Raw genomic sequence first — 92,500 nt, forward strand, 5'->3', positions numbered from 1 at the left:
CTTTCCCATTCATTTCGTAATATCGATAATTCAGTTCAATGTTGTGTGTATTCAATAGATAACGTCCACCAGTTGTACGCAACCTACTATTGAACATAGCTCTATGTAAAAATGGCATTCCGAAGTATTGTAGTGATACTTCTTCCACCAGACGCTGTATTTCTTGCTCATCCACTCTCATTCCTCCTAAACTAAAAAATATTTTTACACTTTTCTCCTCCCTTATACATATATTAAATAGTACATATACCCATCCTCATTCAAGAAGCGTGGTTTCTAAAAATATAGCATGAATAGAAATCCACTCACCAACCTCTCATCAATAGTACCTTACATTTTTGAGAGTAGGATTAAACAAGGAGGGATTCCTATGCCTACGTGGCTAAAAAAACAAATGCAACGCGCATATTTTGAAAAAAACCGGTATCAAATTAAATTACTAAATGAATGCTGGTTTTATTATAGCAAAATACATCAAAGCTCATAATCCATTACACGTTTTATCCCATAAAAAAAGAGCAGTTTCATCTGCTCTCTTCTCTTACTATTCAATCGGCAACATGGATAGTGCAACGCGACCTTTTTTCGTATCAATATCATCTACCCATACCTTGACGATTTGTCCGACAGATACAATATCTAACGGATGCTTCACATACTGTTTGCTTAGTTTAGAAATATGTACTAAACCATCTTGTTTTACACCTACATCAACAAAAGCACCAAAATCAACAACGTTACGAACTGTTCCTTCCAGTTCCATACCACGTTTTAAATCTTCTAATTTCAAAATCCCTTTTTTCAGAAGCGGTTTAGGCAACTCATCCCTCATGTCTCGCTCTGGACTAATGAGCGCATCTATAATATCAACTAATGTTGGCTCCCCAACTCCCGTTTCTTGCGATAACTTAGAAATCTCCACTTCTTCTAAGCTCTTTTGTAATTGCAATTGCCCTACGTCATCTTTTGATAACCCTAGACTCTTCAATAACAATTCAACATTTTTATATTGTTCTGGATGAATACCCGTTCGATCTAACGGATTTGCCCCTTCTAATATACGTAAGAAACCTATGCATTGTTCATATGTCTTCGCACCTAGACGCGGTATTTTCTTTAAGTCTGTTCGTTTTGTAAATTTCCCTTCTTCTTCACGCTTTGCCACAATATTTTTCGCAACAGTTTTCGATAAACCCGAAACATATTGCAATAACGCAACTGAAGCTGTATTTACATTCACACCGACTTGGTTAACTGCCGTCTCTACTACAAATGTTAATGATTCATTCAACCTCTTTTGAGATACATCATGTTGGTATTGTCCAACCCCAACTGATTTAGGATCAATCTTCACAAGTTCAGCAAGTGGATCTTGCAGACGTCTCCCAATAGAAACAGCACTTCTTTCTTCAACCTGTAAATCCGGAAATTCCTCACGAGCTAAATCGGAGGCCGAATACACACTCGCACCAGCTTCGTTCACAATAATATAGAAGACTTCTTGTTTCACATTTTGTAATACATCAACTATAAATTCTTCCGATTCTCTAGAAGCTGTACCATTCCCAATCGCAATCATTTCAACTTGATATTTATCTATAATAGAAAGAACTTTCGTTTTTGCATCTTCATATTTACGAACAGGTGGATGCGGATAAATAACATCAATATATAGAACCTTCCCAGTATCATCTACAACAGCTAATTTACAACCCGTTCTATATGCAGGATCTAAAGCTAACACAACCTTTCCTTTCATTGGAGGTTGTAATAACAAATTACGTAAGTTCTCAGAAAAAATATGTATCGCTTGTTCCTCAGCTGTTTCTGTTAATTCTTTTCGAATCTCTCTTTCAATGGAGGATTGAATTAATCGTTTATAACCATCCTCAATCGCTAACTTTACATAATGTGCACTTTTAGAATCGTTATCACGAATTACTCTCTTATATAAGAAAGTTACTATCTCATCTACTGGTGGAACAACAGAAACTCTCAATATATCTTCTTTCTCACCGCGATTCATCGCTAATGCACGATGCGGCACTACTTTCTGCAACGGTTCTTCATAACTGTAATACATTTCATATATATTCTTTTCATCTTTCTCTTCATCTTTTACGGACGAAGACATAACACCTTTTCTAAAAGTAACATTCCGAATCCAACTACGATAAGCTGCTTCATCTGAAACGATTTCTGCAATAATGTCTTGGGCACCTTGTAATGCTTCTTCTGCAGATTGCACTTCTTTCTCTGCGTTAATAAACTCCACTGCCTTCTGATTTGGATCTTCTTTCTTATATAACAATAACCATTCAGCTAACGGCTCTAGTCCTTTTTCTTTTGCAATCGTTGCTTTCGTTCTTCTTTTCTCTTTATATGGACGATATAAATCTTCTACTTCTTGTAACTTTACAGCTTTAACAATTTGCTGACGTAACTCTCCTGTCAGTTTCCCCTTCTCATCAATAAGACGAAGAACCTCTTCTTTCCTATCTTCAAGCTGCATCATATATTGCCATCTCTCTAAAATTGTACGAATTTGCACTTCATCTAAAGAGCCTGTCCATTCTTTTCGGTAACGAGCAATAAATGGAACTGTGTTACCTTCTTCTGTTAATTGAATAACATGACGAACTTGCTTTTCGGTAAAGCCTAATTCCTTCACTAACATTTTCATTAACGCTTGTCGATTATCTACCATTTCCATATACAACCGTAACCTCCTCTATAATAAAAAAAGTTGCCCTGTAAAGAGAGCAACTTAAACTGCCGATTTAAAAATCTATTAGTCCTAAACTAATTTGTAGCGCTTCATCTACACGAATCATCATCACTTCATCTAAGTGAGTGATTTTGTCCGTTAAGCGCTGCTTATCGATTGTTCGAATCTGCTCAAGTAAAATAACAGAATCTCTCTCAAAACCGTACTTTTTCGCATCAATTTCCACATGAGTGGGTAATTTAGCTTTTTGAATCTGTGCAGTAATAGCCGCTACAATCACCGTTGGACTAAAACGATTTCCGATGTCATTTTGAATGACAAGAACCGGACGAACGCCTCCTTGCTCAGAACCAACAACTGGGGAAAGGTCTGCAAAATACACGTCGCCGCGTTTTACAATCAAAATATTACCCCCCGCTAACTAAGCGTTCTACTGTATGAGCTGCTTCATACTCTGCTAAGAAAGCTTCCGATGCAATACCAAGATTAATTTTTCCCATTTCAATGTACCCACGTCGCATTGATTCATGTTGGTAGCGTTTCTTCGTCTTATGTTGACGCAATAACAGTTGTGTTGCCTGGCAAATTAGTTCATGGCGATTCTTATTCTCTTGTTTTCCAATTCCGTCCAATTCCGTTACCATTTGCTTTGGCAACCGAACCACGATTTCAGTAGTTACACTTGATTCGGACACAAAAATACACCTCCACCGTCAACTACACACCCAAATATATATATGACACCTATTGTAATAATACCATTGTATGGAGCCTGTTGCAAAGACTTCCTTATTCCTTGCTTATGTTTTCCAATTCACAAACAAAACATTCATATTCTTTTATTTTTATCTTATTACAAACAAGAAACGAAAGAGTTTCCAGCAAAATTCACGTTAAATTATGTTAAAAGTAATGATAAGTAAAAAGCTTCTCATCAAAAATGAGCTTATTCTTAACCAATGAACAGTCCTCTCAAATGACAAGAAGCAAACCATACTACCTTCTATATATTGTTCAAATAATTGATTACTTCTACAACCTTGCCGTGCCGTATGAATATTCTCGGCACACGGAAGCTTATCGTTGCAATAATTTCATAATTAATAGTCCCAGAATATTCAGCAACCTCAGTAGCACTAATATACTCATCACCTTGTTTTCCAATGAGTGTAACTTTCGTACCAAGCGGCACTTCACAAGGAAGGTGTATCATGAATTGATCCATTGTTACTCGACCTACAATCGGTACCCTTTTACCATTTATAAGCACTTCGAACCCTTGTAATCTTCTAAGCCATCCATCTGCATATCCAATCGCAACAGTTGCAATCCATTCTTCCGTTTTCGTTCGGTAAGTGACGTTATAACTAATCCCATCCCCTTTAATCACCTGTTTAATATGAGCAACTTTCGTATGCAGTGATAGCGCTGGTTCTAATTTAAACGGTAAAAAAGGGCGTATTTCTACAGACGGGGATAACCCATACATCGCAATGCCAATTCGTACTGCATTAAATGTAATCCCTTGAAAACGTAGCGTTGCAGCACTATTAGCTGTATGGACAAACTTAGGATCCACTCCGAACTCTTTCAACCAACTTAACTGCTGCAAAAATGTGTTATATTGCTTATCAAAGTAAGAAGTCTCCACCTCATCCGCTGTTGCAAAATGTGTATAAACTCCTTCTAGTTCTAAAAATGGCGCACCTTCTAAACTTTTTAAAAACCCTTTTAATTCTTTCCGTTCGCGTATTCCAATTCTTCCCATACCACTATCAAAATTAATGTGGTATTTCATTGTAGATGAACCATCCCAAAGTTTGATCGCTTCATCCACCCATTCTTTTTGAAAAACAGTTAATGCTACATCATTTTCAGCAGCTACATTGACATCACGAGGCGGGGAAGGACCTAACACTAAAATCGGCACAGTAATACCAGCCCTTCGAAGCACTAGAGCTTCATCTAAAAAGGCAACCGCTAACCTTGTCGCCCCTGCTTCTAATGCCGTTTTAGCTACCGGTACATAATCGTGTCCATATGCATTCGCCTTGACTACAGCAAAAATCTCTACATCACTTGGAATGAAATCTTTAATGTGTGTAATATTGTTATAGATCGCATCTAAATCCACTTCCACCCAAGTGTCACGGTAAAATGGTGCTTCTTCCATAAATACACTTCCTTATACACGATATGCGAAGCTTATTCTTTTATATGCTTCTTTTATGAAATCCACCCTTCAAACTAAGAAAAGACGTGGTGCACATATATCACCACGTCTAAGAAGTTTACTTCACTTGCTTCTCTGTAACTGAACGAGCAACCATTAATAGCTCCTTCGGCTCTAAACCTTTAGACACGAGCATATATTCTACTCCGTTATGCGACCACGTTAAAGAATCTTTCGTCAATGCCCCAATTGTAAAGCCAAGATCAACCAATTCTCCGCTCACACTTATCGCTGACGAAGCCTCTGCAACTTTTGCCTTTTCTTGTATCAAAGTAAAGGATTTCTTACTTCCAGTGTATGTGAGTATCGCACGCTTGCCACTGTCTGTCTTCAACTCTTTTTCATCTTTCAAAACCATACCTTGCGGCGTATCACGCGGATACAAAATAGCAAATGGTTTGTCTTCTTTCGCTGTTGTTTGAACATCTACTTGCGCTCTAGACATATTTTGTTTCGTATCAAATGCACCTTTATCAAATTTCGCATCAAATTTCACTTTTGAGAAATCTACTTTCACAAGAACATTTTGATCATTATCCATTAACTTCACCGAAACTGGTGTTAAATCACTTTTCTTCAATGTAATCTCTTGTTTCGGCAACATGTTTTGATGTTGATAGTTTGTTTTTGTTTTAAAAATATAATACTTATCTGTTTTTTCAAAAGTAAGGTTTTTCTTATCCTGCAAAATATCTCTCACAAGGGATTCATATAAATAAGCCTGGCTACTATTTTGCGGCCAATCACTTTGGAAACGGAAACTCTTATTAAGTGCTGGCGTTAATACAAATACCCCTTCTTCATTTCTTAAAATAATTTGGCTTTGATCTTTTTTCGCATTCTGCAAATTCACACGATAAAAAGAAGGTTCCTTATGCCATATTTCTACCTTGTACTCCTGAGGCTCATTCCCTGTTTTAATAGATAATTTTGCTTCAGCTTGATAACTTTTCATCCCTTTTACTTTCGCCTCTAAATCTCTCACAACATCATCTTGTTTCTTTTCCATACAACCCGCCAACACAAAAACGGTTAATAAACCGACAAGAACTAAAAACAGACGCCTTTTCATCACTTCAGCCCCTTTGCCCCTATAAATGAATGGAAGATGTACCTTCCTTATCGCTACATCAAATATATGAGACAAAGATATAAAATATGCAGACTAGCGTGACGAGCTTTCTAAAACAACTTGAGCAACAGCAAATTCCTTACTATGACTAATTGATAAATGAACAATATGCTCTGTACTTGTAACGAGAATCGGCTTACCTCTATCATCATTCCTTACTTCAATATCTAAAAAACTTACTTCTTTTCCAATACCAGTTCCTACCGCTTTTGAATACGCCTCTTTTGCTGCAAATCTTCCAGCTACAAACTCTGTAAGGCGACTTCCCTTCAGCTCCTTAGCAACATTGCGTTCACTTTCAGTTAAAATACGCTCCATAAATTTAAGTTTTCCATCTAGCATTTTTTCAATTCGATTCAATTCAATAATATCGATTCCAATCCCTACAATCATTTCAAAATCCCCTTCTTCTATTTAGCTTTCTTTTTTCATATTGTAAGAATAACAGAGAATCTTTCTGATGCAAAAGGAGTGATACTCACAACATGCTAATACCTTCTGCCCGCATTTCCTTACAACCAATCGTCATCGCTTTACTTCTCATACAATTAGTCATGATTATGTTAGGCGACTTTCTTCTCTTTCCCATGGCATCCTACAATGAATATATCGCTAAAGGAGAATGGTGGCGTCTCATAACTTCCTTACTTGTACATGTAGACTTACAACATTTCCTTTCTAATAGTATTTGTTTATTTGTGCTTGGCTCTTCTATTGAAAAACAACTAGGGCACTTTTCTTTCATCATTATTTTTTTCCTTTCTGGAATTCTTGGAAATATTTCTTCTTATCTCATTATGCCTCTTGAATATATTCATGCCGGGGCATCTGGTGGTATTTTCGGATTGCTAGGTGCACAATTATTTCTATTGTATAGTCGATATCGTTCTTCCAATCCAAGAGACATTGCTATTTTTTCAATCATGATATGTATATTACTACTATTCACTTTCTTCAATCCCTCCGCTAACCCTATAAGCCATTTAACAGGATTGATTATTGGTGGTATTTGCACTCCTTTATTAACAAAAAAATTCGATGGTGCAGAGCTTATTTAATATAAAAGCTCGCACCATCGACAATTTCTACATCTGTTTGTTTACTTAAATCTCTCATTAGTTGAAATAAAGACTCATCCTTCTTCTTCGCTTCAATCATACAATCAATTTGCGGAACACTTCCCTTTATCTTTTTTAAAAAAGATAAAAAAGTATCTACATCAATAAAGTCCGCATGCGCTCTCGGGTCTTTTCCCTCTCTAGGACTAGAAATGTGCATTTTCACTGGTAACAAAGACGATTCCCACGTATGTACAACACGCGCCCAATCTTCATGCCAATCTTCTCGATCATTATTCATCATATGGTGATGCAAATCAAACACGACTGGAATATCTAATTTTTCACCTAAATACAATGTTTCTTCTAAAGAAAAGGTCGTATCATCATTTTCTAATATGACCATCTCTTGGATACTTCTTGGAACACTTGACCAATTTTCTATAAAGCGTTCTAATGCGAGTTCCTTATCTCTATAACCTCCACCCACATGTAATACGCATCGTTGCTTATGTTCAATCCCCATACCTTTTAATAATTTTTTATGCATCTGCAATGTCTTTACAGATTGTTTAAAAATATTCTCTTCAGGTGAATTCAGCACAACGAAATGATCTGGATGAAAATCAATACGCATATTCATTCGAATAGCGTAATCACCTAGTACTTTTAAATTTTCTTTTAAGGGGCGAATATAGTTCCACTCTAACAACTCCTCATGATTCGCTAAAGGAACAAGCTTGGAACTAAGCCGAAAGAAAGATATGTCATGCCCTTTATTATGCTTTAATAACCGTAAACAATTTTCTAAATTCGAATTAGCAATTCTTTCGAGTTTACGAATTGCAGCCTCTCGATCACCAATTCGTTGAAACTGCGCATATGTCATCGTTTGAGATGGAGATGCATTCTTTAAATGTACACTCATCGCAACATATCCAAGTCTTACAAGCATGTAGCACCTCTTTTCTACACAAGTTATTATGTAGTATGTACAATTACAGAAATAAAAAAAGAGAATGCCAGCAAAGGGCATTCTCTTTTTTATTAAGCTTGTGGACGGCTATGATGTTTTCTTTCGCCACGTCCATTTGAAGATCCAGGGCGACCTTGACCTTCACCTTTACGACCACGGCTACCACCATCACGATTGCGATCACGGTTACGGCCATCGCCGCCACGGCTACCACCATCACGATTGCGATCGCGGTTACGACCATCGCCACCGCCGCGTCCGTCACGACTACGATTACGGTTACCATCACGGTATCCGCCTCCGTTACCGCCGCGTTTTTTAGAACCGCCACCTCTTGAAACAACTGGTGGTTCTGACGTTAAAGCGATTGGAGTTGTATCTGGCTCTTTTGTCATCATTTTTAAAGCAGCAGCTACTACTGTTACAGAATCATTCTCTTCTAACATTTCTTCTGCAATACGCTTGTAGTATGATAAATTATCATTTTCAATTGTGCTTTGAAGTTTTTCAGCGATTAAACGTTGTTGACCTTCTAATGCCTCGTCAAGTGTCGGTGCTTCCATACGATCAACTTTACGTTTTGTAGTGCGCTCGATATTTTTTAATTGTCCTGATTCACGAGGTGTTACAAATAACATTGCAATACCTTTTTTACCTGCACGGCCAGTACGACCGATACGGTGAACGTATGATTCTGGATCTTGTGGGATATCGAAGTTATATACATGTGTTACGCCTGAAATATCAAGACCACGTGCAGCAACGTCTGTTGCAACAAGAACTTCAATAGCACCTTCTTTAAATTTACGTAATACAGACATACGCTTCGCTTGTGTTAAGTCACCGTGAATACCTTCTGCTGCATAACCACGTAAGTTTAATGCTTCTGATAATTCATCAACACGACGCTTTGTACGACCGAATACGATTGCAAGCTCTGGAGATTGAATATCTAATAAGCGTGTTAACACGTCAAACTTTTTCTTTTCTTGCACTTCTAAATAGAACTGCTGAATGTTTGGCATTGTTACTTCTTTTGCTTTTACTTTAATGTGTTGAGGCTCAGTCATGAAACGCTCAGCAATACGACGGATTGGATCTGGCATTGTCGCTGAGAATAATAATGTTTGATGTGTATCTGGCACATCTGTTAAAATCGCTTCAATATCTTCAATGAAGCCCATGTTTAACATTTCATCCGCTTCGTCAAGAACAACTGTCTCTACGTTTTGTAAGCGAAGTGTTTTACGGTTAATATGATCTAAAATACGACCCGGCGTACCAACAATAATGTGTGGGTGTTTTTTTAGAGCACGAATTTGGCGGTTAATATCTTGACCACCATAGATTGGTAAAATACGAACGCGTTTATGTTTACCAATTTTGTACAGCTCTTCTCCAACTTGAATTGCTAATTCACGCGTTGGCGCGATAACAATACCTTGAACTGCTTCTTTATTTGTATCCACTTTATCTAATAGTGGTAATCCGAATGCTGCTGTTTTCCCTGTACCTGTTTGCGCTTGCCCAATAATATCCTTACCTTGCAATGCATGTGGAATTGTTTCAGCTTGAATCGGCGTAGCCTCTTCAAAGCCCATACTTTCAACAGATTGTAGTAAAGACTCACTTAATCCTAATTCTCGAAATGTTGTCAATGTTACTTCTCCTTTTCTATCCTATACTTATCATTTAAAAAAAGGCGTTTTCCGAATTTGCGGAAAAGCCCTTTTCCTGAATGCTCACGTATATAAACGGGCGTATATTCTTCGCGAAAATACTTCTAAACGTTATTACACTTTATCAATTATAAGTTTTGTATGTGCAAAAAGCAAACCCAACTGTTACCTTATTTTCATATTCAGAGTTTTTTTCTTCACTTTTATTTTTTTATATTTACTGTAAGCGCTTATTATAAGTTTCTTCTATTTTCGCGTCTATCATCCCTATTTATATACACCAATTATTTCAACATCGTAATTACTTCTTCCAATTTCATGCCGCGAGATGCTTTTATTAATACAACATCTTTCACATTAACTACTGCTTGTAACTCTTTTACTAGCTCTTCTTTATTATCATACGCTTTTACACGCTCAATAGGGAAATTAATTTTCGCTCCTTCAGCAATTTGAGCCCCTAATTTACCATATGTGAACACATATGAGATTTTTGCTGGATCGATTAATTTACCTACCTCATAATGGAATTGTACTTCTTGATCACCAAGTTCTAGCATGTCACCAAGTACAACAATTTTTTTAGCAAATCCATCTAAACCATTCATTAGGTGGAACGCTGCTTCCATAGCCGTTGGACTTGCATTATAAGCATCATTGATAATTGTTAAACCACTATTTGTTTTTACAATTTCCATACGCATGCCTGTCATTTGAAGTGTTACTAAACCTTCTTTCATCTCTTCCCACGTTACACCAAAATATTTCGCAATTGCCATTGAAGCAAGCGTATTGTACACATTGTGTTTTCCTAATACTGGTAAGTAGAATGAAATATTTTCTTCTCTATTCATTTTAAAATGTGTCCCAGTTGCCTGTAATGTTACAGTCGTTGGATAGTAATCATTTGCTCTAGCATCACCAAACGTAACTGTTTCAGCTATTAAATTCATTTCAGGAACACGATTTGTTAATAATGGCTCATCTCCGTTATATACGAACACTCCACCTTCTTGTAATCCTGTCACAATTTCTAATTTCGCTTCAGCAATTGCCTCACGAGAGCCTAAGTCCATTAAATGTGCCTCACCAATGTTCGTAATGATAGCTGCATTTGGACGAGCTAACTTAGATAAGAATTCAATTTCCCCTTGGCTTGACATACCCATTTCTAATACAGCTACTTCTGTATTTTCTTCTAAGTTTAAAATAGTAAGAGGTAACCCGATATGGTTATTAAAGTTGCCTTCTGTTTTTTGAACTTTGAATTTAGTTGCAAGAAGACTTGTTACAATATCTTTTGTAGATGTTTTACCGTTACTCCCTGTCACACCAATAACTTTCACATCCAATTGATTGCGATAGTTTTTCGCTAACATTTGTAATGCTGATAACGTGTCTTCCACAAAAATAACAGGAAGATTCTCAGGTGGATTTGCTACATCTTTCATCCATAATGTCGCCACAGCTCCATTTTCAACGGCTTTATCTACAAAAGCATGTCCATCGAAACGTTCACCTTGAATCGGAACATATAAGTTTCCATTTTCAATTTTTCTCGTATCAATAGAGACTCCTTGTATAGTAATTCCCTCATATTGCTCTGCTAATCCCATACCATTTACCATCTGTTCTACTTGTTTTAACGTTCGATTTATCATGAGAACACTCCTTACATAGAGGAAGCACTATTCCTGCGAATAGTGCTTCCTCCTTTTTTGTTAGATTGTATATTTAATTTTTTGTTTTTCTTCGTGACGCTCAATCGCTAAACGAATTAGCTCTTCAATTAATTCCGGATACGGTAATCCAGTATGTTGCCATAGTAGAGGGAACATACTAAACGGCGTAAACCCTGGCATCGTATTCACTTCGTTAATATATACTTCTCCGTCTTTCGTTAAGAAGAAATCAGCTCTTGTTAAGCCAGCACTATCTAACGATTGGAATGCAATAATTGCATCTCGCTTAATGACATTAGACTCTTCTTCTGTCATTTCAGCCGGAATAATTAATGCTGTATCGCCATCGATATATTTCGACTTATAATCATAGAAGTCCTTTTTCGGTACGATTTCACCTACAACTGAACATTTCGGTTCATCATTACCTAATACACCAACTTCTACTTCACGTCCAACAATATTTTCTTCTACAATAATTTTGCGATCAAATTGGAATGCCTCTTCAAATGCATTCTCAAGCTCTTCACGATTTTTACACTTATTAATACCAACACTTGAACCAAGGTTTGCTGGTTTTACGAAGCAAGGATATCCTAAAACTTCTTCTACTTTTTCGTATGCTGTTTCACAATCTTTTTCCCATGCACTACGAATAAACGATGCATACTTCGCTTGTTTCAATCCAGCTTCTGCAAAGATGTTTTTCATAACAACTTTATCCATACCAGCAGCAGATGCTAGAACACCATTTCCTACATAAGGAATGTTCATTAATTCTAATAATCCTTGAACCGTTCCATCTTCACCATTTGGTCCATGTAATAATGGGAAAATAACGTCGATAGCATTTTCTTCAGAAGCTGCAGATGGAATGATTTCTGTGCTTAATGATAACGGAGAAATCGCATTTTCTGCACCGCGCATTTTTAGAACTTCAACATCTGTTACTTCACCTTCAATACGCTCACCGCGCACCCATTGACCTTGTTCTGTAATATAAATTGGATGAATCTCGAATTTATCTTGATTTAATGCTTTAATAGCAGCAAGGGCCGTTTGTAGCGAAACTTGATGCTCAGCTGATTTTCCACCATATAATAAACCTAATTTAATTTTTGTCACTGAAATCACCCTAACCAATTGTTTTCATTTTTCTATTTTAGCACTTTTTATAAAAATAGGTAGTTCCTATTTGAAATAAAATGTAACTTCCACAAATAATTAAATGACACCACTTATTGGTTTTCTATAATTTTTCTACTTAACTTTCTTCATAAATATACAAAATTAAATTCTAAAATACAGTGAAACTTTAATTAACGAGGGGCCATCCCCACTAATTATCAGCCTGCACCAATCAGGCAGTTATCTCCCGCCGAATTTTAAGGTGGAAGTCTTACTGCCCACAAATAGCGGGATAAAATTGTAATCCAATCTAGTTATGTACCTAAAATATGTAGAAATCCCCTTTTTGTGTATGTCATCTACTCATTAAGAAGATTGTTTGGTCAGTGTGCCTTTTTGCCTTTGCTCAACGAGACGATCTAAAGAAACATATACAATACCTGCAACTACACATCCTACAGCTAAAATTGTAAATAGAAAGTGGCCAAGTAATCGATCCAATAAAAAACCGCCAAGAAGTGGACCGAATGCGCCTCCTGTAATCCACTGCAAACTGGCAGCTCCCATATAAGTCCCTCTCAAGTGCTCAGGGGCCAAATTCGCTACAAACGTCATCTGTACAGGCGACATAATCATCTCACCTAACGTATATATGGCATAAACGAACAGCAACGTTATTAAAATAATCGTAGCATTTGCATCAAATTCTCCAAACCACTTCGGTAACCATCCTATAAAGAACAAACCAACACCGAACAAACATGCACCATATAACATCGTCTTTCCGACAGGTTTATCTGTGGCCCATTTTGAAATTTGAAATTGGAACAACACAACTAATAGTCCATTTAAAGCCATTAAATATGGATATGGATTGTTAGTTCCAAAAATGCCTTTCATTTCATTATCAAAGTGCAGCGGCAACATGCCCTCTGTTTGAGAAAATCCCATCGAAATAATGATACCTGCTAACAAATAAATCATTAGTGCCTTATCTCTCATTACAATTTTCCAAACCGCCTCTGATTCCTTTTCTTTATTTTCTTCTTTATTCGCACTCTTTGGCATTGTCTCTTGAATAAGAATGAATACAAGTAATGCATAAAATAACATCGTAGACGAGGCAATAATAAACACAAGGTTCTTCGACAACATAACTACTGAAGCACCCATTATCGGGCCAATTGCAGCACCTATATTGTGCCCCATTCGTAATAAACCATATGCTTCTGTTCTTTTTTCAGGTGCTGTTACATCCGCAACCATTGCTGATGCAGCGGGATGGAATAATGAATTGCTGAGCCCCAAAAAAATAGATAAAATAGCATAAGGAATAAATCCTTCTATAAATAAAAAACCTAGCATGAACAAAGCATTACTCACCATTGAAAAAATCATTATTGGCTTTCTTCCATATATATCAGCAATCCTCCCACCAAGAAGAGAACCGAAACTTGCGGCAATCGGAGAAAGTGCCATAATAACCCCTACTTCCAATAACGAATCCACCTTATCTTTTAAATATAGGGCAAAAAAAGGCATCAACATCATCATTGCAATTCCATTTAACGTTTCGCCAATAAACCGAATCCATATGTTTCGGTCCATCTCCCTTAACTCACGCCACGTATTTTTCATACATTCCCCCCTCAGTTCCCCAACAATTATATTATATACACAATCAGAAAAATGTAAATTTTCAGAATGAAAAATCCATCCTAACAGAATTAGAATGGATTTTTCAACTTATAAATTCGCTGCATCTTCTTCGTCTTTACTATTATTTAAAGCACTATGTTTTCGGCTATATAAGAAGTAAACCGCAATACCGATAACCATCCATACCCCAAAACTAATCCAAGCAGTTCCGGATAACTGAAGCATTAAATATAAACAAAAAATCACCGTTAATGCTGGTAAAAATGGTACAAGTGGTGCCTTAAATGCTCTTGGTAAATCCGGATGAGTTCTTCTCATTACAATAACAGCAACAGCTACAAGTGCAAAGGCTGATAAAGTCCCCATATTTACAAGATGCGCTAACACATTTAAATCTATTAATCCTGAAATAAGTGCTGCAATAATTCCTGTTGTCCATGTATTTAAAAATGGTGTTTTAAATTTTGGATGGACTTTAGCAAGGCGCTTCGGCAATAATCCATCTCTACTCATTGCATACGAAACACGTACTTGCCCATACATCATAACTAACATTACTGTTGTGATTCCTGTAATTGCTCCTACTGAAATTACTCCCGCTAAACTATCTTGTCCAATAAATTGAAGTGCAAAAGCAACTGGATCTGATATATTTAACTGTCCGTATGGAACAATTCCTGTCAAAATAAGTGAAACAACAATATAAAGAACCGTACAAATTAATAAAGATGCAATAATGCCAATTGGTAAATCACGTTGTGGACGTTTCACTTCTTCTGCTGCCGTTGAAACTGCATCAAACCCTATGAATGCAAAAAACACTGTAGCAGCTCCAGCCATTACACCATCTAAGCCAAACGGCATAAAAGGTGTCCAATTTTCAGGTTTTACATAATTAAAACCAGCAAAGATAAATATGAGAACAACCGCTAATTTAATAAAAACCATAATGTTATTTATTCGTGCACTTTCACGAACACCTCTAGATAAAAGAACTGTCATCACTAAAATAATTAGAACCGCAGGCAAATCAATTATTCCACCCTTTCCTGTACCAGGGGCCGAGGAGAGAATGGTAGGAATATGGATCCCAAATCCCTTTAATAAAGATTGAAAATAAGCGGACCAACCGTTTGCTACAGCAGATGTAGCGAGTAAATACTCAAGCATTAAGTCCCATCCAATTAAAAATGCGAATACCTCTCCCATCGTCGCATATGTGTACGTATACACACTGCCTGAGACAGGAACTGAAGAAGCGAATTCAGCATAACAAAATGCAGCAAAGGCACAGGCTAACGCGGCTATCGCAAATGATAATATAATAGCTGGTCCAGAATGTTTTGCTGCTACCACGCCCGTTAGAACAAAAATACCTGTTCCAACAATTGCCCCGATTCCAAGCATAGTTAAATCCAATGCACCCAATGTTCTTGCTAACGTCTTTTGCTTACTCTCTTGCATTAGCTTTGCAATAGGCTTCTTTTGAAAAATTTGCTTCATAGCATGCCCCTCCAAGTTTTAAATTTTCTGAAAATTTTTAATTTGCTTTTTTATTTTACTCATTGCACTTTCCCCAGTCAATACTTTTGTCGAAATAAGTAGAAATCTTTCGGAACATACAATATCCTTATCGTTGTTTCTATATATCTTTCCGTAATTTTTTTTGGTATTATTATACATGTCGATTCCACAAAAGAGGCATGCTCACTTATTGAGCATGCCTCTTTTTACCTATTTCACAGTATGTGAACCTTCTTCAATCCAGCTATACATATATTTTTCATCTTCTGTTTCATGTGCTTGCTTTACAATACGAAGCGGACGGAACGTGTCTATCATAACAGCTAGTTCAAGTGTTTCTTTCTTCCCTATACTTCCCTCTGTTTTCCCAGGATGCGGCCCATGAGGAATTCCGCTCGGATGAAGTGTAATAGAACCTTCTTCCACACCTTTCCGGCTCATGAAGTTTCCTTCTACATAGTACAGTACTTCATCACTATTCACGTTACTATGATAATATGGTGCCGGAATAGATTCTGGATGATAGTCGTATAAACGTGGTACGAAAGAACAAATAACGAAATTGTGACCTTCGAACGTTTGATGTACTGGAGGTGGCTGATGAATACGACCTGTGATTGGTTCAAAGTCCTCTACATTAAAGACCCACGGATATAAATAGCCATCCCAACCAACAACATCTAACGGATGGTGCCCTAAAATATGTTTATGCATATACCCTCGTGACTTTGTCATTACGACAAACTCACCTTTTTCATCATACGTCTCTAATTTTTCAGGACCACGAATATCTCTCTCACAAAACGGACTATGCTCTAACAATTGTCCATATTCATTCCGATAGCGACGCGGCGTTGTGATTTGACTATTTGCCTCTACAACAAGAAACTTAGTCTCTCCTTCATCTGGAATAACACGATAAATCGTTCCAATTGGGATTGTTACATAATCACCTTTTCGATAGTGAATCGTTCCAAACATCGTTTCAATTTTCCCTGTTCCGTAATGAACAAATAACATTTCATCACCATCACCATTACGGTAGAAATAGTCCATTTTTTCTGTCGGAGCCACTACTCCAATTAATAAATCCTCATTCCCAAGCATAAAATTCCTTCCGCTTACTGCATCGCCAGTTTTTTTATTTTCTTTTGTGCGAAAATGACGATGAGCAAGAGCTACATCTTCTTCATACTGCAACTGACAAGAATGGGATAATGCCGCATGACCTACTTCCGTTGGCATATAATGATGGTACAAAATAGATTGCGTACCAGAAAAACCTTTTGTTCCCATTACCTGTTCGCGATAAAGCGACCCATCTTTTTTACGGAATTGTACATGTCGTTTATGAGGTAGCTCCCCCATGTGACGATAAAACATGCCCATCACCTGCTTCCATTTCTTTTTTGACCGTATTACGTAACGTACCTAAACCAGTAATCGTAAGTTCTACAACATCCCCATCTTGCAGCCACTCTTCCGTACCCAGTTCTAAAACACAACCTGTTCCTACTGTCCCAGAACCAATCACATCGCCTGGATATAACGTAACGTCTTCCGAAGCACGTTCAATCATTTCAGCAAATGTATAGTAAATATCTTGGAAGTTCCCCTTTGATAATAGCTTTCCATTTACATGAGCAGTCATCTCTAACTCATAACGGTCACCGTTACGATAAACATCCAATTCCTCTTTCGTAACAAGGTGCGCTCCTAATGAAGTTGCAAAATCTTTTCCTTTTGCTGGACCAAGTCCTACCTTCATTTCTGTTGCTTGTAAGTCCCTTGCACTCCAGTCGTTCATAATACAATAACCAAAAATGTATTCCTCTGCTTGCTCACGAGAAATATTTCTTCCTTCTTTCCCAATTACGCAAGCGATCTCTAACTCATAATCAAGCTTTTTAGATTTCTTCGGACCAATTACAAAATCATCCGGACCAATTACAGCACGATGGTTCGTAAAATAAAAAACCGGGATATCGTACCATTCAGGTACAACCTCTAGCCCTCTCCGGCCGCGGGCCGTTTTTACATGCTGTTCAAACGCGTAAAAATCCCGAATACTACTCGGATTAGGAATTGCTGCCGCTAATTGCACTTCCTCTAAGGAATATATACCCTTTTCTGGATTCTCCATATTACGCAATACTTCTACATACTCATCCGCTTTCTCTAAAAAGGCGAACATAGAAGAAGGTAATTTCCCATCACTAGCAAGATTCATATCAATTACTTTGTCACCTTCAAGCCATCCAGCTCGCATTTCTTTCGAAGGAAGACGAAATGTAACAAATTTCATCATGATTCCTCCCTATGAAAATGAAATTTCCACCAGCAAAGAGACTTTTGCTGGTGGATACAAATCTTATAAGTTTCCGCGACGTTCCTGTTCTCTTTCAATTGATTCAAATAATGCTTTAAAGTTCCCTTCTCCAAATCCGCGAGAACCTTTACGTTGAATAATTTCAATAAATAAAGTTGGACGATCTACAATTGGTTTCGTAAAGATTTGTAGTAAGTATCCTTCCTCATCGCGATCTACTAAAATCTTTAATTCTTTTAACCTATCAATTTCTTCATCAATTTTCCCAACTCGCGCACTTAACTCATCATAATAAGTATCAGGTGTATCTAAAAACTCCACGCCATTTTCACGAAGCGCTTCCACTGTTTTAACGATATCGCTTGTTAATAAAGCAAGATGTTGTACACCTGCTCCATTATAGAATTCTAGATATTCTTGAATTTGCGATTTTCTCTTTCCATCTGCTGGCTCGTTAATAGGGAACTTAATACGACTTCCATTTGTCATAACTTTCGACATTAATGCTGAATACTCTGTACTAATATCGTCATCATCAAAATGAATCATTTGTTTAAAGCCCATAACATTCTCATAATAGCTAACCCATTCTTCCATTTTCTCAACATTACCAACTACGTGATCTACAGCAATTAAACCTGACTCTTCAAATGGAATATTAAACTCCACTTGTTGGAATCCTGGCATAAATGTTCCTTTATAATTTTTACGCTCTACAAGCGTGTGAATTGTATCACCATACGTACCAATAACTGCTTTTTTCAGTGTACCGTTCTCGTCTGTTAATTCCACAGGTGGAGCAATTGCAACGGCACCACGTTTCACAGCTTCCGAATATGCTTTGTCAACATCGTCAACAAGTAAAGCAACATCTTTTACACCATCACCATGTGTCTTTACAAATTCTGCGATACGATTATCGCTACTTAAAGCTCCAGACACAACAAAACGCATATTTTTTTGCACAAGAACATAAGATACCTTTTCACGGTTACCAGTTTCTAATCCAGAGTAAGCCACAATTTTGAACCCGAATGCTCTCGCGAGGTAATAACTTGATTGCTTTGCATTTCCTACGTAAAATTCCAAATGATCTACATCACGTACCGGAAAAAAGTCCTCCATTTGTGCAGCTAGCGTATCCATAGATTTTTGTTTCATAAAATCCTCATCCCCCTGTAAATAGATTAAATGGTTCATACTTAAAACCAACCGAAAACGCTTCCAACATCAATTAATAGCAATTAGTTAGCAAGCTAACAAATTCTGACCTTTAAAATTTTCTATCTTTTCTGTCAAATTCCTCTTTTTTTCTTACATATAAAATTCGACTTTTTTCTCTTTACATGACGGAGGGAATATTCATACTTGATGGTATATAGGAGAGGAAAACAAAAAAGACCCCAACATATTAACTACTTACTAATATGCTAGAGTCTTTATTTTTTTTGAATGATTGTATTTATATGTCTCATACTAATACATTTGCAAGGAATAAAATAAATGATGTTAATACTACCGCTCCACCTAATGATCCTAATAAATCTGTCTTTGTTACTTGTAACACTTGTTCACTGTTCATATTCCTCATTCTCCTTTCATTTTGTATGATTTAAAACTTCTATTATACTAATACACTTGATAGAAATACGATTAATGCCGTTAATACTACCGCCCCACTTGCTGATCCTACGAAGTCACCTTTTGTTACTTGTAATACTTGCTCTTTCATTTTGCATTCTCCTCTCTTTTTCTTTTATTACAAAACTTCTATTATACTAATACGCTTGATAGAAATACGATTAATGCCGTTAATACTACTGCTCCACTTGCTGATCCTACGAAGTCACCTTTTGTTACTTGTAATACTTGCTCTTTCATTTTGCATTCTCCTCTCTTTTTCTTTTATTACAAAACTTCTATTATACTAATACGCTTGATAGAAATACGATTAATGCCGTTAATACTACTGCTCCACTTGCTGATCCTACGAAGTCACCTTTTGTTACTTGTAATACTTGCTCTTTCATTTTGCATTCTCCTCTCTTTTTCTTTTATTACAAAACTTCTATTATACTAATACGCTTGATAGAAATACGATTAATGCTGTTAATACTACTGCTCCACTTGCTGATCCTACGAAGTCACCTTTTGTTACTTGTAATACTTGCTCTTTCATTTTATGTATCCTCCTTTTTAATAAGTTATCTATATGTAATTTCTAAGAAATGTTTATTTCATAGTTTTTACGTTAGCGTTACATTGAAGTTATTAACGTAACGTTTGTAACATTAATGTAACATAACTATTGTTACGTTGCAATATAATTACGTAAATTTTATTACACTTTTTTTACGTTTTTTTATAAACACCCTTAAAAACCCTATTTTAATGCACTTTCTACTAAGTTGACGTTTGTAATGTTATTGTAATATTACAGTCATATAACGAAACACCCTCATACCTACCTCTATTTTTGTTACAAATTAAAGTGCATATTCAAAGTAATAAGATGGCGCCTATCAACTTTTTACTGACGGTTCACGCAAGATAAAATACGATCTTTCCAAGATAAGTTTATATGTTTCCTCTATATAACTATGTATAATAAAAGCAAAGAGGTGGTCATTTTGAAATTAATCGCATTAGATATGGATGGTACGCTACTATCATCTAATCTTGAAATCTCCAAGGAGAACTTACAAGCTATCCAAACTGCAAAAGAGGCTGGTCATATAGTCATGATTTGTTCTGGTCGTGCAAAAGAGGATGTTTTAAAATTATTGGAAGAATATAAACTATCTCTTCCAGTTGGAGCGAGCAATGGGGCAATTGTTTATGTGGATGGAAAAGTAATTAACTCGCGTTGTTTACAAAACGATAAAGTATACAAGCTTGCAAAATTACTAGAATCTGAAGGTTTTCCTTATAAGCTATATACGAATAAAGGAGTTTATTCTCCATATACATGGCAAGATCAAGTCATGCAAGCGTTCGAAGAAAACAAGCATGCACTAGATGTTACACTTGAAGAACTTGAAAGAATTACAGAAAAACAAAAGAAATCAAACTTAATTACTGATTTCCAAAAAATCGAAGATGTTGTAAATAATCCAGAATTAGAAATATCTAAATTCTTCATTTTGACATTTAATGCAGCGCATCGTGCACAGCTATTAGGCATGTTACAAGAAGACACTGATATTTCAGTTACGGCATCAGCTCCTACTAATGTAGAAATTATGGATAAGCACGGTCATAAAGGGAACGGTCTACAAGAAATGGCTGCTTATTTCAATATACCAATTGAAGATACTATTGCGATCGGGGACAACTTTAATGATGTGCCAATGTTACAAGTAGCTGGCTTATCAGTTGCAATGGGAAATGCTGAAGAAGATGTAAAAAAACTATGTGATGTCGTAACATTAACAAATAATGAGCATGGTGTTGCTCACGCAATCGAGAAATTTGTATTGAAACAAACTTCATCTAGTAAATAAAAAAAGGACCCTTTCAATTTGAAAGGGTCCTTTTCTTTTATACATGATGACAAGCAACAAAATGCTCTTCACCAACATTACGGAATTCTGGTACCGTTTGTTTACAAATATCTGTTGCAAACGGGCAACGTGTATGAAAGCGACAACCCGAAGGTGGATTTGCTGGACTTGGAATATCACCCTCTAGTATAATCCGCTCTCGCTTCACTGTTGGATCTGGTATTGGCACAGCTGATAACAATGCTTTTGTATACGGATGCAGTGGGTTCGTAAATAACGCATCACGCGGCGCTGTTTCCACAATCGTTCCTAAATACATAATTCCAATTTTCGTACATAAGTGCTCTACTACGCTTAAATCATGAGAAATGAACAAATAAGATAGTCCCTTTTTCTCCTGTAACTCACTAAATAAATTAATGATCTGTGCTTGAATAGATACATCTAGTGCTGCCACAGGTTCGTCAGCTACTATAAATTCCGGATTTAATACCATAGCTCTTGCGATAACGATACGCTGACGTTGTCCACCAGAAAACTCATGAGGATACCGGTCAATATGATATGGGGCTAAGCCACATAACTCTAATACTTCTGTCACTTTTTCACGAACATTTTCTTTCGTCGCTAGTCCGTGAGCCAACATCGGCTCGCCAAGTGCTTCTCCAATCCTCATTCTCGGATTTAATGAGCTAAATGGATCTTGAAACACAAGCTGCATATTAGGACGATGTTTTCTCAATTCCTCTTTTGATAGAGAATGAACATCGTGTCCTTTAAACTTCACTTCTCCCTCCGTTTTTTGAACGAGACGTAAAATTGTTTTTCCTATCGTCGTTTTTCCGCTTCCTGATTCACCAACGAGACCGAACACTTCGCCTTTATTAATAGTAAAACTTACTCCATCAACTGCTTTCACATGTCCAATCGTTCTACTAAATATGCCGCCTTTAATTGGGAAATATGTTTTTAAGTTTTTTACTTCTAATAATGGTTCACTCATTGTCCCGCACGCTCCTCATATAACCAGCAAGCTACTTTATGATTCTCATCATGTACATTCAGATTTGGCGCTTCTTCTTTACATATTTCCATACAATGCTCACAACGACCGCTAAAGTAGCAAAATTCATCCAAACCAACTAAATTAGGAACCTGCCCTGGAATAGAATATAATTTATCTATTCGTTTTCCCATCACTGGTTTTGATTTCAACAACCCTTTCGTATACGGGTGTTTCGGATTTTGGAATATTTCTAGTACTGGTGCCTCTTCAATAACTTTCCCGCCATACATAACGACAACGTAATCAGCCATCTCAGCTACAACGCCTAAATCATGTGTAATTAATAAAATGGATGTTTTAAATTCTTCTTTTACTTGTCTTAATAAGTCTAATATTTGAGCTTGAATCGTAACATCAAGAGCCGTTGTCGGTTCATCCGCAATTAATAACTTCGGATTACAACTAAGTGCAACAGCAATCATAATACGTTGTAACATGCCACCACTCAGTTCGTGCGGATAAGAATGGACGATTTCATCCGCACGAGCTATACCAACTTTACGAATTAACTCAATTGCCTTCTTATACGCTTCATTTTTGCTAAGTAATTCATGCTCTCTTAACGTCTCTACAATTTGTTCACCTACAGTGAAGACAGGATTTAGCGATGTCATCGGTTCTTGGAAAATCATCGCAATATCATTTCCTCGTAAACTACGAAGCTCTTTCTCTTTCATTCCTAAAAGACTTTTTCCTTCATATAAGATATCTCCACCTACTACACTGCCTGATTCAGCAATAAGTCCCATAATAGATAAAGCTGTTACACTTTTCCCGCAACCCGATTCGCCTACAACACAAACCGTTTCACCTTCTCGAACTGTAAAACTAACATGATTCACAGCCTTTACTGTTCCTTCTTCTGTCTGAAAGTGTGTTTGTAAGTCTTTCAGCTCTACTACCGCTTTACTCATACCTTCTCACCTACCGTCTCATCTTTGGATCTAACGCATCACGAAGTGCATCACCAAGTAAATTAATTGATACAACTGTTATAAAGATTGCGAAACCAGGCGGAATCCATAACCACGGCCGCTTTTGGAAATCAATTAATGAGTTAGCTGCGCTAATCATATTCCCCCATGATGGTGTAGGTGGGACGACGCCGAGACCTAAGTAACTTAGCGCGGATTCACTCAAAATTGAACCTGCAACACCCAAAGTTGCTACAACAATAAGCAACGGAAAGACGTTAGGAATTAAATGATGAATAATTTTCCGAGAATCCTTTAATCCTAATACATCTGCTGCTTGCATAAAGGCTTGCTCCCGCAATGTTAAAATTTGTCCTCTCACAAGCCGGGCAAGTCCTGGCCATCCTACTAAACTTAAAATAATCATTACAACATATAAACGGTATTCCGATGGTAATTTCCATTCTGATAAAATTGCTCCCATTATAATAAGTAGCGGTAATCCCGGAATGGACATTAACACATCCGCAACACGCATAATTAAATGATCTACAACTCCTCGATAAAAACCAGCAATTGCTCCTAATAAAGCTCCTAGTATAACGGATAATAGCATCGACGCTAAACCAATTGTTAATGAAATACGCCCTGCTTGCATAAGTCTAGTTAAAATATCCCGTCCCAACTGGTCTGTTCCAAGCCAATGTGACAGGCTGGGTGGTTTATTAATTTGTGTTACTTGTACTTTCCCATCAGCATACGGCGAAAAGATTGGACCGATAAAACTAAATAAAAACATAAATATTAAAACGTATAAGCCACACAGTGCCATCTTATTTTTCTTAATTTTTTTATACGCTTGACGCCATGGTGATGATTCATTTCTCTTTTTTCGTTCTTTCTTTTTCTCTATTATTGGTGTAATAGTCTCCATATCTTTCCCCCCCCTTACTTCAATCGAATTCTTGGATCAACAAACGCATATACAATATCAGCTAAGAAATTAGCCATAATTGTTAAACAAGAAAGAAACATTGTAAAGGCCATTAATACCGTATAATCACGGAAGTTTAATGCTTCTAATTGAATACTCCCAATCCCTGGCCAATTAAAAATCTGTTCAATAATAATCGCTCCTGAAAATAAACCAGGTAATTCAAAAGCAAGTAATGTAATTGCTGGCAAAATTGCATTTTTCAATGCATGTTTATAAATAACGGTTCTTTCTTTTAAACCTTTTGCACGAGCAGTACGAATATAATCTTGCCTAACAACATCCAACATGCTAGTTCTAAAATATCGTGTTAATGATCCTACACCAAGAAGCGTTAAAATAAATACAGGTAGAATCATATGACGTAATACTTCTAATATGTATGCTATTCCTGTTGAGTTACTTCCAATATCAATCATGCCACCAATAGGTAATAACTTTAAATCAACTGCTAATAATTTAATTAAAAATAATCCGATAAAGAATGATGGAAATGACATTGCTGCAAAGACACCGATTGTTACCAATCTATCAAACCAAGAGTGCTGCTTTGTTGCAGAAATAACCCCAATAATAAGAGCAATAATCCAAGTGAAAAATAAAGCTGCAACAGCAACGATAAATGTATTCCAAATAAATTTATTAAGTAATGAAGTTACAGGTTCTTGATACTGTAGAGAAAATCCAAAATCACCATGCAAAGCATTCACTAACCATTGAAAATATCTTTCAATAATTGGTTTGTTTAAGCCATACAATTCCCTTAACTCTTGAGCTCTCTCTGGTGTTAACTTAGGATTTGAATCAATATAATCCCCCGGCAAAAGTGCAAATAAGAAAAAAATAATAATAGATGTACCAAACAATGTAGGGATCATTTGAAGGAACCTACGAATGATATATGTTTTCACCTTTTGTCTCCCCAATCCTATTTACTTAAAAATAGAAGAACATTTTTTCAAAACAGCTACTATCCCATCGCTGTATGAAAAAACGCCTTCTATTATTTAGGTCAACCCTTATTGTTCAATAGATAACACTGGTAAGTTGGAACTAATGCTATCGTAATTTTCTGGATCAATTCCTTTTATACGTGCATTATGAGCATAAAGTAGTTTACGATAGTTTAATAAAATAACTGGTGGATCATCACTTAACTCTTTATACAGTTCTTTATAAATTGCTTTACGTTTTTCAATATCTGTCGTCCCTATACCTTTTACAATCAAGTCATCTACTTTCGGGTTGTTATAACCCGTATCACTTTTTGGATTAGTTGATAAGTAATCACTTACAACTTCACTTGGATCACTAATTCCTGGTGTTGAAACTGCCGCTAAATCGTAGTCACCTTTTCCTACTTTTGAAAGCATCGTATTAAAGTCCATCAACTCTGGATTTAATTCAACACCGATTTCTTTGTAACTTTCTTTTGCAATTGGAATAAAGATATCATTTGTTTTACCTGTATTTGATGCGTAGTATGTTAATTTTAGTTTTTGACCATCTTTTTCACGAACCCCGTCAGAACCTACTTTCCAACCAGCCTCATCCAATAATTTTTTAGCCTTTTCTACGTCGTGTGGATATTTATTAATACCTTCTTCTGTATATGCCCATGAAACTGGCGCAATTGGTACGTTAGCAACAGATCCATATCCTTGTAAAGCTGTATCCACATACTTCTTACGGTCTAATCCATAAGTAAGTGCTTGACGTACCTTCTTATCTTTCAAATACGATTTCTTATTATTTACATAGATATAAGCAATATCACTTGATGACTCAAGATTAATATTTGCAAAACCTAATCCTTTTAATTGGTCTATATTCTCAGGATTTGCTCTAAATCCACTATAGTCCAGTTCACCTGTTTGGAATAATTGGAATCCAGTATCACCTGATGTGATTTTGTAAATAAAGTTTTTGATTTTTGGTTTACCTGCATAATAATTTTCATTAGCAACAAAGCGTACTTCTTGACCTGGAACATATTTTTCAAATTTATATGGACCCGCTGCAATTGGTTGCCCATATAATGCTTTTAAATAGTCTAAACTTGTATTTTGTTTATAATCTTTTCCATAATAAGCTTTTGATAGCACTGGGCCACCTAAATTAGTTAGCGCCTGTGAATTAACTTTTTCAGTTGTAATTTTAATTGTCTGTGGATCAACAACTTGAATTCCTTCAATAGAAGTTGTTTTTCCTTCTTTATATTCTTTTCCACCTTTAACAGCATACTGAGCAATATCCATTCCACCTTCATACGCTTTATCATGAAGTAGTGTTAATGTAAATGCTACGTCCTCCGCCGTTAAAGGCGAACCATCACTAAATTTTAGATTTTTACGTAAATGGAATGTATATGTTAACTGGTCAGCAGAAATATCCCATTTTTCTGCAAGATCCGGAATAGGTTTACTTTGTTTGTCTGTTGTTACTAATGACGCAAAAATAACAGATGTTACATTTCCATCCCAACCATTATCTTGAAAATACGGAAGGAAAACTCCCCCTGGCTTAGAAATGGCTGTAATAAAAGTATCTTTTCGCTGATTTGCTTTCTCTGGACTTTTCTTTTTATCTGTAGCTGGGATTGATTCAATCTTAGCGTCTTTTAAATCCTGCTTTTTTACCGGTTCTGTAGAAGCCGTATCTTCCTGTCCCCCACAAGCAGATAACACAAGCGAACTACTCAATAATACTGAAAATACACCAGCCCATTTTTTTGTCTTTTTCTTCATTATCCCCACCCTAACTTTTTTAATAATTAAACCTTATGAATTGCTTGCCTTATGTATGCCCCCCACAGCAACATTTTATAGCCAATCGGAAAAGTCGGTTTTAATCGTAAAAAAATAAATGTTTTTGAGGGGTAACAATCCTATTCCGACCTTTCCGGTAGACTTTATGGTTATTAGCTTATATCGTCCGTTATATTTTGTCAATTCTTTCTAAATAAATATTTTTAGAATTTTTTCAAAATTATTATTCTATCTTTAATTTAGGTAAACTTAATAAAATACCGTTATAGTTATCTTCTTGTAATCCTTGAATTCGTGCATTATGTGCAGACACCACTTTGCTATTATTCAAGAAGATTACAGGCGGGTCTTCGCTTAATTCTTGATATAACTTTTTATAAATTTCTTTTCGCTTTTCAATATCCAACGTTTCTAATGCTTGCTTAGCTAATTCATCTACTTTCGGATTATAATATCCATCATAATTTCGTTTACTTGTTGAAACAAACTCTTCAATCGTTCCGCTCGGATCATCAATCATTGGCGTAGATACCATCGCTAAATCATAATCACCTTTTATCACTTTTGAAATCATCGTATTAAAGTCCATATATTCTGGGTTAAACTCTACACCCAACTTTTTATAATCTTCTTTCATCACAGGAATCATTACATCATTTATTTTACTTGCTGATGAGGCAAAATAACTTACTTTCAATTTTTGTCCATCTTTTTCACGAATTCCATCCGAACCCGCTTTCCATCCAGCCTCATCCAGTAATTTCTTCGCCTTCTCTAAATTATACTCATATTTATTAATGCCCTCTTCTGTATACGCCCATGAAACTGGCGTAATCGGTACATTAACGAGTGACGCATATCCTTGGAAATACGTATCAATAACCTTTTGACGCTCTAATCCGTAAATAAATGCTTGGCGGACACGTTTATCTTTAAAGTATGGCTTCTTATAATTCATTTTAATGTAGCCATAAGAGCTTCCTGTATACACATTAATATTAGCAAAACCTAAATCTTTTAATTGCTCAATGGTCTCCACGTTTGTCGTAAAACCATCATAATCTACTTCTCCTGCTTGAAATTGTTGTAACTTCGTATCACCCTTTGTAATTTTATAAATAAAGTGCTCAATCTTCGGTTTTCCTTCAAAATAATTTTCATTTGCTACAAATCGAACCTCTTGACCAGGAATATATTTATCCAATTTATAAGCTCCTGCTCCCACCGGCTTTCCATATAACTCTTTTAAGTACTCCAAGTGTCCTTGTCTATACTCTCTCCCATAATAAGCTTTAGATATAACTTCTCCACCGATTAATGATAATGTTTGAGCATTTACCTTTTCAGTCGTAATCGTAATTGTTTTCGGATCAATGATTTGAATTCCTTCAATAGAGGTTGCCTTTCCTTCTTTATAAGCTTGCCCACCTTTTATTGCTGTTTGGCTTATATCAGTCGCACCACTATAAGTTGGATCATGTAATAACGTTAATGTAAATGCTACATCATCTACAGTTAACGGTGAACCATCACTAAACTTTAAATCATCTTTCAAATGGAATGTATATGTAAGCTGATCCTCCGAAATCTCCCACTTTTTCGCTAATATTGGAATTGGCTTTCCTTCCTTATCCAGCCCAACAAGGGGCGCGAAGATAGCTTGCGTTATATTACCATCCCATCCATTCTCCATAAAGTGCGGAAGGAATATCCCTCCAGGACTCGGCATTCCAACTACAAAAGTATCTTTTCTTTCATTTACTTTTATAGGACTTTTTGCTTTGTCGCTCGCCTTAATAAATTCATCTTTTACTTTTGGTACGTTCCCGGCTTCATTTGTACTTGCTTCCTCATGACCACATCCGGCTAGTAATACTGACACACTAAGAAATGTAGCAAGTGCTCCTTTAAAAACATTTTTCATTGCACTCTCACCTTTACCTTCCTAATTTTTAAAGATGTAGGAACATAGGCCCCCTTTCTGTAACTATCTTTATTTTTCCTATAAAAATAGTATGAATTATTTTCAAGATTATTCCATTCCTTTAAGCATGTCAATCACTCTCTTTTATTTCTTATTAAAAAATTAAAAATTCACTTCTATTCGTTCCATATGAAACATAGACTACTAATAACCAATTACCAAAAAGGGGGCGAAAACATGGACAACCTATTCCAATACGTCCTGCACTACGTATTATTAACAATTATGATAGTCGGGGCTCTATTACTATTCCCATTCTTCCCAAAGTTCGTCCTCTTTTTAGCTTTTTTTATTATGCTCGGGATCGCTATTATCATTTCAACAAGGGAAGATACCACACAAAAAGAAAACAGAGTTCAGCGTGTAAAACTGTAACTCTGTTTTTTTATTTTCAATCCTGATTCGCTGTTACACATACTTATGTCTCGGGAAATAAGTAACCGATCAAAAAAACTAATATCATTTATGTTTTACAATCTATGCAAATTACGGAACACAGATGTATCAAATTTACTGTTTCACGTGAAACACAATTTTTATTTTTTTCTTAAAGTAAAATATCAGTATAAAAAAGCAAATCCCTTCAGCAAAGCTGAAGGGATTCGCTTTCTACTTTTCACCCCACAATATTCTCTAACTCATTATATAACTCCGCTCGTAACAACTCTTTCTTCGTTTTTTCTTCATACAATTGTTCAAGCATTTCAACATCAACTACATGTTCCATCTTACACTCAAGCATATATATATCTTCTTCTACATGCATTAACTCCGTTTCAATATCCTCAACATTCCTAACTTCTTTCTTTTTTACAGGAGCTGTTGCCATACTTTTTCTTCCTTGGCGTTGCTGCTTTATTACTTGTTTCTCGAGCTTTTCTTCCCACTTTTGACGAGCCCATGCGTAGTTCCCTGCAAACTCAAATAATTTATGCTCATCAATCCAATACGTCTTTTCAAATAACTTATTTAAAAAATAACGATCATGTGAAACAGCTAAAATCGTCCCATTATATTGCTCAAGAGCTTCCTCTAAAACTTCCCTTGATTCAATGTCGAGATGGTTTGTCGGCTCATCTAAAATTAAAAAATTGATATCTTGATACATAAGTTGCGCAAGTCTTAATCTCATTTTTTCTCCACCGCTCAGTTGCGTTACTTTCTTAAACACCGCTGGACCATAAAATAAAAACTTAGCTAATATATGTCTCGCTTCTCCCTCTGTTACAGCTACATATTCCCTGAAAGCCTCTAATACATTACTCTTCATATTTCCGTACGCATGCTGTGATAAATAACCGATTTTCACACTACTACCAATTCGAATTTCTCCAGCGTCTGGTTTTATTTCTTCTAATAATAACTTTAGTAGCGTTGTCTTTCCTGTACCATTACGGCCAACGATCGCCGCACGCTCTTGAAAACGAACATGTAAATTCGCTTCGTTAAATAAAGGATGGCCAGCAAAACCTTTACTCACTTCTTTCATTAAAACAACGTCTTTCCCACTTCTCTCTTGCCCTTCAAACTGAAGCCCCATTTGTTTTCGTTCTAAAATAGGTTTCTTTAGTTTCTCTATACGTTCCAGTGCACGTTCCATACTTCTCGCTCTCTTATGCAATCCTTCATTCGGAGGATTCGCCTGATTTGCCCATTCACGTAGTCGCTTAATTGCTTCTTTCATTTTCTTTATTTTCTTTTGCTGTTCTTGATAAGCCTGAAACTCCTGAAGCAACCGTTCTTCCTTTTCGTCAACAAACTGAGAATAGTTCGTATGATACACGTGAATCTCTCCATCTTCTAAATCAAAAATCTTCGTTACAACTTCATCAAGGAAATAGCGATCATGTGAAATGACCATAACTGTTCCATTGTATTCTTTTAAAAATTGCTCTAGCCACTCTACGGCAAATAAGTCTAAATGATTGGTTGGTTCATCTAATAGAAGTAAATCTGGTTTCTGCAATAGCATGTATGCAAGACTTACCTTTGTTTGTTCCCCACCACTTAACTCCAAAAATGATCGTGGAAATAGTTCTGTCACCTGTAGACCATTTGCTACCTTCATCAGGTTCGCTTCTATTTCATAACCACCAAGAAACGCAAACTTTTCTTGGATTACTCCGTATCTCTCCATTAATTTTTGTAAAGCAGATGGTTCCCGTTCTTCCGCCATATTTTTTTCTAAAGCACGCATTTCTCTTTCTAATTCCTTTTCTGTTTTAAAAGCGGAACTCAATACATCATATACAGTCATACCCTCATCAAATTTCGGAATTTGTGCCACATGACCAATACGTGTACCTTTCTTCATATGAATGGCTCCTGCATCCAAACTTTCCATTCCAGTTAGAAGCTGAAAGATTGTTGTCTTCCCACTACCGTTACGACCAACTAATCCAACACGTTCACCATTCTTTATTTCAAGCGATATATTTTCAAATATGATGTTTCCACCAAAAGATTTCGTTACATTATTTACACTACAAATTGTCATTTTCCGTACTCCTTTCAATATAAAAAACCATGGGAAAGAAACATTCCCCATGGTTTTCGACATAGAAAAAGGAAGCCAAATAGCTCCCTTTTCACACGTTTATTAAAAATGGGTGAAGAGATTTCTATCGTTCAATAGCTACTATGCAGTTGTTAAAAAAGGACAGACGTATCCCGTTAACAACTACATCATGAAAAATCGCACGACAAAAATAGATATAATCTAAAAATTTGGCACGTGCAGCTAAAGAACGTTTCATCTCATTCACCTCTTTCGTACGGAATTTAATACTTACTTCTTTATTATACTTTCCCATTTCATGTTTGAATAGTCATTTTTCTGAAAATAATGAAGATAGACTAAACATTTCAATAAGTGACATCAAATCTTACAAAACTGTTATGTTCACGTAATGGAAAGCGATAGTACGAAAAGATGCCTCCCTATACAATAAAGATTTAAACAAGAGAGACAACAAAAGGAGGAAACAATCATGATGAAAGAAATTGTGAAAGCAATCTTTGAGGTATTAGTGAACGGACAAGCAGTTGTAAAAGAACTAAACGAACTATAAAAAGGAGTGAAGGAATATGATGAACATGGTAAAAATGATTTTACACGCTCTAGTTGATGCAAAAGCAGTTAGCCAAGAATTAAACCAACAATAAAAAAGGGGTAAATGAATATGAAGAAAGCCATTATTGTAATCGCAAGTACAGCAATTTCCTTATACACAATAAAAAATAGAAAAAAGAAGCACAATAAAAATAATCTATATTATCCATACACATTATTAAAGAACAAATAAAAGACAAGGTACCCTATCTTAATGAGGATATCTTGTCTTTTATTTTTCCCATTCCTTTTAAAGGATTTCCTTCTCCTTTTCCCGAATGTATTAAGCGGGATTTTTACACATATTTTAAAGGGGCATATATACAAATGGATACACAACAACTATACTTTTTAAACGATATTGGCAAACAAAAACCAGAAAGCATTCGGAATAGAAGCGCTGCATGTCCTTTTTGTGACAGAGAAAATTTAACGGATATTTTAGCAACTGAGGGCTCAATTATTTGGCTGAAAAACAAATTCCCTACATTAAAAGATACATTTCAAACGGTGCTAATCGAAACCGATAATTGTAAAGACCACATTGCAACATATACAGAAGAACATATGAGATCGCTAATTCGTTTCTCCATTAAACATTGGTTAGACTTACAGAAGAATGAAGAATTCACATCTGTGATTTTATACAAAAATCACGGTCCATTCTCAGGCGGGAGTTTGCATCATGCACACATGCAGATTATCGGAATGAAATATGTAGACTATCTCGGTAACGTAGAACAGGACAACTTCCGAGGAGTCATTGTACAAAAAAACGAACGCATTGAACTCAATATTTCAGATCGCCCTATTATCGGTTTTACTGAATTTAATATCATCATTGAAGATGTTGAATGCATAGATGAACTGGCAAATTATATTCAGCAAACTGTACGTTACATACTGACAGATTTCCATAAAGGATGTAGTAGTTATAACTTATTCTTCTATCACACAAACGGAAAAATCATTTGTAAAGTTGTTCCTAGATTTGTCGTTTCACCGTTATATGTAGGATATAAAATACCACAAGTTTCCACAAAACTAGAAGAAGTGAAAATACAACTAGCGGAGTATTTCACAAAACAAAACGACGCGATTATCCACAAAAAAATAGAGTAGGTCTCAAAAACCTACTCTTTAATTACACCTTTATTTCGATAGTACACATCTTCTAACCCGACGTTATACTTCATATTATTATCCGTCCACTCCGGCCCTAAATTCCCTGGCCATCCAGATGTATTTGCTACATATTTTAGTAATGCAAAATCAGTCAAACCTTTTTGCACCCCACGCTTATATCCTTTCATTAAATGCGGCATTGCAATTTGTGCATTTATGCGCGGATCTTTCAACTCTTCATCAGTTAAATGATCTGGTGCAAGGCCACCGCCACGGTGCAATTGAAACAATCCGAATGAAGTTCCGTTATCTCCAACACTTCTTGGATTTAACCGGCTTTCATGTTCGGCAATTGTAAGAGGTATCCATTCTGGAAGATTGACTTTCTTTGCTTCCTCTATAATAATTTGTTTCATCTGTTTTGCTTCTTCTGAGTCAACATAGCTTGTCTCATTCACTAACTTGCCCATTCCTTCAGACTTTCCTTGGAAATATAAATACACCCCAAGAACAACTAAAAATCCTACAAAGAATTTCTTCACTACCACTACCTCTTTCTCCGCTGAAATTTGTCCCCTTTCAGCCTTCTTCCCTTTACAATTACCCACATTCTATCATTCTCTTACTCTTTTATCATAGCAAATAACTATATATATTATCATCATGCTTTAGACCGATTTTGTGAAAAAACAGCTGGTAAATACGTACAAAAATGTAACTTTCATAGACTACAACGTATTTTTTGTATATAATTGTAAATTGAACTCTACATATAGAATAGGAGCAGACCAAATGAAAAAGTGCATAATACTCTTGTTCAGCGTTTTACTACTTATCCCTATCCACACCTCTGCACAAACATCATCACAACCAAAAGTACTTGTTTTATACAGTACACAAGACGATAAAATTACAAATAATATTCAAATCCTTAATACCCAATTAGGACATTTTACAAACGATATAACTACGAAAAGTTTAAAAAGGGCTAATGAAATTACTAATCCATCTTCTTATACACATATCGTTTATATCGGTGAACAAAAAGAGGAGTTTCCTATTGAAACAAAGCAACTTCTAGAAAATTTCTCAGGTCCAGTATTAGTTTTAGGACAAAATGTTGAACAATTATCTAATCGCTTTTCTTTCATTACCCTAAAGGCTGATGATATACGAGTTAATAAAATCGAATATCCAAGTAATAAACTAAAAAACACTTTAGAAGAGGAACGATTGGTTCAATCTTTTGATACAAACGGAACTGTTCTTGCTAACGCTTTAAGCTCAAATAGCAAAAGCCCACTAATCGTTCGGCACGAAACATCTTATTACGTTGCAACGTCAAATCTCTTTGACTGGATATCTCATTATGTCGGCGAAATGTTATTTTCTTACTTTGGTCAAAAGCCAACGACAAATAAAGTAGAGACTTATTTACGTCTTGAGGATGTTCATCCAGCCGCAGATACAAATCAATTAAAAGAAATTGCTGAATTACTAAAAGAGAAAAAGATTCCCTACATGATTACTGTTATTCCTGTATATACAGATCCAGATACAGGTAAAACACTGCATTTAAAAGATAAACCCGAACTAGTCGATCTTTTACGCTCTATGCAAGATGATGGTGCAGCAATTATTATGCATGGTTATACGCACCAATTTTATGACAGTGAAACTGGGGAGGGTTTTGAATTTTGGGACGTAAAAACAGATCAACCAATTCGTCAACCGAAGCATGAAAAACCAAAAACAAAAGATGACTTTCCTAATATCGAAGCATATAATGCATATGTAAAAAAAGGGGAAGAGTTTGAAGAAAAATATACGACTGAGCATATTGAAAAAGGCATTCAAGAACTTGTAGATGCCAAACTGTATCCTGTCGCTTTTGAAGCACCTCATTACACGATGTCTCAAAAAGGATATGAAATATTATCCAGGTACTTTTCAACTTATGTAGGACAACTACAATTAAGTGATACAACTTGGAAATCCATGCACTCTCCAGCATACAGAAGTACACCATCATTTTTACATGGCGTGAAATTAATGCCTGAAACAGTTGGATTTATCGAAGAAGATAAACCACACGCTATTGCTAAAATGAAAGAAAATGCTGTATCCGTTGCTAAATTATCCGATGGAGTTATTGGTGCATTCTATCATCCTTACTTAGGTGTGAAACCATTAAAAGAAGTATTAAAGGATCTAGAAAGCATTCCAAATATAGAATGGATTGATTTACAAAAAGAAGCAAATGAAGTGAAAATGCAAGATATTCATATTACTACTAATAAAGACGGCATTCACGTTGAAAAACCAACCAGCGCAAGCGATGTAATGGATTATATAAAACAATATGGATTCTTCCTTATACTTGGTTTCTTCATCATTGTCTTTCTATTGTTATTAAGACGTGGGAAAAAATTAGAATCTTAATACAAAACCACCAAGCATTTTGCTTGGTGGTTTTTTTAACTTAAACTAAAACGTGGCATGTTATTAATAACCCATTGGTTATTTTCATAATAAAAAGGATAAGAGTAACACTCCTATCCTTTCAAATAAAATTGAATCGTATTTTCATATATCGTTTTCGCAACCTTATTAACAGATACGTTTTTTATAACACTAATTTCCTTTAATACCTCTCGAATCATTCTCGGATGCGTCATAACATCCTCGTGAAATTCCCACGGTCCATCTGTTTCTACCATCATATATTCAAGTGGATAATACGAAACAATTTTTCTAATTTTGTCCTTATGTAAAACATCTGGTGTGATAGAAATATAATAACCGTTCCTCATCATCCGTTTCATTGTTGTTTCACTTCCTTTAAACCAATGAAAGTGTGCACATGAAACTTTATATTTCTCTAGTAAATCACATACAATATCAGCATCTTCATACACTGCATGCAATATAATGGGTAAATCATATTTACTAGCTAGTTCAACAAATCGTTGTAACACTGATATATATGATTTGATAGTAATACGCTCATCTTCTTTTCTTAAATAATACGGTAAGCCTACTTCACCAATCGCAACTATGTCTTCTACATGCTCTTCAATTAATTTATAAATTTGCTCACATTCTTCTTTATGAATCGGTTGCTCCGGATGAAAACCTATTGCTGGATGTACAAAAGGATATCGCTTTGCTAAAGATAAAGTTTCTTTACATGATTGATAATTCATAGATACCGCGATAAGCCCCTGTATCTCTTTACTATGTTCCACATCTTTAAGTAATCTACTTTTTTCTTCATCCTTATATTGGTCAACATGTATATGACTATCAATCCATTTCATCTTTATTCCCCCATAAAAAAAACAAGAAAGGATCTCCCTTCTTGTTTTATCATCTATATTATTTAACAATTAAGTTTGTTATGATATCAAATAATCCAATACATACTACGGCAACAGTAAAGTAGCTACAGAAATCTTTAATTGGAAACTTCACTACTTCTTCTTTACGCATCCCAGTTTTCTCCCTTCTTACTATATCCCTAATTATTTTATCTATTTGTATCTATTATGCAAAAAATATGACAAATTTACTATCGAATTAACTTACGTAAACCTTACAATGTTGTAAGGTTTATAAAAAGAGCCTCATCTAAATACAGATGAGGGCTATTAAAAAGTAGTTGGTTTTTCATTCTTCATTAATATTACAAACAGAAAGTAATACAGTGAGACTTTCTAATTACACTATATGAAATTCACTATCTTTTAACCATCGAATTACATTACAGAAGACTTACATGTTTGTAAGCTATGTGTAATGTAATTCGATAGTTTCTCTTACCTATATCTCGTACACTAAAGTTAGAAAGCAAGCCAAATAAGAAGAACACTCACATAACCAAATTACATTGCTAGTAGCTACTCTTCTTATACCTTTCACTCATGCTACTACAATGTACCCCCTTCCCCTTTATATAACAAAAAGATCCTTAGTCCATATGGACTAAGGCTCTTTCATGAACCCTAAAATACCCCTACCTAGTATTTTTATTTTCGACAAAAAATAGGTGGGGGTATAATCTGCTATCTCATCGTTAAAAGTTTACTCTTCGCATTAATAGGAATATTTACAGCTTCAATTTCTTCAATCGCCTCTCCGTAGCGTCCTTTTGCATACACCTTTAACGCTTCATCTCTCTTTAACATATGCTTAACAGTCTTCTTTATTTTTTGTTCTCTTCCACGTTCGTCAAATGCAATAAATTCATACCACTCATCACCAATATGCTGACCAATTGTATTCACGACCGTATAGTATTCTTTTGTCTTATAAAGTGGATTATATTTATCGATAACTGGTCCAAGTTTCGTAGGCAGTAACATTACTACTATCACTATCATCGCTATTATAGTAGTGATCATTTTTTTCTTCATAATCAATCTTCCTCCTCTGCAGGATATATATACATCCATTTTAAAAAGAAGGAATAAAATCTACTATTGAATCTCATTACATTACACTTACATTATTGTAAGAATTAAAAAAGGTGAACGAATTTACTCGTTCACCTTTTAGCTCGCTTTAAAGCCACCGCCAAGTACATCGCGTACATCATGAATAACAACGAAAGCATCTTCATCTACTCGACTAATAACCTGCTTTAACTTAACAAGCTCTTGTTTATTTATAACAACATATAACACTTCTTTATTTTTACCAGTATATCCGCCGCGTCCTTCTAATACAGTGACACCGCGTGTCATGTTTTTCGTAATAGTTTCACGGATTAAATCCGGTTGATTTGAAATGATTGTAACAGCTGTTTTTGTATCCATTCCTTCTACAATGAAATCAATCACTTTCGCTCCGATGAATACTGCAACAAGTGTGTACATTGCTTTTTCTTGCCCTATTATAAATACAGAACCAGCAATTACCACAATATCAATAATAAGTACGCCTTTACCAACGCTCCACCCTAAATATTGATTGGCTAACCGAGCTAAAATTGCCGATCCTCCTGATGTACCTCCAGCTTTGAACATACAGCCTAATCCGACACCGACAAATAAGCCAGCGAATAGAGCTGCTAATAACGTATCACTATTTACATGATACTCAATGTGTTCCGTAACATATAAAAACAAGGATGTTTCTACAATCCCTAAGATTGTATAAACCATCGTTTTCTTATCAAAAAATTTATAACCAATAGCTAGTAAAATTGCATTTATAGCAAAGTTTACAATCCCCGGTGACCAATCAAATAAATAGTACGTAACAACCGTTAAACCAATAATTCCACCCTCTGATAAACGGTTTGGAATTGCAAAGTAATTAATACCAATTGCGAATAATAATGAACCAATTGTAATTAGTGTTATTTCCTTTATACGTTGATTAACCATAGTTCATACCTCCCCCCATTTGACATTGTATCACTATCTCCTAGAGGTTTAGAAGTTGTTTTTATTGTGCATTTTTACTCTTAAAGATCGAGATATTATGTTTAAACAAAGGGGTGATTAATTATTCATATTCGCTCTCACTGTACGGACAAATCGCTCCACATTCCCCTTCTGAATATACTTAGCTCGAAGGGTTTCATGATTACAAGCACATTCGAAATGCGGACGAAAATCTATGCTATCTATATGCAAATATGAATAATCTTTAAATGTTGCAGGATAGTATGGAAATTTCCCATAAAAGAGAAGACGTCTAGTAGTAGCAGCAAAAATCCCATGTTGATACGATAGCGTAAAATTATCCTTCTCAAATATCCCTACGACAAAAGCCAAAACCTTTTCATCATCTTCTATATACTTTTTCATACTCAATAAAAGTTCATTCATGCATATCCCTCCAAATACTATTTTGAAAAGAATCCATGGATTATTACAGACCGGTGTAACTCCTTTATAAAGTATGAAACGCGTTTCCTGTCAAAGATATTTCAAAAAAATAATCCGTTATGTGATTTACATATAACGGATTAAAGCTAAACGGTAGAGCGTTCCACAAGTTCGTATGGAATTTCCTCCTTTTCTTGTTTAGAACTCTCACCACTTATTTGCCTATAAAACATTTCAAAAGCCTTTTTACCTATCTCCTTTAAATTTTGATCAATGGTTGTAAGTTGTAACACTTGCGAAATAGGTTGATTATCAAAGCCAATAATCGCTAAATCCTCAGGAACTTGAATACCTAATTTTTCAGCTTCTGTCATAACCCCAATCGCAACTTCATCTCCTGCTACTATTAATGCTTCGGGAAGATGCTGCATCCCCTTTAATTTACGAGCCACTTTCACACCATCTTCTAATGTAAAACATTCTGTAAAAATCCATTCTTCATTCACTTCTTCATCTATAGATTGCAATTGCTGTTTATAAACATCAAAACGCTTTTGACTACTCGGACCTAATTTCCTCCCCGTACAATAACCAATTTTTTTATAACTTTTCTCAATCAAATAATCCATTCCTAATTGAAAAGCTGCCGAATGATTCGTATATACACTTGAGATATTTGAAATATCATTATCTTCACAAGCAACGATTGTCCCATAGGAAGCATACGGCTCTATCGTTTCCCAATCATTCGCACGAGAACAAATAATAAGGCCATCCAATTGTTTTGTTTTTAACATATGTAAACTTTTCATTTCTTCTTTTTTATTATAATTCGTTTGGCAAAGCAGCACTCTGTAATTATGAGCTAACGCCACCTCCATCATCCCGCCCACCATCGCATCAAAACATGGATGATTAATATACGGTAAAATTACACCAACAATATTCGTTTTCCCTTTTGATAAATGAACGGCATTTGCGTTTTGTGAGTAATTCAACTTCTCAACTATCTCCTTAACCGCTTTCCTTTTTTCTTCACTTACATATGGGTGATCATTCAACACTCTCGAAACAGTTGTAACTGAAACTCCCGCCATCTTTGCAATATCTTTAATATTGGCCATACACTCACCTCTACTTTTAACTTAATGAATTCCACGAACATATGTCAAACTTTCTCATCATTACACCTTCATTCGTTTTTCTTACAAAAGTGTAATTTTCCTGTAAGCTAATTCGATAGTTACTCTCCTCAATATTTCATACAATTAAGTCAGAAACAGGACAACAACTATTCGAAAGGGAGCGGATTCATATGATGAACAAAATGAAATCAAACAATTTTTTAAATACAATGGGCATGGTATTTTCCGCTCTAATCGATGCTAAAGTTGTTGCTTCTACATTAAACAAGTAAGGAGAATGTATGATGAATAACATCACTTTTAACAAATTAGATTTTTTAGGACTAGCTAGTGGCTCTCTTCTTCTTACTGCTTTTATTTACGCCGCTACGCTTGTATAACTTTTGTGTCCCCTTTCCCCTTTATTATAAATAGTAATAGAAAAGACGACCGTCTATGCCCGGTCGTCTTTTCTTACTTTTGATTTGATTGCAAAGTTTCCTTTAGCTCATCAAATTTCTCATTTAATTGATCTGTCATCATTTTCATAGCTATCTTTCGATCTATTTGTTCTTCAGCATCAATTTGAATTGGGTCGCCAAAAATTAATTGTGCCTTTTTCCCTTTTATTAATTCTTTCACACTTGATGGACCAACATAAGCTGCCGGTACTAACGGGACATTAGAACGCAATGCAATCGTAACAGCCCCAGCTTTTAATGAAACGTCTTCTGTTGATCGTGTCCCACTCGGAAAAATCCCTACTACTTTCCCTTCTTTTAATAGGCGTGACGGAATTTTGAGTGTACTCGGTCCTGGATTCGCACGATCTACAGGGAATGCATTCACATTTTTAAAGAACCAATTTTTGAACTTCCCTTCAAATAACTCTTTTTTTGCCATGTAATGAATTTGGGTCGGGTACATCCCTGTGGCTAACATTAATACATCCATAAAACTTGTATGTGTACATGCAACAACATATGGGCCACCTTCTGGTAACTTTTCTCTTCCTTGCACTTCTACTTTCCCAGCTGTTTTAAATATATATTTCAACAAAAATGTAATTGGTTTATACATTTGTTTCGTTCCTTTCTGAATATCCGAATTATAATCATTTTCTTATAACGATTATAACACTAAGTTTTAGGAGTTGGTAATAATTTTAAGTATTAATTGTTACATTTCAATTCTTACAAAAGTATAATTTTCTTGTAAGCTAATTCGATAGTTACTTCCCCAAATATTTCATACAATTAAGTCAGAAAGAAACAACAACTATTCGAAAAGGAGCGGATTCATATGATGAACAAAATGAAATCAAACAATTTTTTAGATACAGTGGGCATGTTATTTTCCGCTCTAATCGATGCAAAATCTGTTGCTTCTACATTAAACAAGTAAGGAGAATGCATCATGAATAACATCACTTTTAACAAATTAGATTTTTTAGGATTAGCTAGTAGTTCTCTTCTTCTTACTGCTTTTATTTACGCTGCTACGCTTGTATAACTTTGTGTCCCCTTTCCCCTTTATATAGAAAAAGACGACCGTCTATGCCCGGTCGTCTTTTTACATTTTTCTTTCTTTCAATTCTTTTAAAAGCTGTATCAGCTCAGCTTGTTGTTTTATCTTTTTACGACCATTTCGGTTAATTGCTGCAAGCTCGCAGGCAACTCCGACGGCGAAGAAAAACAATAAACTTTCTAACATGTGAAATCCTCCAATTGCCTATTAAACAGCTTGACGTAATTGCTCTTCTTGTAAACTTCGCTTGTTTATATTTTCTTCTTTTCTCTGACAAACGTTATTGCGAATAAGTGCTGCAATAACAAGTAAAGTCCCTATAATATCAAACATTGTTATTCGATATCCTTGCATCATCATAATAACTAAAGTCGTGATTGGTACAAAATTAATAAATAAAATCCCATTAATGGACGATAAAACTTTCACACCATAGTTCCAAGCAAGTAACGCTACGATACCTGGTAATGTCATCATAAACAATAAATCATATTTCACGATAGAAATCGTTCCCATACTCGGAACCGATACGTATCCAAACCATGTAATGATTACAGTTATAATCCCTGTGACAGTCGTACCGAATACACACGTCAACGTAGAATAACGTAATGTTGACCAATCGCTACACGTTTGACCACCCATCGTATAAATAACCCAACCTACAACTCCAACAAATATAAAGGCCAGCGAAAACATGTTATCTTTCAATGTTAAAAAGAAACTCATATCACCTTTCGTAATAACGAATACAGCCCCTACAAAAGCGATAATCATGCTCGTTATCATATACTTTTTCGGTTTTACATGCTTATATCCCCATAGAATACAAATAGAAATCATCGGCATCAGTGCTTCCATAATGGAGGCTACCATCACACCTGATTTTCCCATTAACATTTGACCTAAAAATATAAGTACATTATATACAGTAAACGCCATCGTTCCGAAAAAGACGAGTAACTTTCCTCTTCCCTCTAAACGAAATGCCTGTTTTCCTTCTTTCATTAACAACAATACAATCAGTACGATCGCCACTGCTCCATAGCGAATAAGCGAAAAATAAAATGGATCTATGTATTCTAGCGCATGATCAGCAACCGGAAACATTGCTCCCCACGACATACTTGCAATTAAACATGCTAAAGCCCCTATTATCATTTGACCTTTTTTCACCACAATCCCCCACTTCTTTCTATTTGCACAAAGAGAATTGTAAAAGAAAAAATATATCACGTAAAATGATTCAAAATGATGTTAACTATCATTTATAATGATAGTTAACATCAAGGAGGATCACATTATGGAATTAAGAGATTTACAAATCTTCCAGAACGTTGCCGACAAAGGTAGTGTAAGCGGCGCAGCAAAGGAATTAAATTACGTACAATCAAATGTAACTGCACGTATTAAACAACTAGAGAACGAACTAAAAACACCGCTCTTTTATCGTCATAAACGAGGCATGACTTTAACAGCTGAAGGAAGAAAAATGCTCGTTTATGTTAATAAAATTTTGCAAGATGTTGACGAGCTAAAACAAGTATTTTTAGATAGTGAAACTCCCTCTGGCATATTAAAAATCGGTACAGTCGAAACAGTAAGTACATTACCTACCATTTTATCTTCTTACTATAAACGCTATCCGAATGTCGATTTATCATTACAAGCGGGTCTAACAGAAGCATTGATTAGAGAAGTACTTGATCATCAATTAGATGGTGCCTTTATATCAGGGCCTATTAAACACCCACTAATTGAACAATACGATGTTAGTACAGAAAAATTAATGCTTGTAACACAAAATAAAGCTTTTCATATAGAAGAATTTACAACAACGCCCCTACTCGTTTTTAACCAAGGATGTGGATACCGTTCCAAACTAGAACGATGGCTTAAAGATGAAGGTTTGCTCCCAAAAAGAATTATGGAATTTAATATATTAGAAACGATATTAAACAGTGTTGCACTCGGCCTTGGAATTACACTCGTACCACAGTCTGCTGTCCACCATCTTTCTAAAGCTGGTAAAGTACATTGTCATGCAATCCCTGAAAAATATGGTAGTATTTCAACGGTTTTCATACGCCGTAAAGATAGTTATATGACGAATTCAATGCGTAGCTTTTTAAAAACAATTGAAGAGCATCATCATATCAATATGCTTTAAAAGACATTCTTACATGAATGTCTTTTTTTCTTACAAAAATGTAAGTCTCCCGTAAGCTAATTCGATAGTTGCAGGCGATCATATTTCCTATAATTAAGACATAAAGCAGGGCAACAACAATTCGAAAAGGAGCGGATACGCATGATGAACAAAATGAAATCAAACAAATTTTTAAATACAATGGGCATGGTGCTATCCGCACTTGTCGATGCAAAAGCTGTTGCAACTACATTAAATAAATAAGGAGAGATTATAATGAACAACATTACATTTAACAAATCAGATTTCTTCGGACTTGCAAGTGGAGCTACTCTTCTTACAGCTTTCATTTACACACTTGCTCAAGGTCTTGTTTAACACTTTGTTTCCCCAAACCCCTTTATATATAGAAAAAGCTGCTCGTCTCATAGACAAGCAGCTTTTTAGTTTGTCCCGCTTTAATGGGCAGTAAGACCCCCACCTCAAAATTCAGCGAAAGCAAAGAAGTTAGGTGGGGGATCAACTGCCCATAAAAGTCCGATTGGTGAAGGCTAATAATCAGTGGGGGATGAAGAAAACCCCCACTGATTAAAGTTTCACTTTATTTCATATATAACTTGACCTGTTTTCGTCATATCGTATCCGCCAATCGCTTTTAATTCATTATGAAATTCTTCCGATTGCAGAATATCTTTCACGACTTCGATCAGCTCTTCATTTTCTTTATTCTTCAAAATCACTAAATCATACTGTTCTTTCATGATTGGAATAAAGTCTACATTTACAATCTGTGAAAACTTTTCTGAACCTACTCCTACGTCAGCTTTTCCATTTGCGACTTGCGTGGCAACACCAAGATGATTCGACTCTTCCCATTCATATCCACTAATACGCTCTTTATTTAATTTTTGAATGCGCAATTGTTCATCCACTAACACCCTAATGCCAGAACCTTTTTCTCGATTTACAAATCGTATAGATGATTGAGATAAATCAGCCCATGTTTTTATATTTTTCGGATTTCCCTTTTGCACATAAAACCCAACGTTTCTTGCTAATAAATTAATCATCGTACATGGTTGTCCCACTAAAATACGTTTTACATACGGAACATTATATGTACCTGTTTCTCCATCAAACAAATGCAAGCTAACGATATTTCCTTCTCCTTGATACATTTTTACTAAACTCGTTAAACTACCTTGATATGCCCTTAATATATTTGAACTTGGCAGACGATTTTCTATACGTTTTGCCAACATATCTAACGTTAGTTCTTGCCCGCTAATAATACATGTATCCAAGCCCCTACTATCTTCGCTCTTTACAGGAGTACCTTGTATTTTCCCTGTTTTCATTTGCTTTATATATTGTTCTAAATCTGTTGCATCAATGCGCATCTGTCTACCAATTCTATAAGAAGGAAGTTCTCCTTTTTTAATTAGATCGTATACAGTTAATTTTGATACCTTTAATCGCTTCGCTACTTCTTCCGTTGTGTAGGAATGATGATCCATAGACGATTCCTCACTTTCTTCCTTTATTGTAACAAAGAAAAGAATATTTCTCCTATATTTAAAAACAACTACATCGTTCAAATTATATTCAATTATAATTAGTTATAATTAGTTATAATTAAACATGTCAAAACGAAAGGGGATTTTTTTATGAACAAGTTTACATTACGATCCATCGGAGCACTTATACTTTCTTTTCTTCTTATATTTAGTGCTGCATGTACAAGCGGCGAAAAGAAAGAGAAATCAACTGCTAAAGAAGGAAAAGCAGTAGAACTTACTATATCAGCTGCTGCAAGCTTACAAGATGCACTAAAAGAAATTGAAACAAAATATAAAGAAAAAGAACCTAATATTAAACTTTCTTTTAACTTCGGTGCTTCTGGTGCACTTCAACAACAAATTGAACAAGGCGCACCTGCTGATTTATTCTTCTCAGCAGCCGAAGATAAATTCCAAACTCTTGTAAAAAAAGGATTCATTAATGAAAAAGAAGGGAAAAATCTTCTTGGAAATGAACTTGTTCTAGTTGTCCCAAAAGATAGTTCTCTTACGAAAATTCAAGATTTAAAAGATGAAAAAATTAAGAAAATCGCACTTGGTACACCTGAATCTGTACCCGCGGGAAAATACGCAAAGGCTTCTCTCACGCATGAAAATCTTTGGAATAACATTCAAAATAAAATCGTATTTACAAAAGATGTTCGCCAAGTGTTAACATATGTAGAAACAGGTAATGTCGATGCTGGTATTGTATACAAAACAGATGCTCTTATTTCAAACAAAGTAAAGATTGGTGAGACAGCAGCAGCTACTTCGCATGAGCCAATCCACTATCCTTTAGGTGTTATAAAAGAATCTAAGCATAAGAAAGAGGCGACTTCATTTTATGAGTATTTGCAGTCAAAAGATGCACAATCTATCTTTAAAAAATATGGATTTACAGTCCTATTATAATTGCCATGAGCTTTGATGCTATTTTTTCACCAATCTTTCTATCTATACGAGTAGCTGCATGCGCCACCATTATCGTTACAATTTTAGGGACGATTATTGGAAGGGCGCTAGCACGCTCCTCATGGAGATATAAAATAATATTAGAAACTATTTTCTTATTACCAATGGTACTTCCACCAACTGTAATCGGCTTCTTTCTCATTATCATTTTTGGAAATAATAGTCCCATTGGAACATGGATAGAATCAATATTTCAGCAGTCCATTATGTTCACATCTACTGCTGCGATCATCGCTTCTACAGTTGTTGCATTTCCACTCATGTATCAATCAGCAAAAACGGGATTTTCTATTGCAAATATACAAATTGAAGAAAGTGCTCGCGACCTTGGTGCAAGTGAATATCAAGTTTTTCTGCACGTTACACTTCCGCTTGCATTTCCCGCCTTACTAAGCGGAATGATTTTGAGCTTTGTTCGTGCGCTCGGTGAGTTCGGTGCTACACTCATGTTTGCTGGGAACATTCCTGGTAAAACTCAAACAATCCCAACTGCAATTTATATGGCGATTGATGCAAGTAATATGCAACTCGCTTGGACACTAGTAGTTATCACTATTAGTATGTCACTCCTATTTCTGCTATGTATTCAGCTTATTAATAAAAGAATTACTAACTCTTAAAGCAGCTTTTATCGAAGCTGCTTCTTTATTTCTTAGGAAATAAAATATACCATCGGGAAATAACTGAATTTTACCTTTTATTAAAATATACATTTTATTTGAATTCACTTTCTAAAATAGGCAATTTCCTGTTATTATATGGAGGTGTTTCAAAAAATGAAGAAATGAAAACGCATTTATATCGTGAATTCTTCATCCTGTTTTAGCGATCGGTAATCTTCTACTCTAGTAGTGGGGCATTACCGATCGTTAGAACGATATGTAATTATATTGGTATAGAAAACCGAAGGGAGTCTTGTAATGGACATTTTATTAGCGCTTCTTCCTGCAATTGCATGGGGAAACATCTTATTAGTAAGCGTAAAAATGGGCGGTGGTGCATATAGCCAAACGGTAGGTATGACAATCGGTGCTCTATTCTTCGCAACAATTATGTATGTATTTACTCAACCAGCTTTAACAATGACAGTCTTGATTGTTGGTTTTATTTCAGGTTTATTCTGGGCTTTAGGACAAGTAAACCAATTAAAAACAGTTGAAAAACTAGGTGTTTCAACTACTGTAACGATTTCTACTGGTATGCAACTTGTTGCAACTTCTATCTTTGGGGTTATCGCTTTCCGTGAGTGGACTACTACAACAACGATTGTTCTGGGAACGATTGCAATCCTATTAATCGTAGTTGGTGTTGTATTCACATCACTAGATGACAAAGAAAATGCACAGCCACCAGGACAATTGAAAAAAGGACTTCTTACTTTAATTGTTTCTACTTTCGGTTACCTTGTATATGTAATTATTATTCGTTGGTATAATATCGATGGTTGGTCTGCTATTTTACCACAAGCAGTTGGTATGTTTGTTGGTGCGGTTGTATTGACATCTAAACATAAACCATTTAACAAATATGCAATCCGTAATGCTTTATCTGGTTTACTATGGGGAACTGGAAACTTATTCTTACTTCTTTCATTACCACGTGTCGGAGTAGCAACAAGCTTCCCATTATCTCAAACTGGAATCGTTATCTCAACATTCGGTGCGATTGTCTTCTTAGGTGAAAAGAAAACAAAACGTCAATTGGTCTTTATTGCACTAGGTAGTGTTTTAATTATCGGCGGCGCTGTATTATTAGGTATGACAAAAGCATAAACTTATAATCTATTAATAAACCCCTGAAGCATATATACTTTAGGGGTTTTTCTCTTTCAATTGTTTTCTAAATATAATTATTTACATGTCCCTGTCTTTTATAGTTGTTCTTCCACTCTAGTAAACCAGCTACACATATAAAGAGATTAATAACAGCTAATATTAGCATGACGTATAAACCTGTGGAAATATAAATCACAATGCTAACCACGTTATACAAAATCCATAAATACCAGTTTTCTAAAATTTTTCGACTTAGCATAAATTGAGCTACTAATCCTAGTACAGCATTTAAAGCATCTAAATATGGACTAGTTGATTCTAAATAACGGATTTGATAATAGCCCCAACCAATCCAAGCAACTAACATAAAGATTATATAAATAGTCCACCCTTTTACACCTAAACGAACTGTTGCTTTTACCTCTTCTCCCCCACTACGTGCAATCCAATAATACCAACCATATACATTAAATATAAATTGAAAGGCTGCCAATACTGCCATTGCATATAAACCTTGCGTAATGAAAATATACAGAAATACCCCAACCGTAATCATGCCAAACAAAAAGTTAGATACCTTTTCCCTCGCTAATAACCAAACATTAATAATCCCCATAACCGATGCGAAAATTTCAATATAACTCGATTGAATATAAAATCCAACCAATACGCAAATAATACTAGAAATAAATAAAAAAAGCGGACTTCTGACTATGATCATCTCTCCCCAGATGTATAATAAATTTCCTATCACCAGTATAAGGAATAGCTCTTTCCTTTACCACGAATTTCCCCCTTCTCGTTATCCATTCCATCTACGGTAAGTCTTTTCTTTTTACAAAATTCTCTTAAAGATGGTATCGTTTTTTATAACATATCTCCACTAGGAAGGAATAAAGGATATGCTAACTAAACATCGAATTCTATTTATTGGTGCTGGTCGTATGGCAGAAGCTATATTTTCCGGATTACTTAAAACAAGCAAAGAATACATCGAAAAAATTATCGTTTCTAACCGCAGCAACGTAGAAAAACTAGAACAATTACAAGGACGATATAATGTGTCTATCACAACAGATTGGAAGCAGCATGTTACATCTGTTGATACGATTGTTTTAGCAATGCCGCCTTCTGCACATGAAGAATTATTAGCGGAGCTATCTCCGTTACTATCGAATCAACTTGTCGTAACGGTAGCTGCTGGCATTGGTCCATCTTATTTAGAAGCTAGACTCCCTAAGGACACGCCTGTTGCTTGGATTATGCCAAATACAGCTGCTGAAATTGGGAAGTCAATCTCCTTATATACAACAGGACAATCAGTAAACGAGATGCATCAAGAAACCTTGCAACTGCTTTTAAGAGGCATTGGTACTTCGCAACTTTGCACTGAGGAAGAAGTTCATCAGCTTACTGCAGTTACTGGAAGTGCACCAGCTTTCCTTTATTACTTTGCTGAAAGCTTGGTTGAAGCAACAAAAAATTATGGCGTCGATGAAGCAACCGCAAAACACCTTGTCATTCAAATGATTTCTGGATCTGCTTCTATGCTTGAACAAACGCAAGATCCGGCTAACCTCCGCGAACAAGTAACAACGCCAGGTGGTTCCACAGCTGAAGGTCTCAAAGCTTTATATGAATATAATTTTTCAGAGGCAGTTCAAAAAGCAGTAGAAGCAACAAACAAAAATGCTAGGGGAAAATAATATGAGTTTAACAAATTTAAAAGACTATACTACATTACATAACGGTGTAAAAATGCCTTGGTTCGGTTTAGGTGTTTTTAAAGTAGAAGATGGTTCAGAAGTAATTGAGTCTGTAAAATCAGCAATTAAAAATGGCTACCGCAGCATCGATACTGCAGCAATCTATCAAAACGAAGAAGGCGTTGGACAAGCGATCCGTGAAGCAGGTGTTTCACGTGAAGAATTATTTATTACATCAAAAGTATGGAATAGCGATCAAGGATATGAAACAACACTTCAAGCATTTGAAACTACATTAGAAAAATTAGGTCTAGAATATTTAGATTTATATTTAGTACATTGGCCTGTAAAAGGGAAATATACTGAATCATGGAAAGCGTTAGAAAAAATTTATAAAGATGGCCGTGTTCGTGCTATCGGTGTAAGTAATTTCCACATTCACCACTTACAAGACGTATTTGAAATCGCTGAAATTAAGCCAATGGTCAATCAAGTGGAATACCACCCACGTTTAGCACAAGAAGAATTACACGCTTTCTGTAAAGAACATAACATCCAGCTTGAAGCTTGGTCACCATTAATGCAGGGACAACTACTGGATAACTCCACATTACAAGACATTGCGACAAAATATAATAAATCAACTGCACAAATTATTTTACGCTGGGATTTACAAAATGAAGTTGTAACAATCCCTAAATCTATTAAAGAACATCGCATTATTGAAAATGCAAATATATTCGATTTTGAATTAAGTGCTGATGACATGAAAGCAATTCAAGCTCTAAATGAAGATCGTCGAGTTGGTCCAGATCCAGATAACTTTAACTTCTAGTAGAAAAACCACTGCCATATGCAGTGGTTTTTCTCGTTAAATAAAACTGAAAATTTAAACTATATTTCAATTGGTTGACACTTCATCATCCAAGGTGTAAGATTTTGAATTATCAAAGAAACACAAAAATTAATAAAATTTATTCGTTTACTCATTGTATCAAGAGAGGTGGAGGGACTGGCCCTTTGAAACCTCGGCAACAGGTTCATTTTGAATACTGTGCCACTTCCTGCAAGCATTGTGCTTGAAAGATAGAATGAGGGACTTCGTTTATATACGGGTGCATAACTTGTACGTAAAAATCCCTCTTTCTCAATATGAAAAGAGGGATTTTTTATTTTTCATTTCCCTCATCATCATCCAAACTTAATTATTTAGGAGGAAAATCAAATGAAAAAGAAGTTCGTACCCGGTATTGCATCAGTTGTAGGAGTAAGTATTTTATTAACTGGTTGCGGTAGTTATAAAAACGAAGCAAGCGGAGCAAATGCAAAAGACGAGGCGCCTAGTAAACAGGTTTTAAACTTATCTTCACCTACTGAAATACGAACAATGGATACAGCCCGTGCTACAGATACTGATTCTGGTCAAGTAATGAGAAACGTATTTGAAGGTTTGTATAATCTTGGTGAAGGTAACAAACCTGTCCCTGGCGTTGCAAAATCTCATGAAGTAAGTGGCGATAAAACGAAATACACATTCCACCTGCGAGATTCAAAATGGTCAAACGGCACTCCTGTCACAGCGAAAGATTTTGTCTTCGCTTGGCAAAGAGCTGTTGATCCAGCAACAGCCTCTGAATATGCATTTCTATTCTTTGATATTAAAAATGCAACAAAAATTAACAACAAAGAACTTCCAGCCGATCAACTTGGTGTAAAAGCAATTGATGACCATACGTTTGAGGTAGAATTAGAACGTCCTGTTCCGTACTTTATAAGCTTAACAGCATTCCCAACATTTCTACCAATTAACGAGGAATTCTTTAAAGCACAAGGTGATAAGTATGCGTTAGAAGACAATACAATTTTGTACAACGGAGCTTTTACACTAAGCGATTGGAAGCATGAGCAAAGCTTTAAATTTAAGAAAAACCCTACCTATTGGGATAAAGATACTGTCAAACTGGAAGAAATCAATTTTAACGTCGTCAAAGAAAAATCTACAGAAGTAAATTTATTCGAGTCAAAACAATTAGATCGTATCAAACTAACATCTGACTTCGTTGATAAATATAAAAAGGATGCTAACTTTAAAGAACGGCCAAACGTAGGGGTACAGTTTCTACGTATGAATCAACAAAACAAAGTACTTCAAAACGTTTCTGCACGCCAAGCAATCGATCAAACAATTGATCGAAAATCCTTTGTAAATACGTTATTAAATGACGGCTCCACACCAACCTCTAGTCTCGTGCCGAAAAACTTTGCAAAAGGACCTGACGGAACAGACTTCCGTGCTGCAAACGGCGATTTAACAAAGGTTGATACAAAATCTGCTCAAGAATTATGGAAAAAGGCAAAACAAGAACTTGGGTCTGAAAAAATAACATTAGAACTATTAATAAGTGACGGTGACCTTGAAAAGAAAACTGGTGAGTTCTTAAAAGGACAATTAGAAAAGAATTTAGATGGCTTAACAGTAAATATAAAGCCGCAACCACGTAAACAACAAGTTTCACTTTTATTAAAAGGTGACTACGAAATTGGAATTGACGGCTGGAGCCCTGACTTTGCAGATCCAATTACATTCCTTGAGCTATTTACAACGAATAACCCTTACAACTTAGATCATTACTCTAATAAGGAGTTCGATGAAACAATAGCAAAAGTGAAAACAACTTTAGCCGGTGATGAAAAGGCTCGCTGGGAAGCATTACTAGCATCCGAGAAAATATTATTTAAAGACTCTGTTATCGCCCCTCTTTACCAAAAAGGCGAATCTTATTTAGAACGTTCTTATGTGAAAGGAATTGTGCAAGTAGACTTTGCAGGTCAATTAAACTTCAAATGGGCCAAAATTGAAAAATAAAGCGAAACTTTAATCAGTGGGGTTTTCTTCATCCCCCACTGATTATTAACCCCCACCAATTGTTTTTTTAGCAAAACATATTAAAAGCAGATTCCCTAATGCGAGGAAATCTGCTTTTTTAATATATTATTCTAAGAAATTAACAATCTATTTTTATTATTGACATATAGTTCTTTCCAGTGTTAATATTCTAAATAATCAAAGAAACAAAATATTTCACCATCAAAATATAACGTCTACTACGTTGAAACATATAATGATAGATTATAGCTCAACATGTATATACATATAGAACACCTGATTACCTACATGCACATATCTATAATAGGTTTTCTCTTCTTCTATAGTTACACTTCAAGACACGGACATTATGACGTTACGAACAACACATTTAGGGAGGAACGAACAATGAAGAAAAAAGTTGTACCTGTTGTTGCATCTGTGTTAGGGGCAAGTCTATTACTAACTGCTTGCGGAGGAAATAAAGATAACGCAAGTGGAGCGAAAGCAAATGATAAAGCACCTGATAAACAGGCAATTAACTTATCATTTGCTTCAGAAATTCCAACAATGGATGTTGCAAAAGCGACGGACGGGGAATCCATGAACGTAATGCGAAATGTGTTTGAAGGTTTATATGCAATGGGAGAAGATAATAAACCGATTCCTGGTGTTGCTGAGTCAGTTGACGTTAGTCCCGATAAAACAAAATATACATTCCACCTGCGTGATTCGAAATGGTCAAACGGTACTCCTGTTACAGCAAAGGACTTCGTCTTCGCTTGGCAACGTGCCGTAAGTCCTGATACAGCAGCTGAATATGCATTCTTATTCTTCGATATACAGAATGCGAAACAAATAAGCCAGAAACAATTGCCAATTGATCAACTAGGTGTCAAAGCTCTTGATGATAAAACGTTAGAAGTACAACTAGACCGTCCTGTTCCCTACTTCTTAAGCTTAACGACATTCTCAACATTCTTACCAATTAATGAAGATTACTTAAAATCTCAGGGCGATAAATATGGTTTAGAAACAAATCATTTAATTTACAACGGTGCTTTCATATTAGATAACTGGAAACACGAGCAAAGCTTCCAATTGAAGAAGAACCCTAACTATTGGGATGCTAAAACTGTAAAATTAGAAGAAATCAACTTCAATGTCGTTAAAGATAAATCTACAGAAGTTAACTTATACGATTCAGGACAAATTGATCGCGTTGCTTTAACTGCGGAGTTTGTTGATAAATATAAGAGCGATCCAAACTTCAAAGACCGCGCTGAAGTTGGCATTCAATTCTTACGACTAAATCAAAAAAATGAAACATTAAAAAATCAACATGCACGCCTTGCTATTAACGGAGCAATGAATAAAAAAGCATACGTAGAAACAATTTTAAATAACGGTGCTATTCCAGCTGAAGGAATGGTTCCTGCGAAATTCGCAAAGAGTCCAGAAGGTAACGACTTCCGTAAAGAAAACGGAAACCTAGTCAAAGATGATGTGAAAACAGCGAAAGAAAACTGGAAAAAAGCGAAACAAGAACTTGGTACTGACAAAGTAACAATCGAACTATTAACAAGTGATAATGCTTTAGCTAAAAAAACTGGTGAATATTTAAAAGGTGAACTAGAAAAGAACCTAGATGGATTAACAGTGACATTAAAACCACAACCACGTAAACAACAGCTGAAACTACTATTAAGTGGTGACTATGAAGTCGGTATTGATGGCTGGGGCCCTGACTTCGCTGACCCAATTACATTCTTAGATTTATTTACAACAGATAGTGCTTATAACTTCGATAAATACTCTAACAAAGAGTATGATGAGCTCATTCATAAAGTGAAAACAGATTTAGCTAGCGATGAAAAGGCTCGCTTTGAAGCAATGAAGCAAGCTGAAAAAATCCTATTACAAGACGGTGCTGTCGCTCCTTTATACCAACAAGGTCGTTCTTACCTACAACGCGGATTTATTAAAGGGCTTGTAACAACTGACTTCGGTGGTGAATTTAACTACAAGTGGACAGAAGTTACAAAATAATAAAATAAAAAAGGTATCCAATCGCAGGATACCTTTTTTATTTTATACTTCTTTAACTACATAGCTTCTTCTCTTTACTATTCCTTTTATAGATACAGTAATTACTACTACCAATTGTGTAACTAATATAATGACTAATAATGAAATAATATTTTTCTCTAAACTTACTCCCCAAAATATTATTGTATAATAGCCATTCGCTGCATATGTTGCGGGAAATAATTCACCGATTGTTTGATATGTTTTAGAAAGCATCTCATGTGGTACAATTACACCCGAACTTACAAGTTGTAATGATAGTGAAATTATATTAAAAATCATACCTGCATTTCCGAAAACAGTTATGAACATTTGTGTTAATGAAAGAAAGGCGAAGAAGACTATTGTCAATAATCCTCTTCCCCTTCTTTTTGCATCGAACTAAAACTCATCATAAATATAAACATAAACATCAAATATGTTCTCCACGTCAAAGAAGGTATATGCCCTGACCACAGATAGCTAATGAAATAGTTAATTCCCATAATACAAGACGATACTACTAAACTAATACTTATTAGTTTTGCATATTTGAACATATCTTTTCTCCTTACTTTTCTATCTCTTCAAATTGTAGATTTACTGGCTCTTCTAGTAGTGTTTCATAAAAATTTTCAGCCAAATCTGTTGAAGGAATTTTTTCATCCACTTCATCAAATCGAATACTATCTAGCCACACACAACCTTCCCCTGATAATAAGACACCAAATGCAATACCAAGTGCTCCTTCTTTTATATCTAATACAACCGAGTACGATTGCCAGTTATTCGTATTTTTAATTGGGCGATTTTGCATGTTATCCATAGCGAGTGGTTCTGTATCTTTTCCGTCTACTTGCATCCACAATCCCGCCCAATCTCTTACGTTCTCACTCTTAACAAATGCTGTTAAACGTAATCTTTTACCTACATATTTATCCGCTCGGAACATTTGCATTAATGTTGAAAATCCTCCATGTGTAACATTCTCTTTTGCCTTTATGTATGCAGATACTTTTCCTTGATGGCCAACTTCATAGTCTAAACCCATCTCATATTCAGCAGGATGACTTCCACTTAAGATCCATCCTTTCGGTATACCTTTTTGCATTGAAACACCCTCTCTTTTTATATAAAATGCTGGAAGTACTTTCGATATTTCTTCGGTGGCAATTGAAACATTCTTTTAAAGGCTCTCGTAAATGCCTCTTGTGAGGAAAAGCCGTATTGTACTGCAATATCAATAACAGCCCTCTCCGTTGACACTAAAGCTTGCGCAGCATGAGTTAACCTTCTCTTTCGAATATAATCCGTTACACTCATCCCAACATATCTTTGAAAGATGCGATGAAAATGGTACATCGATACTGCACTGTGAGACGCCACTCTTTCTGTTGTAAGCTCCTCATGTAAATGCTCCTCTATATATTCAATTGCTTTTTTTATCATCTCTTTATATTCTTCATGCATTTTAGTACCTCCTCACAACCTTAATTTACCATATAGATACAAATCATTTTTGATTTAAATTACGGATTAAACTTTGTGGCTACAAGTTAATAATTTATTTTCAACACATACATAATTACATGATTTTGGGAAAAACTTGTATAGAACGAATTTACATAAGGAGGAAATTATAATGAGAATTTTACTATCAGTTTTATTAGCGCTTATGCTAGTACCTGTATTAACAGGATGTAAAGCTCCTGCAAAAGAAGATACAACTTCTAATAAGAAAACTACTGAAGAAGCAAAAAATGAAGCTCCTGCTGATTTAAAACTTAACTTCAATGAATTTAGTTTGGATGCAGACTATCAAGATACAAAGAAAGACTACGAGGCTGATTATAAGAATGTAGCAGCTGATAAGAAAATGGAAGCAAAACTTGAAGACCACAAATCAAATGCAAAGTTTACAGGTGACGAGGCTATTACAAAATTAAGCCCACTTCTACAAGAATTAAAATTTGATAAAGATACTCCTGACCAAGAAGTAATCGATCAAGTAGTAAATGTGTTCAAACTTGATAAAGACTACCAAAAGTTTGATTTAGAAGTTGTCTTCTCTGATGGAACGAAAAAAGAATATAAAAGAGAAATAAAATAAAGAAGTAGGCGGTTGCCTACTTCTTTATTTTTGCATATCTTAAATCTGGTTTAGATCCAACATAATATTGAAGTCCAGATACTGATCCTTTTTGTAAGTAAGAATCAGAAGGGAATATAATTGGAATTAACGGTGAATCTGTAAACATAATATCTTCTGCTTTATGCAATAAATCAAAACGCTTATCTTCATTTTGTTCAACTTCTGCTTCTTTGATTAAAGCGTCAAATTCTTTATTATGCCATTTTGCATAGTTATTTGGACCATCACCTGCATATAAATCTAGTTTAGTAATTGGGTCTAATAAAGAACCGCCCCATCCCATATAAGCTAATTGGAAATCACTTTGCTTATATGTATCGATGTAACTCTTCCACTCTTTATTTTCTAATTTAATATCTACACCAAGATTTTTCTTAAACATTTCCTGCATTGCTTCTGCTACTTTTTTATGCTGTATATCCGTTGTGAATTTTAATGTTACTTCAGGTAATGTAGACCAACCTTGTTCTTTCATACCCTCTTCTAATAATTTTTTCGCTTCTGTTGTATCAAATTTTACGTAATCACCTTTTTCTTTACGGAAATCACGACCACTTTGTGTTTTTGCTCCTTCTGGAACGAATGCATATGCTTCTTGCGCATTATTCTTATACAGTTTTTCAACGATAAACTTACGATCAACTGCTAATGAAAATGCTTTACGTACTTTCGCATTTGTGAATGGCTCTTTTTCTACGTTAAACGAATAAATATAAGATGAGAATCCCGCAACACGCTTATATTCTTTATTTCCTTTTTCTTTCTCAATCATTTCTTGTGGTAAACCACTTAGTAAATCTAATTCTTTTGATTTGTATAATTGGTACGCTGTTTTAGAATCTGGAATAATACGAAACTCAATTTCTTTTAATGTTACCTTTTTATCATAGTATTCTTTATTTTTTTGTACTGTAATTGCTTGGTTATGCTTCCATTCTTTTAACGTGAATGGTCCATTTGTAATTAACTCTTTTGGATCTGTTTTTAATTTGTTGTTATCATCAATTGATTTTTTAGATAATGGAATAAATAATGAACTCGCTAATTTTTGTTTAATAGAAGCAACTGGGTGCTCAAGTGTTACCTTCAATGTTTGAGGATCAGCAACTTGAATACCAACTTGGCTTTCTTCACCTTTTCCAGTATTATACGCCTCTGCACCTTTAATAAAGTACATTTCTGTCCCATTCATAGAACCCGTTTTCGGATTTAATAACCGCTTCCATGCAAATTCAAAATCATTTGCTGTAATAGGAGAACCATCTGACCATTTAATATCTTTCTTTAAATGGATTGTATATTCAGTTCCATCTGCATTTACTTCTTCTTTCTCTGCTAATTCATTTTGATATTTCCCATCACTATCTTGCGTATATAAGCTTGAGAATAAATGTCCAATTACATAACCTGATGTGCTATCTGTTGCAATAGCGGAATCGAGTGTATATGGATCGCTACCAATATTCGTTACTAATCGATCTCCTTCTCCCTTACCAGCACTCGCCTTTTGCGCCTCTTTTTTACCGCAAGCGACAGAAGTAATTGCTAATACGGTCATAATGACAAATAATAAAAACTTCTTCATCCTACATTCTCCTTTAACCCGAAATTTTTGGTGTTGATGCTAATAATGTTTTTGTATAAGAATGTTGTGGATTACGGAATACTTCATCCGTATTTCCAAATTCAACAAGTTCTCCTTTATATAAGACAGCTACCTTTTCACATAAATAGTGAACCATCGGCAAATCATGCGCGATAAATAAATATGTATAGCCTTGTTCCTTTTGAATCTTTTGCAACAAGTGCACAATTTGGATTTGAAGTGAAACATCTAACGCTGAAATTGGTTCATCCAGGATTAATACTTCTGGCTCACATAATAACGCCCTTGCAATAGCGATCCGTTGACGTTGTCCTCCGCTAAATTCGTGTGGGTATCGATCAGTATATCGTCTATCTAATCCAACACGTTCTAGCGCATCACCTGCTACCTCATCTTTCAATCCTTTATCACCTAAACCGAATGAAATATATCCTTCTGTTACGCTATCGCGTACTTTCCAGCGCGGATTTAATGCAGCTTTTGAATCTTGAAAAATGAATTGTACTTTCTGCAAGAAATCTCGCTTATGAGCTGATTTCAACTTGTGAACAACTTGACCGTTATAATCAATTTGACCAGACGTTGGGCTCTCGATCCCAGCTATGAGCTTACCAAGTGTTGTCTTTCCTGAACCACTTTCTCCAATAATGCCAAGCGTCGTTCCTTTCGGGATAGAAAGTGATATATCTTTTAGCGCTATGATTTCTTTCTTTTTACTTCCATACGTTTTCGTTACTTGCTTTACAGTAATTAAATCTGTCGTCATGAGGCATTCACCTTCTCTTTTGATTTCGCTTGGTCATGCTCTAGAACATGTTGCCAACAATGTGAACTGTGTTCCCCAGAATATGCTGTTCTATCAGGGAAACGATGAACACATTCTTGTATTGCTACTGGGCATCTATTTACAAATGGGCACCCAAAGCTATTTAACGTTTCAATTGATGGTGTTGTTCCCTCAATGGCCCTAAGTACCTTTTCGGAATCATCCATATTCGGAATAGCTTGCAATAAACTTTTCGTATATGGGTGCTTAGGTGAACCTATCACTTCTTGTATCGTCCCTTTTTCAACAACACGTCCCCCGTACATCACAACTACTCGGTCAGCTACTTCACGTACAAGCGCCAAATCATGTGTAATTAATAAAATACTCGTATTTTGTTTTTCTTTTCGCTCTTTTAATAACCCCATAATTTGCTTTTGAATCGTTACATCTAATGCAGTTGTAGGCTCATCTGCAATAACGAGCTTTGGGTGACACGCAAAAGCAATTGCTAAACAAATACGTTGCCTCATGCCTCCGCTTAATTGATGTGGGTACTGTTCAAAACGTTTCTCTGCTTCATGTATCCCTAAATCATTTAATAAGTTAATCGCAATTTCTTTTGCTTCTCTTTTCGATTTTTTCTCATGTTGCAAAATCACTTCTGTAATTTGCCTTCCTACTTTCATCGTCGGATTTAAAGAGGACAGAGGGTCTTGAAAGATAAATGAAATATCTTTCCCTCGAATTTGATTCCATTCTGATTCTTGTAAATTCGTCAACCTTTGAGATTGGAAAAAGATGCTTCCGTCATCAATGTGAATAGATTCTTGATTTAATCCGACAATAGATTGTGCTGTAACACTTTTTCCTGAACCACTTTCTCCTACAAGTGCAACGATTTCACCTTCATTAATAGAAAAGGAAACATGCTTCACAATTGCTTGCTTATTATTCTCTTTTTCAACGACCAATGTTACGTTTTCTAAAGATAAGAGCTGTCCCATGTTTTTTCTCCTTTCGATTCCGTTTTACAATCTTCGGATCAATTGCATCTTGCAAACCATCACCAATTGCATTAAATGCAAACATAATGAGTGCAATCATGATTGCTGGGAAGAATAATTGCCACCATTCTCCGCTTAGTAATGTCCCGAGTGCATCGTTCGTCATCGTTCCCCAGCTCGCTGCTGGTGATTGTACTCCGAGTCCGATAAAGCTTAAAAATGATTCTGAGAAAATAGCTGCTGGAATTGTAAATGATAAATTTACGATAATAATGCCTGTTAAATTCGGAATGATGTGTCCGTATATAATCTTCATATGCGATGTACCTAATCGCTCTGCTGCAATAACAAATTCTCTTTGCTTTAAAGATAATACTTGTGCCCTAACGAGACGTGCCATGCCAATCCATCCTGTTAATGCAAGGGCAATAATAATTGTAAAAAGCCCTGGTTTCATAACGATTAATAATAAAATAACAATTAATAAATATGGGATACCGTATAACACTTCAATCCCTCGTACAATCCACTCATCAATTAACGTTCCAAGGCGACTACGTCCTCTCACATATCCACTAAAGCCCCCGATTAGTACACCTATTCCTATATCAAGAGCCGCTGCCACTAATCCAACTGTTAGTGAAATTTTCCCTCCAGCCCAGGTGCGCACCCATATGTCCCTTCCTAAATCATCTGTTCCGAACCAATGCTCACTACTAGGTGGGAGGTTTGTTGCTTCTTTTACTTGTTCACTCGCAGTAAATGCCGTTAAACTTTCGCCAACCAGTGAGAAAATAATAATTAGTAATAACGTCACTGCCCCTAAAACTGCTATAGGGTTTGATATAAACTTGCGAAACACTTCCTTCTTTCGACTAATCGTTTGCTGATCTTTATTTATCGTTAATTCTTTTTTCTCCTCATTCGTTAATAACTGTTTATTGATTTCATAAGCTCCCATTTAAATGCCCCCCTCCTTACGTAATAGAACGAATACGCGGATCAACAATACGGTGAATAATATCTGTAATGAAAATACAAGAAATTAATAATGCACTATAGAAAATCGTTGTTCCCATAATGACCGGATAATCCCGGTTAAAAATACTATCTACAAAATATTTTCCTAGACCAGGAATGGAAAATATTTTTTCAATAACGAAAGTTCCTGTTAAAAGTCCAGCCATTAACGGTCCAACAAATGTAAGTACCGGAACAATCGCATTTCGAAGAGCATGTCTTATAATGATTTTCTTAATTGGTATGCCTTTCGCTCTCGCTAGCTTAATATAATCACTCTGCAAAACTTCAATCATATTAGAGCGAACAAATCTTGTAATAACCGCGATTGGTCCTAACGCTAATGCGAAGGATGGCAATACCGTATGTTCGAATGTGCCCCAAGACGCTACTGGTAAAAGTTCAAATTGTATAGCAAATACTTGTATAAATAGTGGTGCTAAAATAAAACTTGGAATAGAAATACCGAGAATCGCAAGTAAGCTCACACTATAATCAATTACTTTCCCATGATATAGAGCTGCAAATGTACCTGCTGCAATTCCGACTAATAATGAAATAATAAGTGCTTGTAAACCAATAATCGCTGATGGACCAAATCCTGTCGTTATAATTTCTGATACACCTTGACCTGTGGATTGAACAGATTCACCAAAATCAAAATGAACTACGCCATCTAAATAAGCAACATATTGATTCCATAACGGTTCATCAAGGTGATACTTCGCTCTCATGTTTTGTATCACTTCTTCAGGAAAGATTTTCGCATCTGATGAAAATGGATCCCCTGGAATGATATGCATAATCAAAAATGTTACTGTTGTAATGACCCATAGCGTGAACATCATAACCGATAGTTTTTTAATAACATACACTTCAATAACCCCCTAAACAAATGTATTTACTTTGTTTTATTGACATATTTGTTCCAATTACTTTTCCGCTTCTTAAAACACAAAAAGCCTTGATCTTAAAAAATAAGATCAAGGCTTAATAAACGAAGGCCCATCACTTATCTTTCAAGACTTGCTTGCTGGAATTAGCACGGTGTTCCTGTTACAGAACCCGCTGCTGAGGTGTCATAGGGCCAGTCCCTCTACCTCTCTGGATAAGTAAATTGCTATATTATTATTTGGTTCAAATTGTATATTTTGAATTATAATTCTGAAAAAATGAAAAGTCAATCAAATTGGATATATTTAGAAAAATCAGTTTTCGCTCCTTTTATCGAAATTACAGTTTTCTCTTATAATAAAAAGAAATAATATTAAAGAAGTTATAAGATGGATCCCTTGCTTCTTGCTACTATAGGATTACCATTAACAATCGTTATACTTGTCATCATCGGGGTCTATAAAGTGAAACTTTAATCAGTGGGGGGCATCCCCCACTGATTATTAGTTGAACCAATCGGGCTTTTACGGGCAGTGGATCCCCTACCTAACTTCTTTGCTTTCACTGAATTTTGAGGTGGGGGTCTTACTTCCCGGCAAATAGCGGGATAAACTCTTTATTAAAAAGAAACGTATCACTTCTTTTTATACTCCATTCGATAATATTACCAGACAAACAATCTCTGAATTTCACGAAAAACAAAATGTATTAGTATCCGAGGATGAAGACGGAGATGGTAAGAAGAAAAAATAACCTTGCGCGTACGCAAGGTTATTTTTTCGTTTCTGCTTGAAAACGTTTATAGTATGTTGATGCTGTTGCAAAGTTAATTTCTATATCACGAATCAATGATGAGTCTTCTTCTTTAGCTAACTTCTGTAATTTTTTCATTGCTTGTTCCGATTCATTCAAGAAACCAGCGTATACCTCATGTTCTTGCTCTTTCGATTTTGGAACACGAATTTCTTTACGTATATTATCAATATCTTCTAACATGCTAGTCGTTACCTTTTGCACATCTTCTTTATATGTAGCATTCGTTATTTCCTTACCGCCCTTTTCTTTTGCCACTTCAAATAACTGTAGTGCTTTATTAATTTCTTTATTCATTTTCATATCGTATTTTTCATGTACTGCACGGTATTCTTTCATCTCTTCTGTTTGCTCAGTAGATTGCTCTACCTTTTCTTTCGGTTCTTTATTTCCATTACATCCTGCTAGAAGGATCATACTTCCCATTACAGCAATACCCAAAACCTTCTTCATCTCTTCTTCTCCTTTTATCTACAGCTACTACTCATTATAGTTTCTTTTATCTCCACTTGTTATTATACCGAGAACATCCTACTTTTTACACTTAAGACGCTACCTTAATGTACATGCCTACATTTTTGTCACAGTATCGTCACTTTATGCAAATAACTTTTGCATCACCTTACAAAGCTGTATGAGTTATTTCAAAGAAATGAAAAAAGAGCTGATTCAAAAATATTTGAATCAGCTCTTTTTTATAATTTAAGCTTCTAAATTTTGTCTTTGTTGCAGTTCAAACTGCTTTTCACTTCTTCTGGCCATAAATAGATAACATAATACAGCACCAATTTCACAAAGAGCTATCACAACCCCCATCGGTAATGCGGTATTGCTTCCGCCAATACCTACTAATGGTGCAACAAGTGCTCCTGAAATGAACTGTAATAAACCTAATAAAGCCGATGCCGTTCCTGCAGCTTGTTTCTGGTTTCTCATCGCTAATGAGAAACCAGTTGTTGATACAACCCCGACACTTGATACAACAAGGAATAACGAACATAAAACACCAATTAAACCTATTCCTAGTACAATTGTCAGTAGTAAAGATAAACCACCAACAGCTGCAATAATAATACCGGAAACGAATAACGTTTTCTCATTCACTTTCCCTGCTAAACGGCCTGTAACCTGACTAGCAATAATAATACCGATACCGTTAATCGCAAAGAATAAGCTAAATTGCTGTGGTGATGCTCCGTATATGTTCTGCAACACAAATGGTGAGCCCGAAATGTAAGCAAACATCGCCGCCGTTACTAGCCCTTGTGATAATGCATATCCCATAAACAAACGATCTTTTAACAGTTTTCCATACGTCGCCAATGTCCCTGACAAACCACCTGTTTCTCTTTCTTCAGGAGGTAATGTTTCACGTAATACGAAAGTAGCTGATATTAACATGAATACACTAATTGCTCCGAGAACGATGAAGACACCGCGCCATGTTGTGAACTGTAGTAATTGTCCCCCAATAATCGGTGCCAAAATAGGCGCTGCTCCGTTTACCAACATGAGCAGTGAGAAAAACTTCGTCATTTCAGAACCTGAATACATGTCACGTACCATTGCACGTGATATAACAATCCCGGCCGATCCTGAAGCCCCTTGTAAGAAGCGCAATAACACTAAACTCCAAATAGATGGTGCAATAGCACAAAGTAAAGAAGAAGCAACATAAATAATAAGAGCGATAATAAGAGGTTTGCGCCTTCCGTAAATGTCACTAATTGAACCAACAAATAATTGTCCTACTGAAAGCCCAAGCAAACATGCTGTCAATGTAAGCTGTGCAAGAGATGCGCCTGTTTGTAAATCATCTGTTAATTTTGGTAAAGAAGGCAAATACATATCAATAGATAATGGCCCAATCGCCGTAAGTGTCCCTAATACAAGAATCATCCATAACCTATTTGTCTTGACAGGTTTATATATTTCGTGATTAACGCCATTCACTTTTTCCGTTCACCCTTTCCGATAAATACTAAATCGTAACAATTATAGTTACAACATAAACATACGTCAAGTATAGTGCATTTTCCTGTTTCATACCGTAAAAAAAAGCGATAGAATTTCTATCGCTTTACTTTTTCAAATTGCTATTTGTAAATTTAGATACGGAAGACATCGCCTCTCCTGTATCTAAATATGTGATTTGAATTGGATCTCCCACTTCTGTAAACATAGCATATGGGAATTTCTTCACCGGTATCATAAATACTTTTTGTTCATTCTCTAACAGTACATACACAATTGTATTTTCACCTGATTTTTCTTTATATACACGTTGTACAACGCCTTCTTTTTGTGCTTCTTTACCATTTGAAGTCGGTCTAAATGAATCTCCACTTCCACTCAGCGCATTTTTATAATTCTCAAGCGCTTCTTTTTGCGTCGAACCTGTTGCAAATATTTTCGCATTAGAAGCATAGATAACTGTATGAGCACGTACTAATCCCCCGTCATCAATAACAGGTACAATCCAAGAAGGTTTACCATACACGTTATAAATAACCGGCATCGTTCCATGCCATTTCTCTCTCTTAAAGGAATTATCCACTACTTCCGAAGCAGCTGAACCATCCATAATCCCCTTCACTTCTTTTCCGTTATAGTAATACAACTTACCTGTACGCGCATCGATAAGCGAGTAACCTAACGCAGAATCTACTCCCTCTTTTGGAGAGGTGAAATCAGTAAAGTAATATAACGTTCCATCCTTACCGAAAATTGGTGTAACCCCTTCTTTCGTTCCCCACTCAGTCGGAATCTTCATATCCGTTTGCGAGAATTTCGTATTCCAAAATCCGTGAATATATTTACCGAAGTATGTATTTAATGTAGATGCGGTCTCGTGATTTAATACACCATCAACAAATTTAGGCGCTTTTCCTTTATCATATCTTTTCACTTCACCTGTTTGTGCATCTACTACTACAACGCCCTCTACCTCAAATCCAGATCTTCCTGAAATAAATTCACCATACGTCATTGTATAATACGGTTTCCCTTTATCATCCACTTCAAATTTAGGTTTCCCTTTAAAGATTAGATTTGGTTCTGCTTGCCTTACAACACGCTCTAAATTATTCCCGAAGAACATGCTCGGCACATATTTCATTTTATAACCAAGATGCAGTTTCGCTTCTGCATCAGGATTCGTACCTGACATCGTTACGTACCCTGGAATTGTCTCAGCTTTACGTGCTTTAAAAAAGCCTGAAACTTCAATCGGTGCTACATATAAAGCCTCACCATTTACCATTTGTGGCGTTAATTCCCCTAGCTCAAAATAAGCTACTTTCGGAATATCCCCAAATACTTTTTTCATTTTATTCTCCGCTGTCTTTGGCGGCACTGTAAACGGTTGATCATTTTCAGTAAAAGGCTCTGAAATATCTTTCTCGATCTTCACAACAGAATCATATTTTTTTTGCGTGATTACTATATCGTGTAAATAACCAAAATAGCCGTAACTTGCGAGTAAAACAAACATTAGAAGTCCCTTTAACGTACCTTCTAATTTCCCTATTTGATTTTGTGAAAATAAAACAAGCCCAATTAAAACTGCTACTGCAACGGCATAATGAGTAAGAATCGAATCTGCTCGATCATCGATTAGCCAAAGATATTCATAGATTGCAATACCTATCCAAAATAATACAGGAATAACTAAAATGGATGATTTCTTACCCTTTACAACCTTCTCATCCCCTTTCTTATCCACTGCTCGAAGTTTACTACCGCTTCTTGTCCATGGAATCAAAAACAAAGTGAGAATAGCTAAAATTAAAAATTTCATCAAAGGCAATGTCCCCTTTTCTTTTATTTTCCCTTTTAGTATAACAAATAAAGGGTATTCAGGTAAAAATGGGGATGATTATATTTTTTTACTACTTAATACAATCCCACTCACTACATATAAGATAGATGCAATATAAAAAATGGTGCCAATCGTAAAGAAATCTACTAAATATCCCGTTGCAATAATTGCTATTGCTCCTCCAATCGATGTCCACACATGATATTTTCCAATCTCATAACCAGCATTTTCTTGCACAACCTTTCGTGCTAACGACGTCTTCTCGGTATTACGCTGCACAGCACCTAAAACTCCCATTACAATTTGAAGAATATACACATGCCAGACTTCCGTGGCAATCGGGAAACAAAGCATTAATATTGCCATGGACCAAGCATATATAATTAATAATTTTTGATCGCCTACTCGATCAGACATCTTTCCTACTAATGGATATACAAGTGCTGAAGTTAAAGCAAATAAGCCATACGCCCAGCCAAACTGCGAGAAGCTATTCCCAACATTCCGAAGCAATAGAATGTAAAAAGGAAATACCATACTTCCCGCCATCATAATTATGCTTTGTGACGCTACAAATCTTCTATATGTCATTTCGTATACTCCCTATAAAATAAATTCACAAATCTCTCTTTTGGATCCGCTTCTTTTTTCTTCTGAAGAAATTCTTCTATACGAGGATATGCCCTCTTTAACTGCTCCTTCGTTGGATACGAATAGTACGGTAAATAATAATTACCATTATGTTTTAAAGTAACATCAATCATTTTCTGAATGACATCTTCTGTTTTCTTTATTTCACCCTCTGAGCGTCCTTGGTTAATTAAAAGAACTAGCGCAAACATATCATCTTTCGCATAGGATAAAACTGCATTTTCATTCTTTTCCACATAACGAATCGTAATATTGAGCAAATTAAGCTCTTCTTCATTTAATACGTTACGTAAATCATCTATGTATTCCGTGAAGAAATCTATAGGCACAAAGTATTCTTGTAACACTTCTGTTCTATTCGGATTTTCATATTCCATAAAGGCACTATCTGACCTCATAACATTATTTCGCGTCTCATACGCTCCATCTGTACGCTCAAAATAACTTCTTTGTATATCCCAAAATGTATTCTTTCCCCAATCGCTATAACGGGATAATCCGAGTAAAAATTTCGGTGCAGCTATAATAGTTTCCTCTTTTAATTCACTGTACTCTTCCCTCATATTTTGATTTTTCGCCAATGTATAATCTGTCACATACATCTCTTTTAAAAATGAATTGGGGGCAACAGAAATACGGGCTAAGTGCATACGAACATTTTCATCTCTTTTCACTTTATCTTTGAAATAAGATGTGTATTCTTTATAATCTATCATTCTCGTATGCATTTCATATAATTCATCATCAGTTAACTTTAATGTCACATCTAAAATGACACCAAATAACCCGTAACCACCTATGACATATGGAAATAGCTCTGCATTTTCTTCTCTACTTACATTACGTACCGTACCATCTGCCATTAACAATCTGAATGACTCTACTGTATCAATCAATGCTTCATGACGAATATCACGCCCATGTACATTCACACTTAATGAACCACCAACAGTAAAAATGTTTTGAGATTGCATTACTTGAACCGCAAGACCATATGGATTGATTTTCTTTTGAATGTCATTCCATGTGACACCGCTTTGCACCCTAATCCTCTTCTCCTCCGGATCAAATTCTAATATTTTATTATACTCCTTCATATCAAGCATCGTGCCGTTCGGATAATACGTCTGTCCTCCTTGGCTATGTTGCATACCTGCAATGGAAATTTTCTCTCCGGAAGTATTTGCATCTTTCACTACCTGTTTTAATGAACGTTCATCCTCAGCATTTTCAACACGTTTAATTTTCGTTGGAAGCAACTTTCCTACATCGCTCATAATAGGGTGCTTTAGTTGCTCTTTATATGTATTTACAGATGTTGCAAGCAACACTGTATAAGCCACAATGACCACCGCTATCCTTCTTTTTTTCAAATGACACTCTCCTCTTCTACAGTTTTCCCTCTTCATATTGTACCTATTTTCCTATGAAGAAAGTATACAAAAAGAGGGCACCTTATTTTAGATCCCCCTTCATCAAAACTATTACTTTGCTGCCGGCAATTGTATTGGGTCAAACTTTTCGTACGACGTATATTTTGCGTTCGTAATAATGTGTGCTTTATCCTTGCCGTTACTACTCATAATCATGTCTATCTTTGCTGATTCATATTTAAAATCTTTTGTAATGATATATTCTGCATCCACTTCTTCTATCTTCGCATTTTGTGCTTGTAACATTTTCTTCTGTGTTTCATCCATGCTAGTTAACATACTTTCTGTTTCTTGCCCTTTTAATGTAAATTTCAGTTTATATTTATCTCCGCTTTTCTCCATCTTCATTTTATCTAAAACTACTGCTGGTACTTCTAACTTATCTATAATATCTTGAGTCGCTTTCATTCCACCAGCGTTTAATTGCTCCTCTGGTACGGTTATAACTTCTCCTGTATTAGGGTTTTTTACCTCACCAGCAACTTTACCATCCACAGTATACACTACAACATCTGTACCGGAAATATTCATTTCAGAACGAGAATTCTTTGTCTTTGGCTCTAATTGCATCTTAGCCTTTAATATATCCATCTCTGTTCCCTCAGCTTTTACCCCTACACCATATGTCATCGTTACATGCTCTTCATTTTTAAAAGCTTCGTTCGTTTTCTTGAAAACATCCTTCGCTGCTAATTCTTTTTCTTTTTGAACTGATTCTTTTTTCGGTTCATCCGTCTTTGCTGTTTTCTCATTACTACACCCTACCCCTAGACTGATTGCAAGTACTAAACTTGAAACAAAAATAATTTTTTTCATAATGTCGCCCCCTTTCCCAAAATAATATCACCTCTTTTCCTATGAAATCTATATAATTTTTAATCTATATTCGCTATATAGCGACATGTTTAATGAAGGTTTTAAATATGATGTAAATAACAACAACTCATTTCAGGAGGTCATTATGAAGGCGATCATTTGCACACAGTATGGACCACCTAATGTTCTTCAGCTTCAAAATATAGAGAAACCTACACCTAAAAAGAACGAAGTATTAATTAAAATTCACGCAACAAGTGTATCGACTGGAGATTGTAGAATACGCGGTTTTAATAGTCCCCTCTTATTTTGGATTCCTATGCGGATCATATTAGGTTTCAGAAAACCGAGAAACCCTATACTCGGCGTAGAGTTATCCGGTGAAATCGAAGAAATAGGAACAGATGTAACTCAATTTAAAGAGGGAGATCCTATCTTTGCATTAACTGGCCTTCATGCTGGTGCTTATGCTGAATATACATGTGTACATGAAAGTGGATTAATAACATTAAAACCTACCAATGTGACGTATGAAGAAGCGGCAGTTATTCCTTTTGGTGGAACTTCAGCATTGCATTTCCTGAGAAAGGGCCGTATAAAAAAAGGGCAACAAGTACTCATATATGGTGCCTCCGGATCAGTAGGAACAGCTGCTGTACAACTTGCTAAATATTTCGGTACGACCGTTACGGCTGTTTGTAGTAATTCAAATTTTGAACTCGTTCAATCTTTAGGAGCTGATAAAGTAATTGATTATACGAAAGAAGATTTTACTAAGCCAGGCGAGCGCTACGATATTATATTTGATGCAGTTGGGAAGTATAAAAAATCCCTTTGTACAAATACATTAACATCCAATGGAAAATATGTATCTGTTAATGGAATGATGGCCAAGGTAAGTAAAGAGGATATGATTCTATTAAAAAAACTAGTCGAAACGGAAAAACTAAAGCCCGTTATTGATAGAACTTACCGATTAGAAGAAATTGCTGAAGCTCATATGTATGTGGAAAAGGGACATAAAAAAGGGAATGTTTCCATTACCTTAAAATAAAATATATTCAGAAAATAACATTGACAATTCTATTTGTAAGATTTACTATTAGTACCATATTAAAAACTACATACACATACTCTTATCAAGAGTGGCGGAGGGACTGGCCCGATGATGCCCGGCAACCGAGCTTATGACGTATAAGCTAAGGTGCTAATTCCTGCAAAACGAGTTTTCGTTTTGGAAGATAAGAGAGGAACCTATTTTGTCTATTCGGCACCTCTCTTATTTTTGAGAGGTGCTTTTTATTTTGGAACGTATATGAAGGGGGAACTATAGATGAAAAAAGTATTATTGAGCATTGTAAGTGGAGCGGTATTATTGTTAGGTGCATGTGGTGCTAATTCTGATAAAGAGGTAAAAGCATTAGATGAGAAAAAGATTACTGTCGGTGTAACGGGTGGACCGCATGAACAAATTTTTGAAAAGGTAAAAGAAGTGGCAGCGAAAGACGGTCTCGAAATTGATGTAAAAGTATTTAATGATTATGTAGCACCGAACGTATCTTTAGATGAAAAAAGCCTCGATGTAAATAGCTATCAAACGAAATCTTATTTAGACGTATTTAAAGCTGAACGCAATATGAAATTAACTGAAGTATTTTCAACAGTAACATTCCCTATGGGCGTATATTCTAAAGACATAAAAGATGTAAAAGACTTAAAAGAGGGCGACGCAATCGCTGTACCAAATGATCCAACGAATGAACTTCGAGCTTTAAAACTATTTGAAAAAGCAGGCGTTTTAAAAGTGGGTCCAAAGGCTACAGAAAAAGCGACTGCGAAAGATGTAATTGAAAACCCAAAGAAATTAAAAATTGTTGAATTAGAGGCATCTCAATTACCGACACAACTAAGTGAAGTGAAAGCAGCTGCAATTAATACAAACTTTGCATTAGGTGCAAAATTAAGCCCTGCGAAAGATTCTATTTTCCGTGAAGGAAAAGATTCACCATATGTAAACTGGGTCGTTGTTCGTACTGAAAATAAAGATGATGCTGTTGTAAATAAATTAAAGAAAGCTTATCAATCTAAAGAAGTAAAAGAATTTATCGAGAAAAAATTTGATGGTTCAGTTTTACCATCTTGGTAGGAGCTGACGATAATGATTGAATTAAAAAATGTATCCAAAGTATTTACAACAAAAAAAGGGAATGTAGAAGCTCTTAAACCTACTTCCCTTCAAGTAAAAAAGGGCGAAGTATTTGGAATCATTGGATATAGTGGCGCTGGTAAAAGTACATTAATTCGATGTGTAAATTTATTAGAAAAACCAACGACAGGAAATATCATTGTAAACGGCCAAGACTTAACAACTTTATCAGCAAAAGAACTCGCAAAATCGAGACAAAAAATCGGAATGATTTTTCAAGGATTCAACTTACTTAAAACTGTGACAGTTTATGAAAATATCGCATTACCGTTACGTCTATCTGGTCTTCCAAAAAATGAAATTGAAAAAAGGGTAGAAAAGTATTTACGTATTGTCGATCTTTTTGACCGAAAAGATGCATATCCGAGCGAACTTTCTGGCGGCCAGAAGCAACGTGTTGCCATTGCACGTGCACTATCACATGAACCGGAAGTATTATTAAGCGACGAAGCAACAAGTGCTTTAGATCCAGAAACAACTGATTCTATTCTCGACCTATTATTAAAGATTAATGAAGAAATCGGGATCACAATTTTATTAATTACACATGAAATGAATGTTATCCAGCGTATATGTGACCGAGTTGCTGTTATGGAACATGGAGCAGTAGTTGAAAGCGGGACTGTGAAGGATATCTTCACAAACCCACAGCATACAACAACGAAGAAATTCGTAAACAGTGCATTTGCAACTAAAATTCCAGAAGAAGTACAAAAAGAACTTCAAAGAACCGGAGAAATCGTAACACTTTCATTTATAGGAACCTCTTCTGGCGAACCAGCGTTAGCTATCGCTACAAAACGTTTTCAAGTGTATCCAAATATTTTATCCGGTAATATTACGCAGTTAAAACATGAAGCATACGGGAAACTGATCATTCATATGCAGGGTGAGAAAAATGAAGTAGACCGCGCTTTATCATTTTTACAAGAGCAAGGGATCATCGTAGAAGGAGGTAGAACAGACTATGGGAAACAAATCCTTTTTGGATGAATGGGGTAAAGTCATATGGGAAGCAACCATTCAAACATTTCAAATGACATCTATTTCACTATTTATCTCTATCCTTATTGCATTACCACTTGGCGTTACACTTGTTTTAACGCGACCTGGTGGACAGCATGAAAATAAAATCATTTATCCTATTTTGAATACCGTTATTAATATCATTCGCTCTCTTCCATTTATCATTCTATTATTCTTCATTTTACCTTTTACAAAGTTTCTAATGGGAACCTCCATTGGTGTGCAAGGTGTTATCGTACCACTTGTCGTATTCACAGCTCCTTATATTGCACGATTAATGGAGACAGCTTTATTAGAAGTAGATCGTGGTGTTATTGAAGCTTACCAAGCGATGGGCATTTCTACTATAAAAATCATTTGGCACGTTATGGTGAAAGAAGCTCGTCCCTCCCTTGTACTTGGATTAACAATTGCAACGATTGGTTTAATCGGTGCAACAGCAATGGCTGGACTTGTAGGTGCTGGCGGTCTTGGTGATTTAGCATATCGATTCGGACATTTACGCTACGAACCTGAAGTAATGTATGCAACTGTCTTTATTTTAATTATCCTCGTTCAAGGGCTACAATCTTTAGGGAACGGTGTTGCACGAAGATTGAAGAAAGATTAAAAAAGAAGGTATCTCACCAGGGTGAGATACCTTCTTTTTACCTTTTAAATCCACCTTCAGAATGAATAACTTGTCCGGTAATCCATTCTGCTTCTTCACTTACTAAAAATGTAATGAGTCTTGCTGCATCCCTCGGCTCACCAATTCTACCAAAAGGAAACATCGGCTTTAATCCTTGCTTTATCTCTTCAGTCATCCATCCCGTACTAGTTGGACCTGGGTTAATTGCATTCACTGTTATTCCTAAATGAGCTACCTCAGCTGACAACGTACTAGTAAGAGCATCAATAGCGCCCTTCGTTGTTGCATACGCTAGTTCTCCAGCCATAGGTCCTTTAAATTGTCCCGACGTCATATTCACAATTCTACCACCAGATTTCTTATCAAACCCTTGAGCAAATTGACTACTTAACAACGTAGTCGCACGAACATTTACCATGTAGTGCTTATCTAATTCTTCAGCAGTCAAATTAGAGAAGTCATTATTTGTGGAATACGCTGCATTATTAATTAATATATGAGGGTAGCCTAGTTGTTCAGTAACTTTATTTATAAGCTCTTTCGGTGCATCATTCTGAGTTAAATCTAACTCCATACTCGATACTTTAACACCGCTTTTTAGTAACTCTTCTTTTAATTGTATTTGTTCACTTTGATTAACGCCCCAAGGCATCTCTTTATCGTACGCTGTCCAATACGTAAAAAATATATCGTATCCTGCTTCAGCTAACTCTTTACAAATTGCTGCGCCTATACCATCTAGACGACTTACACCTGTAACAACTGCTATTTTATTTTTTAATTGATTCATCATATACTCCTCCAATTTTAAAGGACGCATATTTTATATAAGAGATATGAACTTCCCTATGCATTATCTTTACAAAAGGGATGCACAAGCCAAATATGCAGTCCTTGAATGATTTACAGAAAGCTAAATAACCCCTCACTTATGAGAGAAAAATTTATCTATCTAGTTTCTAATCATTACAAGCTCATCCACATATTGAGTCCTTGTCCCCTTTCCATATATCTCTATTTCTATCATACCAATATGATGTAATATTTTAAATGATAAAAAAATAAAGGTCAATATTCTATGCCGTCCTTCTACTAATTTTAGTATATTACAATAATTAAATAATTAAAACAATCAGAAAAACACTGGTAAATACTGGCTTTATTTTTTATAATAAAATGTGGGGCTAATGTGAGAGTTGTAAACGGTCTGATTATACAGACTCAACTAGTTTTAAACAAATAGGGGGAAGAAACATGTCAAAAAAATTACTTTCTTTATTTTCTACAGTAATCGTAGCAGCGTTTGTAATAACTGGCTGTGGTCAAAGCGATACGACAAATAAAGAACAAAAAGAAAATACAACAAAAGAAAGCAAAACAGAAAAAACAGCTACTAGCTCAAGCGATTACTCTAAGCTGATTTCCTATATGGAAAAAGAAACAGGTGGTAAAACAAAAGTTCTTTTTGAAAATAAGGAACCACAAGTGTATAAAGCTGAAGATGTTTCAGTATCAATGAACGGTTACACATTAGTTGAATTAAATGGATTCCATACAAACTTCGACATTCCGTTTAATCGTCAAACAGAGGGCGGAGTTATTCTTGTGAACTACAGCGTAAAAAATAGTTCAGCTAAAGATATTTATTATATGCCAGCATTGGACATGTCATTTACTGGTGCGCAGAAAGCGTATAGTAACTATAAAGATTTAATTCCAAAAGAAGATCAGCTACCAACTAAGCTTGCTCCAACGAATGATTACTTAGTAAAAGCAGGGGAAACTATTTCTGGTTATATGGCGTATCCATTCGGAAAAGATGATCTAGCGAAAATCTCAAGTCTCTCAACAGTCTCAGTCACAGTCCCAACTGCACAAGCTAATAAAGGAAAATTTGATGCTCCAATCGGAAGTCCTGGAAGCTTTTCATTAAGTTTAAACAAACAAGGTGCTGAAAAGGTTGCAACAGATAACACTTTCTACCAAGATAAAGCTACAGCTAATAACATGGGCGATAAAAAAATGTTAAAAGAGAAATCAAGTATTAATAACAGCCAAGAATTAGGCGCTGTTAATGTTACATTAGACGGATACCAATTCACTCAATTCACACCAAATTCCGTCGAAGCTCCACGCTTTGCAAATTTTAAAAACGGTCTTGTTCTGTTAACAGTAAAATTCAAGCTTGATAACAAAGATGCTCAAGACGTTTCACTATCTCCTATAAGCTCTACATTAAGAGTGAATGATGGTACACAATATACGATTAATGAAGGTATGCTATTAAATTATGACTATAATGCTTCAGTCAAAACAGGAACATCTGGAGAGTTACTACAAGTATATATTTTAGATCAAGAGCAGTATGAAAAGATTTGGAAAGACAAAAGCTTTGAGATTGAGTTAGGACCTATGAGAAATAAAGAAGCTAAAGATATTTCACAAGGTAAAAAAGTTAAATTTACATTACCTAAATAAATTACTAAGTCTATATTAGAAAAGGCATATAACATATGATTGTTATATGCCTTTTTTATTTGTATAAAGAACAAAATTTAAATTTAAGTGTATACATTTATCATTACCTATCCGTTGTATAAGTGTAGGGAGGAAAAGTGATGGGAAAAGAAAATATATTGACCTCCTATCTTATCAATTTAGGGGAGGAAGTGTTCAAACTACTATTAGCGAAAGGGGCTATAAAAGAAGATGCAGAAGACATCATCCAAAATACCTTCTATAAAGTATACACATTGCTAGATAATCTAACCGAGAGTAACATACGTCCATGGTTTTTCAGAGTCGCATTAAACGAATACATTGACTTGAAGAGGAAAAAAGAGCAACAAACCATCTATTTAACTGAAGAGATTTATTCAAAATTACAATATACAGACCGAGAATTAGACGCCGTTTTAAATAAAGATGAGATTTTCTATCTATTAAAAGATATAAAACTAGAATATAAAGAAGCCTTCTTTTTAAAGTACTACTACAACTTTTCATATGAGGAAATCGCCCTAATACTAGATATTCAAGTAAATAGCGTCAAACAAAAGTTACATCGTGCACGTAAAGCAATTCACTCAAAAATAGGAGGAAAACCTTAATGGATACTTCTTTAAAAGATGCATTAAAAAAAGCGAAAAGGAAACAGTTACTTAAAATCATCATTACTTCTATTACCGTTGTAATCATGCTTATCCCTATAATTTATAAAGTTGGCAATTACTTTGCAGCCAAAAGCTCTACGAAGCTTCACGAACGACTCTTTTTACATAACGACATTGCAGAACCGAATGTACAAATTGATTCTCAAATAACGAGTAATTCATCCATGTTTGGCGGCAATATTATATCAAATCGTTCTAAAAACATTAATGGTTACGTAGTCCCGTGGAATACATTAACAAGCTCCTATGGTTGGATCCGCATCAATATCGATTCCAATGAATTAACGCCTGGTTTTTATTGGTCTAATAAAGAGTTCTATGAGTACGATAAACAAACAAAGAAAAAATTTGCAACATTTTATAATCCCGCTATTACGGAGTATTTTGATGGTGTCCAAAATGAATTAGGGGAAGTTTCACAAATGAACAACTATGTTGCTGAAGTTGCTATCTCTTTCAATCAGCCCTATACACTACAAGAAATTAAAGAAAAAATTCCAGACAACTTAAACATTGTATGGTTATATATGATCTCACCAATTGGAGATGAAAGCAAAGGACCTGCTGGTATGCCCGTTTATGGATTTAATCCAGACAAGTCCCCTGCAGAAGCGTACAAAGAGTTCGTTGATTCACTTAACCAATACGATGACGATGGACATGACGAAACTATCCAGAAGTTTTTAAAATCAAACAAGAGCAAACCATTTGATCAAGTGAAAATCTTAGGGGTTATGCTAACAGGAAAAACAGAAAACTTTAAGGCATTAGAAAACCAAGACTTTATTCGCGGTGCTTCTGTAGGAGTTACTGCACAAGTTGTTCCTTATATAAAACCAGAGAAATAATAAGGAAAAGACAAGATAAGCTAATAGTAGCTAGTTAAAAGAACGTACATGAATCAGTTTACTACGGGAGCTACTTATTTTAGTGGAGAGCTCCCTTCATGTATTATTCATCCTCCAAACAATACATTTCCAAATACTTTATGTACAAATGAAAAATCATATTTTTTGTTCACACTTTATCCATTGTGAATTTTTTCACAATGGATATATAATAAACATGTAAATAAAATATTGGAGGGATTTCAATGGTTATCAATTTTTTAAGGACTGATAAACGTGCTGCTTTCATATTATTATTTTTACGATTTTACATAGGATATGCATGGCTCGCTGCTGGGATAGGCAAAGTTTTCGGACAATCTTTTGATGCAAGTGGTTTTCTAAAGGGCGCTATCGTTCAGGCATCAGGTGATCACCCTGCCGTACAAAGTTGGTGGGCAGATTTCCTTCAACACTTTGTTCTTCCAAACGCAGACCTATTTAGCTTTTTAGTTCAATGGGGAGAAATTTTAGTAGGTCTAGGTTTAATTTTAGGCGGATTAACAAAAACTGCTGCATTCTTTGGAATTATAATGAATCTTTCATTTTTACTAAGTGGAACTGTTAGTGTAAACCCAAATCTGCTTATTTTAACTATGTTCATTTTAGTTGCAGGTCATAACGCTGGACGTATTGGATTAGATGGCTATGTTTTCCCTAAACTTTTCCGTAAAAACAACCATGAAACATATAAATTAAGTAAAACTGCGTAGTAACAGTTTACTTTTAAAATATAAATAAGAAAAAGAGCCTAAGTATAGGCTCTTTTCTTACTTACTCCAAATTTAAACTCTTAACGAACCACGGAATCCTCTAGCAGCATAATAGGAATCTGCTCCATTGTGGTACACAAAAACGTGTCCGAAGCGATAATCGCAAAATAGAGCACCACCGAGTTCTCGAATATCTGAAGGCGTTTGTACCCAGCTTGATGATTTCATATCGAAATCCCCAAGTTGTTGCAACTCTCGATATTGTTCTTCCGTTAATAATTCAATGCCCATAGCAGTTACTACATCAATAACGTTATTTTCTGGTTTATGCTTTTTTCTTGCCTCTAACGCTTCAAGATCATAACAAAGACTTCTGCGACCTTTAGGACTCTCCTTTGAACAATCATAGAAAGTATACTCGTCCTTCTCTTCATCATAACCAACAACATCCGGCTCACCGCCAGTTACTTCCATTTCATAAATTGACCATAATTTTTCAGTATTAGTAGCCAGCTTCACTTCAACTTTATCCCATTCAAGACCTTCATGGCGGTTCATGTTTTTCTCAAAACGAGCTTGTAATACTTTTAATAGTTCTTCACGTTGTTCTACAGATAACTCATTTTTATTCTTTGTCATATTAGTCCTCCGAATTCCGTTCCCTATAATCATTTAAATCTTCTCAATAATGGTTTGCATACAGTTTACAACAATCTGATACAATTGCACAACGAAAAATCCCTGTGCGGATATCCATTATATAGTACGAAAATCTTTCATGCTTTCTCCAAGAATATAGTGTGAAAACCACATCAAGTTCTGCTTCATAATAGCCACATTCATTCCTGGCTGATTCGAACTATATGCCATTCCTTTAAATATAATTAACTCCGTATCAACTTCCATATCTCTTAACCCTTCATATAGCTCATATGCATTTGTAATTGGAATTCTTACATCCTTTTCCCCATGTTGAATTAACGTAGGCGTACAGGCTGATTTAATATATGTCATTGGTGATGTTTTCTTATATATCTCTGGATCATTCCATGGAGTATTTCCTAAATACATGCTAATAAAGTAAGGGATATCTGTATTTACATAATGAGTACTCCAGTTCGTAATTCCTCCCCCAACTGAGATAGCTTTAAATCTACTGCTACATGTAGAACAGAAAGCTGATATATATCCTCCGTTACTCCATCCCATAACCCCTACTCTCTCTTTATCTACAATCCCTTTTTCAACTAGTGCATCCACTCCAGATATAACATCATCATAATCAGCAAGTCCTTGTTTTCTATAGTTTGCTTTTAAAAATTCATTACCATAACCAGAACTTCCTCTATAGTTTGGCTCTAAAACGATAAAGCCTTTTTCGATAAACTGTTCAATCGGATATTTCTCATTAAAACAGTCTGAAAATATCGGAAAGGACGCCCAATTCGGACCACCATGGATTACTACTAATAAGGGATATTTTTTATTTGCGTCAAACTCTACTGGGGTTGATAAAACTCCTTCTATTTCCAGTCCATCACTACTTTTCCATGAGATGATTTCTCTGTTACTTTTAAGCCTTCCTTCGAAAAAGCTATTTTCATTTGTTACTTTTTTATCATCCAAATAGATTTCAAAGGTTTCATTTGTTATAGCCTTATTATAGGTTATATGATTGCCATCCCTTGTTATAGAGGCATCCATTATAAAGCCATCTACTTTTTCGCTTAACATTTCCACAGTGCCATCCTCACATAGCAATCCAATACGATAATTCGTTTTATCCTGCCATCTAATTAAAATCCCTTTAGCTGTCCACTGTAATGGCATAACCGTACTATCAAAATTTGTTAAAGGCTGAATTACCTCTCCAGTATTCATATCATATATCTCTAATGTATTATCTTGTATATGATTTCTATAGTAATCCTTCTCTCTTATGCTTGCTGCGTAACATATTTTATCGTCCTCAGGAGCAAAGCAGACGCTCGCTCCTAACAACTTATCTATATTCATCTTTTGTAGTTCCCCAGCTCTAACATCTAATATATATATATCACCATTCATATAATCGTTTAAGCTTGGTGTAGCCATACATACAACCTTTTTCCCATCATTTGAAATATCAAAGTTATGTATATAAAAATCCTTACCATTCGTTAGTTGATAAATACCGCTAACTTTCCGTTCCTGTTTATCATTTTGTATCACTTTTTCTATTTCAACGTAGTATAAACAATTATTCCGATGTTCCTTACCTACATGGTGAAAATCTCCATATAGTCCCTTACGTTTCTTTATTTCCTCACATTCTTTTGACTGTGCAATATAATAAAAACCTTTACCAGTAGGGTCCCATTTGAATGTATTAACTCCTTCCTTCTCATCCGTAATTTGAACCTCACTACCACCTTCTATTGATTTTACAAAGATCTGATTTGTATTAGCCCCCTCACCGCTTGGGCTAAGGTATGCAATGCTCTTGGAATCTGGAAACCATAATGGATGTATACTATCTATATCCCCATTTGTTAGTGGGTAACTCTGCCCTTTATCTGCTTCATATATCCATACATGATTTCTATACGTATTGTCTTCCCAGTTAGCGCTCTTCTTAACAAATGCTACGTTTTCGCCATCATCACTTATGTTTGCACTTGATAAGGCTGGTACTGAAATAATCTCTTCTATACTTAAATATGTTTTTTCATTCACTTTCATATAATAAGTCCCCCTTATAATGTCCATGAATCTATCGTCGCATCTCGTCATAATAAAGAAAATTGTTCACGAATACTTAAAATAATAACGGAAAATTCAGATAAACAAAAGTAGTTTTATTCCAAATCCGATAAAGTAAAACTTTCATTAGTAGGGTGCTATCCACTTAGCAATTTTAGATGTTCTTTTTCGGCACAAAGATACCCCTTTAGATAAACTATCCAAAGGGGTACAAATTCTTAAATTTATTTCAAATCCACAACTATATTTATTAACCTACCAATTTCCTACTCAACAGTAACAGACTTAGCTAAGTTACGTGGCTTATCAACGTCACACTCGCGGTGAAGTGCTGCATAGTATGAAATAAGTTGGAATGGAATAACTGCTACTAGCGGTGCTAATGCTTCGTGTACAGCTGGTAATACGAAGCTGTCACCTTCCATTTCTAAGCCTTTCATTGAGATGATACATGGGTTTGCTCCGCGTGCTACTACTTCTTTCACGTTACCACGAATTCCAAGGTTTACGTGCTCTTGTGTAGCAAGTGCGATAACTGGTGTACCATTTTCAATTAAGGCGATTGTACCGTGTTTTAATTCTCCTCCAGCAAATCCTTCTGCTTGGATGTAAGAGATTTCTTTTAGCTTTAACGCACCTTCTAATCCTACGTAGAAGTCTACGCTACGTCCGATGAAGAAACAGTTACGAGTTGTTGCTAAAAATTGTTTTGCTAATGCGTCCATTTCTTCTTTTTGATCACAAAGTTCTATCATCGCATTTGCTACAAGTCCTAATTCGTGTGTTAAATCAAAATCAAGAACTTCGCCTTTCGCTTTAGCAATGTCCGCAGCTAAAATTGAAAGTACCGCAAGCTGTGCTGTGTAAGCTTTCGTTGATGCAACTGCGATTTCTGGTCCCGCATATAACGGAAGTGTATAATCAGCTTCACGAGAAAGTGTAGAACCAGGTACGTTTGTAATCGTTAATGCTTTATGACCCATTTCATTCGTTTGTACAAGTACTGCACGGCTATCAGCTGTTTCACCACTTTGTGAAATGTAAATGAAGAATGGTCTCTCTGTTAATAATGGCATATTATAAGAGAATTCACTTGCTACATGCACTTCAACTGGCATTTTTGCAAACTTCTCGATAAATTGTTTTCCAACAAGACCTGCATGATAACTTGTTCCACATGCAATGATGTAAATACGATCGCTGTCTAAAATTGCGTTACGGATATCTTCATTCAGTTCAATCTCGCCATTTTCATCTTGGTACTTTTGAATTATATTACGGATTACAAGTGGTTGCTCATCGATTTCTTTCAGCATGAAATGAGGGTATGTTCCTTTTTCAATATCACTTGCGTCTAATTCCGCTGTAAACGGTGCACGTTCAATCGTTTCACCTTGTAAGTTTTTAATTGTAATACTTTCTTTCGTTACGATTACGATTTCTTTATCCATTAACTCAATAAATTGATCTGTAACTTGTAACATCGCCATAGCGTCGCTCGCCACAACATTAAAGTTGTCACCAACACCTACTAATAGCGGGCTTTTGTTTTTAGCAACATAAATCATGTTTGGATTTTCAGCATCAAGTAATCCGATTGCATAAGAGCCATGTAAAAGAGATAGCGTATTACGGAACGCTTCTTCTACACTTAGTCCTGTGCTCACTTGTTGTTCCATAAGCTGTACGATAATCTCTGTATCAGTTTCACTTACGAACGTTACATCTTGTAAATATTCTTTTTTCACTAATTCATAGTTTTCAATTACACCGTTATGAACTAGTGTAAAGCGTTTTGATGTACTTTGATGCGGATGCGCGTTTACTTTGCTTGGAACACCATGTGTAGCCCAGCGTGTGTGACCGATCCCCACGCTTGCTGCTACGTTCTCATCTACGATTTCGCGAAGTTTTGCAATACGACCTTTTTCTTTGTATACAACAACACCGTTACCTGTTTGTACTGCAATACCTGCTGAATCATATCCACGATATTCTAGCTTTTCTAAACCTTTTAATAAAATTTCCTTTGCATCTTGCTCTCCAATAAATCCTACGATTCCACACATGTTTAGTCGCCGTTACAAATGCTTACATTGCTCTGCGAACATGTAACGACATAGTCCGATACCATTTTTATTTATACTAAAAAACGGATTACATATTGCTAGCCCTGTAAGCTTGTAACGGCTTTCACCTTCCTCTCGATTGGGTTTAAGTCCGTATATACTTATACAGCTAGTTTTCATCCGTTCCTTTTCTCTCATCACACTTTCACCTTTGTCCACTAAGTCACCTTAATGATTTAAGTAAAAGCTTGCGGTTGTGATGAACAACCGGGAGTCATCCGCCGAAATCTCGATAAACTCCACCTCGTCAACTACACTACTTGTAGTTCTGGCGCTTCTATAATTTACAATATTTCCTTTGAGAAAAAGAACAAGACCATCTTATAACAAACATGGATAAACCGTCAATGAATTTTTTTTCATCGTCTATAAAACATATGAAAAAGGAGCACTTTTTGTGCTCCTTTTCAATAAATTTATCGAATTATTCAGCGCCAACTTCAGCTTTCACAACTTCTACAATGCGATGTACATATGCGTCACACACTTCTTGTTTTGGTGCTTCTGCCATTACACGAATAAGTGGCTCTGTTCCAGATGGACGAACAAGAATGCGGCCATCACCGTTCATTTCTTCCTCTACAACACGAATAATTTCTTTAATTTTTTCATTTTCTAATGCTAGTTTTTTATCTGTTACACGAACGTTTACTAGTAATTGTGGGAATTTTGTCATCTCACCTGCAAGCTCAGATAATGGTTTTTTCGTCATTTTCATGATGTTTACCAGTTGAAGTGCACTTAACATTCCATCACCAGTTGTAATGTAATCAAGTAAGATAATATGACCCGATTGTTCTCCACCTAAGTTGTAACCACCACGCTTCATCTCTTCCATTACGTAACGGTCACCAACTGCTGTTTTATCACTTGTGATATTGTTAGCTTCAAGTGCTTTGTAGAAACCTAAGTTACTCATAACAGTCGAAACGACTGTATTATGCTTTAGTTGACCAGTTTCTTTCATGTACTTCGCACAAATAAACATAATTTGATCGCCATCAACGATGTTTCCTTTTTCATCTACAGCGATTAAACGGTCACCATCACCATCAAAGGCAAGACCGATATCAGCGCCTTTATCTTTTACTAATTTAGCTAATACTTCTGGATGCGTAGAACCTACTCCATCGTTAATGTTCATGCCGTTTGGTGAAGTTCCCATTGTTGAAATATCAGCCTCTAAATCCGCGAATAAGTATGGAGCTAAAGAAGACGTAGCACCATGCGCACAATCTAAAGCGATATGTAAACCAGAGAAATCTTCCTCTACAGTTTGTTTAATATATTGTAAATATTTTTGTCCGCCTTCAAAATAATCACTCACTTGTCCAAGGTTCGTACCTGTTGGACGTGGTAGTTCATCAACTTCTTTGTCTAATAAAGCTTCGATTTCTGCTTCTTGCTCATCTGTTAATTTAAAACCGTCTGAACCGAAGAATTTGATTCCGTTATCCTGTACTGGATTATGAGATGCAGAAATCATAACACCTGCTTGTGCATCTAACGCTTTTGTTAAATAAGCAACACCTGGTGTAGAAATAACGCCAAGGCGCATTACTTCTGCTCCAGTTGATAATAGACCTGCTACTAAAGCTCCTTCTAACATATGTCCTGATATACGTGTATCACGGCCGATAATTACTTTTGGACGATCTGTATCTTTTGTTAATACATAACCACCAAAACGTCCAATTTTGAACGCTAATTCAGGTGTTAACTCCTGGTTCGCAACCCCGCGTACTCCATCTGTACCAAAATATTTACCCATTATGATTCGCTCCTTTTTCTGGCTCTTTTTGATTATCTACTGTTGGCTCTTGACTAGTTTCTTTTGTTGGCTCTTGACTAGTTTCTTTTTCTTTTTCTTTTTCTTTATCTTTATTTTGTTCCTGTTCCGTGTCAGGCTTAGGTTCAGGTTCAGGTTCAGGATTTTTTGGTTTTTCAGTTTGATTATCTTGGTTATTATTTGAATCTGGTTTTTCACCGTTACCCTGTACTTCTTTGTCTGGATTTTCTTTCTTCACAATTGTGACTTTAGCACTTTTTTGCTTTGGCTCTATTGAAATATTACCAGGACCGCTCACTTGAATAGAAACATCCTTCGTCCCCGGAGATACATTTTGCAGATTAATGGCTGCTGTTATTTGAGCAGCTGTTATTTTATCTACTATACTTGTTTCTCCTGAAATATCAACGCTTATCTTCCCATCTTGCGGCGAAAGTAGCTGGGCCGTAACATCTTTAGAAAGTCCATTTTTTTGAATTGATATACCATCAATCGTTCTTGTTTTCGTTTGTTTTGTTTTTTGCACTCCTACCGAAACCTTCACTTGATTCGGTTTTGCACTTGTTACACCCTTTGGCAATAAAACAGAGGTATCGAATGTTGTAGACTCTGTCAATTGACTAAGATCTACTTCGACCCCCTCTATCGATTGTATATTATCCAAGATATCTTTTGGACCTGCTATCGTTACTTCTCTCGGCTCAATGCTAATATTTGTAACGGCCAATCCTTCTGGTAAACTCCCCTTTTTCGTATACGTTACAGGAACAGTTTTTTCAGTATTATTGGCCGTAGCTTGCGTCGCCACATTCAATGTTACACTAATTTTAGATGGACTCGTTCTTACATTTAAACGTTTTCCTTCTCTATTGTATAATGTAACTTCGGCTGTTTTTGTAACAGTTTTATTAACACCTTTTAAATCAATATACGCCTTAGCAGATGAAATACTTTCAATTTCTTCTTTCGTCCCAACTACCTCAACAGTATCAGGTTTAATGTTTGATTTTTCGAGAGTAGAACCCGCTGGCATTTGATCCTCATTTGATAATTTTAAGTCTACATGGACGTATTTTCTCGCTTTTTCATGTAGAGTAATTTTAATTGTTGATGGCTGAACTGTTCCTTTCACATCATCTGGAAGCCCGTTCGTTTTCAAAGAAACTTCATAAGTTCCTTTTTCGCTATCTCTCAAATCAACTGGTATATCAAATTGTTTTTTCGCTTTTGCTGTAGCAACTGCTGCTTTTGGGCCCTCTAACTTCACCTTAACGCCCTCTGACGGAATACCACTTACAATATATTTCTCTTCATCATACTTAAGGTTAATGGCATAATTAGTTAAGGTTTCTTTCGCATCATTTGCGAAAGGTATTATCCCCGATGTCGTATTTTTTTCAGTTAAAGTCGCTGACATAAAAAGCATACACGCCAATAGTAATGAGATCCCTTTTAGAAACCAATGATTCTCCATTAACTTATCCATGACGCTTTCTCCTCCAATTCCATAAAGACGAAGAAGTCGTTTTTTCGTTCGCACTAAATTCAGCTAACAACATATCTTTCAGTTGTTCTGTCTTCAAATCACGATGCAACTTACCATTTTTCGTTAAAGAAATTTGGCCAGTTTCTTCCGACACAACTACTGTAATACTATCAGTAACTTCACTAACTCCCATTGCAGCGCGATGCCTAGTTCCTAGTTCCTTAGAGATAAAAGGACTTTCCGATAACGGAAGATAACACGCTGCTGCTTTAATGGTACTTCCTTGCATAATTACTGCTCCATCGTGAAGAGGTGTATTAGGAATGAAAATATTAATGAGTAATTCCGATGATACGTTTGCATTTAGCGGAATACCCGTTTCCACATAATCACCCATACCAGTCTCTTTTGACAAAGTAATTAATGCACCAATTCTACGTTTCCCCATATATTCCGTCGCTTTCGCTATCGCTGTTGCAACGATTTCAGGCTCATCGTCCTCCTGAGTTCCAGTACGCGAAAATAAACTCCCGCGTCCTAGCTGCTCAAGTGCTCTTCGCAATTCTGGCTGGAAAATAATAATAACGGCTAAAAATCCCCACGTTAATACTTGCTCAGTTAGCCAATAAAGCGTATGTAATTCAAGGAAAATACTGATCATCCGAACGACAATAATAACTGTAATCCCTTTTAAAAGTTGAACAGCTTTCGTCCCTCGGATTATGAGAATTAGCTTATATATAATAAACCATACAACGGCAATATCTAATACCGTACTAAGATATTTCAAAATGGTCGTATCTTCAAAAGGCATGCTAACCCTTCCTCCTACTTACGAGCAATTCTATCCATATATTGAAATATTGTTTTATGCTCTATCTGTATGTATTTCCAACAACTAGTTAATTATACCATACATGAAACAAACGACAATTACAAACAACCCTCCTTTAGTCTAAATTGGTAAGATGTCAAACATTATTATCGTACAGTATAATATAAATCATTATTATACGCTTATTTTCAAATAAAAAAAGCAACTTCTCAGTTGCTTTTCTTACATTTATTTTAGTTTTTCACCGAATAAAGAACCCATTAAAGCAACTGCTGTTGTTGCCGTTCTGTTTCGCTCATCTAAAATTGTATTTACTTCAACAAACTCAGCAGATGTAACAATATCAGCTTCCGCTAACATTTCCATTGCTAAATGGCTTTCACGATAAGATAGGCCACCAATTACAGGCGTGCCAACTCCTGGTGCATCATGAGGATCAAGACCATCTAAATCTAATGATAAATGTACACCATCAGTATGAGATAAATAAGCGATTGTTTCTTCCATAACGGCCGTCATACCCATACGATCAATCTCGTGCATCGAGAATACTTTAATACCTTCATTGCGAATAAAGTCTTTTTCTCCTTCATCTAATGCACGTGCACCGATAATGACAACATTCTCTTTTTTCACCTTTGGATATGCCCCGTATAAATCTACAAGCGTTTGATGTCCATACCCTAAACTTGCTGCAAGTGACATGCCATGAATATTTCCAGATGGTGAAGTTTCTTCTGTATTTAAGTCACCATGTGCATCGTACCAAATAACACCTAAATTTTTATAATGTTTCGCAACACCAGCTAATGTACCAATTGCGATACTATGGTCACCACCTAATACAAGTGGAAAACGTCCCTCTTCTATAATATGATCCACCTTACTTGCTAATTCGTTACATACAGTTGCAACTTGTGTAAGGTTTCTTAAGCTTGTATTTACATCTATTTCTTTTTCTCTCTCTATACATATATCTCCCATATCTTTAACGTTATATCCAATTTCTTCAATTCTTTCAATTACGCCTGCATAACGGATTGCACTCGGCCCCATATCTACCCCGCGACGCATCTGTCCTAAATCCATTGGAACTCCAATAACTGAGATTTCTTTTTTCATAGATAGTATCCCCCTTTTATGCCTTCACTAAATATTTTAAATCTTTTATATAGTCTGACTCAACTCAACATTTTTCTGTATGGATATACAAATTATTCACTTGTATTCGCCTTAAAAACCCAATTTCAAGACTATTCTATGTATAAAGTTAACTTAATGAAACAACTACCATCATTATTATTAAATAATAATAAAAAACACTCCTACATTTAGAAGTGTTTTTCTGATGCTATTTTCCATACTGCGGCAATATTCTTTGCTGTCATTTCGATATTCTCTTCCGCTACTTTATATGCCTCTTCTAATGTCATAGGACTCGCTGTAATACTAAATACTGCATCGATTCCTTTTTCATGAACAGCTGGATAATTCGGAGATACAGATCCTCCAATAGCAATGACAGGAATACGAAAATGCTTTGCACGCTCTGCAACACCTACAGGGGCCTTTCCATATGCTGTTTGTTCATCTATTCTCCCTTCGCCAGTTATAATTAAATCTGCTCCTTCTATATGCTTATCAAAATTTGTATAGTCTAATACAATTTCAATTCCTCTCCGCAAGTTTCCCTTTAACACTGCAATAACAGCTGCTCCCATTCCTCCTGCGGCTCCTGCGCCAGGTATTTTAGATACGTCGCAAGATAAGTATTGTTTAAGGATATTCGCATAATGCTTTAAATTCTCATCCAGCTCTTTCATCATCTCTGCATTCGCACCCTTTTGCCTCCCAAATACGAAAGATGCTCCCCTTATTCCAACTAACGGATTATCTACATCACATGCTGCTTCTATCTTTATATGCAGTAAGCGTGAATCCATGCATGAAAAATCAATAGCGACAATCGAATGTAACGTTCCTCCAGATGGCTCTATTACTTCCCCTTTTCCATTTATAAACCTGACCCCTAAAGCTGACAACATACCTGCTCCGCCATCATTTGTAGCACTTCCGCCAAGTCCTAAAATAATGTGCTCGGCTCCTTCGTCTAGCGCATGTAGTATAAGCTCTCCGGTTCCTTTAGTCGTTGTAATAAGTGGGTTTCGCTTTTTAACCGGAACATGTTGTAATCCTGATGCTGCTGCCATTTCAATAAACGCTGTCTTTTTATCTTTAGACATACCGTAAAAGGCTTGTACACGTTCTCTAAGCGGTCCTGTCACATGAAGAGGTATCATTCTTCCATCTGTAGCATCCACAAGTGAATCAACCGTTCCTTCACCTCCATCTCCAATTGGTATTTTTACGTACTCTGCTTTAGGAAAAATTGCTCCAAATCCTCTTTCAATAGCTTCACATACTTTTATAGCTTTTAAGCTTTCTTTATATGAATCAGATGCAATAACAACTTTCACAATTATCCCCCATCCTTTACTTTTACATTTTCTTCATTTTAAACGACAAGTATGAAAGTTGTCTTTTTAAATACAAAAAAAGCTTACATCATATGATGTAAGCTTTTTTATTTAGATGGAGCCTAGCGGGATCGAACCGCTGACCTCCTGCGTGCAAGGCAGGCGCTCTCCCAGCTGAGCTAAGGCCCCTTAGTAATAAAGCGGAAGACGGGATTCGAACCCGCGACCCCAACCTTGGCAAGGTTGTATTCTACCACTGAACTACTTCCGCGAAAATGGTGAGCCATGAAGGATTCGAACCTTCGACCCTCTGATTAAAAGTCAGATGCTCTACCAACTGAGCTAATGGCTCGTAAATGGCTGGGCTAGCTGGATTCGAACCAGCGCATGACGGAGTCAAAGTCCGTTGCCTTACCGCTTGGCTATAGCCCATTAATATTTACTAGTATGGTTATCTTTTCAAAAAAATAAACCCTCTCAGGTTATTTTAAAGAAAATGGTGGAGGGGGGCAGATTCGAACTGCCGAACCCGAAGGAGCGGATTTACAGTCCGCCGCGTTTAGCCACTTCGCTACCCCTCCGACATTTAAAATATATATGGTGGAGGATGACGGGATCGAACCGCCGACCCCCTGCTTGTAAGGCAGGTGCTCTCCCAGCTGAGCTAATCCTCCAAAAGTGGTGACCCGTACGGGATTCGAACCCGTGTTACCGCCGTGAAAGGGCGGTGTCTTAACCACTTGACCAACGGGCCAAAAATTTCAAAACTCTTCCCAAGCTTCCAACCGGGCTTGAACCGGTGACCTCTTCCTTACCATGGAAGTGCTCTACCAGCTGAGCTATGGAAGCATAATGGCTCCGCAGGTAGGACTCGAACCTACGACCGATCGGTTAACAGCCGATAGCTCTACCACTGAGCTACTGCGGAATAATAATAGCCTGGCAACGTCCTACTCTCACAGGGACAAGGTCCCAACTACCATCGGCGCTAGAGAGCTTAACTTCCGTGTTCGGTATGGGAACGGGTGTGACCTCTCTGCCATCATTACCAGACTATTGAAGGTATATTCCTTCAAAACTAGATAACATTGCTACATATTATATGGTTAAGTCCTCGATCTATTAGTATTCGTCAGCTCCACATGTCACCATGCTTCCACCTCGAACCTATCAACCTGATCATCTTTCAGGGATCTTACTAGCTTACGCTATGGGAAATCTCATCTTGAGGGGGGCTTCATGCTTAGATGCTTTCAGCACTTATCCCTTCCGCACATAGCTACCCAGCTATGCCCTTGGCAGAACAACTGGTACACCAGCGGTGCGTCCATCCCGGTCCTCTCGTACTAAGGACAGCTCCTCTCAAATTTCCTACGCCCACGACGGATAGGGACCGAACTGTCTCACGACGTTCTGAACCCAGCTCGCGTACCGCTTTAATGGGCGAACAGCCCAACCCTTGGGACCGACTACAGCCCCAGGATGCGATGAGCCGACATCGAGGTGCCAAACCTCCCCGTCGATGTGGACTCTTGGGGGAGATAAGCCTGTTATCCCCGGGGTAGCTTTTATCCGTTGAGCGATGGCCCTTCCATGCGGAACCACCGGATCACTAAGCCCGACTTTCGTCCCTGCTCGACTTGTAGGTCTCGCAGTCAAGCTCCCTTATGCCTTTGCACTCTACGAATGATTTCCAACCATTCTGAGGGAACCTTTGGGCGCCTCCGTTACACTTTAGGAGGCGACCGCCCCAGTCAAACTGCCCACCTGACACTGTCTCCCGGGTCGATAAGACCCGTAGGTTAGAATTTCAATACAGTCAGGGCGGTATCCCACCAGCGCCTCCACCGAAGCTAGCGCTCCGGTTTCAATGGCTCCCGCCTATCCTGTACAAACTGTACCAAAATTCAATATCAGGCTACAGTAAAGCTCCACGGGGTCTTTCCGTCCTGTCGCGGGTAACCTGCATCTTCACAGGTACTATAATTTCACCGAGTCTCTGGTTGAGACAGTGCCCAAATCGTTACACCTTTCGTGCGGGTCGGAACTTACCCGACAAGGAATTTCGCTACCTTAGGACCGTTATAGTTACGGCCGCCGTTTACTGGGGCTTCAGTTCAGAGCTTCGCTTACGCTAACCCCTCTCCTTAACCTTCCAGCACCGGGCAGGTGTCAGCCCCTATACTTCGCCTTACGGCTTCGCAGAGACCTGTGTTTTTGCTAAACAGTCGCTTGGGCCTATTCACTGC

General features: G+C 36.1%; 91 protein-coding genes, 9 tRNA genes, 2 rRNA genes, 1 pseudogene and 3 riboswitches (2 of these 106 only partly in view). Of the genes and pseudogenes, 28 read left to right on the forward strand and 75 right to left on the reverse strand.

Features of this window, described 5'->3' with window-relative positions; genetic code table 11:
- A protein-coding gene (locus tag QCI46_RS26065; RefSeq protein ID WP_327957722.1) for a SprT family protein crosses the window boundary here: on the reverse strand, window positions 1-175 show its 5' portion. 284 nt of this gene lie to the left of the window's left edge; 175 of the gene's 459 nt are visible here — the first part of the coding sequence; it begins with the start codon at window positions 173-175; its stop codon lies beyond the left edge, outside the window.
- Window positions 176-370: 195 nt separating this feature from the next.
- On the opposite strand from QCI46_RS26065, the gene cmpA reads away from it, so the two are divergent.
- Window positions 371-487, forward strand: coding sequence for a cortex morphogenetic protein CmpA (cmpA, locus tag QCI46_RS26070; protein ID WP_001143642.1), 117 nt, complete (start codon window positions 371-373; stop codon window positions 485-487).
- A 57-nt stretch (window positions 488-544) separates the two neighbouring features.
- Here the strand turns inward: cmpA and QCI46_RS26075 are convergent, their stop codons facing one another.
- The 6 genes from QCI46_RS26075 to acpS form a co-directional block, all read right to left on the reverse strand.
- Window positions 545-2,713 carry a Tex family protein gene (locus QCI46_RS26075; protein WP_353841755.1) on the reverse strand — a complete coding sequence of 723 codons (2,169 nt, stop codon included), beginning with the start codon at window positions 2,711-2,713 and terminating at the stop codon, window positions 545-547.
- Window positions 2,714-2,780: 67 nt separating this feature from the next.
- Complete coding sequence (gene ndoA, locus QCI46_RS26080; protein ID WP_000635963.1) at window positions 2,781-3,131, reverse strand: type II toxin-antitoxin system endoribonuclease NdoA; 351 nt, start codon at window positions 3,129-3,131, stop codon at window positions 2,781-2,783.
- 4 nt (window positions 3,132-3,135) lie between these two features.
- Window positions 3,136-3,423: an antitoxin EndoAI gene (locus tag QCI46_RS26085; protein ID WP_000004570.1), complete on the reverse strand. Its 288-nt coding sequence runs from the start codon at window positions 3,421-3,423 to the stop codon at window positions 3,136-3,138.
- A gap of 308 nt (window positions 3,424-3,731) precedes the next feature.
- Complete coding sequence (gene alr, locus QCI46_RS26090) at window positions 3,732-4,901, reverse strand: alanine racemase (RefSeq protein WP_000390587.1); 1,170 nt, start codon at window positions 4,899-4,901, stop codon at window positions 3,732-3,734.
- Window positions 4,902-5,019: 118 nt separating this feature from the next.
- On the reverse strand, window positions 5,020-5,970 hold the full coding sequence (locus QCI46_RS26095; RefSeq protein ID WP_002096914.1) for a LolA family protein: 951 nt from the start codon (window positions 5,968-5,970) through the stop codon (window positions 5,020-5,022).
- Between the two features lie 156 nt (window positions 5,971-6,126).
- Window positions 6,127-6,486 (reverse strand): holo-ACP synthase, encoded by a 360-nt coding sequence (acpS, locus tag QCI46_RS26100; protein ID WP_000635044.1) that lies wholly within the window; start codon window positions 6,484-6,486, stop codon window positions 6,127-6,129.
- Window positions 6,487-6,578: 92 nt separating this feature from the next.
- Between acpS and QCI46_RS26105 the strand changes: the two genes are divergently transcribed.
- A complete protein-coding gene (locus tag QCI46_RS26105) occupies window positions 6,579-7,151 on the forward strand; it encodes a rhomboid family intramembrane serine protease (protein ID WP_000906923.1) in 573 nt (190 codons plus the stop codon).
- Here QCI46_RS26105 and uvsE read toward each other — a convergent pair.
- From uvsE to QCI46_RS26175, 14 genes are all read right to left on the reverse strand, one after another.
- A complete protein-coding gene (gene uvsE, locus QCI46_RS26110) occupies window positions 7,144-8,106 on the reverse strand; it encodes a UV DNA damage repair endonuclease UvsE (RefSeq protein WP_353841756.1) in 963 nt (320 codons plus the stop codon). The two genes, QCI46_RS26105 and uvsE, sit on opposite strands and share 8 nt — an antisense overlap.
- 92 nt (window positions 8,107-8,198) lie before the next feature.
- Entirely contained in the window at window positions 8,199-9,785 is a 1,587-nt protein-coding gene (gene cshA, locus QCI46_RS26115; protein WP_000206596.1) for a degradosome RNA helicase CshA, read from the reverse strand.
- 305 nt (window positions 9,786-10,090) lie between these two features.
- On the reverse strand, window positions 10,091-11,467 hold the full coding sequence (murF, locus tag QCI46_RS26120; RefSeq protein ID WP_353841757.1) for a UDP-N-acetylmuramoyl-tripeptide--D-alanyl-D-alanine ligase: 1,377 nt from the start codon (window positions 11,465-11,467) through the stop codon (window positions 10,091-10,093).
- Window positions 11,468-11,527: 60 nt separating this feature from the next.
- Complete coding sequence (locus QCI46_RS26125) at window positions 11,528-12,613, reverse strand: D-alanine--D-alanine ligase (protein WP_353841758.1); 1,086 nt, start codon at window positions 12,611-12,613, stop codon at window positions 11,528-11,530.
- A 369-nt stretch (window positions 12,614-12,982) separates the two neighbouring features.
- Window positions 12,983-14,254 (reverse strand): MDR family MFS transporter, encoded by a 1,272-nt coding sequence (locus QCI46_RS26130; protein WP_060486419.1) that lies wholly within the window; start codon window positions 14,252-14,254, stop codon window positions 12,983-12,985.
- 108 nt (window positions 14,255-14,362) lie between these two features.
- Window positions 14,363-15,778 (reverse strand): branched-chain amino acid transporter BcaP, encoded by a 1,416-nt coding sequence (bcaP, locus tag QCI46_RS26135; protein ID WP_000809356.1) that lies wholly within the window; start codon window positions 15,776-15,778, stop codon window positions 14,363-14,365.
- Between the two features lie 231 nt (window positions 15,779-16,009).
- Complete coding sequence (locus tag QCI46_RS26140; protein WP_046956657.1) at window positions 16,010-17,182, reverse strand: homogentisate 1,2-dioxygenase; 1,173 nt, start codon at window positions 17,180-17,182, stop codon at window positions 16,010-16,012.
- The gene (locus tag QCI46_RS26145; protein WP_000674024.1) at window positions 17,148-18,104 is read right to left on the reverse strand and encodes a fumarylacetoacetate hydrolase family protein; all 957 of its coding nucleotides are present in this window, start codon (window positions 18,102-18,104) and stop codon (window positions 17,148-17,150) included. Before QCI46_RS26145 ends, QCI46_RS26140 begins: the two co-directional genes overlap by 35 nt.
- Before the next feature lie 66 nt (window positions 18,105-18,170).
- Entirely contained in the window at window positions 18,171-19,289 is a 1,119-nt protein-coding gene (gene hppD / locus QCI46_RS26150; RefSeq protein ID WP_000810916.1) for a 4-hydroxyphenylpyruvate dioxygenase, read from the reverse strand.
- Window positions 19,290-19,599: 310 nt separating this feature from the next.
- On the reverse strand, window positions 19,600-19,710 hold the full coding sequence (locus QCI46_RS26155; protein WP_001083700.1) for a DUF3948 family protein: 111 nt from the start codon (window positions 19,708-19,710) through the stop codon (window positions 19,600-19,602).
- 42 nt (window positions 19,711-19,752) lie between these two features.
- Window positions 19,753-19,860 carry a DUF3948 family protein gene (locus QCI46_RS26160; RefSeq protein WP_000664237.1) on the reverse strand — a complete coding sequence of 36 codons (108 nt, stop codon included), beginning with the start codon at window positions 19,858-19,860 and terminating at the stop codon, window positions 19,753-19,755.
- 41 nt (window positions 19,861-19,901) lie between these two features.
- Entirely contained in the window at window positions 19,902-20,009 is a 108-nt protein-coding gene (locus tag QCI46_RS26165) for a DUF3948 family protein (protein ID WP_000664237.1), read from the reverse strand.
- Window positions 20,010-20,050: 41 nt separating this feature from the next.
- Complete coding sequence (locus QCI46_RS26170) at window positions 20,051-20,158, reverse strand: DUF3948 family protein (protein WP_000664237.1); 108 nt, start codon at window positions 20,156-20,158, stop codon at window positions 20,051-20,053.
- A 41-nt stretch (window positions 20,159-20,199) separates the two neighbouring features.
- Entirely contained in the window at window positions 20,200-20,307 is a 108-nt protein-coding gene (locus tag QCI46_RS26175; RefSeq protein WP_000664237.1) for a DUF3948 family protein, read from the reverse strand.
- Window positions 20,308-20,758: 451 nt separating this feature from the next.
- Between QCI46_RS26175 and QCI46_RS26180 the strand changes: the two genes are divergently transcribed.
- A complete protein-coding gene (locus QCI46_RS26180; RefSeq protein WP_353841759.1) occupies window positions 20,759-21,631 on the forward strand; it encodes a Cof-type HAD-IIB family hydrolase in 873 nt (290 codons plus the stop codon).
- Window positions 21,632-21,668: 37 nt separating this feature from the next.
- Here the strand turns inward: QCI46_RS26180 and QCI46_RS26185 are convergent, their stop codons facing one another.
- The 6 genes from QCI46_RS26185 to QCI46_RS26210 form a co-directional block, all read right to left on the reverse strand.
- A complete protein-coding gene (locus tag QCI46_RS26185) occupies window positions 21,669-22,634 on the reverse strand; it encodes an ABC transporter ATP-binding protein (protein WP_353841760.1) in 966 nt (321 codons plus the stop codon).
- Entirely contained in the window at window positions 22,631-23,611 is a 981-nt protein-coding gene (locus tag QCI46_RS26190; protein WP_000030797.1) for an ABC transporter ATP-binding protein, read from the reverse strand. The genes QCI46_RS26185 and QCI46_RS26190 overlap by 4 nt, the downstream gene beginning before the upstream one ends.
- A gap of 10 nt (window positions 23,612-23,621) precedes the next feature.
- Window positions 23,622-24,545, reverse strand: coding sequence for an oligopeptide ABC transporter permease (opp4C, locus tag QCI46_RS26195; RefSeq protein ID WP_000447957.1), 924 nt, complete (start codon window positions 24,543-24,545; stop codon window positions 23,622-23,624).
- A gap of 14 nt (window positions 24,546-24,559) precedes the next feature.
- Window positions 24,560-25,516: an ABC transporter permease gene (locus tag QCI46_RS26200; protein ID WP_353841761.1), complete on the reverse strand. Its 957-nt coding sequence runs from the start codon at window positions 25,514-25,516 to the stop codon at window positions 24,560-24,562.
- Window positions 25,517-25,624: 108 nt separating this feature from the next.
- Window positions 25,625-27,352, reverse strand: coding sequence for an ABC transporter substrate-binding protein (locus QCI46_RS26205; protein ID WP_353841762.1), 1,728 nt, complete (start codon window positions 27,350-27,352; stop codon window positions 25,625-25,627).
- Between the two features lie 244 nt (window positions 27,353-27,596).
- The gene (locus QCI46_RS26210) at window positions 27,597-29,297 is read right to left on the reverse strand and encodes an ABC transporter substrate-binding protein (RefSeq protein ID WP_353841763.1); all 1,701 of its coding nucleotides are present in this window, start codon (window positions 29,295-29,297) and stop codon (window positions 27,597-27,599) included.
- Between the two features lie 237 nt (window positions 29,298-29,534).
- Between QCI46_RS26210 and QCI46_RS26215 the strand changes: the two genes are divergently transcribed.
- Window positions 29,535-29,732 (forward strand): hypothetical protein, encoded by a 198-nt coding sequence (locus QCI46_RS26215; protein WP_000369258.1) that lies wholly within the window; start codon window positions 29,535-29,537, stop codon window positions 29,730-29,732.
- Window positions 29,733-29,973: 241 nt separating this feature from the next.
- On the opposite strand, the gene abc-f is transcribed toward QCI46_RS26215, so the two are convergent.
- Window positions 29,974-31,854, reverse strand: a complete 1,881-nt coding sequence (abc-f, locus tag QCI46_RS26220) for a ribosomal protection-like ABC-F family protein (RefSeq protein ID WP_353841764.1) — start codon at window positions 31,852-31,854, stop codon at window positions 29,974-29,976.
- Window positions 31,855-31,978: 124 nt separating this feature from the next.
- Window positions 31,979-32,113 carry an RAxF-45 family protein gene (locus tag QCI46_RS26225; RefSeq protein WP_046956655.1) on the reverse strand — a complete coding sequence of 45 codons (135 nt, stop codon included), beginning with the start codon at window positions 32,111-32,113 and terminating at the stop codon, window positions 31,979-31,981.
- Between the two features lie 420 nt (window positions 32,114-32,533).
- Here QCI46_RS26225 and QCI46_RS26230 point away from each other — a divergent pair, with 420 nt between their 5' ends.
- The gene (locus QCI46_RS26230) at window positions 32,534-32,662 is read left to right on the forward strand and encodes a spore coat protein B (protein WP_353841765.1); all 129 of its coding nucleotides are present in this window, start codon (window positions 32,534-32,536) and stop codon (window positions 32,660-32,662) included.
- Window positions 32,663-32,796: 134 nt separating this feature from the next.
- Entirely contained in the window at window positions 32,797-33,591 is a 795-nt protein-coding gene (locus tag QCI46_RS26235) for a DUF4931 domain-containing protein (RefSeq protein WP_483299024.1), read from the forward strand.
- Window positions 33,592-33,602: 11 nt separating this feature from the next.
- On the opposite strand, the gene QCI46_RS26240 is transcribed toward QCI46_RS26235, so the two are convergent.
- Window positions 33,603-34,136 (reverse strand): transglycosylase SLT domain-containing protein, encoded by a 534-nt coding sequence (locus QCI46_RS26240; RefSeq protein WP_064474425.1) that lies wholly within the window; start codon window positions 34,134-34,136, stop codon window positions 33,603-33,605.
- Window positions 34,137-34,386: 250 nt separating this feature from the next.
- Here QCI46_RS26240 and QCI46_RS26245 point away from each other — a divergent pair, with 250 nt between their 5' ends.
- A complete protein-coding gene (locus tag QCI46_RS26245; protein WP_353841767.1) occupies window positions 34,387-36,036 on the forward strand; it encodes a DUF2334 domain-containing protein in 1,650 nt (549 codons plus the stop codon).
- 113 nt (window positions 36,037-36,149) lie between these two features.
- Here the strand turns inward: QCI46_RS26245 and QCI46_RS26250 are convergent, their stop codons facing one another.
- The 5 genes from QCI46_RS26250 to QCI46_RS26270 all read right to left on the reverse strand — a co-directional run bounded on the left by QCI46_RS26250 (window position 36,150) and on the right by QCI46_RS26270 (window position 40,555).
- Entirely contained in the window at window positions 36,150-36,914 is a 765-nt protein-coding gene (locus QCI46_RS26250; protein WP_088609482.1) for a TatD family hydrolase, read from the reverse strand.
- Between the two features lie 744 nt (window positions 36,915-37,658).
- Window positions 37,659-38,009 carry a YxeA family protein gene (locus QCI46_RS26255; RefSeq protein ID WP_353841768.1) on the reverse strand — a complete coding sequence of 117 codons (351 nt, stop codon included), beginning with the start codon at window positions 38,007-38,009 and terminating at the stop codon, window positions 37,659-37,661.
- 138 nt (window positions 38,010-38,147) lie between these two features.
- Window positions 38,148-38,984, reverse strand: coding sequence for a YitT family protein (locus QCI46_RS26260; protein ID WP_000248044.1), 837 nt, complete (start codon window positions 38,982-38,984; stop codon window positions 38,148-38,150).
- A gap of 117 nt (window positions 38,985-39,101) precedes the next feature.
- Window positions 39,102-39,431, reverse strand: a complete 330-nt coding sequence (locus QCI46_RS26265; protein WP_353841769.1) for a PH domain-containing protein — start codon at window positions 39,429-39,431, stop codon at window positions 39,102-39,104.
- A 146-nt stretch (window positions 39,432-39,577) separates the two neighbouring features.
- Window positions 39,578-40,555 (reverse strand): LacI family DNA-binding transcriptional regulator, encoded by a 978-nt coding sequence (locus QCI46_RS26270; RefSeq protein ID WP_353841770.1) that lies wholly within the window; start codon window positions 40,553-40,555, stop codon window positions 39,578-39,580.
- A 305-nt stretch (window positions 40,556-40,860) separates the two neighbouring features.
- Here QCI46_RS26270 and QCI46_RS26275 point away from each other — a divergent pair, with 305 nt between their 5' ends.
- Window positions 40,861-40,956: a DUF3948 family protein gene (locus tag QCI46_RS26275; protein ID WP_001060007.1), complete on the forward strand. Its 96-nt coding sequence runs from the start codon at window positions 40,861-40,863 to the stop codon at window positions 40,954-40,956.
- Between the two features lie 73 nt (window positions 40,957-41,029).
- Here the strand turns inward: QCI46_RS26275 and QCI46_RS26280 are convergent, their stop codons facing one another.
- Complete coding sequence (locus tag QCI46_RS26280; protein ID WP_353841771.1) at window positions 41,030-41,635, reverse strand: lysophospholipid acyltransferase family protein; 606 nt, start codon at window positions 41,633-41,635, stop codon at window positions 41,030-41,032.
- A gap of 336 nt (window positions 41,636-41,971) precedes the next feature.
- Between QCI46_RS26280 and QCI46_RS26285 the strand changes: the two genes are divergently transcribed.
- Window positions 41,972-42,067 (forward strand): DUF3948 family protein, encoded by a 96-nt coding sequence (locus QCI46_RS26285; RefSeq protein ID WP_001060011.1) that lies wholly within the window; start codon window positions 41,972-41,974, stop codon window positions 42,065-42,067.
- Between the two features lie 60 nt (window positions 42,068-42,127).
- On the opposite strand, the gene QCI46_RS26290 is transcribed toward QCI46_RS26285, so the two are convergent.
- Together QCI46_RS26290 and QCI46_RS26295 are read right to left on the reverse strand one after the other, a co-directional pair.
- A complete protein-coding gene (locus tag QCI46_RS26290; protein ID WP_000894064.1) occupies window positions 42,128-42,268 on the reverse strand; it encodes a YrzO family protein in 141 nt (46 codons plus the stop codon).
- Window positions 42,269-42,289: 21 nt separating this feature from the next.
- Entirely contained in the window at window positions 42,290-43,258 is a 969-nt protein-coding gene (locus QCI46_RS26295; RefSeq protein ID WP_353841772.1) for a DMT family transporter, read from the reverse strand.
- Between the two features lie 127 nt (window positions 43,259-43,385).
- Between QCI46_RS26295 and QCI46_RS26300 the strand changes: the two genes are divergently transcribed.
- Both QCI46_RS26300 and QCI46_RS26305 read left to right on the forward strand, forming a co-directional pair.
- On the forward strand, window positions 43,386-44,252 hold the full coding sequence (locus QCI46_RS26300) for a LysR family transcriptional regulator (protein WP_048542928.1): 867 nt from the start codon (window positions 43,386-43,388) through the stop codon (window positions 44,250-44,252).
- A 255-nt stretch (window positions 44,253-44,507) separates the two neighbouring features.
- Window positions 44,508-44,609 carry a DUF3948 family protein gene (locus QCI46_RS26305; protein WP_001060013.1) on the forward strand — a complete coding sequence of 34 codons (102 nt, stop codon included), beginning with the start codon at window positions 44,508-44,510 and terminating at the stop codon, window positions 44,607-44,609.
- Between the two features lie 218 nt (window positions 44,610-44,827).
- On the opposite strand, the gene QCI46_RS26310 is transcribed toward QCI46_RS26305, so the two are convergent.
- Window positions 44,828-45,748, reverse strand: coding sequence for a helix-turn-helix transcriptional regulator (locus tag QCI46_RS26310; RefSeq protein ID WP_141499227.1), 921 nt, complete (start codon window positions 45,746-45,748; stop codon window positions 44,828-44,830).
- Between the two features lie 150 nt (window positions 45,749-45,898).
- Here QCI46_RS26310 and modA point away from each other — a divergent pair, with 150 nt between their 5' ends.
- From modA to QCI46_RS26325, 3 genes are all read left to right on the forward strand, one after another.
- Window positions 45,899-46,705, forward strand: a complete 807-nt coding sequence (modA, locus tag QCI46_RS26315; protein WP_353841773.1) for a molybdate ABC transporter substrate-binding protein — start codon at window positions 45,899-45,901, stop codon at window positions 46,703-46,705.
- A 5-nt stretch (window positions 46,706-46,710) separates the two neighbouring features.
- Window positions 46,711-47,385, forward strand: a complete 675-nt coding sequence (gene modB, locus QCI46_RS26320) for a molybdate ABC transporter permease subunit (RefSeq protein ID WP_087984959.1) — start codon at window positions 46,711-46,713, stop codon at window positions 47,383-47,385.
- 300 nt (window positions 47,386-47,685) lie between these two features.
- Window positions 47,686-48,537: a GRP family sugar transporter gene (locus tag QCI46_RS26325; protein WP_088121122.1), complete on the forward strand. Its 852-nt coding sequence runs from the start codon at window positions 47,686-47,688 to the stop codon at window positions 48,535-48,537.
- Window positions 48,538-48,604: 67 nt separating this feature from the next.
- Here the strand turns inward: QCI46_RS26325 and pnuC are convergent, their stop codons facing one another.
- Complete coding sequence (pnuC, locus tag QCI46_RS26330; protein ID WP_353841931.1) at window positions 48,605-49,255, reverse strand: nicotinamide riboside transporter PnuC; 651 nt, start codon at window positions 49,253-49,255, stop codon at window positions 48,605-48,607.
- A gap of 187 nt (window positions 49,256-49,442) precedes the next feature.
- Here pnuC and proC point away from each other — a divergent pair, with 187 nt between their 5' ends.
- From proC to QCI46_RS26350, 4 genes are all read left to right on the forward strand, one after another.
- On the forward strand, window positions 49,443-50,246 hold the full coding sequence (gene proC / locus QCI46_RS26335; RefSeq protein WP_353841774.1) for a pyrroline-5-carboxylate reductase: 804 nt from the start codon (window positions 49,443-49,445) through the stop codon (window positions 50,244-50,246).
- 1 nt (window position 50,247) lies between these two features.
- Entirely contained in the window at window positions 50,248-51,081 is an 834-nt protein-coding gene (locus tag QCI46_RS26340) for an aldo/keto reductase (protein ID WP_353841775.1), read from the forward strand.
- A gap of 153 nt (window positions 51,082-51,234) precedes the next feature.
- Window positions 51,235-51,339, forward strand: a riboswitch (SAM riboswitch).
- A 132-nt stretch (window positions 51,340-51,471) separates the two neighbouring features.
- Window positions 51,472-53,112 (forward strand): peptide ABC transporter substrate-binding protein, encoded by a 1,641-nt coding sequence (locus tag QCI46_RS26345; RefSeq protein ID WP_088609474.1) that lies wholly within the window; start codon window positions 51,472-51,474, stop codon window positions 53,110-53,112.
- Window positions 53,113-53,520: 408 nt separating this feature from the next.
- Window positions 53,521-55,161, forward strand: a complete 1,641-nt coding sequence (locus tag QCI46_RS26350; RefSeq protein WP_353841776.1) for a peptide ABC transporter substrate-binding protein — start codon at window positions 53,521-53,523, stop codon at window positions 55,159-55,161.
- A gap of 42 nt (window positions 55,162-55,203) precedes the next feature.
- On the opposite strand, the gene QCI46_RS26355 is transcribed toward QCI46_RS26350, so the two are convergent.
- The 3 genes and pseudogenes from QCI46_RS26355 to QCI46_RS26365 all read right to left on the reverse strand — a co-directional run bounded on the left by QCI46_RS26355 (window position 55,204) and on the right by QCI46_RS26365 (window position 56,649).
- Complete coding sequence (locus QCI46_RS26355; RefSeq protein WP_353841777.1) at window positions 55,204-55,551, reverse strand: ABC-2 transporter permease; 348 nt, start codon at window positions 55,549-55,551, stop codon at window positions 55,204-55,206.
- The gene (locus QCI46_RS26360) at window positions 55,548-55,739 is read right to left on the reverse strand and encodes a hypothetical protein (protein ID WP_075312858.1); all 192 of its coding nucleotides are present in this window, start codon (window positions 55,737-55,739) and stop codon (window positions 55,548-55,550) included. Before QCI46_RS26360 ends, QCI46_RS26355 begins: the two co-directional genes overlap by 4 nt.
- Before the next feature lie 11 nt (window positions 55,740-55,750).
- A pseudogene (locus QCI46_RS26365) lies at window positions 55,751-56,649 on the reverse strand (helix-turn-helix transcriptional regulator).
- 172 nt (window positions 56,650-56,821) lie between these two features.
- Here QCI46_RS26365 and QCI46_RS26370 point away from each other — a divergent pair.
- Window positions 56,822-57,289 (forward strand): YusW family protein, encoded by a 468-nt coding sequence (locus QCI46_RS26370; RefSeq protein ID WP_001221562.1) that lies wholly within the window; start codon window positions 56,822-56,824, stop codon window positions 57,287-57,289.
- 16 nt (window positions 57,290-57,305) lie between these two features.
- Here QCI46_RS26370 and QCI46_RS26375 read toward each other — a convergent pair whose 3' ends face one another.
- From QCI46_RS26375 to QCI46_RS26395, 5 genes are read right to left on the reverse strand one after another with little or no spacing between them, the layout of a single operon-like run.
- Window positions 57,306-58,916 (reverse strand): peptide ABC transporter substrate-binding protein, encoded by a 1,611-nt coding sequence (locus QCI46_RS26375; RefSeq protein WP_353841778.1) that lies wholly within the window; start codon window positions 58,914-58,916, stop codon window positions 57,306-57,308.
- A 13-nt stretch (window positions 58,917-58,929) separates the two neighbouring features.
- Window positions 58,930-59,703, reverse strand: coding sequence for an ABC transporter ATP-binding protein (locus QCI46_RS26380; RefSeq protein WP_353841779.1), 774 nt, complete (start codon window positions 59,701-59,703; stop codon window positions 58,930-58,932).
- Window positions 59,700-60,710 (reverse strand): ABC transporter ATP-binding protein, encoded by a 1,011-nt coding sequence (locus tag QCI46_RS26385; RefSeq protein ID WP_353841780.1) that lies wholly within the window; start codon window positions 60,708-60,710, stop codon window positions 59,700-59,702. The genes QCI46_RS26380 and QCI46_RS26385 overlap by 4 nt, the downstream gene beginning before the upstream one ends.
- Window positions 60,667-61,671, reverse strand: a complete 1,005-nt coding sequence (locus QCI46_RS26390; RefSeq protein WP_353841781.1) for an ABC transporter permease — start codon at window positions 61,669-61,671, stop codon at window positions 60,667-60,669. The genes QCI46_RS26385 and QCI46_RS26390 overlap by 44 nt, the downstream gene beginning before the upstream one ends.
- A 16-nt stretch (window positions 61,672-61,687) precedes the next feature.
- On the reverse strand, window positions 61,688-62,605 hold the full coding sequence (locus QCI46_RS26395) for an ABC transporter permease (RefSeq protein WP_353841782.1): 918 nt from the start codon (window positions 62,603-62,605) through the stop codon (window positions 61,688-61,690).
- A 134-nt stretch (window positions 62,606-62,739) separates the two neighbouring features.
- A riboswitch (SAM riboswitch) is annotated at window positions 62,740-62,845 on the reverse strand.
- 397 nt (window positions 62,846-63,242) lie between these two features.
- Between QCI46_RS26395 and QCI46_RS26400 the strand changes: the two genes are divergently transcribed.
- The gene (locus tag QCI46_RS26400) at window positions 63,243-63,377 is read left to right on the forward strand and encodes a DUF3951 domain-containing protein (RefSeq protein WP_087984984.1); all 135 of its coding nucleotides are present in this window, start codon (window positions 63,243-63,245) and stop codon (window positions 63,375-63,377) included.
- Between the two features lie 18 nt (window positions 63,378-63,395).
- Here QCI46_RS26400 and QCI46_RS26405 read toward each other — a convergent pair whose 3' ends face one another.
- The 6 genes from QCI46_RS26405 to QCI46_RS26430 all read right to left on the reverse strand — a co-directional run bounded on the left by QCI46_RS26405 (window position 63,396) and on the right by QCI46_RS26430 (window position 70,157).
- A complete protein-coding gene (locus QCI46_RS26405; RefSeq protein WP_353841783.1) occupies window positions 63,396-63,890 on the reverse strand; it encodes a hypothetical protein in 495 nt (164 codons plus the stop codon).
- Window positions 63,891-64,139: 249 nt separating this feature from the next.
- Window positions 64,140-65,390 carry a multidrug effflux MFS transporter gene (locus QCI46_RS26410; protein WP_001014693.1) on the reverse strand — a complete coding sequence of 417 codons (1,251 nt, stop codon included), beginning with the start codon at window positions 65,388-65,390 and terminating at the stop codon, window positions 64,140-64,142.
- 127 nt (window positions 65,391-65,517) lie between these two features.
- Window positions 65,518-67,236: a DUF3981 domain-containing protein gene (locus tag QCI46_RS26415; protein ID WP_070169275.1), complete on the reverse strand. Its 1,719-nt coding sequence runs from the start codon at window positions 67,234-67,236 to the stop codon at window positions 65,518-65,520.
- A 78-nt stretch (window positions 67,237-67,314) separates the two neighbouring features.
- A complete protein-coding gene (locus QCI46_RS26420) occupies window positions 67,315-67,848 on the reverse strand; it encodes an MFS transporter (RefSeq protein ID WP_048567287.1) in 534 nt (177 codons plus the stop codon).
- Window positions 67,845-69,281, reverse strand: a complete 1,437-nt coding sequence (locus tag QCI46_RS26425; protein ID WP_353841784.1) for an FAD-binding protein — start codon at window positions 69,279-69,281, stop codon at window positions 67,845-67,847. The genes QCI46_RS26420 and QCI46_RS26425 overlap by 4 nt, the downstream gene beginning before the upstream one ends.
- Before the next feature lie 111 nt (window positions 69,282-69,392).
- The gene (locus QCI46_RS26430; RefSeq protein ID WP_000720089.1) at window positions 69,393-70,157 is read right to left on the reverse strand and encodes a hypothetical protein; all 765 of its coding nucleotides are present in this window, start codon (window positions 70,155-70,157) and stop codon (window positions 69,393-69,395) included.
- Between the two features lie 145 nt (window positions 70,158-70,302).
- On the opposite strand from QCI46_RS26430, the gene QCI46_RS26435 reads away from it, so the two are divergent.
- From QCI46_RS26435 to QCI46_RS26450, 4 genes are all read left to right on the forward strand, one after another.
- On the forward strand, window positions 70,303-71,211 hold the full coding sequence (locus QCI46_RS26435; RefSeq protein WP_327957697.1) for an NAD(P)-dependent alcohol dehydrogenase: 909 nt from the start codon (window positions 70,303-70,305) through the stop codon (window positions 71,209-71,211).
- Window positions 71,212-71,290: 79 nt separating this feature from the next.
- A riboswitch (SAM riboswitch) is annotated at window positions 71,291-71,405 on the forward strand.
- Between the two features lie 85 nt (window positions 71,406-71,490).
- The gene (locus QCI46_RS26440) at window positions 71,491-72,303 is read left to right on the forward strand and encodes a MetQ/NlpA family ABC transporter substrate-binding protein (RefSeq protein ID WP_353841785.1); all 813 of its coding nucleotides are present in this window, start codon (window positions 71,491-71,493) and stop codon (window positions 72,301-72,303) included.
- A gap of 12 nt (window positions 72,304-72,315) precedes the next feature.
- A complete protein-coding gene (locus QCI46_RS26445) occupies window positions 72,316-73,356 on the forward strand; it encodes a methionine ABC transporter ATP-binding protein (RefSeq protein ID WP_353841786.1) in 1,041 nt (346 codons plus the stop codon).
- Window positions 73,331-73,999, forward strand: a complete 669-nt coding sequence (locus tag QCI46_RS26450) for a methionine ABC transporter permease (RefSeq protein WP_048542980.1) — start codon at window positions 73,331-73,333, stop codon at window positions 73,997-73,999. Before QCI46_RS26445 ends, QCI46_RS26450 begins: the two co-directional genes overlap by 26 nt.
- A 37-nt stretch (window positions 74,000-74,036) precedes the next feature.
- Here the strand turns inward: QCI46_RS26450 and QCI46_RS26455 are convergent, their stop codons facing one another.
- Entirely contained in the window at window positions 74,037-74,813 is a 777-nt protein-coding gene (locus QCI46_RS26455) for an SDR family oxidoreductase (protein WP_353841787.1), read from the reverse strand.
- Between the two features lie 461 nt (window positions 74,814-75,274).
- On the opposite strand from QCI46_RS26455, the gene QCI46_RS26460 reads away from it, so the two are divergent.
- The 4 genes from QCI46_RS26460 to QCI46_RS26475 all read left to right on the forward strand — a co-directional run bounded on the left by QCI46_RS26460 (window position 75,275) and on the right by QCI46_RS26475 (window position 78,793).
- Window positions 75,275-76,498 (forward strand): DUF5068 domain-containing protein, encoded by a 1,224-nt coding sequence (locus tag QCI46_RS26460; RefSeq protein ID WP_353841788.1) that lies wholly within the window; start codon window positions 75,275-75,277, stop codon window positions 76,496-76,498.
- A gap of 140 nt (window positions 76,499-76,638) precedes the next feature.
- Window positions 76,639-77,130 carry an RNA polymerase sigma factor gene (locus QCI46_RS26465; protein ID WP_193674300.1) on the forward strand — a complete coding sequence of 164 codons (492 nt, stop codon included), beginning with the start codon at window positions 76,639-76,641 and terminating at the stop codon, window positions 77,128-77,130.
- Window positions 77,130-78,041 carry a sigma factor regulator N-terminal domain-containing protein gene (locus tag QCI46_RS26470; RefSeq protein ID WP_353841789.1) on the forward strand — a complete coding sequence of 304 codons (912 nt, stop codon included), beginning with the start codon at window positions 77,130-77,132 and terminating at the stop codon, window positions 78,039-78,041. The genes QCI46_RS26465 and QCI46_RS26470 overlap by 1 nt, the downstream gene beginning before the upstream one ends.
- Window positions 78,042-78,286: 245 nt before the next feature.
- Complete coding sequence (locus QCI46_RS26475) at window positions 78,287-78,793, forward strand: DoxX family membrane protein (protein WP_353841790.1); 507 nt, start codon at window positions 78,287-78,289, stop codon at window positions 78,791-78,793.
- 72 nt (window positions 78,794-78,865) lie between these two features.
- Here the strand turns inward: QCI46_RS26475 and QCI46_RS26480 are convergent, their stop codons facing one another.
- The 20 genes from QCI46_RS26480 to QCI46_RS26575 form a co-directional block, all read right to left on the reverse strand.
- Window positions 78,866-79,432, reverse strand: coding sequence for a DUF4256 domain-containing protein (locus QCI46_RS26480; protein WP_353841791.1), 567 nt, complete (start codon window positions 79,430-79,432; stop codon window positions 78,866-78,868).
- Window positions 79,433-79,549: 117 nt separating this feature from the next.
- Window positions 79,550-81,514, reverse strand: a complete 1,965-nt coding sequence (locus QCI46_RS26485) for a S9 family peptidase (RefSeq protein WP_353841792.1) — start codon at window positions 81,512-81,514, stop codon at window positions 79,550-79,552.
- 287 nt (window positions 81,515-81,801) lie between these two features.
- A complete protein-coding gene (glmS, locus tag QCI46_RS26490; RefSeq protein WP_137051642.1) occupies window positions 81,802-83,604 on the reverse strand; it encodes a glutamine--fructose-6-phosphate transaminase (isomerizing) in 1,803 nt (600 codons plus the stop codon).
- A gap of 12 nt (window positions 83,605-83,616) precedes the next feature.
- Window positions 83,617-83,802, reverse strand: coding sequence for a hypothetical protein (locus tag QCI46_RS26495; RefSeq protein WP_033659100.1), 186 nt, complete (start codon window positions 83,800-83,802; stop codon window positions 83,617-83,619).
- A gap of 286 nt (window positions 83,803-84,088) precedes the next feature.
- A complete protein-coding gene (gene glmM, locus QCI46_RS26500) occupies window positions 84,089-85,435 on the reverse strand; it encodes a phosphoglucosamine mutase (protein WP_353841793.1) in 1,347 nt (448 codons plus the stop codon).
- Complete coding sequence (locus tag QCI46_RS26505) at window positions 85,428-86,939, reverse strand: CdaR family protein (RefSeq protein WP_353841794.1); 1,512 nt, start codon at window positions 86,937-86,939, stop codon at window positions 85,428-85,430. The genes glmM and QCI46_RS26505 overlap by 8 nt, the downstream gene beginning before the upstream one ends.
- Window positions 86,932-87,753 (reverse strand): diadenylate cyclase CdaA, encoded by an 822-nt coding sequence (cdaA, locus tag QCI46_RS26510; RefSeq protein ID WP_131934676.1) that lies wholly within the window; start codon window positions 87,751-87,753, stop codon window positions 86,932-86,934. The genes QCI46_RS26505 and cdaA overlap by 8 nt, the downstream gene beginning before the upstream one ends.
- 249 nt (window positions 87,754-88,002) lie before the next feature.
- A complete protein-coding gene (gene rocF, locus QCI46_RS26515; RefSeq protein ID WP_088061671.1) occupies window positions 88,003-88,896 on the reverse strand; it encodes an arginase in 894 nt (297 codons plus the stop codon).
- A gap of 209 nt (window positions 88,897-89,105) precedes the next feature.
- Complete coding sequence (locus tag QCI46_RS26520; RefSeq protein ID WP_097907824.1) at window positions 89,106-90,251, reverse strand: glycerate kinase; 1,146 nt, start codon at window positions 90,249-90,251, stop codon at window positions 89,106-89,108.
- 116 nt (window positions 90,252-90,367) lie between these two features.
- Window positions 90,368-90,440, reverse strand: a tRNA-Ala gene (locus tag QCI46_RS26525).
- A gap of 10 nt (window positions 90,441-90,450) precedes the next feature.
- A tRNA-Gly gene (locus tag QCI46_RS26530) sits at window positions 90,451-90,522 on the reverse strand.
- A gap of 5 nt (window positions 90,523-90,527) precedes the next feature.
- Window positions 90,528-90,603, reverse strand: a tRNA-Lys gene (locus QCI46_RS26535).
- A 5-nt stretch (window positions 90,604-90,608) separates the two neighbouring features.
- Window positions 90,609-90,683 (reverse strand) — tRNA-Gln (locus QCI46_RS26540).
- A 65-nt stretch (window positions 90,684-90,748) separates the two neighbouring features.
- Window positions 90,749-90,832, reverse strand: a tRNA-Tyr gene (locus QCI46_RS26545).
- Between the two features lie 17 nt (window positions 90,833-90,849).
- Window positions 90,850-90,925 (reverse strand) — tRNA-Val (locus QCI46_RS26550).
- 5 nt (window positions 90,926-90,930) lie between these two features.
- Window positions 90,931-91,005: transfer RNA gene (locus tag QCI46_RS26555), tRNA-Glu, on the reverse strand.
- A gap of 22 nt (window positions 91,006-91,027) precedes the next feature.
- A tRNA-Thr gene (locus tag QCI46_RS26560) sits at window positions 91,028-91,100 on the reverse strand.
- Between the two features lie 4 nt (window positions 91,101-91,104).
- Window positions 91,105-91,179 (reverse strand) — tRNA-Asn (locus tag QCI46_RS26565).
- 9 nt (window positions 91,180-91,188) lie between these two features.
- Window positions 91,189-91,304 (reverse strand): 5S ribosomal RNA (gene rrf / locus QCI46_RS26570).
- A 49-nt stretch (window positions 91,305-91,353) separates the two neighbouring features.
- Window positions 91,354-92,500 (reverse strand): 23S ribosomal RNA (locus QCI46_RS26575) (it continues 1,775 nt past the right edge of the window).

It is taken from the genome of Bacillus cereus group sp. RP32, from assembly GCF_040459735.1.
Lineage (GTDB): Bacteria > Bacillota > Bacilli > Bacillales > Bacillaceae_G > Bacillus_A > Bacillus_A wiedmannii.

Coding starts and splice junctions, on each gene's coding strand:
- cmpA (WP_001143642.1), top strand. CDS start 371: ATGCCTACGTGGCTAAAAAAACAAATGCAACGCGCATATTTTGAAAAA.
- QCI46_RS26075 (WP_353841755.1), bottom strand. CDS start 2,713: ATGGAAATGGTAGATAATCGACAAGCGTTAATGAAAATGTTAGTGAAG.
- alr (WP_000390587.1), bottom strand. CDS start 4,901: ATGGAAGAAGCACCATTTTACCGTGACACTTGGGTGGAAGTGGATTTA.
- QCI46_RS26095 (WP_002096914.1), bottom strand. CDS start 5,970: ATGGAAAAGAAACAAGATGATGTTGTGAGAGATTTAGAGGCGAAAGTA.
- acpS (WP_000635044.1), bottom strand. CDS start 6,486: ATGATTGTAGGGATTGGAATCGATATTATTGAATTGAATCGAATTGAA.
- QCI46_RS26105 (WP_000906923.1), top strand. CDS start 6,579: ATGCTAATACCTTCTGCCCGCATTTCCTTACAACCAATCGTCATCGCT.
- uvsE (WP_353841756.1), bottom strand. CDS start 8,106: ATGCTTGTAAGACTTGGATATGTTGCGATGAGTGTACATTTAAAGAAT.
- murF (WP_353841757.1), bottom strand. CDS start 11,467: ATGATAAATCGAACGTTAAAACAAGTAGAACAGATGGTAAATGGTATG.
- QCI46_RS26130 (WP_060486419.1), bottom strand. CDS start 14,254: ATGAAAAATACGTGGCGTGAGTTAAGGGAGATGGACCGAAACATATGG.
- bcaP (WP_000809356.1), bottom strand. CDS start 15,778: ATGAAGCAAATTTTTCAAAAGAAGCCTATTGCAAAGCTAATGCAAGAG.
- QCI46_RS26140 (WP_046956657.1), bottom strand. CDS start 17,182: ATGTTTTATCGTCACATGGGGGAGCTACCTCATAAACGACATGTACAA.
- QCI46_RS26145 (WP_000674024.1), bottom strand. CDS start 18,104: ATGAAATTTGTTACATTTCGTCTTCCTTCGAAAGAAATGCGAGCTGGA.
- hppD (WP_000810916.1), bottom strand. CDS start 19,289: ATGAAACAAAAATCTATGGATACGCTAGCTGCACAAATGGAGGACTTT.
- QCI46_RS26155 (WP_001083700.1), bottom strand. CDS start 19,710: ATGAACAGTGAACAAGTGTTACAAGTAACAAAGACAGATTTATTAGGA.
- QCI46_RS26160 (WP_000664237.1), bottom strand. CDS start 19,860: ATGAAAGAGCAAGTATTACAAGTAACAAAAGGTGACTTCGTAGGATCA.
- QCI46_RS26165 (WP_000664237.1), bottom strand. CDS start 20,009: ATGAAAGAGCAAGTATTACAAGTAACAAAAGGTGACTTCGTAGGATCA.
- QCI46_RS26170 (WP_000664237.1), bottom strand. CDS start 20,158: ATGAAAGAGCAAGTATTACAAGTAACAAAAGGTGACTTCGTAGGATCA.
- QCI46_RS26175 (WP_000664237.1), bottom strand. CDS start 20,307: ATGAAAGAGCAAGTATTACAAGTAACAAAAGGTGACTTCGTAGGATCA.
- QCI46_RS26185 (WP_353841760.1), bottom strand. CDS start 22,634: ATGAGTGAACCATTATTAGAAGTAAAAAACTTAAAAACATATTTCCCA.
- QCI46_RS26190 (WP_000030797.1), bottom strand. CDS start 23,611: ATGAGTAAAGCGGTAGTAGAGCTGAAAGACTTACAAACACACTTTCAG.
- opp4C (WP_000447957.1), bottom strand. CDS start 24,545: ATGGAGACTATTACACCAATAATAGAGAAAAAGAAAGAACGAAAAAAG.
- QCI46_RS26205 (WP_353841762.1), bottom strand. CDS start 27,352: ATGAAGAAAAAGACAAAAAAATGGGCTGGTGTATTTTCAGTATTATTG.
- QCI46_RS26210 (WP_353841763.1), bottom strand. CDS start 29,297: ATGAAAAATGTTTTTAAAGGAGCACTTGCTACATTTCTTAGTGTGTCA.
- QCI46_RS26215 (WP_000369258.1), top strand. CDS start 29,535: ATGGACAACCTATTCCAATACGTCCTGCACTACGTATTATTAACAATT.
- abc-f (WP_353841764.1), bottom strand. CDS start 31,854: ATGACAATTTGTAGTGTAAATAATGTAACGAAATCTTTTGGTGGAAAC.
- QCI46_RS26225 (WP_046956655.1), bottom strand. CDS start 32,113: ATGAAACGTTCTTTAGCTGCACGTGCCAAATTTTTAGATTATATCTAT.
- QCI46_RS26230 (WP_353841765.1), top strand. CDS start 32,534: ATGAATATGAAGAAAGCCATTATTGTAATCGCAAGTACAGCAATTTCC.
- QCI46_RS26235 (WP_483299024.1), top strand. CDS start 32,797: ATGGATACACAACAACTATACTTTTTAAACGATATTGGCAAACAAAAA.
- QCI46_RS26245 (WP_353841767.1), top strand. CDS start 34,387: ATGAAAAAGTGCATAATACTCTTGTTCAGCGTTTTACTACTTATCCCT.
- QCI46_RS26250 (WP_088609482.1), bottom strand. CDS start 36,914: ATGAAATGGATTGATAGTCATATACATGTTGACCAATATAAGGATGAA.
- QCI46_RS26255 (WP_353841768.1), bottom strand. CDS start 38,009: ATGAAGAAAAAAATGATCACTACTATAATAGCGATGATAGTGATAGTA.
- QCI46_RS26260 (WP_000248044.1), bottom strand. CDS start 38,984: ATGGTTAATCAACGTATAAAGGAAATAACACTAATTACAATTGGTTCA.
- QCI46_RS26265 (WP_353841769.1), bottom strand. CDS start 39,431: ATGAATGAACTTTTATTGAGTATGAAAAAGTATATAGAAGATGATGAA.
- QCI46_RS26270 (WP_353841770.1), bottom strand. CDS start 40,555: ATGGCCAATATTAAAGATATTGCAAAGATGGCGGGAGTTTCAGTTACA.
- QCI46_RS26275 (WP_001060007.1), top strand. CDS start 40,861: ATGAATAACATCACTTTTAACAAATTAGATTTTTTAGGACTAGCTAGT.
- QCI46_RS26280 (WP_353841771.1), bottom strand. CDS start 41,635: ATGTATAAACCAATTACATTTTTGTTGAAATATATATTTAAAACAGCT.
- QCI46_RS26285 (WP_001060011.1), top strand. CDS start 41,972: ATGAATAACATCACTTTTAACAAATTAGATTTTTTAGGATTAGCTAGT.
- QCI46_RS26290 (WP_000894064.1), bottom strand. CDS start 42,268: ATGTTAGAAAGTTTATTGTTTTTCTTCGCCGTCGGAGTTGCCTGCGAG.
- QCI46_RS26300 (WP_048542928.1), top strand. CDS start 43,386: ATGGAATTAAGAGATTTACAAATCTTCCAGAACGTTGCCGACAAAGGT.
- QCI46_RS26305 (WP_001060013.1), top strand. CDS start 44,508: ATGAACAACATTACATTTAACAAATCAGATTTCTTCGGACTTGCAAGT.
- QCI46_RS26310 (WP_141499227.1), bottom strand. CDS start 45,748: ATGGATCATCATTCCTACACAACGGAAGAAGTAGCGAAGCGATTAAAG.
- modA (WP_353841773.1), top strand. CDS start 45,899: ATGAACAAGTTTACATTACGATCCATCGGAGCACTTATACTTTCTTTT.
- modB (WP_087984959.1), top strand. CDS start 46,711: ATGAGCTTTGATGCTATTTTTTCACCAATCTTTCTATCTATACGAGTA.
- QCI46_RS26325 (WP_088121122.1), top strand. CDS start 47,686: ATGGACATTTTATTAGCGCTTCTTCCTGCAATTGCATGGGGAAACATC.
- proC (WP_353841774.1), top strand. CDS start 49,443: ATGCTAACTAAACATCGAATTCTATTTATTGGTGCTGGTCGTATGGCA.
- QCI46_RS26340 (WP_353841775.1), top strand. CDS start 50,248: ATGAGTTTAACAAATTTAAAAGACTATACTACATTACATAACGGTGTA.
- QCI46_RS26345 (WP_088609474.1), top strand. CDS start 51,472: ATGAAAAAGAAGTTCGTACCCGGTATTGCATCAGTTGTAGGAGTAAGT.
- QCI46_RS26350 (WP_353841776.1), top strand. CDS start 53,521: ATGAAGAAAAAAGTTGTACCTGTTGTTGCATCTGTGTTAGGGGCAAGT.
- QCI46_RS26360 (WP_075312858.1), bottom strand. CDS start 55,739: ATGTTCAAATATGCAAAACTAATAAGTATTAGTTTAGTAGTATCGTCT.
- QCI46_RS26370 (WP_001221562.1), top strand. CDS start 56,822: ATGAGAATTTTACTATCAGTTTTATTAGCGCTTATGCTAGTACCTGTA.
- QCI46_RS26375 (WP_353841778.1), bottom strand. CDS start 58,916: ATGAAGAAGTTTTTATTATTTGTCATTATGACCGTATTAGCAATTACT.
- QCI46_RS26380 (WP_353841779.1), bottom strand. CDS start 59,703: ATGACGACAGATTTAATTACTGTAAAGCAAGTAACGAAAACGTATGGA.
- QCI46_RS26385 (WP_353841780.1), bottom strand. CDS start 60,710: ATGGGACAGCTCTTATCTTTAGAAAACGTAACATTGGTCGTTGAAAAA.
- QCI46_RS26390 (WP_353841781.1), bottom strand. CDS start 61,671: ATGGGAGCTTATGAAATCAATAAACAGTTATTAACGAATGAGGAGAAA.
- QCI46_RS26405 (WP_353841783.1), bottom strand. CDS start 63,890: ATGAAGAAGGTTTTGGGTATTGCTGTAATGGGAAGTATGATCCTTCTA.
- QCI46_RS26415 (WP_070169275.1), bottom strand. CDS start 67,236: ATGAAATTTTTAATTTTAGCTATTCTCACTTTGTTTTTGATTCCATGG.
- QCI46_RS26420 (WP_048567287.1), bottom strand. CDS start 67,848: ATGACATATAGAAGATTTGTAGCGTCACAAAGCATAATTATGATGGCG.
- QCI46_RS26430 (WP_000720089.1), bottom strand. CDS start 70,157: ATGAAAAAAATTATTTTTGTTTCAAGTTTAGTACTTGCAATCAGTCTA.
- QCI46_RS26435 (WP_327957697.1), top strand. CDS start 70,303: ATGAAGGCGATCATTTGCACACAGTATGGACCACCTAATGTTCTTCAG.
- QCI46_RS26440 (WP_353841785.1), top strand. CDS start 71,491: ATGAAAAAAGTATTATTGAGCATTGTAAGTGGAGCGGTATTATTGTTA.
- QCI46_RS26445 (WP_353841786.1), top strand. CDS start 72,316: ATGATTGAATTAAAAAATGTATCCAAAGTATTTACAACAAAAAAAGGG.
- QCI46_RS26450 (WP_048542980.1), top strand. CDS start 73,331: ATGGGAAACAAATCCTTTTTGGATGAATGGGGTAAAGTCATATGGGAA.
- QCI46_RS26455 (WP_353841787.1), bottom strand. CDS start 74,813: ATGATGAATCAATTAAAAAATAAAATAGCAGTTGTTACAGGTGTAAGT.
- QCI46_RS26460 (WP_353841788.1), top strand. CDS start 75,275: ATGTCAAAAAAATTACTTTCTTTATTTTCTACAGTAATCGTAGCAGCG.
- QCI46_RS26465 (WP_193674300.1), top strand. CDS start 76,639: ATGGGAAAAGAAAATATATTGACCTCCTATCTTATCAATTTAGGGGAG.
- QCI46_RS26470 (WP_353841789.1), top strand. CDS start 77,130: ATGGATACTTCTTTAAAAGATGCATTAAAAAAAGCGAAAAGGAAACAG.
- QCI46_RS26475 (WP_353841790.1), top strand. CDS start 78,287: ATGGTTATCAATTTTTTAAGGACTGATAAACGTGCTGCTTTCATATTA.
- QCI46_RS26480 (WP_353841791.1), bottom strand. CDS start 79,432: ATGACAAAGAATAAAAATGAGTTATCTGTAGAACAACGTGAAGAACTA.
- QCI46_RS26485 (WP_353841792.1), bottom strand. CDS start 81,514: ATGAAAGTGAATGAAAAAACATATTTAAGTATAGAAGAGATTATTTCA.
- glmS (WP_137051642.1), bottom strand. CDS start 83,604: ATGTGTGGAATCGTAGGATTTATTGGAGAGCAAGATGCAAAGGAAATT.
- QCI46_RS26495 (WP_033659100.1), bottom strand. CDS start 83,802: ATGAGAGAAAAGGAACGGATGAAAACTAGCTGTATAAGTATATACGGA.
- glmM (WP_353841793.1), bottom strand. CDS start 85,435: ATGGGTAAATATTTTGGTACAGATGGAGTACGCGGGGTTGCGAACCAG.
- QCI46_RS26505 (WP_353841794.1), bottom strand. CDS start 86,939: ATGGATAAGTTAATGGAGAATCATTGGTTTCTAAAAGGGATCTCATTA.
- cdaA (WP_131934676.1), bottom strand. CDS start 87,753: ATGCCTTTTGAAGATACGACCATTTTGAAATATCTTAGTACGGTATTA.
- rocF (WP_088061671.1), bottom strand. CDS start 88,896: ATGAAAAAAGAAATCTCAGTTATTGGAGTTCCAATGGATTTAGGACAG.